The organism is Variovorax sp. 05L425, from assembly GCF_056397705.1.
Genome location: NZ_JBFTNY010000006.1, coordinates 112510 through 223241 on the forward strand (window position 1 = coordinate 112510; position 110732 = coordinate 223241).

The 110732-nt window shown below is 65.7% G+C and carries 110 protein-coding genes and 1 pseudogene (2 of these 111 only partly in view); 51 read left to right on the top strand and 60 right to left on the bottom strand.

What is annotated here, in order from left to right:
• Window positions 1-287, top strand: the 3' end of a protein-coding gene (locus AC1DN9_RS09285) for an ATP-binding protein (RefSeq protein ID WP_478099353.1). Its footprint begins 1081 nt before the window's first position; the window shows 287 of its 1368 coding nt (coding positions 1082-1368); the start codon falls outside the window, past its left edge; the stop codon is at window positions 285-287.
• The gene (locus AC1DN9_RS09290) at window positions 277-813 is read left to right on the top strand and encodes a response regulator transcription factor (RefSeq protein WP_478099355.1); all 537 of its coding nucleotides are present in this window, start codon (window positions 277-279) and stop codon (window positions 811-813) included. Before AC1DN9_RS09285 ends, AC1DN9_RS09290 begins: the two co-directional genes overlap by 11 nt.
• Before the next feature lie 27 nt (window positions 814-840).
• On the opposite strand, the gene AC1DN9_RS09295 is transcribed toward AC1DN9_RS09290, so the two are convergent.
• Window positions 841-1374, bottom strand: a complete 534-nt coding sequence (locus AC1DN9_RS09295) for a GAF domain-containing protein (RefSeq protein WP_478099356.1) — start codon at window positions 1372-1374, stop codon at window positions 841-843.
• A 209-nt stretch (window positions 1375-1583) separates the two neighbouring features.
• On the opposite strand from AC1DN9_RS09295, the gene AC1DN9_RS09300 reads away from it, so the two are divergent.
• Window positions 1584-1988 (top strand): methylglyoxal synthase, encoded by a 405-nt coding sequence (locus AC1DN9_RS09300; protein ID WP_478099358.1) that lies wholly within the window; start codon window positions 1584-1586, stop codon window positions 1986-1988.
• Between the two features lie 7 nt (window positions 1989-1995).
• Here the strand turns inward: AC1DN9_RS09300 and AC1DN9_RS09305 are convergent, their stop codons facing one another.
• The gene (locus tag AC1DN9_RS09305; protein WP_478099359.1) at window positions 1996-2184 is read right to left on the bottom strand and encodes a hypothetical protein; all 189 of its coding nucleotides are present in this window, start codon (window positions 2182-2184) and stop codon (window positions 1996-1998) included.
• Window positions 2185-2299: 115 nt separating this feature from the next.
• Between AC1DN9_RS09305 and AC1DN9_RS09310 the strand changes: the two genes are divergently transcribed.
• The gene (locus AC1DN9_RS09310) at window positions 2300-3757 is read left to right on the top strand and encodes a DHA2 family efflux MFS transporter permease subunit (RefSeq protein ID WP_478099361.1); all 1458 of its coding nucleotides are present in this window, start codon (window positions 2300-2302) and stop codon (window positions 3755-3757) included.
• Between the two features lie 47 nt (window positions 3758-3804).
• Window positions 3805-4029, top strand: a complete 225-nt coding sequence (locus tag AC1DN9_RS09315; RefSeq protein ID WP_478099362.1) for a hypothetical protein — start codon at window positions 3805-3807, stop codon at window positions 4027-4029.
• Here AC1DN9_RS09315 and AC1DN9_RS09320 read toward each other — a convergent pair.
• A complete protein-coding gene (locus AC1DN9_RS09320) occupies window positions 4026-5249 on the bottom strand; it encodes an NAD(P)/FAD-dependent oxidoreductase (RefSeq protein WP_478099364.1) in 1224 nt (407 codons plus the stop codon). The two genes, AC1DN9_RS09315 and AC1DN9_RS09320, sit on opposite strands and share 4 nt — an antisense overlap.
• A gap of 113 nt (window positions 5250-5362) precedes the next feature.
• Between AC1DN9_RS09320 and AC1DN9_RS09325 the strand changes: the two genes are divergently transcribed.
• A complete protein-coding gene (locus AC1DN9_RS09325; protein ID WP_478099366.1) occupies window positions 5363-6250 on the top strand; it encodes a RibD family protein in 888 nt (295 codons plus the stop codon).
• A 388-nt stretch (window positions 6251-6638) separates the two neighbouring features.
• Here AC1DN9_RS09325 and AC1DN9_RS09330 read toward each other — a convergent pair whose 3' ends face one another.
• From AC1DN9_RS09330 to AC1DN9_RS09345, 4 genes are all read right to left on the bottom strand, one after another.
• Window positions 6639-7394, bottom strand: coding sequence for a hypothetical protein (locus AC1DN9_RS09330; RefSeq protein WP_478099368.1), 756 nt, complete (start codon window positions 7392-7394; stop codon window positions 6639-6641).
• 128 nt (window positions 7395-7522) lie between these two features.
• Window positions 7523-8587, bottom strand: a complete 1065-nt coding sequence (locus AC1DN9_RS09335; protein WP_478099370.1) for a glycosyltransferase family 4 protein — start codon at window positions 8585-8587, stop codon at window positions 7523-7525.
• A complete protein-coding gene (locus AC1DN9_RS09340) occupies window positions 8584-8997 on the bottom strand; it encodes a 6-pyruvoyl trahydropterin synthase family protein (RefSeq protein WP_478099372.1) in 414 nt (137 codons plus the stop codon). Before AC1DN9_RS09340 ends, AC1DN9_RS09335 begins: the two co-directional genes overlap by 4 nt.
• A gap of 28 nt (window positions 8998-9025) precedes the next feature.
• Window positions 9026-10024, bottom strand: a complete 999-nt coding sequence (locus AC1DN9_RS09345; protein WP_478099373.1) for a zinc-dependent alcohol dehydrogenase — start codon at window positions 10022-10024, stop codon at window positions 9026-9028.
• Between the two features lie 133 nt (window positions 10025-10157).
• Here AC1DN9_RS09345 and AC1DN9_RS09350 point away from each other — a divergent pair, with 133 nt between their 5' ends.
• Window positions 10158-10385, top strand: a complete 228-nt coding sequence (locus AC1DN9_RS09350; protein ID WP_478099375.1) for a hypothetical protein — start codon at window positions 10158-10160, stop codon at window positions 10383-10385.
• Window positions 10386-10391: 6 nt separating this feature from the next.
• Here AC1DN9_RS09350 and AC1DN9_RS09355 read toward each other — a convergent pair whose 3' ends face one another.
• From AC1DN9_RS09355 to AC1DN9_RS09385, 7 genes are read right to left on the bottom strand one after another with little or no spacing between them, the layout of a single operon-like run.
• The gene (locus tag AC1DN9_RS09355) at window positions 10392-11396 is read right to left on the bottom strand and encodes an XdhC family protein (RefSeq protein ID WP_478099377.1); all 1005 of its coding nucleotides are present in this window, start codon (window positions 11394-11396) and stop codon (window positions 10392-10394) included.
• Window positions 11397-11422: 26 nt separating this feature from the next.
• Window positions 11423-12028: a CoxG family protein gene (locus AC1DN9_RS09360; protein ID WP_478099379.1), complete on the bottom strand. Its 606-nt coding sequence runs from the start codon at window positions 12026-12028 to the stop codon at window positions 11423-11425.
• 40 nt (window positions 12029-12068) lie between these two features.
• Window positions 12069-13217, bottom strand: coding sequence for a vWA domain-containing protein (locus AC1DN9_RS09365; protein WP_478099585.1), 1149 nt, complete (start codon window positions 13215-13217; stop codon window positions 12069-12071).
• Window positions 13218-13273: 56 nt separating this feature from the next.
• On the bottom strand, window positions 13274-14203 hold the full coding sequence (locus AC1DN9_RS09370) for an AAA family ATPase (RefSeq protein ID WP_478099381.1): 930 nt from the start codon (window positions 14201-14203) through the stop codon (window positions 13274-13276).
• A 9-nt stretch (window positions 14204-14212) separates the two neighbouring features.
• Window positions 14213-15004 (bottom strand): FAD binding domain-containing protein, encoded by a 792-nt coding sequence (locus AC1DN9_RS09375; RefSeq protein ID WP_478099383.1) that lies wholly within the window; start codon window positions 15002-15004, stop codon window positions 14213-14215.
• Between the two features lie 19 nt (window positions 15005-15023).
• Window positions 15024-17459, bottom strand: coding sequence for a xanthine dehydrogenase family protein molybdopterin-binding subunit (locus tag AC1DN9_RS09380; RefSeq protein WP_478099385.1), 2436 nt, complete (start codon window positions 17457-17459; stop codon window positions 15024-15026).
• Between the two features lie 10 nt (window positions 17460-17469).
• Window positions 17470-17964, bottom strand: coding sequence for a (2Fe-2S)-binding protein (locus AC1DN9_RS09385; protein WP_286508228.1), 495 nt, complete (start codon window positions 17962-17964; stop codon window positions 17470-17472).
• A gap of 180 nt (window positions 17965-18144) precedes the next feature.
• Here AC1DN9_RS09385 and AC1DN9_RS09390 point away from each other — a divergent pair, with 180 nt between their 5' ends.
• The 3 genes from AC1DN9_RS09390 to AC1DN9_RS09400 all read left to right on the top strand — a co-directional run bounded on the left by AC1DN9_RS09390 (window position 18145) and on the right by AC1DN9_RS09400 (window position 21094).
• The gene (locus AC1DN9_RS09390; RefSeq protein ID WP_478099388.1) at window positions 18145-19272 is read left to right on the top strand and encodes a helix-turn-helix domain-containing protein; all 1128 of its coding nucleotides are present in this window, start codon (window positions 18145-18147) and stop codon (window positions 19270-19272) included.
• A gap of 170 nt (window positions 19273-19442) precedes the next feature.
• The gene (locus AC1DN9_RS09395) at window positions 19443-20603 is read left to right on the top strand and encodes an ABC transporter substrate-binding protein (RefSeq protein WP_478099390.1); all 1161 of its coding nucleotides are present in this window, start codon (window positions 19443-19445) and stop codon (window positions 20601-20603) included.
• Between the two features lie 155 nt (window positions 20604-20758).
• Window positions 20759-21094, top strand: coding sequence for a thioredoxin family protein (locus tag AC1DN9_RS09400; protein WP_478099392.1), 336 nt, complete (start codon window positions 20759-20761; stop codon window positions 21092-21094).
• 4 nt (window positions 21095-21098) lie between these two features.
• Here AC1DN9_RS09400 and AC1DN9_RS09405 read toward each other — a convergent pair whose 3' ends face one another.
• The 3 genes from AC1DN9_RS09405 to AC1DN9_RS09415 all read right to left on the bottom strand — a co-directional run bounded on the left by AC1DN9_RS09405 (window position 21099) and on the right by AC1DN9_RS09415 (window position 23486).
• A complete protein-coding gene (locus AC1DN9_RS09405; protein WP_478099394.1) occupies window positions 21099-21476 on the bottom strand; it encodes a nuclear transport factor 2 family protein in 378 nt (125 codons plus the stop codon).
• Between the two features lie 89 nt (window positions 21477-21565).
• Complete coding sequence (locus tag AC1DN9_RS09410; RefSeq protein WP_478099396.1) at window positions 21566-22138, bottom strand: phosphonate degradation HD-domain oxygenase; 573 nt, start codon at window positions 22136-22138, stop codon at window positions 21566-21568.
• Window positions 22139-22175: 37 nt separating this feature from the next.
• Entirely contained in the window at window positions 22176-23486 is a 1311-nt protein-coding gene (locus tag AC1DN9_RS09415) for a D-amino acid dehydrogenase (protein WP_478099398.1), read from the bottom strand.
• A 129-nt stretch (window positions 23487-23615) separates the two neighbouring features.
• Between AC1DN9_RS09415 and AC1DN9_RS09420 the strand changes: the two genes are divergently transcribed.
• Window positions 23616-24077, top strand: coding sequence for a winged helix-turn-helix transcriptional regulator (locus tag AC1DN9_RS09420; protein WP_478099400.1), 462 nt, complete (start codon window positions 23616-23618; stop codon window positions 24075-24077).
• Window positions 24078-24372: 295 nt separating this feature from the next.
• Here AC1DN9_RS09420 and AC1DN9_RS09425 read toward each other — a convergent pair whose 3' ends face one another.
• From AC1DN9_RS09425 to AC1DN9_RS09435, 3 genes are read right to left on the bottom strand one after another with little or no spacing between them, the layout of a single operon-like run.
• On the bottom strand, window positions 24373-25215 hold the full coding sequence (locus AC1DN9_RS09425; RefSeq protein ID WP_478099402.1) for an ABC transporter substrate-binding protein: 843 nt from the start codon (window positions 25213-25215) through the stop codon (window positions 24373-24375).
• Window positions 25212-25916 carry an ABC transporter ATP-binding protein gene (locus tag AC1DN9_RS09430; protein WP_478099404.1) on the bottom strand — a complete coding sequence of 235 codons (705 nt, stop codon included), beginning with the start codon at window positions 25914-25916 and terminating at the stop codon, window positions 25212-25214. The genes AC1DN9_RS09425 and AC1DN9_RS09430 overlap by 4 nt, the downstream gene beginning before the upstream one ends.
• Window positions 25913-26662 carry an ABC transporter permease gene (locus tag AC1DN9_RS09435; RefSeq protein ID WP_478099406.1) on the bottom strand — a complete coding sequence of 250 codons (750 nt, stop codon included), beginning with the start codon at window positions 26660-26662 and terminating at the stop codon, window positions 25913-25915. Before AC1DN9_RS09435 ends, AC1DN9_RS09430 begins: the two co-directional genes overlap by 4 nt.
• A 132-nt stretch (window positions 26663-26794) precedes the next feature.
• Here AC1DN9_RS09435 and AC1DN9_RS09440 point away from each other — a divergent pair, with 132 nt between their 5' ends.
• Entirely contained in the window at window positions 26795-27895 is a 1101-nt protein-coding gene (locus tag AC1DN9_RS09440) for a substrate-binding domain-containing protein (protein ID WP_478099586.1), read from the top strand.
• 15 nt (window positions 27896-27910) lie between these two features.
• Here the strand turns inward: AC1DN9_RS09440 and AC1DN9_RS09445 are convergent, their stop codons facing one another.
• From AC1DN9_RS09445 to AC1DN9_RS09455, 3 genes are read right to left on the bottom strand one after another with little or no spacing between them, the layout of a single operon-like run.
• Window positions 27911-28936 carry an alcohol dehydrogenase catalytic domain-containing protein gene (locus tag AC1DN9_RS09445; RefSeq protein ID WP_478099408.1) on the bottom strand — a complete coding sequence of 342 codons (1026 nt, stop codon included), beginning with the start codon at window positions 28934-28936 and terminating at the stop codon, window positions 27911-27913.
• A 27-nt stretch (window positions 28937-28963) separates the two neighbouring features.
• A complete protein-coding gene (locus AC1DN9_RS09450; protein ID WP_478099410.1) occupies window positions 28964-30253 on the bottom strand; it encodes an SUMF1/EgtB/PvdO family nonheme iron enzyme in 1290 nt (429 codons plus the stop codon).
• 29 nt (window positions 30254-30282) lie between these two features.
• Window positions 30283-31365, bottom strand: coding sequence for a TRAP transporter substrate-binding protein (locus AC1DN9_RS09455; RefSeq protein ID WP_478099412.1), 1083 nt, complete (start codon window positions 31363-31365; stop codon window positions 30283-30285).
• A 115-nt stretch (window positions 31366-31480) separates the two neighbouring features.
• On the opposite strand from AC1DN9_RS09455, the gene AC1DN9_RS09460 reads away from it, so the two are divergent.
• The 5 genes from AC1DN9_RS09460 to AC1DN9_RS09480 all read left to right on the top strand — a co-directional run bounded on the left by AC1DN9_RS09460 (window position 31481) and on the right by AC1DN9_RS09480 (window position 36285).
• Entirely contained in the window at window positions 31481-32644 is a 1164-nt protein-coding gene (locus AC1DN9_RS09460; protein WP_478099413.1) for an ABC transporter substrate-binding protein, read from the top strand.
• Window positions 32645-32881: 237 nt separating this feature from the next.
• On the top strand, window positions 32882-33763 hold the full coding sequence (locus AC1DN9_RS09465) for a branched-chain amino acid ABC transporter permease (protein ID WP_478099415.1): 882 nt from the start codon (window positions 32882-32884) through the stop codon (window positions 33761-33763).
• A gap of 61 nt (window positions 33764-33824) precedes the next feature.
• Window positions 33825-34688, top strand: coding sequence for a branched-chain amino acid ABC transporter permease (locus AC1DN9_RS09470; protein WP_478099416.1), 864 nt, complete (start codon window positions 33825-33827; stop codon window positions 34686-34688).
• Between the two features lie 92 nt (window positions 34689-34780).
• Window positions 34781-35566 carry an ABC transporter ATP-binding protein gene (locus AC1DN9_RS09475; protein ID WP_478099417.1) on the top strand — a complete coding sequence of 262 codons (786 nt, stop codon included), beginning with the start codon at window positions 34781-34783 and terminating at the stop codon, window positions 35564-35566.
• Window positions 35563-36285: an ABC transporter ATP-binding protein gene (locus AC1DN9_RS09480; RefSeq protein ID WP_478099418.1), complete on the top strand. Its 723-nt coding sequence runs from the start codon at window positions 35563-35565 to the stop codon at window positions 36283-36285. Before AC1DN9_RS09475 ends, AC1DN9_RS09480 begins: the two co-directional genes overlap by 4 nt.
• Before the next feature lie 12 nt (window positions 36286-36297).
• Here the strand turns inward: AC1DN9_RS09480 and dxs are convergent, their stop codons facing one another.
• The 3 genes from dxs to xseB are packed head-to-tail and all read right to left on the bottom strand — an operon-like array spanning window position 36298 to window position 39350.
• Window positions 36298-38154, bottom strand: coding sequence for a 1-deoxy-D-xylulose-5-phosphate synthase (gene dxs, locus AC1DN9_RS09485; RefSeq protein WP_478099419.1), 1857 nt, complete (start codon window positions 38152-38154; stop codon window positions 36298-36300).
• A gap of 15 nt (window positions 38155-38169) precedes the next feature.
• On the bottom strand, window positions 38170-39087 hold the full coding sequence (locus tag AC1DN9_RS09490; protein ID WP_478099420.1) for a polyprenyl synthetase family protein: 918 nt from the start codon (window positions 39085-39087) through the stop codon (window positions 38170-38172).
• On the bottom strand, window positions 39084-39350 hold the full coding sequence (gene xseB / locus AC1DN9_RS09495; RefSeq protein WP_478099421.1) for an exodeoxyribonuclease VII small subunit: 267 nt from the start codon (window positions 39348-39350) through the stop codon (window positions 39084-39086). Before xseB ends, AC1DN9_RS09490 begins: the two co-directional genes overlap by 4 nt.
• Before the next feature lie 181 nt (window positions 39351-39531).
• On the opposite strand from xseB, the gene AC1DN9_RS09500 reads away from it, so the two are divergent.
• From AC1DN9_RS09500 to AC1DN9_RS09535, 8 genes are all read left to right on the top strand, one after another.
• Window positions 39532-40668 (top strand): aromatic ring-hydroxylating oxygenase subunit alpha, encoded by a 1137-nt coding sequence (locus AC1DN9_RS09500; RefSeq protein ID WP_478099422.1) that lies wholly within the window; start codon window positions 39532-39534, stop codon window positions 40666-40668.
• 14 nt (window positions 40669-40682) lie between these two features.
• Window positions 40683-41600 (top strand): DMT family transporter, encoded by a 918-nt coding sequence (locus tag AC1DN9_RS09505; protein ID WP_478099587.1) that lies wholly within the window; start codon window positions 40683-40685, stop codon window positions 41598-41600.
• A gap of 10 nt (window positions 41601-41610) precedes the next feature.
• Window positions 41611-42516: a sulfurtransferase gene (locus AC1DN9_RS09510; RefSeq protein ID WP_478099423.1), complete on the top strand. Its 906-nt coding sequence runs from the start codon at window positions 41611-41613 to the stop codon at window positions 42514-42516.
• A 5-nt stretch (window positions 42517-42521) separates the two neighbouring features.
• Window positions 42522-43058: a DUF2796 domain-containing protein gene (locus tag AC1DN9_RS09515; protein WP_478099424.1), complete on the top strand. Its 537-nt coding sequence runs from the start codon at window positions 42522-42524 to the stop codon at window positions 43056-43058.
• An 8-nt stretch (window positions 43059-43066) separates the two neighbouring features.
• Window positions 43067-43771, top strand: coding sequence for an ABC transporter ATP-binding protein (locus AC1DN9_RS09520; protein ID WP_478099425.1), 705 nt, complete (start codon window positions 43067-43069; stop codon window positions 43769-43771).
• A gap of 16 nt (window positions 43772-43787) precedes the next feature.
• Window positions 43788-45050 (top strand): ABC transporter permease, encoded by a 1263-nt coding sequence (locus tag AC1DN9_RS09525; RefSeq protein WP_478099427.1) that lies wholly within the window; start codon window positions 43788-43790, stop codon window positions 45048-45050.
• Window positions 45051-45052: 2 nt separating this feature from the next.
• On the top strand, window positions 45053-45652 hold the full coding sequence (locus tag AC1DN9_RS09530; RefSeq protein WP_478099428.1) for a DUF3299 domain-containing protein: 600 nt from the start codon (window positions 45053-45055) through the stop codon (window positions 45650-45652).
• Window positions 45653-45742: 90 nt separating this feature from the next.
• Entirely contained in the window at window positions 45743-45952 is a 210-nt protein-coding gene (locus AC1DN9_RS09535; RefSeq protein ID WP_478099430.1) for a dodecin, read from the top strand.
• Window positions 45953-46100: 148 nt separating this feature from the next.
• Here the strand turns inward: AC1DN9_RS09535 and AC1DN9_RS09540 are convergent, their stop codons facing one another.
• The 4 genes from AC1DN9_RS09540 to AC1DN9_RS09555 form a co-directional block, all read right to left on the bottom strand.
• Window positions 46101-46343 carry a hypothetical protein gene (locus AC1DN9_RS09540; RefSeq protein WP_478099433.1) on the bottom strand — a complete coding sequence of 81 codons (243 nt, stop codon included), beginning with the start codon at window positions 46341-46343 and terminating at the stop codon, window positions 46101-46103.
• A gap of 118 nt (window positions 46344-46461) precedes the next feature.
• A complete protein-coding gene (locus AC1DN9_RS09545; protein ID WP_478099435.1) occupies window positions 46462-47373 on the bottom strand; it encodes a ZIP family metal transporter in 912 nt (303 codons plus the stop codon).
• 182 nt (window positions 47374-47555) lie between these two features.
• Window positions 47556-48317 carry an aspartate/glutamate racemase family protein gene (locus AC1DN9_RS09550; protein WP_478099437.1) on the bottom strand — a complete coding sequence of 254 codons (762 nt, stop codon included), beginning with the start codon at window positions 48315-48317 and terminating at the stop codon, window positions 47556-47558.
• A gap of 15 nt (window positions 48318-48332) precedes the next feature.
• Complete coding sequence (locus tag AC1DN9_RS09555; protein WP_478099439.1) at window positions 48333-49214, bottom strand: transporter substrate-binding domain-containing protein; 882 nt, start codon at window positions 49212-49214, stop codon at window positions 48333-48335.
• 210 nt (window positions 49215-49424) lie between these two features.
• Here AC1DN9_RS09555 and AC1DN9_RS09560 point away from each other — a divergent pair, with 210 nt between their 5' ends.
• On the top strand, window positions 49425-50639 hold the full coding sequence (locus tag AC1DN9_RS09560; protein ID WP_478099440.1) for a D-amino acid dehydrogenase: 1215 nt from the start codon (window positions 49425-49427) through the stop codon (window positions 50637-50639).
• On the opposite strand, the gene AC1DN9_RS09565 is transcribed toward AC1DN9_RS09560, so the two are convergent.
• The 7 genes from AC1DN9_RS09565 to xdhC form a co-directional block, all read right to left on the bottom strand.
• Entirely contained in the window at window positions 50640-51170 is a 531-nt protein-coding gene (locus AC1DN9_RS09565) for a DUF4136 domain-containing protein (protein WP_478099441.1), read from the bottom strand. It lies immediately after the preceding gene.
• A 47-nt stretch (window positions 51171-51217) separates the two neighbouring features.
• Window positions 51218-52429 carry a beta-ketoacyl-[acyl-carrier-protein] synthase family protein gene (locus tag AC1DN9_RS09570; RefSeq protein ID WP_478099443.1) on the bottom strand — a complete coding sequence of 404 codons (1212 nt, stop codon included), beginning with the start codon at window positions 52427-52429 and terminating at the stop codon, window positions 51218-51220.
• Window positions 52426-52686: an acyl carrier protein gene (locus tag AC1DN9_RS09575; RefSeq protein WP_478099444.1), complete on the bottom strand. Its 261-nt coding sequence runs from the start codon at window positions 52684-52686 to the stop codon at window positions 52426-52428. Before AC1DN9_RS09575 ends, AC1DN9_RS09570 begins: the two co-directional genes overlap by 4 nt.
• A 51-nt stretch (window positions 52687-52737) precedes the next feature.
• Window positions 52738-53472 carry a phosphatase PAP2 family protein gene (locus tag AC1DN9_RS09580; protein WP_478099446.1) on the bottom strand — a complete coding sequence of 245 codons (735 nt, stop codon included), beginning with the start codon at window positions 53470-53472 and terminating at the stop codon, window positions 52738-52740.
• Between the two features lie 67 nt (window positions 53473-53539).
• A complete protein-coding gene (locus AC1DN9_RS09585; RefSeq protein ID WP_478099447.1) occupies window positions 53540-54874 on the bottom strand; it encodes a glycerate kinase type-2 family protein in 1335 nt (444 codons plus the stop codon).
• Between the two features lie 69 nt (window positions 54875-54943).
• Window positions 54944-56149, bottom strand: a complete 1206-nt coding sequence (locus AC1DN9_RS09590; RefSeq protein ID WP_478099449.1) for a urate hydroxylase PuuD — start codon at window positions 56147-56149, stop codon at window positions 54944-54946.
• Between the two features lie 208 nt (window positions 56150-56357).
• On the bottom strand, window positions 56358-57170 hold the full coding sequence (gene xdhC, locus AC1DN9_RS09595) for a xanthine dehydrogenase accessory protein XdhC (RefSeq protein ID WP_478099451.1): 813 nt from the start codon (window positions 57168-57170) through the stop codon (window positions 56358-56360).
• A gap of 53 nt (window positions 57171-57223) precedes the next feature.
• Between xdhC and AC1DN9_RS09600 the strand changes: the two genes are divergently transcribed.
• Window positions 57224-57751 carry a hypothetical protein gene (locus AC1DN9_RS09600; RefSeq protein ID WP_478099453.1) on the top strand — a complete coding sequence of 176 codons (528 nt, stop codon included), beginning with the start codon at window positions 57224-57226 and terminating at the stop codon, window positions 57749-57751.
• Here the strand turns inward: AC1DN9_RS09600 and uraH are convergent.
• Entirely contained in the window at window positions 57736-58098 is a 363-nt protein-coding gene (gene uraH, locus AC1DN9_RS09605) for a hydroxyisourate hydrolase (RefSeq protein WP_478099454.1), read from the bottom strand. The two genes, AC1DN9_RS09600 and uraH, sit on opposite strands and share 16 nt — an antisense overlap.
• 73 nt (window positions 58099-58171) lie before the next feature.
• Between uraH and AC1DN9_RS09610 the strand changes: the two genes are divergently transcribed.
• Genes AC1DN9_RS09610 through AC1DN9_RS09625 form a run of 4 tightly spaced genes read left to right on the top strand, consistent with a single transcriptional unit; the run spans window position 58172 to window position 62818 of the window.
• Window positions 58172-58846 carry a GntR family transcriptional regulator gene (locus AC1DN9_RS09610; RefSeq protein ID WP_478099456.1) on the top strand — a complete coding sequence of 225 codons (675 nt, stop codon included), beginning with the start codon at window positions 58172-58174 and terminating at the stop codon, window positions 58844-58846.
• A gap of 6 nt (window positions 58847-58852) precedes the next feature.
• Window positions 58853-59803, top strand: a complete 951-nt coding sequence (gene puuE / locus AC1DN9_RS09615) for an allantoinase PuuE (RefSeq protein WP_478099458.1) — start codon at window positions 58853-58855, stop codon at window positions 59801-59803.
• 4 nt (window positions 59804-59807) lie between these two features.
• Window positions 59808-61586: a 2-oxo-4-hydroxy-4-carboxy-5-ureidoimidazoline decarboxylase gene (uraD, locus tag AC1DN9_RS09620; protein WP_478099460.1), complete on the top strand. Its 1779-nt coding sequence runs from the start codon at window positions 59808-59810 to the stop codon at window positions 61584-61586.
• 5 nt (window positions 61587-61591) lie between these two features.
• Complete coding sequence (locus AC1DN9_RS09625; protein ID WP_478099462.1) at window positions 61592-62818, top strand: M20 family metallopeptidase; 1227 nt, start codon at window positions 61592-61594, stop codon at window positions 62816-62818.
• 37 nt (window positions 62819-62855) lie between these two features.
• Here the strand turns inward: AC1DN9_RS09625 and AC1DN9_RS09630 are convergent, their stop codons facing one another.
• From AC1DN9_RS09630 to AC1DN9_RS09660, 7 genes are all read right to left on the bottom strand, one after another.
• Window positions 62856-63053 (bottom strand): hypothetical protein, encoded by a 198-nt coding sequence (locus AC1DN9_RS09630; RefSeq protein ID WP_478099463.1) that lies wholly within the window; start codon window positions 63051-63053, stop codon window positions 62856-62858.
• Between the two features lie 25 nt (window positions 63054-63078).
• Window positions 63079-63327 (bottom strand): hypothetical protein, encoded by a 249-nt coding sequence (locus AC1DN9_RS09635; protein ID WP_478099465.1) that lies wholly within the window; start codon window positions 63325-63327, stop codon window positions 63079-63081.
• A 68-nt stretch (window positions 63328-63395) separates the two neighbouring features.
• Window positions 63396-63713, bottom strand: a complete 318-nt coding sequence (locus AC1DN9_RS09640; RefSeq protein ID WP_478099467.1) for a hypothetical protein — start codon at window positions 63711-63713, stop codon at window positions 63396-63398.
• A 124-nt stretch (window positions 63714-63837) separates the two neighbouring features.
• Window positions 63838-65868, bottom strand: a complete 2031-nt coding sequence (locus AC1DN9_RS09645; RefSeq protein ID WP_478099470.1) for an AsmA family protein — start codon at window positions 65866-65868, stop codon at window positions 63838-63840.
• Window positions 65869-65880: 12 nt separating this feature from the next.
• Complete coding sequence (locus AC1DN9_RS09650) at window positions 65881-66489, bottom strand: DUF2939 domain-containing protein (protein WP_478099472.1); 609 nt, start codon at window positions 66487-66489, stop codon at window positions 65881-65883.
• A 46-nt stretch (window positions 66490-66535) separates the two neighbouring features.
• Window positions 66536-67222, bottom strand: a complete 687-nt coding sequence (locus AC1DN9_RS09655) for a hypothetical protein (protein WP_478099474.1) — start codon at window positions 67220-67222, stop codon at window positions 66536-66538.
• Window positions 67223-67244: 22 nt separating this feature from the next.
• Complete coding sequence (locus AC1DN9_RS09660; protein ID WP_478099475.1) at window positions 67245-68651, bottom strand: selenium-binding protein SBP56-related protein; 1407 nt, start codon at window positions 68649-68651, stop codon at window positions 67245-67247.
• A gap of 226 nt (window positions 68652-68877) precedes the next feature.
• Here AC1DN9_RS09660 and AC1DN9_RS09665 point away from each other — a divergent pair, with 226 nt between their 5' ends.
• Window positions 68878-70362, top strand: a complete 1485-nt coding sequence (locus AC1DN9_RS09665; RefSeq protein WP_478099476.1) for a nucleobase:cation symporter-2 family protein — start codon at window positions 68878-68880, stop codon at window positions 70360-70362.
• 124 nt (window positions 70363-70486) lie between these two features.
• Here the strand turns inward: AC1DN9_RS09665 and AC1DN9_RS09670 are convergent, their stop codons facing one another.
• Window positions 70487-71344, bottom strand: a complete 858-nt coding sequence (locus AC1DN9_RS09670) for an aldo/keto reductase (RefSeq protein ID WP_478099477.1) — start codon at window positions 71342-71344, stop codon at window positions 70487-70489.
• Window positions 71345-71428: 84 nt separating this feature from the next.
• Here AC1DN9_RS09670 and AC1DN9_RS09675 point away from each other — a divergent pair, with 84 nt between their 5' ends.
• On the top strand, window positions 71429-72103 hold the full coding sequence (locus AC1DN9_RS09675) for an alpha/beta hydrolase family protein (RefSeq protein ID WP_478099479.1): 675 nt from the start codon (window positions 71429-71431) through the stop codon (window positions 72101-72103).
• Window positions 72104-72165: 62 nt separating this feature from the next.
• Window positions 72166-73341, top strand: coding sequence for a BamA/TamA family outer membrane protein (locus tag AC1DN9_RS09680; protein WP_478099481.1), 1176 nt, complete (start codon window positions 72166-72168; stop codon window positions 73339-73341).
• 3 nt (window positions 73342-73344) lie between these two features.
• Here AC1DN9_RS09680 and AC1DN9_RS09685 read toward each other — a convergent pair whose 3' ends face one another.
• On the bottom strand, window positions 73345-74625 hold the full coding sequence (locus AC1DN9_RS09685; RefSeq protein ID WP_478099482.1) for a LysR family transcriptional regulator: 1281 nt from the start codon (window positions 74623-74625) through the stop codon (window positions 73345-73347).
• 162 nt (window positions 74626-74787) lie between these two features.
• On the opposite strand from AC1DN9_RS09685, the gene AC1DN9_RS09690 reads away from it, so the two are divergent.
• The 6 genes from AC1DN9_RS09690 to AC1DN9_RS09715 all read left to right on the top strand — a co-directional run bounded on the left by AC1DN9_RS09690 (window position 74788) and on the right by AC1DN9_RS09715 (window position 80606).
• Complete coding sequence (locus AC1DN9_RS09690; RefSeq protein ID WP_478099484.1) at window positions 74788-75816, top strand: amidohydrolase family protein; 1029 nt, start codon at window positions 74788-74790, stop codon at window positions 75814-75816.
• 2 nt (window positions 75817-75818) lie between these two features.
• On the top strand, window positions 75819-76514 hold the full coding sequence (gene ligK / locus AC1DN9_RS09695) for a 4-carboxy-4-hydroxy-2-oxoadipate aldolase/oxaloacetate decarboxylase (RefSeq protein WP_478099486.1): 696 nt from the start codon (window positions 75819-75821) through the stop codon (window positions 76512-76514).
• Between the two features lie 14 nt (window positions 76515-76528).
• Window positions 76529-77833, top strand: a complete 1305-nt coding sequence (locus tag AC1DN9_RS09700; protein WP_478099488.1) for a gallate dioxygenase — start codon at window positions 76529-76531, stop codon at window positions 77831-77833.
• A gap of 24 nt (window positions 77834-77857) precedes the next feature.
• Window positions 77858-78838 carry a Bug family tripartite tricarboxylate transporter substrate binding protein gene (locus AC1DN9_RS09705; RefSeq protein WP_478099489.1) on the top strand — a complete coding sequence of 327 codons (981 nt, stop codon included), beginning with the start codon at window positions 77858-77860 and terminating at the stop codon, window positions 78836-78838.
• Window positions 78839-78855: 17 nt separating this feature from the next.
• Window positions 78856-79851, top strand: a complete 996-nt coding sequence (locus tag AC1DN9_RS09710) for a Bug family tripartite tricarboxylate transporter substrate binding protein (RefSeq protein ID WP_478099490.1) — start codon at window positions 78856-78858, stop codon at window positions 79849-79851.
• A gap of 65 nt (window positions 79852-79916) precedes the next feature.
• The gene (locus tag AC1DN9_RS09715) at window positions 79917-80606 is read left to right on the top strand and encodes a substrate-binding domain-containing protein (RefSeq protein WP_478099492.1); all 690 of its coding nucleotides are present in this window, start codon (window positions 79917-79919) and stop codon (window positions 80604-80606) included.
• Here the strand turns inward: AC1DN9_RS09715 and AC1DN9_RS09720 are convergent.
• From AC1DN9_RS09720 to AC1DN9_RS09730, 3 genes and pseudogenes are all read right to left on the bottom strand, one after another.
• Window positions 80585-82102 (bottom strand): annotated as a pseudogene (locus AC1DN9_RS09720) (hybrid sensor histidine kinase/response regulator); the annotation flags it as partial. The gene AC1DN9_RS09715 and the pseudogene AC1DN9_RS09720 overlap by 22 nt on opposite strands.
• Window positions 82103-82237: 135 nt before the next feature.
• Window positions 82238-84466, bottom strand: coding sequence for a hybrid sensor histidine kinase/response regulator (locus tag AC1DN9_RS09725; RefSeq protein WP_478099494.1), 2229 nt, complete (start codon window positions 84464-84466; stop codon window positions 82238-82240).
• Window positions 84467-84483: 17 nt separating this feature from the next.
• Entirely contained in the window at window positions 84484-89412 is a 4929-nt protein-coding gene (locus AC1DN9_RS09730) for a HAMP domain-containing protein (protein ID WP_478099496.1), read from the bottom strand.
• A 340-nt stretch (window positions 89413-89752) separates the two neighbouring features.
• Between AC1DN9_RS09730 and AC1DN9_RS09735 the strand changes: the two genes are divergently transcribed.
• From AC1DN9_RS09735 to AC1DN9_RS09770, 8 genes are all read left to right on the top strand, one after another.
• Window positions 89753-90193: a carboxypeptidase regulatory-like domain-containing protein gene (locus AC1DN9_RS09735; RefSeq protein ID WP_478099498.1), complete on the top strand. Its 441-nt coding sequence runs from the start codon at window positions 89753-89755 to the stop codon at window positions 90191-90193.
• The gene (petA, locus tag AC1DN9_RS09740; protein ID WP_478099500.1) at window positions 90190-90798 is read left to right on the top strand and encodes a ubiquinol-cytochrome c reductase iron-sulfur subunit; all 609 of its coding nucleotides are present in this window, start codon (window positions 90190-90192) and stop codon (window positions 90796-90798) included. The genes AC1DN9_RS09735 and petA overlap by 4 nt, the downstream gene beginning before the upstream one ends.
• A gap of 108 nt (window positions 90799-90906) precedes the next feature.
• Window positions 90907-92157 carry an ABC transporter substrate-binding protein gene (locus AC1DN9_RS09745; protein WP_478099502.1) on the top strand — a complete coding sequence of 417 codons (1251 nt, stop codon included), beginning with the start codon at window positions 90907-90909 and terminating at the stop codon, window positions 92155-92157.
• A gap of 78 nt (window positions 92158-92235) precedes the next feature.
• Window positions 92236-93111, top strand: coding sequence for a branched-chain amino acid ABC transporter permease (locus tag AC1DN9_RS09750; protein WP_478099503.1), 876 nt, complete (start codon window positions 92236-92238; stop codon window positions 93109-93111).
• A 2-nt stretch (window positions 93112-93113) separates the two neighbouring features.
• Window positions 93114-94046 carry a branched-chain amino acid ABC transporter permease gene (locus tag AC1DN9_RS09755; RefSeq protein ID WP_478099506.1) on the top strand — a complete coding sequence of 311 codons (933 nt, stop codon included), beginning with the start codon at window positions 93114-93116 and terminating at the stop codon, window positions 94044-94046.
• Window positions 94039-95508, top strand: coding sequence for an ATP-binding cassette domain-containing protein (locus AC1DN9_RS09760; protein ID WP_478099508.1), 1470 nt, complete (start codon window positions 94039-94041; stop codon window positions 95506-95508). Before AC1DN9_RS09755 ends, AC1DN9_RS09760 begins: the two co-directional genes overlap by 8 nt.
• Window positions 95509-95617: 109 nt before the next feature.
• Complete coding sequence (locus AC1DN9_RS09765) at window positions 95618-96559, top strand: hypothetical protein (protein WP_478099510.1); 942 nt, start codon at window positions 95618-95620, stop codon at window positions 96557-96559.
• A 32-nt stretch (window positions 96560-96591) separates the two neighbouring features.
• Window positions 96592-97008 carry an MAPEG family protein gene (locus AC1DN9_RS09770; protein ID WP_478099512.1) on the top strand — a complete coding sequence of 139 codons (417 nt, stop codon included), beginning with the start codon at window positions 96592-96594 and terminating at the stop codon, window positions 97006-97008.
• On the opposite strand, the gene AC1DN9_RS09775 is transcribed toward AC1DN9_RS09770, so the two are convergent.
• On the bottom strand, window positions 96965-97978 hold the full coding sequence (locus tag AC1DN9_RS09775) for an AraC family transcriptional regulator (RefSeq protein ID WP_478099514.1): 1014 nt from the start codon (window positions 97976-97978) through the stop codon (window positions 96965-96967). The genes AC1DN9_RS09770 and AC1DN9_RS09775 overlap by 44 nt on opposite strands.
• Before the next feature lie 78 nt (window positions 97979-98056).
• Between AC1DN9_RS09775 and AC1DN9_RS09780 the strand changes: the two genes are divergently transcribed.
• Window positions 98057-98878, top strand: coding sequence for a YihY family inner membrane protein (locus tag AC1DN9_RS09780; RefSeq protein ID WP_478099516.1), 822 nt, complete (start codon window positions 98057-98059; stop codon window positions 98876-98878).
• Window positions 98879-98889: 11 nt separating this feature from the next.
• Here AC1DN9_RS09780 and AC1DN9_RS09785 read toward each other — a convergent pair whose 3' ends face one another.
• Window positions 98890-99387, bottom strand: a complete 498-nt coding sequence (locus AC1DN9_RS09785; RefSeq protein ID WP_478099518.1) for a flavodoxin family protein — start codon at window positions 99385-99387, stop codon at window positions 98890-98892.
• Between the two features lie 39 nt (window positions 99388-99426).
• Window positions 99427-100428, bottom strand: coding sequence for an alpha/beta fold hydrolase (locus AC1DN9_RS09790; protein ID WP_478099520.1), 1002 nt, complete (start codon window positions 100426-100428; stop codon window positions 99427-99429).
• 126 nt (window positions 100429-100554) lie between these two features.
• On the opposite strand from AC1DN9_RS09790, the gene AC1DN9_RS09795 reads away from it, so the two are divergent.
• A complete protein-coding gene (locus tag AC1DN9_RS09795; protein WP_478099523.1) occupies window positions 100555-101535 on the top strand; it encodes a LysR family transcriptional regulator in 981 nt (326 codons plus the stop codon).
• Here the strand turns inward: AC1DN9_RS09795 and AC1DN9_RS09800 are convergent.
• The 7 genes from AC1DN9_RS09800 to AC1DN9_RS09830 form a co-directional block, all read right to left on the bottom strand.
• Window positions 101523-102404 (bottom strand): intradiol ring-cleavage dioxygenase, encoded by an 882-nt coding sequence (locus AC1DN9_RS09800; protein WP_478099525.1) that lies wholly within the window; start codon window positions 102402-102404, stop codon window positions 101523-101525. The genes AC1DN9_RS09795 and AC1DN9_RS09800 overlap by 13 nt on opposite strands.
• A gap of 34 nt (window positions 102405-102438) precedes the next feature.
• A complete protein-coding gene (locus tag AC1DN9_RS09805) occupies window positions 102439-103377 on the bottom strand; it encodes a SphA family protein (protein WP_478099527.1) in 939 nt (312 codons plus the stop codon).
• Complete coding sequence (locus AC1DN9_RS09810) at window positions 103374-104441, bottom strand: maleylacetate reductase (protein WP_478099529.1); 1068 nt, start codon at window positions 104439-104441, stop codon at window positions 103374-103376. Before AC1DN9_RS09810 ends, AC1DN9_RS09805 begins: the two co-directional genes overlap by 4 nt.
• A complete protein-coding gene (locus AC1DN9_RS09815; protein ID WP_478099530.1) occupies window positions 104438-105319 on the bottom strand; it encodes an FAD synthetase family protein in 882 nt (293 codons plus the stop codon). The genes AC1DN9_RS09810 and AC1DN9_RS09815 overlap by 4 nt, the downstream gene beginning before the upstream one ends.
• A 9-nt stretch (window positions 105320-105328) precedes the next feature.
• Window positions 105329-106882 carry a 4-hydroxyphenylacetate 3-hydroxylase N-terminal domain-containing protein gene (locus AC1DN9_RS09820; protein ID WP_478099531.1) on the bottom strand — a complete coding sequence of 518 codons (1554 nt, stop codon included), beginning with the start codon at window positions 106880-106882 and terminating at the stop codon, window positions 105329-105331.
• Between the two features lie 38 nt (window positions 106883-106920).
• A complete protein-coding gene (locus tag AC1DN9_RS09825) occupies window positions 106921-107472 on the bottom strand; it encodes a flavin reductase (RefSeq protein ID WP_478099533.1) in 552 nt (183 codons plus the stop codon).
• 292 nt (window positions 107473-107764) lie between these two features.
• The gene (locus AC1DN9_RS09830; protein WP_478099534.1) at window positions 107765-110212 is read right to left on the bottom strand and encodes an arylsulfatase; all 2448 of its coding nucleotides are present in this window, start codon (window positions 110210-110212) and stop codon (window positions 107765-107767) included.
• A 137-nt stretch (window positions 110213-110349) separates the two neighbouring features.
• Here AC1DN9_RS09830 and AC1DN9_RS09835 point away from each other — a divergent pair, with 137 nt between their 5' ends.
• Window positions 110350-110732 carry the start of a LysR family transcriptional regulator gene (locus AC1DN9_RS09835; RefSeq protein WP_478099535.1) on the top strand. 547 nt of this gene lie beyond the right edge of the window, so 383 of the gene's 930 nt are visible here — the first part of the coding sequence; the start codon lies at window positions 110350-110352; its stop codon lies off the right edge, out of view.

Consider the following 110732-nt stretch of genomic DNA (forward strand, 5'->3'; position numbering starts at 1 on the left):
CCGCGCACGACGGCGACGCGCTGACGCTGACAGTCACGGATGTCGGCCCCGGCTTCCCACCCGGGATGCTGGCGCAGTTCGGCAAGCCCTACCAGTCGAGCAAGGGTCGGCCCGGCGGCGGCCTGGGCCTGTTTCTCGTGGTCAACGTGGCTCGCACGCTTGGCGGCAGCGTCACGGCCAGGAACCGGCCCGAAGGCGGCGCAGTCGTGACACTGACGCTGCCGCTGGCGGCCATCACCCTTGACGAGGACGAAGAGAACGAAGATGACGATGGAGATGGAAGCTGATCGCCTGCTGTTGATCGTGGAGGACGACGCCGCCTTTGCGCGGACGCTCGGCCGCTCGTTCGAACGCCGGGGTTATTCGGTCATGCACGCCGCAAACCTCGATCAGGTGGCGGAACTCCTGCGCGAGCACTCTCCTGGCTATGCGGTCGTCGATCTGAAGCTCAACGGCGATGCCTCGGGCCTCGCCTGCGTGCAGACGCTGAACGGGCACGATCCCTCGATGTTGATCGTGGTGCTGACGGGCTTTGCCAGCATTGCCACCGCGGTCGAGGCGATCAAGCTCGGCGCCTGCCACTACCTGGCCAAGCCGTCCAACACCGACGACATCGAAGCCGCCTTCGGTCGCGCCGAGGGCAACGCGGAAGTCGAACTGACCAACCGTTCCACGTCGATCAAGACTCTGGAATGGGAGCGCATCCACGAGACGCTTGCCGAAACGGGCTTCAATATTTCCGAAACTGCGCGCCGGCTGGGCATGCACCGACGGACGCTGGCACGCAAGCTTGGCAAGCAGCGCGTCAAATAGGGCGTAGGGCGTAGGGCGGAGGCGCCGCTATTCGAGACCTTCAGCCTGCGCCAGCAGCCTCGCGGTGGCCTTGGCCGCCATCTCCAGGCGTTTCACGTCGCGCTCCCCGAGTTCGGCGCGAGGCTCGAAGCTGAAGCCGCACAGGACCCCATACAGGGTGCCATCCGAGAAGCGTACCGGCACGCCGATGTGCGCCCCCATGCCGTGGTAGTAGTCGGGCAGGCCGTTCGCGACCCGCACGCTCGTGACGTCGGGCACCAGGCAGGGCATTCGCCCGTCGACGATGCGCTGGCAGATGCTTTCGGCACGCGGATGGGAATCACCGGGCCGGATGATTGCGTCCACGGTCCTTGAAGAGATGTGGCGGAACACGCGGTCGCCGTCCACGAACTGGCCGACGAAGACGACCTCGAGATTGAGCTGCTCGCGAACCACGCGCAAGAGACTCCCAATGCACCTCTCGGTGAAGCTGCCGTGGACATTGTCTTCCGCGGTGATCGCGGCAATTTCCCCCGCCCACCTTTGCAGATCGTCCTCGTCGCGTTGGGGTGTCGTGCTCATCAATATTTCCCTTTACACCAGCGATCCTACGTCAGCGACTCGACGCCACTTGTGCCGGACTTCTGTGGATAACTTTGTGTGTAGTGCGTGGAGGCCCATGCACGAAGCCTGACGCCATGCGGGTTGGCACTGCATTGCCTGCGAAACGGGCATTGCAGCGGATACTGCGGGTTCGCCGCACTTCAGCGGCGCGCATCAGGAGGAACACCATGACCGAGCGCTCCATACCTAAGCCGCGCCGCGTCGCACTCATCGCGCACGACGGCAAGAAGACCGCGATGATGGCCTTGGCGCGCGAGTTCGAAACGCTGCTGCGCGACTGCCAGCTGTGCGCCACCGGCACCACGGGCACGCGGCTGGGCTCGGAGGTGGGCCTCACGGTCGAGCGACTGCTGAGCGGCCCGCAAGGCGGTGACCTGCAGATCGGTGCGCGTCTCGCGACCGGCGAGATCGACATCGTGATCTTCCTGCGCGATCCGATGACCGCTCAGCCGCATGAGCCGGATATCAACGCCCTCGTCCGCGCATGCGATGTTCACGACGTGCCCTGCGCCACGAACGTGGCCAGCGCACGCCTGCTGCTGCGTCAATTGCAAGGAAGCGCGACGGGCTGAAGGGCGCTCAGAGCTTCGCCAGATATTTGATACCGACGACCAGCGCAATACCGAGAACGACGAGGAAAAACAACCGACTCCATCGCACGCCCGGTTGGTTGTACCCGGGCATTTCATTGCGATGAAGGCCCGAAAACGACGTCGTGTCCGGCTTGTCTCGATGCCAGTCGTGGAAGTTATCGCGGTCGGTATTCATGTAGTACATTTTAACTACAGTTACCTGATCATTTACAACCGCTTGTCGTCCATTCCGGCACGTTCGGCCGACTGTCGGATTGGACCTCGTCCAAGCCCTCTGCTAAGGTTTGTGGATGCTGTACACAAACCCAGAGAGCACCGCCTCCTTGGACAACCGCAAACGCTGGCTCGCGCTGCTCGTTCTTTGCCTCGGCGTTCTCATGATCGTGCTCGACACCACGATCGTGAATGTCGCGCTGCCGTCGATCCGCCAGGACCTCGGCTTTTCGGAAACCTCGCTGGTCTGGGTGGTGAACGCCTACATGCTCAGCTTCGGCGGATTCCTGCTGCTTGGCGGCCGGCTTGGCGATCTGTTCGGGCACCGGCGCTTGTTCCTGCTCGGCATCACGCTGTTCACCATTGCCTCGCTGGCATGCGGCCTGTCCAATTCGCAAGCCCTGCTAGTGGCGGCGCGGGCCGTGCAAGGCCTCGGGGGTGCGGTGGTTTCGGCGGTGGCGCTCTCGCTGATCATGAATCTCTTCACCGAACCCGCGGAGCGCGCGAAGGCGATGGGCGTGTACGGCTTCGTGTGCGCCGGCGGCGGCAGCATCGGCGTACTGCTGGGCGGCCTGCTGACGGGCGCGTTGAGTTGGCACTTGATCTTCCTGGTCAACCTGCCGATCGGCGTGGCGGTCTATGCGCTGTGCCTCATGCTCTTGCCCGATATGCCCGGGCACGCAGCCGGTGAACGGCTCGACATCGGCGGCGCTGTCACGATCACGGCCTCGTTGATGCTGGCCGTCTATGCGATCGTGAACGGGAACGAGGCCGGCTGGACCTCGGCGCAAACACTCGTCCTGCTGGGCATCGCGGCGGCGCTGCTGGCGATCTTCCTCGCGATCGAGTCGCGGGTGCAGCACCCGCTGATGCCGCTGCGCCTTTTCCGCCTGCGCAACGTATCGATTGCCAACGTGATCGGGGTGCTCTGGGCGGCCGCGATGTTTGCCTGGTTCTTCATCTCCGCGCTGTACTTGCAATTGGTGCTGGGCAGCAGCCCGATGCTGGTGGGCCTCGCCTTTCTTCCGGCCAATCTGATCATGGCGGCTTTCTCGCTCGGCCTGTCGGCCAAGCTGGTGATGCGATTCGGCAACCGGCGTCCGCTTGCCTTCGGGCTGCTGCTGGCCGCAGTCGGGCTGGCCTTGTTCGCGCGCGCGCCGGTCAACGGAAGCTTCACGGTCGACGTCCTGCCCGGCATGACGCTGCTTGGACTCGGCGCCGGCATGGCGCTCAACCCGCTGCTGCTCGTGGCCATGGGCGATGTGTCGCCGAGCGAATCCGGCCTCGCGTCGGGTGTCGTCAATACAGCCTTCATGATGGGCGGTGCGCTCGGGCTGGCCGTGCTCGCCAGCGTCGCCGCTGCGCGGACGGAAGGCCTGCTCGCCCTCGGCCTCGACACGCCAGCGGCACTCACCGGCGGCTACCACGCAGCCTTCCTTGCCGGCGCCTTTTTTGCCGCACTCGCCGCCTTGCTGGGCGCAGTGCTCCTTCGTGGTGCGCACGCCCAGGCCGGCGCTTTCGCGGAAGAAACGTAGGCTTTGACCTACAGAAAATCCGACCGGCCGCGCCCACCATCAAGGGCATGAAGAATCCAATCAAACTCGTCATCGACGAGCCTGCGCCTGGGTCTTATATCTGGACGCTGCTCGAAACCGACGCCGGCGGCGCACCTCGGAAGGTCTTGCGATCTGCCGAGTACGGCGCGGACACCTACGAGGCCGCGCTTGCGGCCGGCACGCGAATGATGGACGCCGAGATTCGCAAGAACGTGGCGGCGTCCTCGGAACGCGGCAGCGTTTCGGGCTAGGCCAGGAGCGTCTTGAAAGGCACTGCCGGGTCAGTTGCCGCCGCCGGGTCCGGACTGCGCCCCGCTTCGAGCAGCTTGCGACTCATCATGTGGTCGACCGGTGCATTCACCGACTCGACACAGCGCAGTTGCGCGTCCACATAGTGCAGCAGCGAAAACGAAGCGGGATTGGCGCCAGGGCGCCGGAATGTTGTTGCACCCGCCAGGCCCTCCGCCGGAACCAGTCCCGCCATTTGAAGCCGAAGGCTGCCTTGGTCGGACCAGAACCACGGCACTGCGTCATGCGGCCGCGCGGCACCCGTGAGCGTGRCGACCGCGGTGCGTGCCTGATCGTTCGCGTTCTGCACGGACTCGAGCCGGAGTGCGGCACCCGAGCGCCGGTCCGGAAAGCGCGTGCAGTCGCCCACGGCCAGCACGGATTCATCGTTGGTCTGCATGTAGGCATCGACCACGATGCCATCGGCGCATTCCAGCCCCGCCGCCTGCGCCAACGCCATCTCCGGCACCGCGCCGATGCCGAGCAGCAACAGGTCGATCGGCTGCGGCTTTCCATCGACTTCGATCGCCGTCAGGCGCTTGCCGTCGATAAGGGGCTGGCCCGTCCGTACGCCCACACGCACATCCATGCCGGCGGCGCGATGCGTCGCCATGACATGGGCGGAAAGCTCGGGCGACACCGCACGACTCAGCAGGCGTGGAGCGCTTTCGAGCACGACCACCTGCTTGCCGAGCGCCAGCGCGGTTGCGGCAACTTCGAGCCCGATGAATCCCCCGCCGAGCACCGTGACGTGTTGCGCTGCCGAGAGCTTGGCACGCAGTTGGACGGCATCGTCGGCGGCTCGCAGGAGGGCGACGTTGTCGAGCCCTTCCAACGCCGACAGTCGACGCGCCCGCGAGCCGGTGGCGAGCACCAGGCGCTCCCAGCCGAGCACCGCGCCCGAACGCAGCGTAGCCGTGCGCGCCGCGCGATCGATGGCCAGTGCGGCATCGCCGAGATGGAGCGTGATGCCCGATTCCGTGTACCAGGCTTCGGCGCGATGCAGTTGTGGTATTTCTTCCGGGCTCTTCAGGAAGGTCTTCGAAAGCGGTGGGCGGTGATAGGGGATTGCGGCCTCCTCGCAGACCAGATGCACCCGCGCACCCTGCCCTGCTTCCACCAGGCCGGCACAAAGCTGCGCAGCCGCGTGACCACCGCCGATGATGACAATGTTCGAATTCATGGATGATTTTCTGTTGCTGTCGGCGATCCGCACAATGATCGGATCAAACTCGACACTTTAGCCTCGCCACCAAGCCACCTGATGAAACGCATCGACATCGCTCGGACCGGGGCATGAACCCGCGCATCGTGCCCATCCCTTCCTCCGTCCCAGGCGTCGATGCGCTCTGGCCTTTGTGCGTCGACATCGTGGCGCATCGTCGTGGTCACACAAAGCACTGGGACGTCGGCGCGCCGCTGGCTTGGGATGCATCGAGAGGCTTTACCTTGCGCGGCATGTGGCACGACGATGCAATCGAATTGTTCGAGTTGCTGAAGCCGATACTCGACCAGCCACGCGAAGGCGCGCCCTGGGTGATCGGCCAGTTGGGCCAAAGCCTCGACGGATACGTCGCCACGCACAACGGGGACTCCCACTGCGTGAACGGACCGGAAGTGCTGACGCATCTTCACAGGCTTCGTGCCCTGTGCGACGCTGTCATCGTCGGTGCCGGCACGGCAGCCATCGACAACCCGCAACTCACGACGCGCCTCGTGGCCGGCGAGCACCCGGTGCGCGTCCTGCTTGATCCGACATTGCGCCTTTCGCCCGCGCTGCGGGCCCTCACGGACGACCAGGCACCTACCCTGCTTGCTTGCGATGCCCGCCGCGCCGACGAGGCCAAGAGACGCGTGGGCGCCGACCATGTGCTCGGTGTGGACGACCTCGCGGATGCCTCGGGCGCGCTGAACCTGAGCGCGCTGCTGCGTGCGCTCGCGATGCGAGGACTTCAAACGTTGTTCGTCGAAGGGGGCGGCGTCACGGTCTCTCGCTTCATTGCGCAGGGGTGCATGGACCGGCTTCATCTGAGCGTTGCGCCCGTCCTGATTGGTACCGGTCGGCCCGGACTCAGGCTTCCGCCCAACGCCGTGATGCGCGATTGCCCGCGACCACCGGGTCGGGTATTTCGCATGGGTGAGGATGTGCTTTGGGATCTGGATTTGCGGGCTGCTCCGACATAGAGCCCGCTTCGATTCAAGACATTTGAATTTGATTTCCCCAAGTTCCAGAGAGGAACAATTGGCCAAGCGTGGGAACAATTCAATTCGCTTGTCGAGATGCGTCTGCGGAATTTCCCATTCCGCAGACGCTCACGATAGCGCGCATTGATTACCGAGCTGCGCGGCTCTCAATGCAATTCAATAGGTTTGACGCTGCGGATGCATGACTTTTGAATTTCTCCCGAGATCCGCAGCCCTATTGATGCCTTGCTGTGACAGCGAAAAGGATTTTACGAGTCGCCCAGCGCCCATCGGCGAACTCGCCATGGAAATCAGATCATTCTCAGGGACCATAGGAATTCGTCCCGATTAATAAATCGAGAGTGATCAATCGATTGAAATAACTCGCTCACGAAGGCACCGCAAGAAGCTCGCGGTGCCCCACGCTCAAACAATTCTGGCCCGTCGATCCCAGCCGCTGTCTTCTCCATTCGCTCACCAGCATGTCGGCCAACGGCGCCTGTTCGAGCGCCGCACTGGCCATGCCATCGACCATTGCGGTGAACATCGCCGCGGCCTTCGCGCTGTCGCTTCCGTCGATGTGCCAGTCGCTTGCGGTCTGGATGACATCGAAACCCGCTGCGGCGAAGCGCTCGGCGGCGAATTGCACGGCGTCAATGCCCATTGCCGGGCCAAAGCCCTTGTCTCTGTGCTGATGCGACACGAATAGCTGATGGATTTCTTCGTCTCCGGGAACAGGCGGCACCCACGCCATGCGGCCATCGACACTGAGGGCAAACAGCGCCGCCGCGCTGACGGACTGCACATGTCCAATCAGCGCATCGAGCCATCCCATCGATACGAGATCGAGAAGCGCTGACGCGGTAACAAGCCGGGCGTCCGCAAAAGGGACCGTGTCGAGTGCCAGCGCGAGGTCGATGCGCAGCAGTTGAATCTCCGCCGACCAATCCGGCCCATCGATGCGAAGGCCGCTTTCGCCCGGCCGGAGCCAGAAACCAAGCTTTTGCGCCCAGGCAGCCAACACGGCAGGCAATGCATCCAGCAACAGCGGATCGTGGTCAACGAGCAGCCAGCGCTGGGGCCCCCGCAAGCGCGGAGCCAGTTCGCGGAGGTTGGCCCCGGTGCCGCAAGCCAGGTCGATCACGGTGAGCGTCGAATCGTCGCCGCGCAGACGGCTTGCGAGTGCAGGCAGGTCAAGCGATGGCGCCGCGGCCGTACGCGCCGCCTGATCAAAGGGTTCGCGCAGCGCGAGCCAATCGGCGCCGAAACCTGTCATGCAGGGCCCATCCCCTGGAAGCGCGCGAGCGCCGATGCAAATCGAGCGGCGCTGTCCGGCCAGGTCGGCAGCAAGCGGCCGGCCGCGCGCGCGCCAACAGCCAATTGACTGCGCCAGACGGAGTCATCCATCAAGCGCCGCAAGGCTTCGCGCAATGCCACGCCATCGCCGGGCGGAACCAGCACGCCCGCTTCGGCGGGCACGGTATCCGGGATGGCGCCGGCTCGCGTGCTGATCACCGGCAGACCATGTGCGAGCGCAACAGCCAAGGCCATGCCGTAGCCCTCGTGAAACGACGGCAGAACAAACGCGTCCGCCGATGCATAGAGCGCCCTCAAGGCGTCTTCGTCCTGCTCGCCATGGAGGACGACGCGCTCGCGCATGCCGTGGCGTTCGATGGAGGCCGAGAGTGTTGCCGTGCACTCCGGGTCCATCGCAAGGCTGCCGGCGCAATGCAGGGTCCAGCGTCGATCCAGCAATCCAGCGAGGGCTTCGACCAACAAACTGTGGCCCTTGCGCGGCGTGACCGTCGCGACGCAAAGGAGGCTCAAGACTTCGGAACCCGATCCCGTAGCCGGCAATGCCCGCTCGGTCCCCGGTTCGATCACTGCGATGCGCGAGGCCGCGACGCCGTAGGCAGCCAGCGCACGTCCAGTGGACGGGCTTGTCACGATCACGCCGCTCGCCATCGCGAGGGCCTGGCGCTCGCTCTCGAACAAGGTACGCCGCATGTCATCCGCAAGGCCTGTCTCCAACGACAGCGGGTGATGCACCAGCGCGATCCATCGAATGCGCCGTGCATGTTCGGCCGCCAATTCGGGCATGGCGCCGAATGCCAGTCCATCGACCACGGCCAATGCACCGTCCGGCAACCCTTCGACCACTCGCCGCGCCGATGCCCGCGCCGCCGCATCAGGCACGGGCCATCCCTCGCCCAGCGAGAGGACATCGACACGCCACCGCTCGGCACTGAGCCCGTCGATGATGCGTCGGTCATAGGTGTAGCCGCCCGTGCGCGTACCCAGGTCGCCCGGCACGAGAAAGCTGCAATGCGCGGTCAACTCGCGCGCGCCGGCAGTGCGCCCTCGTAGGCCGCCCAGGCCACGTGCGATTCGTGGAGCTTCACGCGCAGCGACGACAACCCGCTCGCGTGGGGCCCGAGTTCGCCGTTTCCGATGCGCGCGGCAACGCGGTCGAAGATCACCCGCGCCATGAATTCGGTGGTGGTGTTCCGCCCCTCGAATGCAGGATCGTCGTCGAGATTGCGCAGATTGAGTTCGCCCAGCACGGTACGCAGCACCTCCGTCGCCAGGGCGATGTCGACCACCACGCCGTCGGCATCCAGTTCCGCGCGGCGCAATTCGACGTCGACGACGTAGGTCGCGCCATGCAAGCGCTGCGCTGGGCCGAACACATCGCCGCGAAAGCTGTGGGCGATCATGAAGTGATCACGGACGTTGACGCTGTACATGCGGGCCCTTCTGAAGTGGTGTGAAGTTTCAGGCGTAGTCGATACGCTGGCACAGGGTGTCCGGCGAACCTGCCGACAAGCGGGCCAGCACGGCAGGCAGTTCGTCGAACGCGGCGGTGTCGGTGATCAGCGCATCCAATGCGGGATCGCGCAGCAGCGACAGCGCAAGGCCGAGCCGGCGCCCGCGGCTCCATCGCGCGCGCTGGGCCGCCGCCACGTGACCCACTTGCGAACTCCTGAGGGTCAGTCGCCGCGAATGAAAGGCTTCGCCGAGCGGAAGCGTCACTTCGCGCCGCCCGTACCAGCTCAGTTCGATCACGGTCGCCTCGAAAGCCGCCAACCGCAACGCGGTGACCAGGCCTTGCGCACGACCGCTCGCATGCACGACGAGGTCGGCGTCGGTGCTCGCGTCCTGCGGGCTCGCAAAGGTGACGCCCAGCGCTTCGGCGATCGAGCGGCGCGATGGCAGCGTGTCGATCAGTTCGACCACACAGCCGGGCATGCGGCCGGCGAGCCAGGCGACGAGCAGGCCGACGACTCCGCCGCCCACGACGGCGATCCGGTCACCGACGCGTGGCGCAGCGTCCCACAGCGTGTTGACGGCAGTTTCCAGGCAGGCTGCGAGCACCGCGCGCTCGGGAGGCACGTCATTCGGCAGAGGGTGCACGGCATCGGCCGGCACGATGTAGTGAGTCTGATGCGGATGGAGGCAGAAGACGTGACGACCCCGCAGCGCGTCCGGCCCATCCTCCACGATGCCGACGCTGGCGTAGCCGTACTTGACCGGGGCGGGAAAGTCGCCTTCCTGGAAAGGGGCGCGCATCCGGTCGAACTCGGACTCCGGCACCTCGCCGCGAAACACCAGCATCTCGGTGCCGCGACTGATGCCGCTGTGCAGTGAGCGAACCCGCACTTCGCCGGCGGCCGGCATACCGCATGCCGCGTCTCGGATCGCCGCGCGGCCCGGCGCCTCGATCCAACAGGCCCGAGCCTCAGCGGAATCCACGCGTGACGGATGTGCTGGCATGGGGGCGATCTTAAGTCGATGCCCTCGCTGCCCGCGGCAGGCGTCGACGAACCGGAGATCGAGTGAAAGTCAGTGTTTCTCCGAAGTCGTTTTCTTCGCTTGCGCCCGCGAATCTCTGATAGCCTGCACAGTCATGCGCGCCCTCGCCTTTCTCGCCAACATCGCAGTCATTGCCGTCGCGTACTACTTCGGTTCGTGGACGGGATTGCTCATCGCATTGGCGGTGTGCGCCGCGCTGGTCGCCGCATTTCTAGTGTTCTCCACCGACAAGACCGAAGCCGGGGAATCGCGAAAGATGCGAAAGGCGATGGGCCGGAACACCACTTTCCTGGCCGGCCTGTTCGAACACAGCAAGCACTGACTCCGGCTACGCCACCGCCGCCTTCGCCACCGCGACAGCCGCTTCGCGCGGCAACGCCACCGCATTCTTGACCGCGAGGATCTCCGCCATCACGCTGACCGCGATCTCCGGCGGCGTCTTGCTGCCGATGTAGATGCCGATTGGCCCGCGCAGCCGCGCCAGCGAGGCCGGGGTCTGGTCGAAGTGCTCGATCATGCGATCTCGCCGTGCTTCGGCATTGCGGCGCGAGCCGATCGCGCCAACGTAGAAGGCTTCGCTCTGCAGCGCCTCGAGCAGGGCCAGATCGTCCAGCTTGGGATCGTGCGTGAGCGCGACGACGCAGGTGCGGCGATCGGGCCTGAAGGCGGTCACCGCGTCGTCGGGCATCTCGGTGGTGATCGTCACGCCCGGCAAGGTCCAGCCGGTGCGGTATTCGGCGCGCGGATCGCACAGCGTCACCGCGAAGCCGCTGAACTTCGCCATCGTGGCGAGGTATTCGGCAAGCTGGCCGGCGCCGATCAGCAGCATCCGGTATTCGGGGCCGAACGTATTGACCAGTTCGGTGTCGCTCACCGAGAGCTCGGCCGGCGACGCTGCTTCAGCCAGCTTGACGGAGCCATCGGCCAGCGACACGGTGCGCTGCATCAGGCGCCCTTGCTCCAGCGCGGCCACAAGCGTTTCGAGCGAATCCGGATCCGGGTCGTATTCGAGCAGCAGTTCGAGCGTGCCGCCACAAGGCAGGCCGAAGCGATGCGCTTCGTCGGCGGTGATGCCGTACTTGACGAGCGAAGGCGCGCCGGTGGGCATGACGCCGTCGCCGTGCGCGCGGCTGTAGCGCGCGATCAGGTCGTCTTCGATGCAGCCGCCCGATACCGAGCCGACGACGGCGCCGTCTTCGGCCAGCGCCATGATCGATCCTACGGGGCGCGGCGATGAGCCCCAGGTGCGGACCACGGTCGAAAGCATCGCGCGGCGGCCAGCCAGTCGCCAGTCGCGCAGCGTGCGCAGCACCATGACATCGAGGTTTTCCATGTTCGTGTCTCGCTTTTCGGATCGCGTCAGTCGGCCGGTTTTTCTTCGGGTTCGTCAGCGTCCTTCTCGGACTTCTTGCCGAAGCCGAGCTTCTTCATGAACCCGGCCATTGCGCCCTTCTTTTCTTCAGCCGGGGGTGCGTCCGCGTCCGCTGCCGGAACTTCGGCGGGCGGCGGCCCGAAGCGGCTCTGCATCTCGGCCTCGAAGCGCTTGAAGAAATCGTCGGCGGTCGACTTGGCGGCACCGTCGATCAGGCGCTGACCCAGCTGCGCGATCTTGCCGCCCACCTGCGCCTGCACCGTGTAGTCGAGTTCGCAGCCTTCGCCGTTGTCGGCCACCGGCTTGAGCGAGACACTGGACGACCCCTTGGCGAAGCCGGCCACGCCGCCCTGCCCTTCGAACGAGAGCTTGTAGCTGTCGGGCGCCATGATGTCCGCCAGCGTGACCTTGCCGTTGAACTTGGCCGACACCGGGCCGACCTTGACGGCCAACCCCACGGCGTACTGGTTGTCGCCGGTCAGCTCGAACTTGTCGCAGCCGGGGATGCATTTCTTCAGCGTCTCGGGATCGTTGAGCGCTTCCCAGGCTTGCTGTTGCGTGATGCCGAGCTTGCGGTTGCCGAGCATTTCCATGGTGATTCTTCCTTAGGGTGTGGGGCGGCGGTCGCGACGACTATCGGCCGGACCGCATCAAGGCGGCGAGGCTCGCGGCCAGTTGTTCAAGTGCACTGAGATTGTGGACCGCGAGCATCGCGTCCGCATGGCGGTGCAACATGGCCGCACCGCGCGCAAGGGGAGCGTAGCCCTCGTAACGCATCAGCGGGTTCAACCACAGCACGCGTCGCGAATGGCGCTTGAGCCACAGCAGTTCGCTCTCCAGGGTTTCGGGCTCACCGGTGTCGAGGCCGTCGCTGATCACCAGGACCAGCGTGCGGCGACCGGTCAGTCGGCGCGCGTGACGGCGCCGCAGTTCGCCAAGTGATTCGCCCAGGCGCGTGCCACCGGCGAAGTCGTCGATGGCCTCGCTCGCCGCGGCCAGCATCGAATCGGTGTCGGCGATGCGGAAGGCCGGGGTCAGATCGGTCAGGTGGGTGCCGAACGCGAAGACGTCGCGCCGACCCGAGCGCCGAGTCGCCGCGTGAAGGAAGGCAAGGAGCAGCCTGGCGTAGCGCTCCATCGAGCCCGACACGTCGACCAGCACCAGCAGCGGCAAGGGCTGCTTGCGCCGCGCCCATCGCGGCAGCCGAAGAATCTCTCCGCCGGTGCGCGCCGCCTCATGCAGCACGCCGGGCCAATGCATGCGCGAATGAGCGCCGGCGTCGCCGGTCACGCGCAGCCGACGAGCGGGCAGCGTCGGGATCGGCAGCGCGATGTCGCGCGCGAGGCGCTCGACGAGCCGGTATTCCGCAGCCCCCAGCGCATTGAAGTCGGCATGGTGGACGCGCACCCGGTCGCTCGCGGTCATGGCGGCGTCGAAGTCGACTTCGCGATCGTTCTGCGCGGAACGTGCCGAATCGCGAGGCGCTGCGAGCGCCTCGCGAACGCGCGGCCGACGCTTGGAAGGCTCGGCCTTGCCCTCCGCACTCGGCAGCATCTGCGCCAGCAGCTTGTTGGCCAGTTCAGGATCGCGGAACCAGGCGTCGAACAGTTCGCGGAACACCAGGCGGTCTTCTTCGCGGCTGATCATCACGGATTCCATCGCGGCAGCGAGATCAAGCCGGTTCTCCACGCCCACCAGCGTGGCCGCTTCGGCGGCGAGCGCAATGCGCATGGAATCGGTGCGCACGCCGGCACGACGCAATGCACGGCCGAAGCCCAGCATGTTGCCCGCCAGCTTGCCCCGACGCGCGTCGCCAAGCTGGTGAACCGTACCGTCGCTCAAGGTGCCGCCTCCTCCTGGGGCTTGAGAAGATCCGATGCAAGCTCATGCGTCAGCGCGGCCACATCGTCGCGCTGTTTGAAGAGGATGCCGGCGGTGTCGACCACGATCTCGGGATCGAGCTCGATGGTGTCGAGCGCAACCAGCGCCTTGGCCCATTCCACGCTTTCGGCGATGCCCGGGCCCCGCTGGAAGGCGCTTGCGAACGGCGCGCTGCGCAGGCGGGCCACAAAGGCAGCCACCTGCTCGGAGAGCAACGCACCGGCTTGCGGCACCTGCGCCCGCACAATGGCCAGTTCGCGTTCCCGCTCGGGATAGTCGAGCCAGTGATAGAGACAGCGCCGCTTGACCGCGTCGTTGAGCTCGCGCGTGCGGTTACTGGTCAGGATCGTGACCGGCGATACCAGGGCGCGCACGGTGCCCAGTTCGGGAATGCTGACCTGGTATTCGCCAAGGTATTCGAGCAGGAAGGCCTCGAAGGGCTCATCCGCACGATCGACCTCGTCGACCAGCAGGACCGCGCCGGGTGCCGGTGCCTGCAGCGCCTGCAGCAGTGGCCGGCGGATCAGGTAACGCGGCTGGTAAACCTCGGACTCGACATCGGTCGAAATGCCCTGCGCCTCGGCCGCGCGCATGTGCAGCAACTGCGCTGCGTAGTTCCATTCATAGAGCGCCTCGCGCTGCTCGAGACCGTCGTAGCACTGCAGGCGCAGCAGTTCGCGCTGCAGCGCCGTCGACAGGGCCTTGGCCAACTCGGTCTTGCCGACACCGGGCTCGCCTTCCAGCAGCAGCGGACGCTGGAGCCGCAGGGCCAGGAACACCGCCGTCGCAAGCCGCCGATCCGCGTAATACCCGGCGCCCTGGAGCGCCTGCACGACCGCGTCGATGGTGGGGAACGGTGAGGTCGTCGCAGGCGTGATGTCGGTCATCGCGAAAGCTTATCCGAGCGCCTTCGCGACCGCCCGCTGCGTGAGAACGCCAATGAGGTTCGCACGGTAGGCCGCCGAGGCGTGCAGATCGCTGTTGAGATCGCTCGCGTCGATCTTCACGCCGGCCGCCGCTTCGGGCGTGAAGCTCTTCGTCAGCGCCTGTTCGAGCCCCGTGTGGCGGAACACGCCATTGCCCGCGCCGGTGACGGCCACGCGCACGCCGTCGTCAAACTGCGCGACGAAGACGCCGACGAGCGGGAAGTTCGATGCCTTCTGGCGCAGCTTTTCATAGGCCGCCCGCTTCGGGATAGGGAAGCGGATCGCCTTGATCAGTTCGCCGTCCGTCAACGCGGTGGTGAAGAGGCCCTGGAAGAAGTCGTCCGCGGCAATCTCGCGCTGCGTGGTGACGACAGTCGCGCCCGTGGCCAGCACCGCGCTCGGATAGCAGGCTGCCGGGTCGTTGTTGGCGACCGAACCGCCGATGGTGCCCATCGCGCGCACTTGTCGGTCGCCGATGTGCGCCGCCAGCCACGCCAGCGCCGGGAAGGCGGCCTGGATGTCGGCGTTGTTGGCCACGTCCAGATGACGCGACATCGAGCCGATCACGAAGGCGTTGCCCGCCTTGCTGATGCCGGTGAGCTCCTTGATGCCGCTGAGGTCGGCGAGCTGCTCGGGGGCGGACAGGCGCAGCTTCATCGAGGCGAGCAGCGTCTGCCCGCCGGCCAGCGGCGTAGCGCCCGCAGCGGCGAGCTTGACGGCATCCGCCAGGGTGGTGGGGCGTTCGAGGGTGAAGGCGTACATGGTGTTTTTCCTTCTGTGTTCAGGGGGCCGGACGACCTTGGGTACTGGCGGCCAGCGAGGGCTGCTGCGCGGGGCTCACGCTTCCCTTCTGCATCGCTTCCCAGACCCGGTGCGGCGACGCCGGCATGTCGAAGTCCTTGACGCCGAGCGGCGCCAGCGCGTCGAGCACGGCGTTGATCACCGCCGGTGGTGAGCCGATCGCACCGGCCTCGCCGCAGCCCTTGGTGCCCAATGGGTTGTGCGTGCAAGGCGTGCTCACCGTGTCGAGCTTGAACATCGGGAAGTCGTCCGCGCGCGGCATCGCGTAGTCCATGAAGCTGCCGGTGAGCAGCTGGCCGGATTCGTTGTCGTAGACGCAGTTTTCCATCAGCGCCTGGCCGATGCCCTGCACCAGTCCGCCCAGCACCTGCCCTTCGACGATCATCGGATTGATGATGGTGCCGAAGTCGTCGACCGCGGTGAAGCGATCGATCTTGACCTCGCCGGTCTGCTTGTCGATCTCGACCTCACAGATGTAGGTTCCGCCGGGGAAAGTGAAGTTGGTCGGGTCGTAGAACGCGGTCTCGTTCAGTCCCGGTTCGAGCTTGTCCAGCGGATAGTTGTGCGGCACGTAGGCCGTCAATGCAACCTGCCCGAACGGGATCTTCTTGTCGGTGCCCTTGACGGTGAACTCGCCGTTGGCGAACTCGATGTCGGCATCGCTCGCTTCCATCAGGTGGGCCGCGATCTTCTTGGCCTTGGTCTCGATCTTGTCGAGCGCCTTCATGATCGCGGCGCCGCCGACGGAGATCGAGCGCGAACCGTAGGTGCCCATGCCGAAGGGCACGCGTCCGGTATCGCCATGCACCACGTCGACCGCCTCGACGGCGATGCCCAGCCGCGCCGCAACGACCTGCGCGAAGGTGGTCTCATGACCCTGCCCATGGCTGTGCGAACCGGTGAAGACCGTCACGCTGCCGGTGGGATGCACGCGGATCTCGCCGCACTCGAACAGCCCCGCACGCGCGCCGAGCGCACCCGCAATGTTCGACGGCGCAATGCCGCAGGCCTCGATGTAGCTGGAGTAGCCGATGCCGCGCAGCTTGCCCTTCGCTTCGCTGGCGGACTTGCGCTGCGCGTAACCGGCGACATCGGCCAGCGTTTTGGCCTTGTCCATGCAAGCATGGAAATCGCCCGTGTCGTACTGCAGCGCCACCGGCGTCTGGTAAGGAAAGGTGGTGATGAAGTTGCGCTTGCGAATCTCGTCCTGGCCCAGGTTCATTTCCCATGCGCAGCGCGATACCAGGCGTTCGAGCAGGTAGGTCGCCTCCGGTCGGCCGGCGCCGCGGTAGGCATCGACCGGCGACGTGTTGGTGAACCACGTGTCGACCTCCACGTAGATCTGCGGCGTGGTGTATTGCCCCGCGAGCAGGGTGGCGTAGAGGATGGTCGGCACCGCCGTCGAGAAGGTCGACAGGTAGGCGCCGAGATTCGCATTGGTGTGCACGCGCAGCGCGAGGAACTTGCCTTGCGCATCCATCGCCATCTCGGCGTGGCTGACGTGATCGCGGCCGTGCGCATCGGACAGGAAGCACTCCGAACGTTCGCCGGTCCACTTGATGCTGCGATTGAGCTGCTTCGCGGCCCAGGTGAGGCACACGTCCTCGGCATAGAGATAGATCTTGGAGCCGAAGCCGCCGCCCACGTCGGGCGCAATCACGCGCACCTTGTGCTCGGGCAGACCGAGCACGAAGGCGGTCATCAGCAGCCGCTCGACGTGCGGATTCTGGTTGGCGACGTAGAGCGTGTACTCCTCGTTCGCGCGGCTGTAGCTGCCGATGGCGACGCGCGGCTCGATGGGATTGGGCACCAGCCGGTTGTTGACGAGGTCGAGCTTGGTGACGTGCGCCGCGGTGGCAAACGCTGCGTCGACCCCCGCCTTGTCGCCGATCGCCCATTTGTAGCACTGGTTGTCGGGCGCCTGCTCGTGAATGGTCACACCGCTCTGCTTCTTCGCGGCGTCGGCCACGCTGACAAGCGCGGGCAGCTCCTCGTAGTCGACCACGATGGCCTCGGCAGCATTCTTCGCCTGCTCGACCGTCTCGGCCACCACCATCGCGACGTGGTCGCCGACGTAGCGCACCTTGCCGATCGCGAGGATCGGATGCGGCGGCTCCTTCATCGGCGTGCCGTCGGGGTTGTTGATGAGCCAGCCGCAGGGCAGGCCGCCCATCTTGCCGTCGATGTCCTTGCCGCTGAAGATGCCGACGACGCCGGGCATCTTCGACGCCGCCGCGGTGTCGATGGACTTGATCTTCGCGTGCGCGTGCGGCGAACGCAGGAACACGGCGTGGGCCTGGTTGGCCATCGTCACGTCATCGGTGTATTGGCCCGCGCCGGTAAGGAAGCGATAGTCTTCCTTGCGCCGCAGTGCCTCACCGATGTGCGGCAGGCTGGAGAAGTCGGATGCACCCATGTCGTTCTCCTCAGGCCGTGGCGGTTGCTTTGGCGGGCGCGGCGGCCATCGCCTCGCCGCCCATCTGGACCGCCTTGACGATGTTCTGGTAGCCGGTGCAACGGCAGAGATTGCCGTCGAGCAGCTCGCGGATCTCCGTCTCGCTCGACTTGGGATGGTGCGTGCACAGGTCGATGGCGCTCATCACCATGCCCGGCGTGCAGAAGCCGCATTGCAGCCCGTGGCATTCCTTGAAGGCTGCCTGCATCGGATGCATCGTGCCGTCGGGTTGGGCGATGCCCTCGATGGTCGTGATCTCGGCACCGGCCACCTGCGCGACCAGCACGTTGCACGACTTGACCGCGCGCCCGTTGACATGGACCGTGCACGCGCCGCACTGCGCGGTGTCGCAACCGACGTGCGTGCCGGTCAGATGAAGGTGCTCGCGGATCGCCTGGACGAGGAAGGTATTGGGGGGTGCGTCGACCGTGACCTCGCGGCCGTTGACCGTGAATGGAACCTGCATTTGGCTGTCTCCGTTGGAAGGTGATGGCTGTTTTCGGCCATTGAATCTTGGACGCCCGACCTGACCGTCACCCTAGGCAAAACCCTAGGCGCTTGCAGGTTCTCCTTGAAATTCTCAAAATGAAACAGCTCGCCCTTTGGCGAAGCCCGAACAAGGGCCGATTCAGGCCCGACCCACACGATGACCGTCCAAACCGCTTCGCCCGCGCCAGAGCGTTCCCTTTCCATCGCCCAGGCGCGACGCGAGTGGATCGATGGCGAGCCCGTTTCCGATTCGCAGGCCGCTCGCATCGAACCGTGGCTGGCGCGTTCGTGGCAACGCTGCCTGGACGCCGGACACCAACCCCGGGAGCGCGTCAGTTTCGACCCGGTCTCGGCGCCCAGCGCGCGGCACGTGGCCGAGCGCAACCGCGCGCTGGTTGCCGCGGCGCGGCCCGTGCTGGACCGCCTGTCGCGCGCCATCGCGGACACGCGCTACTTCGCGATCCTCACCGATGCCGATGGCATCGTGGTCGACGTCGGCAACCTGCCCGGCGGCAGCGACGCAGCAGCCCGCCATGTCCGCAACATCGCGCGCGTCGGCGTCGACCTGTCGGAACGCGCAGTCGGCACCACGGCGATCGGCGCCGCGCTGGCGGAACGCGAGACTGTCTGGCTGCATCGCGGCGAACACTTCTTCGAAGACACCAGCATCTACACCTGCGCGGGCGCGCCGCTGTTCGGCCCCCAGGGCGAATGCATCGGCATGCTGGACCTGACCGGCGTCCAGGTGGTCGAGCGCCCCGAACTCCGGCATCTGGCGGCGCTTTCCGCGCGCAGCATCGAGAACGCGCTGCTGCAGCGCCAGCCCTGCGAGTTGCTGCTGCACATCGGCTGGCCGGGTTGCGCGCCGGGCGCCGACACCGAAGGCCTCTTGTGCATCGATGCCGACGGCAATGTGACCGGCGCCAACGCCGCTGCGCGCCACATGCTGCATCAGCCGCTGTCGTCCGGCCCGGTCATGAACTGCAACGACCTCTTCGCGCTGCCGCCGCAGATGCTTTTCGATGCGGCGCGGCGCGGCGACGCCATGCTCGAAGTGCCGCTCTGGTCCGGATTGCGCGTGCAGGCTCGGGCCCAGCTGACCGGCGCAACCACGGTCCATGCCGTCACGGGGTCGAGTCGGCCCCGGTTGCGGGATGTGGAGACGGCGCTGATTCGCAAGGCGGTTGACGAAGCACGCGGCAATGTCGCGGAAGCGGCTCGTGCACTCGGCATCAGTCGCGCGACCGTATACCGCAAGCTGCCGCGCAGCCGCCGCGCAGGCTGAATAGCCGACAAGGCGCGTGCACGCCGCGCCACTTGCGGCGTTCGTGCCGTTTGCCACACACCGCGCGTCTTCAGACCGCCCGGATAGTGACTGCATTACATTTAGTTGCTATTGTCAGCAGTTGTTAAAACAATTGCACGCCACCCGGCGGCATGACTGGGACGTTGATCATGAGCGCATCCGAGGGCCGTACCTTTTCCTTGTCGCGAAAACCGACGAGACGCCAAGTCCTTGGCCGCCTGACCGGCGCCGCGGTTGCCGCCAGCCTGGGCCTGCCCGCATTCGCACAAGCCAGAGCCATACGGATCGGCGCGACTTTCGACAACAGCAGTGTCGAAAAGGCCAACGGCACGGGGCTGTTCCTCGGCTCGAGCGCTTATTTCAACGGGATCAACCGGGCGGGCGGCATCAACGGCACGAAGGTCGAACTGCTCATGGCCGACGACCAGTTCAAACCCGAGAACGCCAAGGCCAACGCCCTCGCCTTCGCTGCCGACAGTTCGGTGCTTGCCATGGTGCATCCGCTGGGCACGCGCCAGACGGCGGAAGTGAGCGACGCCGTTCCCGGCATGGCGGTTGTCGGTCCCAACACGGGCACCGTGTCGCTGCGCAAGAAAGCGGCGCCGAACACCTTCTGGGTGCGCGCCAACTACGACCAGGAGATCGACAAGCTCGTCGCCACGGCGGCCGTGCTCGGCCAGTCGCGCATCGGCCTTGTGTATTCGAACGATCCGCTGGGCCAATCTCTGCTGGCGGGTTTCAAGTCGGCCTTGGCCAAAGCCAAGATTGAACCGGCCGTGATCGCCAGTACGCCGAGCACGACCAGCATGGAAGTCGAGCCCGCAGCCAAACAGATCGCCGAAGCGTCGCCGCAAATCGTCATCATCGGCCTGGCGGGCACTGCGCCCGCCTTTGTGCGCGCATTGCGTGCCGCCGGCGGCAAGAGCAGCGCCTATGGCCTGTCGATCACGGCGGGCTCCTTGGGCGCGATGGGCGACCTCGCGCACGGACTGGGTTTCGCGATGGTGGTGCCCTCTCCCTTTGCGACCAAGTTCGAGATCGTCCGCCGCTATCAGGCCGACATGCTGGCCAACGGCTCCAAGGAGTTTTCGCTGCCGAGCCTCGAGGGCTACATGGACGCCGCCGTGCTGGCCGAAGGCCTTCGCCGAGCGGGCCCGTCGCCGACGCGCGCTGCGGTGATCTCGGGACTGGAGCACATCGAGGGTTACGACCTCGGCGGCGTGAAGATCAACTTCGGCCGAAGCAACCGCGAAGGCAGCCAATTCGTCGATGTGGCCGTGATCAGCGCCAACGGAAGGCTGTTGAGCTAACCCCTATGTTGAGCTAACCCCCAGGTTGGCTCACTTCGTGTAGCCGCCCACCCCCTTGCAGGGGGCAACACCGGCGGCCCGGCGGAGCCGGTTCCGCGGTGTTTCACGAACGGGCGCCGCTTCACCAGCGGAAATACGGGTGCTCAAGCAGAATCATGCGAATGAACCCTCGCTACGCGACCGTCGCACCTTCACGCGCTGAAGTCGACGCACTCCCTGGCCTCACGTTGGTCGAATTCGGCACCGACTGGTGCGGCTTCTGCAAGGCGGCGCAGCCCCTTATTTCCGAAGCCTTGTCCGGCGCGCCGCCCACGCGCCATCTCAAGATCGAGGACGGCAGCGGACGGCCCCTTGGCCGTTCGTTCCGCGTCAAGTTGTGGCCGACATTGATCTTCATGCAGCAAGGCAAGGAAGTCGCCCGCTTGGTGCGCCCCGAAAACGCCGCCGCGATCCGGCGCGAACTCGAACAGGCGGCCGGCACCAGTCTCTAGCCGCTCAAGCGGCTGCCGGCACCTTGTCCAGGAAGCCGGTGACCGTCTGCAGCTTGCCCGCTTCGAGCCGCACGAAGTCCGTGCCTTCGATCAGATCCGCCGCGCCGTTCGGCCCGAGCGTCCACGAAAAGCGCAGGTGATCGCCGTGCCCGTCCGCGCGGCCCTTGAGCGCGAAACGAAAGCCCGGGTAGTTCTGATGCACCACGCCGACCAAGGCGCTGATCTGCGCGCGGCCACTGCCTTGCGCGATCGGATCGATGTAGCGTGCATCGTCAGTCCAATGCGTCTCGAGCAACTTCAGCCGGCGCGATTCGTCGGTTTCATTCCACACGGCGATGTAGTTCTCGGCCACATGCTGGGCGTCGGGGGTAGCGGTGTTCATGGCGATTCCTTTCTGTGTTCAACACCCGCAACAGCGCGGGGTGAACGAATGGTCGCCGCGACGGCGCAGCCGGTCGATGACCTGGGAGGTCATGTGCGAAGGCGCGCACTTCGATGTTCGGTCGAGCAGATTTCCATGTGGTGGACGAAATGCGCCAACGGAGGGACTTCGGCATCCGCCGACTTGGCAGCGTCGTCCCAGCGCCGCAGGCGCACCGCGTCGCCTGAATACGGCAGCGCCTCGAAGGCTTGCGCCTGTACGTCATCGAAGATGCCGCCCTGAAGCACCAGGCTGCGCTGCGAATCGGCTGAGAGCGACGCGTGATAGCCCTCGACCCTCGCACACAGGAAGCGCTTGGCGTCCACGTGCAGCCGGATCGGCTCCAGTGTTGCCGGACTGAAAAGCGCGCGAAGAAAAGGCAAGCAACGAAACTGATGCAGATCGTCCAGCCCCTGCTGGGTCGGCGTGCCGCCGAAGTCGTGCAGAAGATGCCCCAGGTCATGAAGCAGCGCCCCTGTGATCAAGGCGCTATCGGAACCGGCCTGCTCGGCCAGATGGGCGGACTGCAAGGCATGCTGCAGCTGCGTCACCGGCTCGCCGTCGTACTGGGCATGGCCCTTGGATTCGAACAGGCCGACGATGTCGGGAATGCTGAGGCTCATGCGCCTCTTTGTACCTGGTTTCGGTAACAGCGCCGTGTCAGGCGGGCACGCCGGCAGGTTGCGCAATGCGGCCACCGCGCGTGTTGGGCGCGAGGTAGCGATCGACCGACAGCCCGTCGGTGCGAATGTCCGGACGACGGCCCATCACCTGGTCGGCCACGACCTTGCCGGAGCCGCAGGCCATGGTCCAGCCCAGCGTGCCGTGGCCGGTGTTGAGGAACAGGTTGCCGTAGGGCGTGCCGCCGATGATCGGCGTGCTGTCGGGCGTCATCGGCCGGAGGCCGGTCCAGAAGGTGGCGCGCGGCAGGTCGCCGCAAGGAAAGAGATCGGTGATCACGCGCTCCAGCGTCTCGCGCCGATGCGGATTCAGCCGAAGATCGAAGCCGCCCAGCTCTGCCATCCCGCCAACACGGATGCGATCGTCGAAGCGCGTGACCGCGACCTTGTAGGTCTCGTCGAGCACGGTGGACTGCGGCGCCAGCGACGGATCGACCAGCGGCACGGTCAGCGAATAGCCCTTGACCGGGTACACCGGGATGTCGAGTCCGAGCGGTGCGATGAAGTCACGCGAATAGCTGCCGAAGGCGAGCACGTAGCGGTCGGCCGTCAGGACCTCGGGCTTGGACCCTCCCAGGCGCACGCCGGTGATGCGTCCACCTTCGGTGATGAGCCCTTCGACGGCTTGGTCGAAGCGGAAATTCACACCCAGGCCCCGCGCGACGTCGGCCAGTCCTTGGGTGAAGAGATTGCAGTCACCGGTTTCATCGTTCGGCAGACGAAGGCCACCCGCCAGGAGATCGCCCGTGCGGGCCAGCGCCGGCTCGACGGTTGCGAGTTGGCTGCGATCGAGCAATTGATAGGGCACGCCGCATTCTTCGAGCACGGCCACGTCGCGCTGTACGGCATCGAGCTGCGCCTGCGTGCGAAACAGTTGCAGCGTGCCCTGGGTGCGATGTTCATAGCGCACGCCGGTTGCAGCGCGCAACTCGCGCAGGCAATCGCGGCTGTACTCGGCCACGCGCATCATCCGTTCCTTGTTGACGGCGTAGCGTTCGGGCGAGCAGTTCTTCAGCATGGCTGCCATCCAGCGCAGTTGGAACAGCGAGCCATCGGGCTGGATCGACAGCGGCGCGTGCTTCTGGAACATCCATTTCAGCGCCTTGAATGGAATGCCGGGCGCCGCCCACGGCGTGGAATAGCCGGGCGAGACCTGTCCGGCATTGGCAAAGCTGGTTTCCTGCGCGGGGCCACTCTGGCGATCGACAAGGGTCACCTCGGCGCCGGCGCGCGCCAGGTAATAAGCGGTTGTGACACCGATGACACCGCCACCCAGAACGATCACTTTCATCGCAAAAACCCTTCCATGCAGGACAGGCGCTAAGCGTATTCCTTCATGTGCCATAAACTCCGCTGAAATTCGGCCTCTTGACAGTGCTTTTCGCTGTCATTTGGCATCCAGCGGGCCTGAAGGAGTGAAATGATCGAACTCGACCGTACGGACAAGAAAATTCTCGAAATCCTGCAGCGTCAGGGCCGCATTTCGATGACCGATCTGGCCGAGCAGATCGGCCTGTCGACCTCCCCTTGCTCCGAGCGCGTCCGCCGCATGGAGCGCGAGGGCGTGATCACCGGCTATTACGCCCGCGTGAATCCCCAAGCCATCGGGAAGACACTCCTGGTGTTCGTGGAAGTCACCCTGTCGTCGAAGTCCGGCGACGTGTTCGACAAGGTACGACAGGAACTGCTCCTCGTGCCCGAGGTGATGGAATGCCACCTGGTATCGGGCGGCTTCGACTACCTCATCAAGGCACGGCTGCGCGCCATGAGCGACTATCGCGACCTGCTGGGCAGCCTGCTCAAGAAACTGCCTGTGACCGCCGAATCACGCAGCTACGTCGTGATGGAAGAAGTGAAAGAGAGCCTCTACGTTCCCATGTGACTCGCCCCCAGGTTGTTGCTCGCCCCCAGGTTGCCCGCACTTCGTGTCGGGCGCCCACCCCCTGCCGGGGGCAACACCAGCGGCCCGGCAAAGCCGGTTCCGCGGTGTTTCACCAACGGGCCTGGCTTCGCCGGCCGAGAAGCGGTGCTGAGCACTCACGGCTGCGCGCAGCGCGCCCGATCGGGGGCCGCCACGGAACCGGCTTTGCCGGGCCGTCGGCGGCGCCCCCGGCAGGGGGTGGGCGCCCGACACGAAGTGCGGGCAACCTGGGGGCGAGCAACAACCTGGGGCGAGCTCAATCAGCATTCGGGAAGAACAACTGTTCACCGTTGATCTTGTAGGCCGCGATGGTCGACTGTCCGGCCGGCGAGATCACCCAGTCCACGAATTTCTGGGCGCCCGCGCTGTTGAGCTGCGGAAACTTCGCCGGACTCACGACCATCACGCCGTACTGATTGAACAGGCGCTTGTCGCCCTCGACCAGCACCGAGAGATCCGCCCGGTTCTTGAAGCTCAGCCAGGTGCCGCGATCGGCGAGCACATAGGCGCCGGCGGATGCGGCCATGTTGAGCGCCGGCCCCATGCCGCAGCCGCATTCCTTGTAGCCCGTGCCCTTCTTGTCGTTGGGCACCGGCTGGCCGGCCTCGGCGATGCCGGTCTGCGTCCACAGGCGGCGCTCCGCCGCGTCGGTGCCGCTCTTGTCGCCGCGCGAGACGAAGGGTGCGTTGGTGGCGGCGATCTTCTTGAGCGCAGCGACGATGTCCTTGCCCTTCACGCCTGCGGGGTCGTCCTTCGGGCCCACGAGGATGAAGTCGTTGTACATGACCGGAAAGCGCTTGGCCGCGAAACCTTCGGCGACGAACTTCTCCTCGGCCGCCGTGTCGTGCACGAACAGCACGTCGGCATCGCCACGCTTGGCCATGTCGATCGCCTGGCCGGTGCCGACCGCGACCACCTTGATGTCGATGTGGGTCGCCTGCTTGAACGCCGGCAGCAGGTGCGAGAACAGGCCCGACTGCTCGGTCGACGTGGTCGACGCCATGGTGATGGTCTCCGCGTGCGAGACCCACGCGGTCGCCGCCAGAACAATCGCTCCAGCGGCCTTGCAGGCACCCTTGGGCAGATTGAAAAACTTCATACCAACTCTCCTTTGACAAACAAGCGGGCTTCATCGGGCAGCGGCCCGCCGAAGAAATCGTCGACGGGCAGATCGGCCAGCACACGCCCATGCTCCAGGTAAACGACACGGCTTGCGAGCCGCTTGACCTGGCCGAGGTTGTGGCTCGCGAACACCAGCGTGCGGCCCTTGGCCGCATCGGCGATCAGTGCCTCGACATCGCGCTTGGCGGTCGGATCGAGGCTGGCGGTCGGTTCGTCGAGCAGCAGCACCTCGGGCTTCATCGCCCATGCGCGCGCCAATGCCATGCGCTGCTGCTGCCCGCCCGACAGCGTGCGCGCGTTGCGATCGACGAGATCGGCCAGCCCGACCCGGCACAACGCCACCGTCGCCTCGCGTTGCGCATTGCGCCACGGTGCGCCGCGCAGCCAGAGTGCCAGCGCCACGTTGTTGCGCACGCTCGCGCGCAGCATGTGCGGCCGCTGGAACAGCATGGCCTGCATGCGGAGCGGCGCCCTGCTGACGAAGGCGCCTTTCGCATGTGGCACCAGCCCGTGCAGCACGCGCAGCAAGGTGCTCTTGCCGCTGCCGTTGGCGCCGATCAGCGCGACGCGTTCGCCCGCATGGATCGACAGCGTGGCCCCGACCAGCGCTTCGACACGCCCGAAGCGGACGTCGATGCCGTGCAGGCTGAAGAGCGGTTCGTCCGGGCGCCAGTTCACGAGGCAACCTCCAGGTGGCGGGCCGCTGCCGCCTCGACCACGCCGCCGTCCACGCGCTCTCGCCAACCGCGCAGCGCAGCAATGGCAAGGTTGAGCACCAGCACCACCCCCAGCAGGACGAAGCCGAGCGCCAACGCGAGCGGCAGGTCGCCCTTGCTTGTTTCCAGCGCGATCGCAGTGGTCATCACGCGCGTGAAGCCGTCGATGTTGCCGCCGACGATCATCACGGCGCCGACTTCCGAGACGGCGCGGCCGAAGGCTGCGATGACCACCGTCACCAGGGCATAGCGCTCGTCCCCCACGAGCAGGAGCGCCCGTGCGAAAGGGCCCGCGCCCAAAGAGCGCAGTTGCTCGCCGTGCGCTCGGTCGGCATCCTCGATGGCCTGGCGCGTCAGGGCCGTCACGACCGGCAGGACGAGGATCGTCTGCGCGAGCACCATCGCCTTGAAGCTGAAGAGCCAGCCCAGGAAGCCCAGTGGCCCCGATCGGGACAGCAGCAGGTAGATCACGAGCCCCACCACCACCGAAGGCAGCGCCAGCAATGTGTTGAGCAACGTGAGCAAGAGCCCCCGCCCCGGAAAGCGCGTGACCGCCAGCCACGCGCCCAGGACCAGCCCGAGGGCGCAGGCCAGCAAGCAGGCCAAGGCGCTGACCGCCAGCGACCGTCCGACGATGGCCAGCAACACAGGATCCCCCGAAACGACGAGATGTCCTGCTGCGGCGACGCTATCGGTGAAAGTGTTCATGCATGGCGCGAAACTGAAACGCGGGGCAGTATGTCCCAAGCAGCCCCGATCAACTTATGCAATTCATTGCATAGGTTCAGGACCGCATTTGCATAATCCTTCGCGCACTTGCCGCTCAAGCCCATCATCCCCTTGCACCAGATCGAAATCTCCTATGCCATCGCACCGCGCCGAAGCGGCCGCGCCCTGATCCGCAACCCGCTCATGGAGCTTCTCCATGCGGTGCGCGAGCAGGGTTCGATCTCGGCGGCTGCGCGCGCGCTGGGTTTGTCATACCGGCACGTGTGGGGCGAACTGAAACGCTGGGAGCAATTGCTCGACCATCCGCTGGTGACTGGCGACCAGGGTCGTTCGGCGCAACTGTCCGAGTTCGGCGACAAGCTGCTGTGGGCCGAACGCCAGGCGCAGGCGCGGCTGGCGCCGCAGATCGAGGCCTTGCACGCCGATCTCGAACGCGCCTTCGCGCTCGCTTTCGACGAGAGCACGCACGTGCTCAGTCTGCACGCGAGCCATGACGACGCGCTCGTCATGCTGCGCGGCCACGCTGCCGCGAAGGCACGCCTGCAACTCGACATCCGCTTTACCGGGAGCGTGGACGCGATCAGCGCACTCAACCAGGGGCGCTGCGTGATGGCGGGCTTCCACACGCTGGAGCACCCGCCGATCGGCTCGCTCGCGCAGCGCACCTACAAGCCGCTGCTGAAACCGGGACTGCACAAGATCATCGGCTTCGCCCGACGCGCGCAGGGATTGATCGTCGCGTCCGGCAACCCGTTGGGACTGAGCCGCCTCGCCGACGTGACCGAGCGGCCCGTGCGCTATGTGAACCGGCCGCTCGGCACGGGCACGCGCGTGCTGCTCGACGAACTGCTCGCACGGGATGGACTCAGGCCCGAATCGATCGACGGCTATGCCAACTGCGAACCGTCGCACACTGCCGTGGCACACGCCATCGCGGCGGGCCAGGCAGACGCGGGGCTCGGCATCGAATCGGCGGCCCGCGGCGCGGGGCTCGGCTTTGTCCCGCTGGTGCATGAGCGCTACCACCTGGCCTGCCTCAGGTCGGCGCTCGACCAGCCGGCCATCCAGGCCCTGCTGACCGTGTTGCGCGGGGCGGCATGGCAGCACCAGTTGTGCACGCTGCCCGGCTATGAGAACGCCAGCAGCGGTGAGGTGCAATCGCTGAGTGCGCTGCTGCCCTGGTGGAACTTCAAGCCGAAGAAGCCACGCTGACCGGCACCGAGGCGGTCAGGCACGCGGATCGAGCACGACGCGGCCATGAATGCTGCCGCTGCGCATGGCATCGAAGACTTCATTGACTTTCGAAAGCGGGCTCGATTCCACGCGGCAGTGCAATTCGCCCCGGGCTGCCATATCGAGCACAGCACGCAGATCCTCGCGCGTGCCGACAGCAGACCCGACGATGTGGGCTTCGCTGCCGACCAGCGCCAGGGCGTGGAATCGAAGGGGGTCCGAAGGCAAGCCGATGACACACAAGGTGCCGCCCGGCCGCAGGATGGTCATCGCGGCATCGTAGGCAACGTGGGCCGCTGAGGTGACGGCAGCTACGTGCGCGCCGCCCCGCTTTCGGATCGAGGCCAAGGCTTCGGGGTCGGCAGCATTCAAGGCATGGTCCGCACCCAACTCGCGGGCCAGGGCGAGCTTCGCGTCGCTCACGTCGAGAGCAAAAACTTCGGCGCCCATGACACGCGCGATCTGAACGGCCAAGTGCCCAAGCCCCCCGACGCCAAGCACGGCGACGCGCTGCTTCGGGACGATATTCGCCTTCTTGAGCGCGCGATAGCTCGTCACGCCGGCACAAAGCAGCGGGGCGGCCTGCTCGTCGCTCAATGCATCCGGTATGCGCACCGCGTAGGTCGCATTCGCGCACATGAACTGCGCAAAGCCGCCATCGACGGACATGCCGGTCACTGCCGATCCCTTTCGACACAGGTTCTCGTTGCCTTCCAGGCACTGCTCGCATTTTCCGCAGGCGCGGTAGAGCCATGGGACGCCGATGCGATCACCGACACGAAGCTCCGTCACGCCATCGCCGCAACGCACGACCTTGCCGACGGCTTCATGCCCGGGCACGACGCGCGGCTTGGTGTGGGCGCGAAGTCCAGCCTGGTCGCCTTCGACGATATGCAGATCGGAGTGGCACACGCCACAGGCGAGCACCTCGATCAGCACTTCGCCGGGCTGCGGCTCGGGAACGGGGATGTCCTCGATGACAAGAGGTTTGCCGAATTCGCCGAGCACGGCAGCTTTCATGGTGCGAGCCTCCAATAGATAAGTGGGTCAGATGGCGCAGGTCCTGAAACCGAAGAATCCGTCGTCACGTCCGGGCAGGGCGAAGCCCCTTCGCTTCGGCGACCGCATCCGTGCCCGCGTCGCGAATGATGCGCCGCGCAGCACGCGCGCGCGGCCGAATGCCGGTTGGGGGTCGAACTCGCCGCCTTCGCTCCACGGATCGGCACGGAAACCCGACCATGGCTGGAGCGTGCCCGCAGTCCATTCGTGGACGTCGGACCAGCGGAAACCACGCCGCGTTGCGGTGTGGGCAGCAATCTCCCATTCGACTTCGGTGGCCAGCCTTCGGCCCGCCCAGCGCGCCCACGCATCGGCCTCCCACCAGGTCACGTGCACCACGCTGTGATTGCCGGCCGCACGCATCGTCCTGCCGAATTGTTGACGCAGCACGGAGCCGCCGCTGCCATGGCGCGCCGCGCCGATTTGCTCGACGTGCCGCGGTCCGCGTCGGCCTTCGGTCTGGGATGCCAGCCATTGCAGGCCCTCGGGGCGCCAGAACTCGGCCCGGTCGTAGCCGCCGTCGTCGACGAACTCCACGTACTGGCTCCAGGTCAGGGGTTGGGCATCGATCTCGAATTCCGGCACCTCGACGCGTTGCATGCCGCCTTCCTGCGCGAAGAAGAAGCCCGTGTCAGCTTGTCCGAGTTCCCATGAGGTCGCCGGGACCACCACCGGCTCCCGGGTCACGGCAGAGGGTGGGAATTCGACGCCCAGCGGCAGGCCGAGCGTCTGTGCCATCACGACCAGTTGCTCGCCGCGAAGGTCTTCATGGAACAACGCGAGCCGGTAGAAATAGAGGCCGGCATCGGTTTCGGCGGCGTGCTCGAGCAACTCCAGCGTGCCTTCCAGCGTTTCGAGCAGGTAGGCCTTGGTCTGCGCCAGATCCGGAAGGTCGGCGGACCAGCGCTCTACGGAATCGATCTGCGAAGGGTTCCACCAAACGTCGGCATTCGGTTCGATCGCAGCCAGCCGCGTGGGACGCACCGGACAGTCGACGCCGAACGCGCGCTGCGTGTTGCGTGCGATCCACCATTCCGCAAACCAGCCGATATGACCCGCCAGCCAGACCGGAGGATCGATGCTTTCGTCCTGAGGCACCACGAGGTCAGCCGAACCGAGCGCCTGTTCGTACAGCGACAGAAGATGCAGCGTGTGGTTTCGTGCGTCGATCAATGCCAGAGAGAGCAACTCCCGCCCAGCGTGGGACATGGCCGGGGAGTCAATCGAGTGCGCGCCGGGGGCGCTGAATGGCGTACTGGGCGGCAGGCTCGAAGGCATCTGCCATTATGGCGACACCCGGGTTCGACTTACAGCTTTGCGGACTGCATGTAGACGTCGAACGGCGACGCCAAAAAGCGGTCTGCGAAGAGTTGTTCCTTCTGGAATGTCCGGTAGTCGCTGTGGATCTTCTTCCAGGCGGGATTCGACCCATCGAGTTCCCTGCACGCGTCCATCGAGGCCTCGAAGGCAGCATCGAGCACGGGCCGCGGAAAAGGCTTCAGCAACGCCCCGGTACTGGTCAACTGTTTGATCGCCGCAGGGTTGCGGGCATCGTACTGCGCGAGGACCTCCGAATTCACCGACGCGCTCGCGGCCCGCACGATCGCCTTGTATTCGGCCGATAGCGCATCGAATGCCTTTTGATTGACCAGGAGGTCGAGTTGCAGCGCACCGGCCCACCAGCCGGGGTAATAGGCGTGGCGTGCCACCTTGGGCAGCCCGAGCTTCTGGTCGTCGTATGGGCTGGTCCCTATGGCCGCGCCGATGGCAAAGCTGCCCAGCGCCTGTCGGACATCGTTGCTGGCCGAAGGATCCTGGGGCGCGGCACCGAAGCGCGCCATCACCCGCCCGGCCAAGCCGTCGGCGCGGACTTTCAGCCCCTTGAAGTCCTGCACGCTCCTGATCTCCTTGCGAAACCACCCAAGCTGCTGCGCACCGGCGCTACCGCAAGGAAAGTTGATCGCGTTGAAGCCGGCGAGAAACTCGCGGGTGAGCTTCAATCCGTTGCCTTCGTTCATCCACGCGGCAAGTTGCCGTACGTTCATGCCGAACGGGATCGCCGCGCCCAACGCGAAGGCAGGGTTCTTGCCGAAGAAATAGGCGCCCGACGTGTGGCAAGCCTCGATCGCGCCACGCTCCACGCCGTCGAGCACACCGAGCGGCGACATCAGTTCGCCCGCGGCATGAACGTCGATCTGGAACCTGCCGCCGCTCATCTCGCCGACCTTCCGGGCGAAGCTCTGGGCAGCCCCGAGCAGGATGTCGGACGGCTGCGCGAAGCTCGACGCAAGACGCCAACGCGTGAGGGCTTGCGCATGCACCGCGGGCGCGATGCCGGCGGCCAGCACACCGGCGATGCCGCCACGTTGGATCAGAAAACGACGATGCATCGAGCGAGGCTCCAGGAAAACGATGAAATGAGAGGGAGGCCGATTGTAGGAACTGGTTACCAGCGGCCTCTAAAATAGCCGCCCCCGTTCCACCGTTCCCTGAAAGAACCATCTGATGAGACATCTCTCGTTCAAGACTTCGCTGCTCGCAGGCGCCGCATTCGCCGCCTTTGCCTTCGGCACGGCCGCCCAGGCCGCCGACCTGAAGATCGGCGTGGCCGAAGCCCTGTCGGGCGGCGCTGCCCAGTACGGCGTCGCCATTCGCAACGGCTTCGAACTCGCCGCTGCCGAAATCAATGCAGCCGGCGGCATCAACGGCAACAAGATCGAGCTCGTCGTCGCCGACGAGCAGGGCAAGAAGGAAGAGGCCATCAACGTCTTCAAGAAGCTGATCTTCCAGGATCAGGTGCTGATGGTCTTCGGCCCGACACTGTCGAACTCCGCGCAGGCCGCCGATCCGATCGCCCAGGCCGCCAAGACGGTGGCTTTCGGCACCTCCAACACGGCTGATGGCATCACCTCGATCGGCGACCACATCTTCCGCAATTCGGTGACCGAAGCCGACGTGCTCCCCGAGACCATCAAGACCGCCGTGAAGAACGCCGGCATCAAGAAGGTCGCCGTGCTCTACGGCAACGACGACGTGTTCACCAAGAGCGGCTACGACAACTTCAAGAAGGCGCTCGACGACCTGAAGATCCCGGTCACCACCACCGAGACCTTCGCCAAGGGCGACGTCGACTTCAAGGCCCAGCTGACGAAGATCAAGGCCAGCGGCGCCGATGCGATCGTGCTGTCGGCCCTGCTTGCCGAAGGCGCGCCAATCATGGTGCAGGCCCGCCAACTCGGCCTCAACGTGCCGATCATCGGCGGCAACGGCATGAACTCGGTCAAGGTGTTCGAACTGGCCAAGGGTCAATCCGACAACCTGTACGTCGGCAGCCCCTGGTCGGCCAGCAACGCCACGCCGGAGAACACCAAGTTCATCAAGGCTTACACCGAGAAGTACAAGACGGCGCCCGACCAGTTCGCAGCGCAGGCCTACGACGCGATGTACATCGCCGCTCAGGCACTGAAGAACGTCAAGGTCACGGGCAACCTCCCGGTCGACCGCGCCGCCGTGCGTGATGCGCTGCCCGCCGTGAAGCACACCGGTGCCACCGGCACGTTCCAGTTCCGCCGTGCCAACGACAAGACCGGCAAGCCCGCCGGCTACGACGCGCAGCAGTTGCCTATCGTCAGCGTGACGAAGGGCAATGAGTTCGTAATCACAAAATAAGGCTCGCCCCCAGGTTGCCCGCACTTCGTGTCGGGCGCCCACCCCCTACCGGGGGCAACACCGGCGGCCTGGCAGAGCCAGTTCCGCGGTGTTCCCGGAAGTAGCGGGGACCGGCACAGCCGATCCCCCATTCGGGAAACGCCGAAGAACCGGCTTTGCCGGGCTTCTGGTGTTGCCCCCGGTGAGGGGGTGGGCGGCTACACGAAGTGAGCCAACCTGGGGGAGAACGGATCCACCATGCTTGAACAGCAACTTGTCAATGCACTCTCCCTCGGGTGTGTCTATGCGCTTTTTGCGCTGGGCTTCACTTTGATCTTCGGGGTGCTCGGCGTCATCAATCTTTCGCACGGCGCGGTTTTCATGGTGGGCGCTTATGCGGCGGTCCAGGCCATGGCGCGTTTCGATTTGCCCTTGTGGGCCGGACTGCTGTTCGCCTTCGTGTTTTGCGGCCTGTTGGGGCTGCTGATCGACTTCCTGGTGCTCAAGCCGCTGCGCGCGCGCAACGCACCCCACCTGATTCCCATGATCGCGACCATCGGCGTCGCGATCATTCTCAACAACGGCATGCAGGGCATCTTCGGGGCGCAGAACGTGCGCTTCCCGGCCGGCGTGGTGTCGGGCGAATCGCTGAATCTCGCCGGCATCCATCTGACGGCGCTGGAGCTCGGCATCATCCTGCTGTCCTTCGCGCTGATGACGGTGCTGATGGTGGCACTCAAGCGCACGCAACTCGGACGCGCCCTGCGGGCCATCGCAGAGTCGCCGAAGGCGGCCCACTTGCTCGGTATCAATGTCGAGGGGCTGTTCTATCTGACCTCGTTTGCGGCCGCTGCCCTCGGCGGGCTTGCCGGCGTGCTGATCGGGCTCTATTCCAACGCCGTGTTCCCGCTCATGGGCCAGCCGATGCTGCACAAGGGCATCGCGGTGATCATCCTGGGCGGCATGGGCGACATTCGCGGCGCGATGCTGGGCGGGCTGTTCCTCGGCTTTGCAGAGGTGCTGTCGGTGGCCTACATCGGCTCGACCATGCGTGATGCGGTCGCGTTCGGCTTGCTGTTCCTGGTGCTGCTGGTGCGGCCCAAGGGCCTCTTCGGGACCGTGCAGGAGCGCAAGGTATGAGCGCCGCGCCGAACCGCTTCAAGCAAGCTCGCACCGCAGCGCGCAGCGCGGAGGTTTCTCTATGAGCGGTTTCGACAATCTCTGGTCGGTCTACAGCAACCTGGTGCTCACGCTGGGCACCAACGCACTGCTGGCGCTCTCGATCTGGCTCACGCTTTCATGCGGCATGCTGGCGATGGCCAATGCGGCGTTCATGGGCATCGGCGCCTACACCTCGGCGATCCTCACCATGAACTACGGCGTGCCCTTCCCGGTCGCCATCGCAGCCGGCATGGCGGCACCGGCGTTCACCGCCTTCGTCATCGGCAAGCCGACGCTGCGGCTGTCCGGCGTCTATCTCGCAATGGCGACGCTGGCCTTCGGCGAGGTGGTGCGCATCGTCGTGCTCAATGCCGAATCGCTGACCGGCGGTGCGCTGGGCCTGAACGGCATCCCTCAATCCACCCAGTGGTGGCATGTGGCGCTGGCTGTGGTGCTCGTGCTGCTGGGCCTGTGGCGGATGCGCCGGTCGAAGATCGGCCGCGCATTCGAGGCCATCAAGGAAGACGAAACAGCCGCCGGGCTGATGGGCATCGACGTCGGCGGACACAAGATGCTCGCCTTCGTGCTGGGTGCCGCCATCGCGGGCCTGGCGGGCGTGCTCAACGCGCACCTGACCTTCTTCATCGGGCCGAATGAATATGGCTTCGACCGTGGCGTCGACATCCTGACGATGACCGTCCTGGGCGGCATCAACGGGCTGACCGGCCCGGTGCTCGGCGGCGTGATCCTGACCGTGTTGCCCGAAGCACTGCGCGCGTTCGGCGATTTCCGGCTCGTGCTGAACGGCGTGATCCTCGTGCTGATCGTGCTCTTCCTGCCCAAGGGCATCTGGGACCCGGCACGGTTTCGGCAATGGTTCGGACGCAAGGGAGCGATGGCATGAGCGCCGCGCCGGGCCGCCCCCAAGCAAGCTCGCGCCCCCTCGGGGGGCAGCGAGGACACGAAGTGCCGAGCGTGGGGGCAACAGCCACACCATTGCTCACCCTCGACGGCGTCTCGCGCCACTTCGGCGGACTCAAGGTCCTGCAGGAAGTGAACCTCGAAGTGCCGCAGGGCGGCGTGTTCGGCCTCATCGGGCCCAACGGCGCCGGCAAGACCACCGTCTTCAATCTCACCACTGGGCTGCTGCCCACCACCGGCGGCACGATCCGGTTCGAAGGCCGCGACCTCGCGGGCCTCAAGCCGCACCAGATCACGCGCGGCGGCATCGCGCGCACCTTCCAGAACATCCGCATCTTCAAGGAGATGTCGCTGCTCGAGAACGTGATGGTCGGCATGCATGCCAACTTGCGCTACGGGCCCCTGGGCCTGCTCGCCTCATCGGGGCTGTTCCGCAGCGAAGAGCGGCGCGCACGCGACAGGGCGCGCGAGTTGCTCTCATGGGTCAAGCTCGACCACAAGGGCGACGACGTGGCCGACAACCTCTCGTACGGCGACCAGCGCAAGCTCGAACTCGCGCGCGCTCTCGCGACCGACCCCAAGCTGCTGCTGCTCGACGAGCCCGTCGCCGGCATGAACAGCACCGAGAAGACCGACCTGATGCACGAGATCCGCAACATCGCGGGTCGCGGCTACACCATCTTCATGATCGAACACGACATGCGTTTCGTGATGGGCCTTTGCGAGCACATCGCGGTGCTGAACTTCGGCCGCATCATCTCGCGCGGCGATCCGGACCAAATCCGGAATGACCCACAAGTGATCGAGGCCTACCTGGGCCGCGAAGAGGACGAAGCGACGAACGAGGGAGTGACGCCATGAGCGGAACGCCACTGCTGAAGGTCGACGCGCTCAAGGTCGCGTACGGCCACATCGAGGCCGTGAAAGGCATCGACTTCGAACTGCATGAAGGCCAGATCACGACGCTGGTGGGTGCCAATGGTGCCGGCAAGTCGACCACGCTGCTGGCGCTGTCGGGTCTGGTCAAGAAGGCCTCGGGGCGCGTCGTGCTCGACGGGCAGGACCTCACCGCCCTCTCGCCGCACAAGATCGTCGCTGCCGGCATGGTGCAGGTGGCCGAGGGCCGTGCCACGCTGACCACGCTCACGGTGCGCGAGAACCTCGAGCTTGGGGCCTACACCCGGCGCGACGGCCGGGCGCAGCGCGCCAACGACCTCGACCACATCTACACGCTCTTCCCCCGGCTCAAGGAACGCGCGGACGGACTGGCGGGCAACCTGTCGGGGGGTGAACAGCAGATGCTGGCGATCGGCCGCGCGCTGATGGCCAAGCCGCGTGTGCTGCTGCTCGATGAGCCGTCGATGGGCCTCGCTCCGATCATCGTGCAGGACATCTTCCGCACGCTGCGCGAGATCAACAAGGCTGGGCTGACGATCTTCCTGGTCGAGCAGAACGTGCGGCAGGCGCTCAAGATCGCCGACCGTGCCTACGTGATCGAAACCGGAAAGATCGTGCTCACCGGTAGCGGACGCGACCTGCTCGGCAATCCGAAGGTGCAGGACGCCTATCTGGGCGGTTAAGCGGTTGAGCGCTTAGGCGCCGGGCTGGAACCTCGCTCGGATCGACTGTTCAATGCCCGCGGCATCGAGTCCGATGCCAGCGAGCAGCTTGCCCGGATCGCCGTGCTCGATGAAGCGGTCGGGCAAACCGAGCTGAAGAACAGGCTTCTGCACTTGGGCGGCCTGCAGCGCCTCGAGCACGGCACTGCCCGCGCCGCCCATGATCGCGCCTTCCTCGATCGTGACAATCGCGTCGTGCGACCCGGCGACCTGTAGCAGCAGTTCGACATCGAGCGGCTTGGCCCAGCGCATGTTGACCACCGTGGCGTCGAGTGCTTCAGCCGCCTGCAACGCCGGATAGAGCAAGGTGCCAAAGGCAAGGATCGCGATGCGCTTGCCCTCGCGGCGGATTTCGCCCTGGCCGAAGGGCAGGCCTTCGAGGGTCTGGTGCGGCGTGACACCAGCACCCGAACCGCGCGGATATCGCACCGCGACCGGATGGTCCTGCTGATATGCAGTGGTCAGCAGTTGCCGGCATTCGGCCTCATCGGCCGGACAAGCCACGCTCATGTTCGGAATGCAGCGCAGGAACGAGATGTCATAGGCGCCCGCATGCGTCGCACCGTCGGCTCCCACCAGCCCTGCGCGATCGAGCGCGAACACGACGGGAAGATTCTGGATCGCGACGTCGTGGATGAGCTGGTCGTAGGCGCGCTGCAGGAAGGTCGAGTAGATTGCGACCACCGGCTTGAGCCCCTCGCACGCCAGGCCGGCGGCGAAGGTGACCGAATGCTGCTCCGCGATGCCCACGTCGTAGTAGCGCTCGGGAAAACGCTTTTCAAATTCGACCAGCCCCGAGCCCTCGCGCATCGCCGGCGTGATGCCGACCAGACGACCGTCCTGCGCAGCCATATCGCACAGCCAGTTGCCGAAGACTTGCGTGAAGGTCTGCTTGGGCGCGGTCGCGGGCTTGACCAGACCCACGGCCGGGTCGAACTTGGATGGGCCGTGGTAGGCGACGGGGTCGGCCTCGGCCAGCTTGTAGCCCTGGCCCTTCCTCGTGACGACGTGCAGGAACTGCGGCCCGCGCAGGTGCTTGAGGTTCTCGAGCGTGGGCACCAGCGAATCGAGGTCGTGGCCGTCGATCGGCCCGACATAGTTGAAGCCGAACTGTTCGAACAGGGTGGCCGGCACCACCATGCCCTTGGCATGCTGCTCGAAGCGCTTGGCGAGTTCGAACAGCGGCGGCGCGGCGCGCAGCACGCTCTTGCCGACGTTCTTGGCGGCGGCATAGAAGTTGCCGCTCATCAACTGCGCAAGGTAGCGGTTGAGCGCGCCGACCGGCGGGCTGATCGACATGTCGTTGTCGTTCAGGATCACGAGCAGCTTGCAGTCGTCGCACACACCGGCGTTGTTGAGTGCCTCGAAGGCCATGCCGGCCGTCAGCGCGCCGTCGCCGATGATCGCGACGGAATGGCGCTCCTCGCCCTTTTGCCGGGCGGCCATCGCCATGCCGAGCGCGGCCGAGATGCTGGTCGACGAATGCGCGGTGCCGAAGGTGTCGTACTCGCTCTCCGTGCGTTGCGGAAAGCCCGAGATGCCACCGAGTTGACGCAGCGTCGGCATGCGGTCACGCCGACCCGTGAGGATCTTGTGCGGATAGGTCTGGTGGCCCACGTCCCACACCAGTCGATCGTGCGGCGTGTTGAAGACGTGGTGCAGCGCAACCGTGAGTTCGACCGTGCCGAGGTTCGAGCTGAGATGGCCGCCGGTGCGCGACACGTTGTCGAGCACGCAGCTCCGCACTTCGTCGGCCAGTTGCTTGAGTTGAGCGCGGTCGAATTGCCGCAGCACGGAAGGATCGTTGATGGTGGGGAGCAGCGGAGCCATGGAGAAGTCTTGTCGTTATCGATCGCGATCCACGACCATGTAAGCCAGCGCGCGGAGCGCCGCGGTGTCGGCCAGCGCGCAGCGGTCCAGCGCGTCGAGCGCCTGGGTCAAGAGTTGGCGCGCCTGGACGCGGGCGCCGTCGAGGCCGAGCAGTGAGACATAGGTGGGCTTGTCACTCGCGGCATCCTTGCCGGCCGTCTTGCCCAGCGTCTCGGAATCGGCGACGACGTCGAGGATGTCGTCGACCACCTGGAAGGCGAGCCCCACGGCCGCGCCGTAGTCGCGCAATGCCGCGAGGCTTTCAGGCGCGATCACATCACCGCAGGCCGCGCCCATTTCCACGCTGCCCTGCAGCAACGCACCGGTCTTCAGGCGATGCATGTTGCGCAGCTGTGCTTCGTCGAGCGCGACGCCCACGCTCGCAAGGTCGATGGCCTGCCCGCCCGCCATGCCCTGGCTGCCGGCGGCGCGCGCCAGCAAACGGCAGAGGTTGGCCTGGACTTCGGCGGGGATGCCGCTTGTATCGGGCGTCAGCAGTTCGAAGGCCAGCGCCTGCAGGGCATCGCCGGCCAGGAGCGCGTCGGCTTCGCCGAACTTGACGTGCACCGTCGGCTTGCCGCGGCGCAGGACGTCGTTGTCCATGCACGGCAGGTCGTCGTGCACGAGCGAATAGGCGTGGATCAATTCAACGGAACAGGCGGCGCGCAGCGCCGCCTCCGCGTGACCGCCGACGGCCTCGCTGGCCGCGAGGACCAGCAGCGGGCGCAAACGCTTGCCACCGTCGAGCACCGCATAGCGCATCGCATCGCCGAGCTGGACCGGTGCGTCGATGCCGACCCAGTCCGACAGCGCAGACTCGACGCGCGCGAGCAGCGGCTCGCTCCACGCTGCGAGACGGGCGGCGTCCCACCGCAGGGTTTCGGTGACTGTCATTCGGACGCCCAGACCTTGAGGCTGCCCGCGTCGAGCACCTTGATCTGGTCTTCGACCGCTTGCAGCTTGTCGCGGCAGAACGCGAGCAGCGCCGCGCCTCGCTGGTAGCTGCCGAGCAACTGGTCGAGCGGCAACTGGCCCGATTCGAGTTCGGTGACGAGTTGTTCGAGTTCCTGGAGACCGGCTTCGTAGGACGCCGGCAGTGCTCCGGTATCGGGCGCGGCAGGCGTTGGCGGCTGGGAAGAAGAAGGCACCTTGGGCATGCGGCGTTCGTGGGTGAAACCCGGCATTTTAGGGCGGGGGGCCGATTCGCATCCCGGGGGTACAATCCGCGTCTCTTTCAGGGCCGGCAGTTGTCGGCCCATTTCTTCGGGCCGTCGCAAGCCTTAGACGGCAGCCTTCCGTTCTTTCTCTCTCCCTGTGGGGAGCTTGGTCAGGTCACCCATGTCTGATTTAAGTCTTCAACTGCAGCAGGCTTCGAGCCAACTCCCGGTTTCCGCGTATTTCGACGAGACGCTCTATGCCCGCGAGCTGCAAACGCTTTTCGCCGCTGGACCGCGCTATGTCGGCCACCGGCTCGCGGTGCCCGAACCGGGCAACTTCCACACCTTGCCCCAGGAGCACCAGGGGCGCGCGCTCGTTCACACGCCCAAGGGCGTCGAACTCATATCCAACGTCTGCCGCCACCGCCAGGCGCTGATCCTCCAGGATCGCGGCCAGCTCGATGCCAGGAGCGGCGGCAACATCGTCTGCCCCCTGCATCGCTGGACGTATGCCGCCGCAGACCCGCGCACGACCGGCATGCTGATCGGCGCGCCGCATTTCGATCAGGATCCCTGCCTCAACCTGCACAACTATCCGCTGACGGAGTGGAACGGTCTTCTTTTCGAGAAGAGCGCGACCGGCAAGGGCCGCGACGTCGCAGCCGATCTGGCGAACCTCGGCGCCCGCGCGGACCTCGACTTCGAGGGTTATGCACTCGACCGCGTCGAGCTACACGAGTGCAACTACAACTGGAAGACCTTCATCGAGGTCTACCTCGAGGACTACCACGTCGGTCCCTTCCACCCTGGGCTCGGCAGCTTCGTCACCTGCGACGACCTGCGCTGGGAATTCGGCCGGCATCACTCCGTGCAGACGGTCGGCGTCGCCAACCGGCTTGGCCGCGCCGGCAGCCCGGTCTACCAGCGGTGGCAGGAACAGTTGCTCAAGTACCGCGACGGCAAGCCGCCGAAGTACGGCGCGATCTGGCTCACCTACTACCCGCACGTGATGGTCGAGTGGTATCCGCACGTGCTCACGGTCTCCACTCTGCATCCCATCGGGCCGCAGAAGACGCTCAACATGGTCGAGTTCTTCTACCCGGAAGAGATCGTCGCGTTCGAGCGCGAATTCGTCGAGGCGCAGCAGGCCGCCTACATGGAAACCTGCGTCGAGGACGATGAAATCGCCGAGCGCATGGACGCCGGCCGCCGCGCGCTGATGCTGCGCGGCGACGACGAGAGCGGCCCCTACCAGAGCCCGATGGAAGACGGCATGCAGCAATTCCACGAGTGGTACCGCCGCGAGATGGCGGGCTAGTGCAAGCGCTCTGGATGGTGCTGGGCGCACTGATCTTCGCCTCGATGGGCGTGTGCGTGAAGTTCGCCTCGGCATGGTTCTCCAGCGCCGAACTGGTGTTCTATCGCGGCCTCATCGGTATCGTGTTTCTCTGGGTGCTCGCGCGGAGTCGCGGCGTCACCCTGGGCACGCGCTACCCCGGCATGCACGCATGGCGCAGCATGATCGGCGTGGTGTCGCTGGGCGCATGGTTCTTCGCGATCGCCCACATGCCCCTGGCTACCGCGATGACGCTCAATTACATGAGCAGCGTCTGGATCGCGGCGTTCCTGGTCGGCGGCGCCCTGCTCGCCTGGGTGCCTGTGCCGGGCCGTGACGGCACTGTGCCGCGCCCGCCGCTGCAGGGCCCGCTGGTGCTGACGGTACTCGCGGGATTCGGCGGCGTCGTGCTGATGCTGAAGCCCACCGTCGGCGACAGCCAGGGTTTCGCGGGCCTGTTGGGTCTCTTGTCGGGGCTCACGGCCGCTTTCGCCTACATGCAGGTCGTCGCACTGTCGCGGCTCGGCGAGCCTGAGGCGCGCACGGTCTTCTACTTCGCCGTGGGGTCCGCCGTCGCGGGCGGCCTCGGCACTCTCCTCGGGCCGTTCACCCCTTTCAGCGAATGGACCTGGGGCCATGCCATCTGGCTCCTGCCTGTCGGTGTGCTCGCGGCCCTCGGCCAGCTTTGCATGACACGCGCGTACGCGACTGCCAAGACCCAAAGCGGTACGCTTCTGGTTGCCAATCTCCAGTATTCGGGCATCGTTTTCGCAGCGATGTACAGCGTGCTGCTGTTCGGCGACCGCATCGACGTGTCGGGTTGGTGCGGCATGGGGCTGATCGTCGCAAGCGGCATTGCGGCCACCGTGCTGCGCCAGCGTCAGCTTCCGAAGGCGCCGGCCGAGGAACATTGAAGGAACTCGCATGTACACGACCCTCATCACCGCGGAACAACTGAAGGCCCTGCAGTCGGGCGATGCACGCCTGATGGTGTTCGACTGCACTTTCGACCTGATGAAGCCTGAAGCCGGCGCGCAGCAATATCGCGCGGCGCACGTTCCCGGCGCCGTGTACGCCAATCTCGACACCGACCTCAGCGCGAAGCACGGCGTGGCCGGAGCGCACGGCGTGGTCGTGGCGAAAGACGACGGCCCGCCCGCCTCCGGCGGCCGGCACCCGCTGCCGAGCCGCGAGAAATTCGCGGCCTGGCTCTCCAGCGTCGGATTCGCCAACGACATGCAGGCAGTGGTCTACGACCGCAACGGTGCCAACTACTGTGGCCGGCTCTGGTGGATGCTCAAATGGATGGGCCACGATGCGGCAGCTGTGCTCGATGGAGGATTGCGAGGCTGGCAAGCGGCGGGCGGCGCCGTCACCAACCGCGAGGAGCCCTCGCACTTCCAATCGAATTTCGTCGCCGGCAAGCCGCTGCTCACGCTCGTCGACACGCAGACTGTGGCCAAGCGGCTCGAGCAGGCTGACCAGACACTGATCGACGCCCGCGCGGCACAACGATATCGCGGCGAGGTGGAACCTCTGGACCCGATCGCCGGTCACATCCCGGGGGCCTTGAACCGGCCCTTTGCCGAGAACCTCGGTCCTGACGGGAAGTTCAAGCCGGCCGCGCAACTGCGCGCCGAATTCGAATCATTGCTGGCAGGCCGGGATCCCTCCACGGTCGTCCACCAATGCGGCAGCGGCGTGAGCGCGGTGCCCAACCTGCTCGCGATGCAGATCGCGGGACTCGGTCCGACCGCGCTCTATGCCGGCAGCTGGAGCGAGTGGAGCAACACGCCGGGGCTGCCGACCCGGCAAGGCGCACAACCATGATATTGATGAGTCGGCCGCTTCTTTCGCTCACACTGACCGCTTTCCTCGCCACGCCCTTCACCGCCCTCGCCCAGACCCAACGATCCCACGTGCATGGGCAGATCAAGCTCGATGTCGTCATCGAAGGCCCCACTGTCGTGATCGAGATGGATTCGCCGCTCGACAACTTCGTGGGCTTCGAGCGTGCGCCCCGCACCGACGCCGAGAAACAGACCGTCGACAACGCCATCGCACAACTGCGCGCGGCCGACCAGCTCTTCAAGATCGACCCCACCGCCAACTGCAAGCTCGGCCCGGTCACGCTGCGTTCCGCGGCGCTGGGCCTCGGCAAGACCGAGGGCGACGCCACCGAAGGTCATGCCGATCTCGACGGCACCTTCGCCTTCAATTGCACCAACGCCGCAGCGGCGAAGTTCATCGACATCGGCCTGTTCGGCGCCTTCAAGGGTCCGCGCCAGATCGAGGCCCAGATCGCATCGCCGCAAGGCCAGTTCAAGCGAACGCTGAAGCGGCCGGCCGAACGCCTGGCCTGGAGCAAGTGAACCGGCCTGTGAATTTCGTTCTCTCGGCAGAAGCGTTGCGCTTCAGCTGGCCTGGCGCCAAGGCGCCTTGCATCGACATCGAGCGGCTCGACATTGCCACCGGCGAAGCCGTGTTCCTGCACGGCCCGAGCGGCTGCGGCAAGAGCACGCTGCTGTCGTTGCTGGCCGGCGTGCTGGTGGCCGAAGCCGGGCGCGTCGCGCTGCTAGGGCACGATTGGGCCGCACTGTCGGGCGCTACGCGGGACCGCCTGCGGGTGGCGCATGTGGGCTACATCTTTCAGCAATTCAATCTGCTGCCTTATCTCAGCGTGCTGGACAACGTGATGTTGCCTTGTCGCTTTTCGGCACGGCGCATGGCCCAGGCCACGCGCGATGGTGCCGCGCGGTCGCAGGCCGAACATTTGCTCGCGCAGATGGGACTCGACGCCAGTCTGTGGCACCGCCAAGCGATGCAGTTGTCGGTTGGCCAACAGCAACGCGTGGCCGCCGCGCGCGCGCTGATCGGCCACCCCGAAATCGTGATCGCTGACGAGCCGACTTCCGCGCTCGACGAAGACCGGCGCGAAGCCTTTCTCGACGTGCTGCTCGCTGCCTGCAAGACGAACGACAGCGCGCTCGTCTTCGTGAGCCATGATCAGCGCATCGCTGAACGCTTCTCGCGCCACGTGCTGCTTCCGGAGATCAATCGCGCGGCGTCCGGGGAGCCCGCATGACCGCGTGGGGGAACGCATGACGGCACTCTTCGCTATCGCATGGCGCAGTGCCTGGAACCGCCGTTTCACGCTCGCCCTCACCGTACTTTCGATCGCGCTGTCGACCTTCCTCTTACTCGGCGTCGAACGCATCCGCACAGAGATGCGCGAGAACTTTTCATCCTCCGTGTCGGGCACCGACCTGATCGTCGGGGCGCGCACCGGCTCCACGCAATTGCTGCTGTATTCGGTGTTCCGCATCGGCGCCGCCACCAACAACGTGCAATGGAAGAGCGTGCAGGCGCTCGCCGCGCACCCTGGCGTGGATTGGGTCGTTCCGCTCTCGCTCGGCGATTCGCACCGCGGCTTCGCGGTGCTGGCGACGACGCCCGAGTATTTCGAGCATTTCCACTACGGCAACCGCCAAGCGCTGCGCATGCGCGAAGGCAAGCCCTTCAGCGAACTTTTCGATGCGGTGGTAGGCGCCGAGGTGGCTGACAAGCTGGGCTACCACGTCGGCCAGAAGATCACGCTTGCGCACGGCAGCGGCGAGCTCGATGTCTCGGATCACGCGGACAAGCCTTTCACGGTCGTCGGCGTGCTCGAGCGCACCGGAACACCCGTCGATCGCACGGTGCATATCGGGCTTCCGGCAATGGAAGCCATCCATCTCGAATGGGTGGGCGGCGCGCCCATGCCGGGGGTGAAGATTCCGGCCGAGCAGGTGCGCAAGTTCGATCTGACACCCAAGAACGTGACGGCCGCGCTCGTCGGCCTGAAGAATCGCGCCGCGGTGTTCTCGGTGCAGCGCTGGGTCTCCACCTACACCGGCGAACCGCTGATGGCCATCTTGCCGGGCGTCGCGCTCGACGAACTGTGGAGCGTGATCGGCATCGGAGAAAACGCGCTGCTGCTGATGTCGGCGCTCGTCGCGCTGGTCAGCCTCGCGGGGTTGGTTTCGGTCGTGATGGCGAGCTTGAACGAACGTCGCCGCGAACTGGCCGTGCTGCGCGCAGTCGGCGCGAGCCTTCGGCATGTCCTGGCATTGCTGGCACTCGAAGGCGCCTTGGTCACGCTGCTGGGCGTGGCGATCGGCGTCGTCTTCGCGGCACTCGGCATTGCCCTTCTTTCGCCCTGGCTCCAAGCGCAGTTCGGACTGGCCCTGCGCTTGTCCGAACCTACACTCAACGAATGGATATTGCTCGCGAGCCTGATCGCGGCGGGCTGGATTGCCAGCCTGCTGCCCGGCATTCGCGCCTATCGTCTGTCGCTTGCCGACGGACTCTCCCCAAGGATCTGAACATGACGTTGCGTCTCCCCATCTCCTTCCTTCTCGCGGTCATCGTCGCGGGCAGTGCGCTGGCGGCCGAGCCCTCGCCGCAGGCCACCTCGCCGACCAACCCGCTCGGCGGCAAGCCCGCAGACGCCAAAACCGCGCCGGGGCAGCCCCGCGTCATCTCGTGGGAAGAACTGGTGCCCAAGGACTGGGACCCGATGAAGGAACTCAAGGGCATGGACCTGAGCAAACTCGATGACAGCGACCCGCGCGCCAACGAGATGCTGATGAAGCTCCAGGAAGCGTCGAACAACGCGCCGACCAACGCCGCCATGAACGGCGTCGACGTGAAGATCCCGGGCTTCATCGTGCCGCTCGAAGAAAACAAGGGCGAGGTCACCGAGTTCCTGCTCGTGCCCTACTTCGGCGCCTGCATCCACACGCCGCCGCCGCCGGCCAACCAGATCCTGCACGTGCGTCCGAAGCAAGGCGCCAAGTTCCGCGCCATGGACACCGTGTGGGTCAGCGGCAAGCTGCAGACCGTGCGCAACGATTCGATGATGGGCGTGAGCGGCTATCACATCACGGCCGACGACGTCACCAAATACACCGGCGGCGCGAAGTAGCACCGGCTACAACGGCATCGTCATGAAGATGCGGGACACGGCGCCTCCGATGTGCCACCATGACGCGATCCATCGTCCAAGGAGAACGCCATGTCCAGCCACGTCTACAAGCTCATCGAACTCACAGGCTCATCAGCCACCAGCAGCGACGACGCCGTCAAGGCCGCCATCGCCAAGGCCAGCGATTCGGTGCGCAACATCCAATGGTTCGAAGTGACAGAAACCCGCGGCCACGTCGTCAACGGCGAAGTAGCCCACTGGCAAGTAACCATCAAAGTAGGCTTCACCCTGGAAGCGTAGAACACTAGGGGCCGCGCGCGGCGCGCCCCCTTCCAGGGCCGCCGCGGAACCGGCTTCGCCGGGCCGCAGGCGGCGCCCCCGATAGGGGGTTGGCGAAGCGACACGAAGTGCGCGCAGCCTGGGGGCGAGTTCAATTCCAGGGGCGAACTCAATCAGGTGCCTGGATGACCCGATCGAACTCTTCGTCAGCCAGCACGTTGTCGGCATCGAGTTCGCTCGCATCCGTAAGGTCGATGCCGGTTTCTTCGGACAGATCCTCTGTCGCCTCGGCTTCGAGTTCGGACTCGTCGAATTCGTCTTCCGCGTCCTCGGGCAAGGTGTCTTCGGTTTCGTCGATCTCAGGTTCGTCTGCGGCTTCTCCGGGACGCAGAGGGGGGTCGGCGCTGATCATGATCGGACTCCTGGCTGACTGATGTTTCGCATGATGCACCCCAAGTGTGAGCCCGGGTCGAATCAGCCGCTTGAGCCAAGGGGCAACAGATGTTTCAGAACGTGCGTTGTGTGTCCATTCAATGCTTGTGGCCGGATGCCTCGTGCGGGGCATCCGCACCCGCATCGCCGTGGTCATGGCCGTGCTCGCCGTGCGCGAGCCGGCTCACCAGCGTGACGAGTGCAATGCCGATGACCAGCCAGACGATCTGCATGGCCGTCTGGCGCGAGGGCAGGCGCTTCTGGAGTTGCGGGATCAGGTCCGCAAGCGCGACGTACACGAAGCTGCTGGCCGCCAGCACCAGGAAATACGGAAGCCAGTCGTGGAGCCGGTCGACCAGCCACCATCCGGCCACGCCGCCGAGCGCGGTCATGGTCCCGGCCAGCGATACCTTGACCAGCGCGGCCCGCTGATTCGCCGAACTCTGGCGCAGCACGACGAGATCGCCGATGTGGTGCGGCACCTCGTGCGCCAGCACCGCGACCGCCGCCACAAGACCCAGACGCAGGTCGGCGATGAAAGCCGATGCGATCAGGATCCCGTCGCCGAAGCAATGCACGCTGTCGCCGGTCAGGACGGCCCAGCCGCCGCTTTTGGCGGTGCGGGCATGCGAGTGATCGTGCGAATGGGAACGGCCGTGATCGTGGCCGTGATCATGTCCCTGGTCGTGCGCATGCCCGTCGTCCTCATTGCCATGATGATGTTCGTGCCCGTGATGCCAGAGTTCGGCCTTGTCCAGCAGGAAGAAGAAGACCAACCCGAACAGCAGCACGCCGAACAACACGCCGGGCTCGATCCGGCTTTCGAAGGCTTCCGGCAGCAGGTGCATGAAGGCAGTGGCCAGGAGCGCACCCGCCGCCAGGCTCAACAGATGCTGCGGATTCACACCGCCCTCGCCATCTCTCACACCCACGCGCAGCAAAAAGGCAGCGATCCAGACACTTCCGATGCCGGCGACCAGGGTCGCGGCGATGATGGCTAACAAATTCATGACGGCTTGGCGCGTTGTTGTCAAAACAAAAGCCGTCCATCGGACGGCTTTCGCTGGAAAGCGGCTGGCGGATGCGGTCAGTCCACACCGTCGGCTTTGACGTCCTCGCGGCCGGCGATCCGGCTGCAAGGGCGGCTTTCATCTTATCAACCGTGTCAAGCGCATTCCCTTGTCGCAGCCGATCAATCGAACGCCAACGTTGTCCGCCCGGATGCGCCACCATAGGCCCGGGTTGCCAGCGCCGACGCCAGCACCCTCGCCGGATCCACCAGCCGCAGACCTTCGACTGCCGCCGAGCCCTGCAGGCCCAGCGGAATCTCGGTGCAACCCATCACGATGGCGACCGATCCATGCCGGTTCGCCAGTTGCACGGCCACTTCGGCGAAGCAGGACTCCGCCAGCGCCATGTCACCCGCCTTCACGCCTTCGTAGATCCCCCGCATGAGAATCTGTCGCTCGTCGGTCGACGGCAGGTGGCAGGCCAGCCCGGCGTCGGCCATGGCCTTTTCGTAGAGGCCGACGCGATAGGTACCTTCAGTCGCCATCAGCGCCACGTCGCGCACCCCCTGCGCCGCGAGGTGTGCCGACACCTCGCGCGCCACATGCAGGATCTCGATGTTCGGAAAGCGCGTCTGCAATGCGCCATGCCAGGCGTGCGCCGTGTTGCATGCAATGGCGACGGCACGGCTTCCGAGCGCGGCAAGACGGCCCAGCGCCTGGAGCATCGGTTCGAGCGGCTGGTGCGCGCCCAAGCCGGAGGAATCGAGCGCGTTGCTGCGATCCGGCACCGGAACCTGGGCCAGCCAGTGCTCCGGAAAAGCCTGGTCGCTTACCGCCTCTCCCCGCGCGCGCATCAGGCGTGCGCAGGCATCCACGAAGAGCCGCACGAAGTCCGCGCCGGCCGCGGGCCCCATGCCTCCAAGGATGCCTACCGTGTGTGTCACAGCCCTAGGCAGCGCTCAGGTCGCTGGCTTGTCGCTGGGGGTCTTGATGTTTTCGCGGAGCTGCGGACTCATCGGCAGGCCGAGCGACGTACCCCTCGGCGGGATCGGCTGCATGAACCACTTGTCGTACATTTTTTCGAACTCGCCGCTCTTCATGAGACCGATGATGGTGTCGTCCACCACCTTCTTGAAGGCCGGGTCGTCCTTGGGCAGCATGCAGCCGTAGGGCTCGACCTGCAGCGCATCGCCGACGACCTCGAAGTCGCCGGGATTCTTGGCGTTGGCGATCTGTCCGAAGAGGAGGATGTCGTCCATCGCAAAGGCCACTGCCCGATCGGACTCGACGAGCAGGAAGGCGTCGGCATGGTCCTTCGCGAGCACGATGTCCATGTCGAGGTTCTTCTCGGTGTTGTACTTGCGCATGACCAGCGCGTTGGTGGTGCCGGTGGTCGTGGCGACGGTCTTCTTGGCCAGGTCCGGGTAGTTCTTGACCTTCGAGGACTTCTTCACGAGCAGGCGGGTCCCGGTGTAGAAGTGATTGATCGCAAACGCAACGTCCTTGCCGCGCGCGGTGTTGTTGGTGGTCGAGCCGCATTCGAGGTCGATGGTGCCGTTCTGCAGCAGCGGAATGCGGTTCGCCGATGTCACCGGCATCAGCGCGACTTCGAGATTGGGCTTGTTGAGCTTCTTCTTGACCGCATCCACCACCGCATTCGAAAGCTCGACCGAGAAGCCGATGGGCTTGTTGCCGTCCAGGTAGCTGAAAGGCACCGACGACTCGCGATAGGCCAGCGTGATCTTGCCGGACTCGGCGATCTTTGCGAGGGTGTCGGCGGCCTGCGCACCCGTCGCGGCGGCGGTGAGCAGGACGGCGGCCATCAATGCGGAAAGTTTCATGCGAGCCCTTTCGGTGATTTGAATATGCAACGGAGTGTAGGAAGCATTCATGCCCCGGTCACAATTCCTTTTGCACGCACGCCCATGTCCAAATGTTATGGATGTGGCATCCCATGAGCTTTGGCTATGGGCCGCGGCGCTTTMGGCATTTCCCGGCGGCGCCGCATCGCCCTAGAGTCGGCGTATCCGAACAACAAGAGGGAGAACGTGATGCACGTGTGCGTGCTGGGCGCCGGCATCGTCGGGCTGGCCACCGCGTGGCAACTGAACCGGCAAGGCTTCGAGGTCAGCGTGATCGACCGTGCGGCGCCGGGCGCCGGCGCGAGCGGCGGCAATGGCGCGCAGTTGAGCTATTCCTACGTGCAGCCGCTGGCCGATCCGTCGATCTGGCGGCAGTTGCCCAAGCTGCTGCTGTCGCCCGCCTCCCCGCTCAAGCTGCGTCCGCAGCTCGATCCCCTGCAGTGGCGCTGGGGCATGGCTTTTCTCGCGGCCTGCAATGCGCAAACTTCGCGCGAAACGACAGCCCGGCTTCTGACGCTGGCGGCAGAGAGTCGCAATGCGTTCGAGGAAATGCGTGCCGACATCAACCCTGATTGCGACTTCTCTGCGACCGGCAAGCTCGTGCTGTACGCGAGCGAATCGTCGCTCGAAGGCGCCCACCGTCAGCTCGAACTGCAGCGCACGATGGGCAGTGACCAGCGCCTGGTCACGCCGGACGAATGCGTCGCGATCGAGCCGGCCCTGGCGGACTACCGTGGCCAGATGGCGGGCGCGGTCCACACGCCAAGCGAATGCGCGGCGGACTGCCTCAAGGTGTGCACGGAACTCGTGCGAGCACTGAGCGCGCGCGGCGTGCGCTTCGTCCTGGATACCGAGATCGCCGGCTTCGACGTGCGCGGCGGAAAGGTCGCCGCAGCCCGCACCAGTGAAGGCGATGTCGCTGCCGATGCCTTCGTCATGGCGCTGGGAACGGCGTCGAACCGGCTCGGTCGGCAGTTGGGCGCCTATTTGCCGGTCTATCCGCTCAAGGGCTACAGCATCACGGTAGATGTCGATCCGTCGCCGGGCGCGGCGCCCCGGGTGAACGTGACCGACAGCGCCCGGAAGGTCGTGTTCGCCCGCATCGGATCGCGTTTGCGGGTGGCCGGGATGGCTGAGCTGGTCGGCCATGACGCGAGCATCCCGGCGACGCGCATCGAGACGCTCGCAGAGGCGACCCGTGCCGTGTTTCCGCGCGCGGGTCGATTGGAATCATTGCATCCCTGGACCGGCATGCGGCCGGCTACACCGACGGGCGTGCCGATCATCGGCCGACTGCCAGGCGCCGCCCCGCGCAACATGCTGTTCAACACCGGCCACGGCGCACTGGGATTCACCCTGGCCTTTGGCTCCGCGCAGCAGATCGGGCGCGATCTGGCCGGCTGATCACTTCGCCGGCGTGGTGCCTGGCGGGAAGCCAGCGAACATCTTGTCGAGCGCGGCTTGCAGCATCGCCGTCATGCGGGCCGGATCGTCCTGCAACGTGCCGCTGGCCGTGCCACGCCACAGCGCCGTCTTGCTCTTGCCCTCGAACATGTCGACGACGAGCGTTCCCACTTCAAAGGTGTCGACCGTCGTCCGCGACGAACTCGTCGCCGGTCCGAAACCACCCCATGAGTATCCGAAGTTGTTGTAGGTGGTGTTGAAGGTCTGCCGTTCCGTGCTCGTCACATGGGCGGCCACGTGAACGTCACCGTTGGGAACGAGCTTCCATCCCCTGGCCTGCAGGCGCGAATCGATGCCGTCGACGATGCGCTGCTGCATCAATGGCGATCCGCCGTCAGGCCGGGCGATCCAGCTGTACGTCTGGAATCGGGTGAAATTCGCACCGGGGTCGAAATCGATCTTGACGCTCGGCGAGGTCGCGCAAGCCGACAGCAGCACAGCGAGGATCAGCGCGGCGAATCGTCTCATCATGTTGACTCCAATGCATCGATGTGAAGTCCGGCCAGTTTAGCCGTGGCTCAGGCGCGCGCGAACACCAGCACCGAGTTCGTGCCGCCGAAGGCGAATGAATGGCTGATCGCCGCTTCGAGGCGAGGCGCCGATGCACCGGATGCCGGCGTCAGGTTCAGGCTGCAGTCGGGGTCCATCACGCTGCAATGCGCGTTGGGAGGCAACTCGCGTCGTTGCAGCGCCAACACGGTGACGACCGCCTCGAGCGCGCCGGCGGCACCGAGGAGGTGGCCGTGCAATGCCTTGGTCGAGCTGACGCTCAGTTGGTCGAGATCGCCGCCCCAGACGTCCGCCAGCGCCTCGCGCTCGACCACATCGCCGATGCGCGTGGCCGTGCCGTGCGCGTTGCAGTAGCCGATGTCCCGGGGCTGCAATCCGGCCTGGCGCAAGGCCTGGCGGATGGCGCGCGCCTGGCCGTGCGCATCGGGCTTGGTCAGGTGCGAGGCGTCGCAGCTCTGGCCCCAGCCGGCCAGCATGGCGCAGATGCGTGCGCCGCGCCTGCGCGCTCGTTCGGCCGACTCGAGGACGAGAAAGGCGGCGCCCTCGCCGAGCGCGAAGCCCTTGCGATCGCTCGCGAACGGGCGGACCGCCGCCGCCGCCTCGCCGGGCGCGAAGCTGGCGAGCGTCTGCATTGCCTGCCATGCCATGACGACACCGGGCACTATCAGCGCCTCGCTGCCGCCGGCGATGGCCAGGTCGACGTCGCCTCGCTGGATCGCCTTCGCAGCCTCGGCGATGGCCACGGCCGACGAGGCGCAAGCCACCGAGTACGTCAACACCGGCCCATGGACCCGATGACGCATGGCGATGTGCGAGGCGGGTGCGTTGGGCATGAAGGCGGGAATGGTCAAGGGCGGCACGCGGCCGTTGCCGCGATAAGCCGCATCCAGAGAAGCTGCGCCGCCCATGCCGCAGCCGGCGAACACGCCGACGCGCTCGGGGTCGATATCGTCCGGGGCACCTGCAATGCCGGCATCGCGCATTGCCATGTCTGCCGCTGCGACCGCAAGCTGGCTGACGCGATCCACCCCGGCGAGCTGCAGCTTGGTGAACCAGCGGGATTCGTCGAACACCACGGTCGCCGCAGCCGCGGGCTTGGGCAACTCCGGAAAAATCGGCCGGAGCGCGGATTCGCCGCGCATCAGCGCCGAGAACATCACGTCGGGGTCTTCGCCATGCGGCGCCACGACGCCAAGACCGGTCACCGCAACCTGGTTCACGTCGTCTGCGATGCTCGAACCTTGTCGACAGCGGCGGCCAACTGGGCCAGCGTATCGATGTCGGGGTCGTCGTCAGGCATCGTGATGCCGAAGCGGTCTTCGATCGCGAAAACGAATTCGACCAGGGCCAGCGAATCGAAGCCCTTCTCGCGCATCGATGCATCGGGATCGAGTGCCGACGATTCGATCCCGTACTTCTCGTGGATGAGATCCTGCAGTTCTTTGAGCGAACTCTGTATTGCGGTGTCAGTCGTCATACTCTGGCCGTCGACCGGCCGACGGCTATGTTGGTTGTTCCTGCCCGCAGATCAACCCCTCCTGGGCAGTGAAATTCCATGATATCCGCTTCGACTTCGCACCCATTCGCTTCGGCCGGGGCGCCAGTGCAAGGACGGAAGGACGAAGGCGATGCCGAGCAGCGCCCCTGCAACGGCATCGAGCACCACGTGCTGCCTGACCGCCAGCGTCGAATACGCGATCGCGGCAAACCAGGCCCCGTTGACCAGCCTCAGCCATATCGGCGCCTTCGCCCCACGCAGGATGTGTTCCACCCAGATGGCCGTGAAGATCGCCACTGCCACGTGCATCGAAGGACAGGCGTTGCCGGCCGCGTCAACGCCCTGGAGGATGGCGAACCCCGGGAAGTCGGTAGGGTCCGTGGCCATCGGCGGGATCTGCGTCGGCCAGAGGTAGAACAGGCCCAGGCCGGTCAGGCATAGCGCGCCGACCCACAGGCCGTACGCGACCAGTTCCTTGAACGTGAGCTGAAGCCCCGGTGCCACGCCGATATAAACCCACAGCGAAAAATAGGCGATCAGGGCCTGCGGCTGGAACGGAATCAGAGAGTCCAACGCGGTCAAGGGCATCACCATCACCGGATTGACCGGCTGGCGAAGCAGGTGAAAGTAGCCGATGAAGAAAAGCCAGGTGAACGCGGTGGTCCCGACCACTTTCAGCAGCAGATGCCGACGAATCCGCATGCCGATGTCGACGGTCCAGCGCTGAGCCGGGTAGGACACGAGGCCCAGGTGGGGTTGATTCATGCAATCGGCGTTTTCGGTCTTGTCGGGCGCCAAGCATGCCTGTTGCCCGCTCGAACCGCAAACGGGACTACAGAATCAACAACGCGCGGAAGTCATTGACGTTGGTATGTGTCGGTCCGGTGACCAGCAAATCGCCGATCGCATCGAAGTAGCCGTAGGCATCGTTGCGGTCGAGATGGTCGGTCAGCTTTCGGCCCGCGGCTTCCGCGCGGCGCAGGGAGTCGGGCGTGACGAAGGCACCGGCGTTGTCTTCAACCCCGTCGATGCCGTCGGTGTCGGCCGCGAGCGCCCAGATGTTTTCGCGGCCTGCGAGCGCGCCTGCGAGTCCCATGCAGAACTCGCCGGCCCGGCCTCCCCGCCCCTTTGCCTGCCCGGGTTGGCGCGGCCGGATGGTGACGGTGGTTTCTCCGCCCGAGAGGATCACGCAAGGCCTTGCGAAAGGCTCACCGCGTAACGACACCGCGCGAGCCAGCGCACCGTGCACCTTGCCGACTTCGCGGGACTCGCCTTCCATCTCGTCGCTGAGGATGTGGGCCTGGATGCCCGCCGCCCGCGCCGCTGCAGCAGCGGCTTCCAGCGACTGCTGTGGCGTGGCGATCAAGTGCGTGACGTGATTCTTGAAGACGGCGTCGTCGGGCTTGGGCGTTTCGAGGGCGCCGCTTTCGAGCCGGGCGCGCACAGGCGCCGGCACCTCGATCCGGTAGCGGTGGAGGATGGCGAGCGCTTCCGCGCAAGTGCTTGCATCGGGCACGGTGGGACCGCTGGCGATCACGGCAGGGTCATCACCCGGAACATCGCTGATGGTGAGCGTCACCACTTGCGCGGGCCCGCATGCAGCCGCCAGTCGGCCGCCCTTGATGCGCGACAGATGCTTTCGCACGCAGTTCATTTCGCCGATGTGAGCGCCCGATTCGAGCAACTGGGTGTTGATGCGCTGCTTGTCCGCCAGCGTCAGCCCTTCCGCCGGCAAGGTCAGCAACGACGAGCCGCCGCCCGAAATCAGGCACAGCACGAGATCATCGGCCGTGAGTCCCTGGGTGAGCGCGAGGATGCGCTCCGCAGCCTTCATCCCGGCCTCGTCGGGCACCGGATGCGCCGCCTCCACGATCTCGATGCGTTGGGCGAGCCCCTCCGGTCGCGGCGGAATGTGCTCGTAGCGCGTCACGACCAGCCCCGACAGCGGCGCGTCGGCCGGCCAAAGCGCCTCCAGCGCCTGAGCCATCGACGCACCCGCTTTCCCTGCGCCAAGCACCAGCGTGCGCCCTTTTGGCGGCTTCGGAAGACAGGGTCCCATGCTTGCAAGCGGCAATGCGCGCTCGACGGCGACGCGATAGAGATGTTCAAGGAATTGACGCGGCGCAGCGTGCGCGTCCGGAATCGGCGAAGTGTTCAAAGAGCTCATGATCTTTCCCTTGTCTCCACACATTTTCTCAATCCCCACCCCCACCGCCCCGACGCATTGACCAAGGGGCTACTTCGTGCTCGCTCCGCCATCGAACCACTTGCCGATCAGCGCGCGCTCGGCATCGGTGATGCCCGTCGCGTTGTTCATCGGCATGATCTTCGTCACCACCACCTGCTGGTAGACCGCCTGGGCGTGCGCCGCGACTTGATCGGGTGTATCGAGCCGCACGTTCTTCATCTGCACCTGTGCGCCGTGGCACATGTAGCAACGTTGTTCGAGCACTTTCTGGATCTCGGCGAATGCCACCTTTTGCGGCGCTGCGCTGGCTACCGGCGCGGCGACGGGTTCCGGCTTCATCCACACGATGGACAGGCCCAGTACCGCGGTACCGAAGAGCGCGTACGGGATGGGATTGCGCGCGTTGCCCAGTTTGAAGCGATGGCGAACCACGAAGAACTGCCGGATCCCGGCGCCGCCCAGCATGATGAGCAGCAGCACGATCCAGTTGTATTTGTGCGTATAGGTGAAGCTGTAGTGATTGCTCAGCATCGCGAACAGCACCGGCAGCGTGAAGTAGGTGTTGTGCACGCTGCGCTGCTTGCCGCGCTGGCCATGGATCGGATCGACCGGCTTGCCTTCGCGCAGCGCCGCGACATTCTTCCGCTGGCCGGGAATGATCCAGAAGAACACGTTGCCGCTCATGGTCGTCGCCATCATCGCGCCGACGAGGAGGAAGGCCGCGCGGCCGGCGAACCAGTGGCACGCGAGCCACGCCGCAAAGGCGATGAAGATCGCCACCAGCACGCCGACGATGGTGTCGCCGTTCTTGCGCTGGCCGAAGATCTGGCAGATGCCGTCGTAGATCATCCAGAAGACCACGAAGAAGGCCACTGCGACGGCGATGGCGGCGCCAGGCTGCCAGTCCATCTTCGATTTGTCGATCAGGTAGGTGCTGGCGTTCCACAGATAGGACATCGTGAAGAGTCCGAAGCCTGTGAGCCAGGTCGAATAGCTCTCCCAGTACGACCAGTGCAGATGTTCCGGCAGCCTTTTCGGCGCCAGCGCGTATTTCTGCATGTTGTAGAAGCCGCCGCCGTGCACGGCCCACTGCTCGCCACCGACACCCTTGTCCAGGGATTCCTGGTCTTCCGGCTTTTCGAGGCTGTTGTCCAGCATCACGAAATAGAAGGAAGCGCCGATCCAGGCGATCGCGGTGATGACATGGACCCAGCGCAGCAGCAGATTGGCCCAGTCGAGGTAATAGCTTTCCATTGACTCTCAACCTTGTCGGCGTAGGGGAACGCCGCGGTATTTCGGCCTGCTCACCACTGCGGGCGCTGTAAGCAGAGATAGTGCCGCGAACGCAGGCCATGGACTGGACCTCGCTCCGCTGCGGCTTGTGGACTGAAGTGTATACACTCTTGGAAGAGAAGTTTCAGGTTTTGTGTCACGCGACGTGCTGGAAAACCCTGAGCGCCCCTCACGCAGACGGAAGCGATTGCAACAACTGTGCCGCGACGGCCACGGCGATCACCTCCGGTTCCTTGCCCGTGATGCCGGGCACGCCGATCGGGCAGGTCACGCGCGCCATCTCTTCCGCCGTGAAGCCGCGCGCTTCGAGCCGATGGCGGAAGGTCGCCCACTTCGTCTTGCTGCCGATCAGGCCGATGTACGGAAGATCGTCCTGCTCGCGCAGCCGCTTGAGACAGGCGATCACAATGTCCAGGTCCTCGGCATGGCTGAAGCTCATGATCAGCACGCGCGAGCCCGGCGCAAGTTGCGCAACCGCCTGCTGCACCGGTTCGGAGTATTCGGTTTCGATCTGCGCAGGGAGGTCGTCGGGAAAGATGCCATCGCGGCTGTCGATCCAGCGCACGGAAAACGGCAACGTGGAGAGCACCCGCGCCAGCGCCGCACCCACATGGCCGCCGCCGAACAGGGCCACCGGCTCCAGGTGTGCGAGCAGTTCGGACTGCAGCGCCTTCGCATCCGCCGCGCCGATTCGGCGGTACGACAGAAAGACAACGCCGCCGCAACACTGCCCGAGGCTCGGCCCCAACGGATAGCGACGCACGCCTTCGATGGCCGCTCCGCCTGCAAGCCAGGCGCGAGCTTCGTCGACGGCCTGGAACTCGAGTTGGCCTCCTCCGATGGTGGCCGTCAGGCCGTCGGCCCACACGGCCATCCATGTGCCCGCTTCACGCGGGGCAGACCCTTGGGTCGCTTCGACACGGACCAGAATGCCGGACTCACGCCGCAAGCGCGCAAGCAGTTCGTCGACGGCGCCGGTCATGGGCGAAACCTCCCGTTTCGGAGACCCCATTCAGTCACGGTATAACCGCGCCGATGAATTTTCAGCTCACGCCGCGCCGCCTCGCACTGGCGGCCGCCCTTGTCTCCAGCCTGTGGCTGGCCGGTTGCGGCACCGCACCACTCACCGGCACCGTACCCGGCCAACTCAGCAACGCCACCCCCGATCCGGGCGACAGCAGTCGGCCCCGGCCGCGTCCTTCCACCGCGGCAACGGCCCGCGACTACCGACGCGATGCTGCACGCCACATCTACGACATCAACAAGAGCCGCATCTACAAAGGCCAGTTGCCGCCGCTGCTCTATGCGGTGGGCACGCTGCAGGTCGATCTCGACGCGAACGGCAAGGTCGTCTCGATGCACTGGATGCGCGCGCCCCAGCATGCACCGGAGGTGATTGCCGAGATCGAGCGCACGGTGCTTTCGGCCGCGCCCTTCCCGGCCCCCACGCGAATGGGCAAAGTGACCTGGACGGACACTTGGTTGTGGGACGAAGGCGGCCATTTCCAGCTCGACACGTTGACCGAAGGGCAACTGCAAGGCTCGGCTCAAGAGCCTCTGTAGGTGGAGTAGCTCCACGGGCTCACCAGCAGGGGCACGTGGTAGTGCTGGTCGGTGTGCGCAACGCCGAAATCCAGCGCCACGCGGTTCAGGAAATTCGGCTCCGGCAGCTTCACGCCGCGCGCCTTGAAATAACCCGCCACGTCGAACACGAGGCGGTAGGTGCCGGTTTTCAGCGAGTTGTTGTCATAGAGCGGCCCATCGCTGCGGCCGTCGGCATTCAGCGTGAAACGCCTGACCAGCGTGGCGCGCGCGTCTTCGCCCGTGCCTTCGGTGGTGAACAGCGCAACCTCCATGCCTGCGGCAGGGGTGCCGTGCATGGTGTCCAGTACGTGGGTGCTCAAGCCCATGGAATCGCTCCTTCAGTGCATAGGGAAAATGCGGTCGACAAAAGTGTATACAGTTCCTGGCTTTCGGTCTATCATGAAAAACATGGACTCCACCACGACCCGTGCCATCGTCGACGCACTCACCAAGGCCATTGTGGAACACCGGCTCCAGCCGGGCAGCAAGCTGGCCGAACAGAAACTCGCGGACCACTTCGGCGTTTCGAGAACGCTGGTGCGTCAAGCGCTGTTTCAGCTTTCGCAGAACAAGCTGATCCGCCTCGAACCCGCGCGCGGCGCATTCGTGGCAGCGCCGGCTGTCGACGAGGCGAAGCAGGTCTTTGCGGTACGCCGCATGCTGGAGGCCGAGATGACGCGCGCCTTCGTGCGCAGCGTGACGCCGGCCAAGATCAAGGCACTCAAGGAGCATGTGGCGCTGGAGAAGGCGGCCGTCTCCGGCGAAGACGTCTCGGGCCGCACCGAGCTGCTCGGCGACTTTCATGTGCGCATGGCGGAGCTCATGGGCAACGCGGTGCTGGCGCAGATCCTCGGCGAACTGATCTCCCGATGCGCGCTGATCACGCTGATGTACCAAAGCGCGAGCGCGGCCGAACATTCGAACGACGAGCATGCCGACATCGTGAAGGCGCTGGCCGCCAAGGATGAGGAACGCGCCGTGCGCCTGATGACGGAACACCTCGAGCACGTCGAAGCCAACCTCACATTCGACCGCAAGGTCCCCACCCACGACATCAGCCTTGCACTGGCCTGAACGACCATGAGCATCTATGACACCACCCTTCCCTACTCTCGTGACCTCGTGGGCTACGGGCGCAATCCGCCGCATGCGCAATGGCCCGGCCAGGCTCGCATCGCCGTGCAGTTCGTCCTCAACTACGAAGAAGGCGGTGAGAACTGCGTGCTGCACGGCGACGCGGGCTCCGAGCAGTTCCTGTCGGAAATGTTCAACCCCGCGAGCTTTCCCGATCGCCACATCAGCATGGAGGGGATCTACGAATATGGATCGCGTGCCGGCGTCTGGCGCATCCTGCGCGAGTTCGAGAAGCGCGGCCTGTCGCTGACGGTCTTCGGCGTCGGAATGGCGCTGGAGCGCTATCCCGAACTGGCAGTGGCCTTCAAGGAACTGGGCCACGAGATCGCCTGCCACGGCTGGCGCTGGATTCACTACCAGGGCCTCGACGAAGCCACGGAGCGTGAACACATGCGCCTGGGCATGGAAGCCATCGAGAAGCTCACCGGCGAACGCGCCCTTGGCTGGTACACCGGCCGCGACAGCCCGCGCACGCGCCGCATCGTGGCCGACTACGGCGGCTTCGAGTACGACAGCGACTACTACGGCGACGACTTGCCCTTCTGGATGAAGGTGCGCAAAACCGATGGCGAAGTCGTGCCCCAGCTCATCGTGCCCTACACGCTGGACTGCAACGACATGCGCTTCGCGCTGCCGCAGGGCTACTCGCATGCCGATCCGTTCTTCCAATACATGAAGGACAGCTTCGACGCGCTCTACGCCGAAGGCGACGAGGCGCCGAAGATGATGAGCATCGGCATGCACTGCCGCCTGCTCGGGCGCCCCGGGCGCATCACCGCGCTGCAGCGCTTCCTGGACCATATCGCCGCACACGACCGCGTCTGGGTCTGCCGCCGGCTCGACATTGCACGGCACTGGAAGGCGGCGCACCCTTACGTCGCCACGAACGGAGACTGATCACATGGCCCTCACCATCGACCAATTGAATGCCGCATCCACCGAAGAGGTGGTCTCGCTGCTCGACGGCGTCTACGAGCACTCACCGTGGATTGCCGAACGCGCATCGAAGGCGCGGCCGTTTCGTTCGTTGCCGCACCTGAAGCACGCGCTGGTTCAGGTCGTCACAGACGCGTCGCGCGACGAGCAACTAGGTCTGGTCCGCGCCCACCCTGAACTCGCCGGCAAGGCGATGGTCAGCAAGAGCCTGACTGCGGAATCGACCAACGAGCAGAACAAGGCGGGCCTCACCGACTGCACGCCCGAAGAGTTCGCCAAGATCCAGCAACTCAACGCCGACTACAACGCCAAGTTCGGCTTTCCCTTCATCCTCGCGGTGCGCGGACCCCGCGGCACGGGCCTGCCCAAGCGCGAGATCATCGAGACCTTCGAGCGCCGGCTGCATCACCATCCCGACTTCGAACTCGGCGAGGCGCTGCGCAATATCCATCGCATCGCGGAGATCCGGCTCGACGACAAGTTCGGCGTCGAACCGACGCTGGGCAACGACGTGTGGGACTGGCAGGAAAAACTCGCGGTGCATACGGACCCTGGCTATGCCGAAAAGGGCCAGCTCACGGTGACGTACCTCACTGACGCACACCGCGCCTGCGCGCAACAGATCGCGCAAGACATGCGCGACGCCGGCTTCGACAGTGTGACCATCGACGCGGTCGGCAATGTGGTCGGCCGCTACGAGGGCAGCACACCCGGCGCCAAGACCCTGCTGACCGGCTCGCACTACGACACCGTGCGCAATGGCGGCAAGTACGACGGCCGGCTCGGCATCTTCGTGCCGATGGCGTGCGTTCGCGAACTCAAGCACCAGAACCGCCGCCTGCCCTTCGGCTTCGAGGTCGTGGGATTCGCCGAAGAGGAAGGCCAGCGCTACAAGGCGACCTTCCTCGGTTCCGGCGCGTTGATCGGCCATTTCGATCCACGCTGGCTCGACCAGAAGGACGCCGACGGCATCACCATGCGCGAGGCGCGGCAGCATGCCGGGCTGAAGGACGAGGACATCCCGAAGGTCCAGCGCGACCCGTCGAAATACCTCGGCTTCGTCGAAGTGCACATCGAGCAGGGGCCGGTGCTGACCGAATTCGATCTGCCGCTCGGCATCGTCACCTCGATCAACGGCAGCGTGCGCTATGTCGGCGAGGTGATCGGCATGGCGAGCCACGCCGGGACCACGCCGATGGACCGCCGCCGCGATTCCGCTGCCGCGGTGGCCGAACTGATCCTGTTTGCGGAAAAGCGCGCCGCCAAGGACGGCGACTCGGTCGCCACTGTCGGCATGCTCGAAGTGCCGAGCGGCTCCATCAATGTCGTGCCGGGCCGCTGCAAGTTCAGCCTGGACCTGCGCGCGCCGAACAATGCGCAGCGCGATGCGCTGGCCACCGACGTGGTGGATGCGCTCAAGGAAATCTGCGAGCGCCGTGGCGTGCGCTACACGCTCGAGGAGACCATGCGTGCCGCCGCGGCGCCCAGCGCGCCGGAGTGGCAACAGCGCTGGGAAAAGGCCGTCGACAAGCTCGGCGTTCCCCTCTTCCGCATGCCCAGCGGCGCGGGCCACGATGCGATGAAGCTGCACGAAGTCATGCCACAGGCCATGCTCTTCGTGCGCGGCATCAATTCGGGCATCAGCCACAACCCGCTCGAATCCAGCACCAACGATGACATGCAACTGGCGGTGCAAGCCTTCCAGCTGCTGCTCGATGACCTCGCCAACGCACAAGCCGCCTGAACACCATGACCGACTACAACAAACTCGACGCCTGGATCGACGCCCACTTCGACGAGGAAGTGCGCTTTCTGCAGGAACTGGTGCGCGTACCGACCGACACGCCGCCCGGCAACAACGCGCCGCACGCCGAACGCACGGCCGAGCTGATCCAGGCCTTCGGCTTCGAGGCCGAGAAGCACGCCGTACCCGCGCAGGAAGTGAAGGACTACGGCCTCGAATCGATCACCAACCTGATCGTGCGCCGCAAATACGGCAACGGCGGCCGAACCGTGGCGCTGAACGCCCACGGCGACGTGGTGCCGCCCGGTGAAGGCTGGACGCACGACCCCTACGGCGGCGAAGTCGACAACGGCAGCCTCTACGGCCGCGCCGCTGCCGTCAGCAAGAGCGATTTCGCAAGCTTCACCTTTGCGCTGCGCGCGCTCGAAGCCGTCGCCAAGCCTGCCCAGGGCAGCGTCGAACTGCACTTCACGTACGACGAGGAGTTCGGCGGCATCCTGGGTCCGGGGTGGTTGCTCAAGCAGGGACTGACCAAGCCTGACTTGATGATCGCCGCCGGGTTCAGCTACGACGTGGTCACGGCGCACAACGGCTGCCTGCAGATGGAAGTCACCGTGCACGGCAAGATGGCGCACGCCGCAATCCCGACCACCGGTGTCGATGCGCTGCAAGGCGCGGTGCACATCCTCAATGCGCTCTACGCGCAGAACACGCTCTATCAGCAGGTGACATCGAAGGTCGAGGGCATCACGCACCCTTACCTGAACGTGGGCCGTATCGAAGGCGGAACCAACACCAACGTGGTCCCCGGCAAGGTCGTGTTCAAGCTCGACCGCCGGATGATCCCCGAGGAGAACCCCGTCGAAGTCGAAGCCGCGATCCGCAAGGTCATCACCGACGGCGCGGCGCAGATGCCCGGCATCACCGTCGAGATCAAGCGCCTGCTGCTGGCCAACTCAATGAAGCCGTCGCCCGGTAACAAGCCGCTGGTCGATGCGATTCAGAAGCACGGCCAGACGATCTTCGGCGAGCCGATCAAGGCCATGGGCACGCCGCTCTACACCGACGTGCGGTTGTACGGCGAAGCCGGCATTCCAGGCGTGATCTATGGTGCCGGCCCACGTACGGTGCTGGAGTCGCACGCCAAGCGCAACGACGAACGTGTGGTTCTGGAAGACTTGCGACGCGCGACCAAGGTGATCGCACGAACCTTGAGCGACCTGCTCGCGTGACGCCTGTGCGTCAGAAGGCGAAGGCCCGGGTCGCCGCTCAGGCGGCACGCTGGCCGCTGGGCAGCAGGTAGCCGTTGCGATAGACGCCGATGACGAGCCCGCTGACGGTATCGGTGGGGCGGGCGGTCACGTATTTGCCGGCCCCGGCCTGGTACACGACGATCGTGCAGGCTGAGGTCTTGCTCAGGGTGCGGGCGACGCCGGTTGCCTGGGAAGCGGTCTGGTAGCTGTTCATTCCTTGATCTCCTTGACTGTTCGCCTCAGGCGCGAGCGACGGACAACAGCCCGTCGATCGCAAGCACCACACCTTCCTGGGCATCCTGGGTCGGCGTGCCTTCGGTCAGCAGTTTGCGGATGAGACCGAGCGTGTTGAGCAGCTCCGCTTCCATGTCGGTCAACAGCGGGATCACCTCGAACTGCGGGTACTTTCCGCGCGCACCCATCGGCCGTCCGGGCCCTGACAGGTCGACGTTGTAGCCTTCACGGATCGCTTCGCTCTGGGTTTTCATGGCGTTGGAAGTAGGTTGAACATCGCTTCGAGCGAGGCGCCGCCGGGCGCGGCGAGGATGCAGGCAGATCAGGACAACCTCATCAGTTCGGACAGACGCTTTCCCATTTCCTGAATCCGCTTCTGCTTCCCGGCAGCGCGGTGCATTGCAACGAGTTCGAGGGCTTGCGCCACGGATTCGGCACCCGTATCGCCTTCGGACGACCGATCGCGCCATTCGTCAGCCACTTTCGCCAGTTGACGGCTGCTCAGTGGCTCGGGCGGAGGGCAAGTGTCCCAGGACGCAGCCAGCGCTCGCTTCCTGTCTGCAGGAGGCAGGCTCGACCGCAACAAGCCGAGCAGGCCGGAAGCGGACCATTGCGGTTTGGGGAAGTTGTGCGATTCCATGTAATACATTGTGCCTATTCATTCGCAAGGTAACAAGATATTTCCTCAACTTTCGGCTTACTTTTCGAGGGCGGCACGCCCGACCGGCAACTTGATCTGGTCAAGGCGCTGCTGGCCTGAGCCCTCAGCGGCCCGTCAAGCCGAAGGGGCGAGGGACCTTGAACTTGCCGCCGCTTTCCGGCTTCTGCGATTTCGTGTTCTGTCCGCCCGCACCGGCTTGCAAGCCGCAATCCTTGGGCGCTGCACTGCCGAACAAGGCGGGCGCCAGCAATGAAAGCCCGCCGGTCGCCGCGGCCACGCCGACCGTCGCCGCCTCGCGCACGGTGCCCTTGGGATCGATGCTGAACTCGGGACTTTCGAGGGGCCCCTTCAGCAGCAGAAGCTGTACCAGGTTTCCCGGGTTGATATCCAGCCCTTTCTTCACCCTCGGCAAGAAGGCCAGTTCGATGGTCTGCTTCGCCAGATTGATCTCGCCGCTGGCGGCGACGGCAATCTGCGGCGTTTCCATGACGATCGAACGGTCGATCGCCGCCACGCCGTTGCGCAGCGGCAGTCGGGCGGCCAGGCACTGCACGACCAGATCATCGCGAGACGCCTGCTTCGGCAGCAGCGCGTCGAACAGGCGCGCGATGATGTCCTTGTCGAGCGTCGCTGACCGGCCTGTCAGCCCGACATTCCGCACCGACAACTGAACATCGCCATTGGACGTCCCGGCCAGGCTCCTCGGCGTGCGACCGGTCATCGCCAGCTTGAGATCGAGGTTCGCGCGCCCGCCTTTGAAATGGTTGCCGCTGCCCCATTGGGCATCGAAGTCCTCGACGGAAAGCGACCGGGCATTCAGTTGCACCTCAGTCTGCGGCGCGGCGCCCTTGCGCAGCGTGAGCCCCACCCGGCCCTGCACGGCGCCCCCGGCGGCGGTGAAAGACAACGGCTCGATCGTGAGGCGTCCCTGATCCGACACGGCGCGCGCCTGAAGCCCGGAGATCGCAGGCATCCCCGGCACGCTCAGACGGTCGACCCTGAGCGCGACCCGCAAGGGGATTTCCGGCAACGCCTCGAGCGTGAGCAGCGGGGCGTCGCCGAACACCGGCGCCCGCGGCGCCTTTGCCGCAGCCGCGGGCTTGGCCACACGCCACTTGTCGAGATCGATGGCGGCGGACGAGAGCTCCGCGTCGATGCCCGCTTTCGGCAGGCCGGTCTGCCAGGTCACGCGGCCGTTCAGAACCTGCCCGGCGAGCGACAACTTCAGCGCCTCGAAGTGCCAATCGTCACCCGCGCGCCGCACGGTGGCGCTGGCATCGACCGGCATCGGCAAGACACTCGCCGCCGTCGATAGCTCGCGCAGCGCCTTCGCATCACGCGCCTGCAGAGTCAGCCGGGCCTCCAGACTCCCGGCACGCGGCCCCGTGCCCATGCTGCCGGTCGCCGAGAGCGTCGCACCCTCGGTCGTGAAGCGCACATCGAACGGCCAATCCTCCGCCCCAGCCAGGATCTTCACGACGCGGCCGACATCGCCCTCGGCCTTCCACTGCTGGGGGCCGAGCTTGAAGACGCCCGACAGGCTGTCGCGCTCGCCCTGCACTTGCAGATCGAGCGAGTCGATCGTCATCTCGCGTGACTCTGCCTTGCGCGCATTGCGATAGGTGATGTGCGCGCCTGAAACGAGGAAGCGGTCCATCTCCAGCAACGGCGCGGGCTTTCCGCTGGCATGGGGAGGCGGCGCGAACTGCCAGTTGAAATGCCCTGCGCCGTCGGCTTCAAGCAGTATCTCTGCGTCTTCCACTTCGGCGCTCAGGATGCGCACTTGCCGGTCGAGCAAATCCCTCAGTGAAATGTCGAAGGCCGCGCGTCGGAATCGCAACATGTCGGGTTGCGAACCCCAGTCGACGTTGGCAAGCACCACATCGTTCGCACGCACAGCGATGGTCGGGAACAAGCGGATCGACAGATCGCCGTCGATGCGGAAAGCGCGTCCGGTCGCGGTGCTCACCTCTTCCGCGAGCATCGCCGAAATGCGCTCCGGCGGGTACGCCTGCCGGAGTGCGAAAGCAGCCGCCACCAACAGCACCACGACAACGCCCAGCACGATGGCAGCAATGCGCCAACCGCGGTGTTTCGGGCCGCGCGAAGCATCGAGTTGTGCCGCCGAAGACACCTTGCCCTCCTCCTATTTCTGGAATGCCGCCAGCGGCATCCTGATTTCCGTGAGCTTCCAGTCGACAAATCCGCTGCGCTCGAACACCAGGCCGAGTCGTTCGGCGTTGGGCTGGTCGGGCTTGGCAGGATCCACAGCATAGGCCGTCATCCTGCTCGCGCCTTCGCGGTCGATGATCCAGTTGGCTTTTTTCTCTGTCTTCCCGGTCGCTGCGCCATCGGCCTGCGGAGCCGGCGGGGTGGTCCCCCCAGGTGCCGGCACAGGACTGGGCGCGGGCTGGGCCAGCTTGCCGTGGGTCATCGCGGCCATGACTGTTTCGGGACGCACCATTGCATCCACGAGTTGATTGACCACGCCAAGCCCGATAAGGCTGCCCAGTGCGGCAAAAGGATTGTCCGAATCCTTCTGCACACCCAGCTTCTGCGCCACCAGGGCCGAAAACTGACCCTTGAGGCTTTCCCGCACCTTGGGGTAGTCGACATGCTGATTGAAGGCCTCGGCATCGCCGTTCTGCGCGGCCGTCTGCAGTTGGCGCACGGCCAGGAAAGGCGACCAGTACCAATAGGCCGCGAGGGCCAGCACAAGGACCAGGACCACTGCGACGAGACTTTTGAATTTCATGCGGGCCATTCTGCAACGGCCCGATTTCAACGCTCTCACTGACGGCTCAAGGACCGATCAAGGCCGTCGCGACCCCCGCGGCGCCCGACGCGACGAGCCCGAGCGACCAGACGATATCCAGATCGAGCCAGGTGGCCCGCAGCACCTGCAATCCCAGATAGCGATAGACGACCCACGCGGCGCCAAGTCCTGCGCCAATCATCGCGGCCGTGTGAACCAGCGAGACCATGACGGCGGTCCCGACGCTGGAACGCATGAACGCCATCAAGGCCGCATGGTCGATCGGACCGGACCGGGCAGCCGTCTCCGCTGCGGGCGATTCGCACAGCCCCAGCAGAATCGGCAAGAGCATCAGCGCGGCCCCGTGCGCGGTGGCCATGAGGAAGGACCACAGCGCCACCTGCGTCGGTCGAATGCGCCCCAGCCAGCGATGGCGATGACGCAAGAGCAGGCGCGACAGGCCGAACGCCAGCACCAGCAGGCCCGCCACAATGCGGATCTGCTGGCCCCACTGCAGCATCCACGTGAGCACCGCGAAGGGCACCAGGACGAGCGCCATGGCCAGCAGATGGCCGGCGCCGAGCGGAAGCCACGTCGCGAAGACCGCCGTGTCGCGCTTTTCGCCGAGGCCGTTCGCCACCGCAAGCGGCCAGCCCATCGCCGGGTTCAGGCCATGGAAGACGCCAAAGGCGATCACGCCGAACCACAAGGACGCGGTCGCGACGGAACTCACGGCGAACCCGGAACGATCGATTTCATGCCGACGGATAACAGAAGGAATCCGTCGAGCAATCGCCGCCCTGCAGCCGGATCTGGTGCGCGCCGTAGTCCGCGCCGAAATCGACGACGAACTGCTTGTCGAACTCGATGCCGCCATCCTTGCCGACGTTGCACATGACTTGTCGCCCAGGGATGCCGTCAGGATAGAACTGAGCATCCCACTTGCTGTAGAGCGAGTTGGTGAAGTACACGCGCTTGCCGTCGCGACTGATCTCCGTCATCTGCGGGCCGCCGCCGAAGGCCGAGCCGTTCGGGTGCGGCGTGTGCTTCGCGATGCCGCCGATGCGTACGCTGCCGGCGAGTTTGGGATTGATCGGATCGGACACGTCGTACTGCCGCAGTTCGCCGGTGCCCCAGCACGCCACGTAAAGAAAGCGATCGTCCAGCGAGAGGTCGATGTCGCTGATCAACGGCGGGACTGCGCCGAAGCCTTTCAGCAGCTCCGGCAAGACCGACGCATCGGCAGGCTCGGGCGGAATGACCGCCGTCTTCTTCGCGTGGAAGGTCCCGCCTTCGCGCCACCACGTCCAGATCGAGCCTTCGAGATTGGTGGTGTCGACCACCACGCCGACAAAGCCGTACTCGCGCGTCGGGTCGTGCGCAGGCCGGACCTCCAGCGCCATCTGGTGATTCGCGCCCAGATCGATGCTCTGCGCATGACGGCGCGCGCGCAGGTCCCAGAAGTGAAGCTGATGCCCATAGCGATTGCCGAGCAGGTCCTCGGCCACGATGCCGTTCTCGAATTGCGGCGGCAAGCCCCATTCGCTGGACACCATGTAGTCGCGCGGCAGGTTCCACCAGAAGTCGTAGTGCAGCTTCTGCGGCCCGCGCTCGATCTCCCACTTGCCGAGCACCTCGAAGCTCTCGCAGTCCATCAGGAAGACGCCCGGCGGCCCTTGCGTTCCATCCGGGCCCGCACCGCCGAGCGTGCTGATGTAGAGCCCCTCCGGTCCGCAGTGCACCGTGTGCGGGCGCGAATAGCCGGTCTTGCGAATCACCTCTTCGGGCTCGATGACGCGGGTGATCGTCGGGCGCGTGGGATCGGGCTGCGTGTCGACGACATAAATGCGCGACGAGCGGATGCCGGGGATGATGAGGTAGCGCCGCTTCAGAAAGGCATGGCCCGACATCGGCGCCAGTGCCGAACTGCAGGCGTTCCAGCCAAAGTGGTGGAACTCGTCGCCGCGGTTCGGCATGTCGAGCCGATGCAGGACGGTGCCGTAGGTGGCGGAGGCCGGATCGACATCCACGACGGCCAGCGCATCGGGGCGCGAAGCATCCGGCGACAGCAGCGCGGTGTAGGCGATGCGCTCGGGCTCGGCCTCCATTGCCAGTCGGGGCGACGGATGAAAGGTCGGATCGGTACGCAGAGATTCAAGCATGGCGAGGCTCCTGCAGCAACGTCGCGCGAGTATGCGCCAGAGCGCGTCTTGCAAGAAACCCCCACCCACCGTACTGGAAACCATCGCGAAAGCGCGGGTTTTCCGCCATACAGCTTGCGATCCAGACTGTATACAGTTTCGCGTACATAACCGTGAACCGCCGTTGGGCGGCACGGTTCTTGAAACGGTCTTTTCTTCATTCCACGCCGCGCCAGGAGATCTTGCAATGACGGCTGCCGCCACTTCAGTCCATCCCGTCGACCAGCGCCTGCCAGCAGGCAAGCTCACTGCCCTCGGCCTGCAGCATGTGCTCGTGATGTATGCCGGTGCCGTGGCGGTGCCGCTCATCGTCGGACGTGCCCTCAAGCTCAGCCCGCAGGAGGTCGCACTGTTGATTTCCGCCGACCTCTTCTGCTGCGGCGTCGCGACGCTGATCCAGTCGCTTGGCGCGACGCAGTGGTTCGGCATCAAGCTGCCGGTCATGATGGGCGTGACCTTCGCGTCGGTCGCGCCGATGGTCGCCATCGCCAACGCCAACCCGGGACAGGCGGGTGCGCAACTGCTCTTCGGCTCGATCATCGGTGCCGGTGTCGTCTCGATACTGATCGCGCCGCTGGTCTCGCGCATGCTGCGCTTCTTTCCGCCCGTGGTGACCGGCACCATCATCGCGGTCATCGGCATCAGCCTGATGCGCGTCGGCATCAACTGGATCTTCGGCAACCCGGTCGGACCCACGGCGCCGGCGCTGGTCGATCCGGTCTATGCGAAGTGGCTCGCCGACGTGACGTCGCCCGGCTCCGCGGTGCCGCCGCTGCCCAAGGGCTTGTCCATCGTGCCTTCGATGCCCAATCCGAAATACGCCGATCTCGGCGGCCTCGGCATCGCGGCGCTGGTGCTGTTGTCGATCCTGCTGATCGTGAAGTACGCCAAGGGCTTCATCGCCAACATCTCGGTGCTGCTCGGCATCGTGATCGGCGCCGTTGTGGCCACTCTCTTTGGTTTCATGACCTTCGAGAAGGTCGCCCAGGCGGCCTGGTTCGACATCGTCCTGCCCTTCCACTTCGGCATGCCGCAGTTCGACCCGATCCTGATCCTCACGATGTCGCTGATCATGATCGTGGTGATGATCGAATCCACCGGCATGTTCCTCGCGCTCGGCGAGATGACGGACCGCAAGATCACGCAGCAGGATCTGGCCCGCGGGCTTCGCACCGACGGCCTCGGCACACTCATCGGCGGCGTGTTCAACACCTTTCCCTACACGAGCTTCTCGCAGAACGTGGGCCTGGTGGCGGTGACCGGCATCAAGAGCCGCTTCGTCTGCGTGGCCGGCGGCGTGATCCTGATCGTGCTGGGACTGCTGCCCAAGATGGCGGCGCTCGTCGAGTCGCTGCCGACTGTCGTGCTCGGCGGTGCCGGGCTGGTGATGTTCGGCATGGTGGCCGCGACCGGCATCCGCATCCTCGCGGGCGTGGACTTCAAGACCAATCGCCACAACGCGATGATCGTCGCGGTGTCGATCGGCATCGGCATGATTCCGCTGATCGCGCCGAACTTCAAGCAGTGGATGCCGCATTCGATCCACTCGCTGGTGGAGTCGGGCATCCTGCTGGCTTCGGTCTGCGCGGTTCTGCTCAATCTGTTTCTCAATGGCGCGAAGCACGACGAGTCCGCGATCATCGCGGCGGCCAAACAAGCCGAGGCACACTAGCTACGCTCGCCCCCAGGTTGGCTCACTTCGTGTAGCCGCCCACCCCCTGCCGGGGGCAACACCAGCGGCCCGGCTGAGCCGGTTCCGCGGTGTTTCGCGAACGGCCTGGCTTTGCCGGCATGGGCTAGATCATTGACAGGGGCTTCTTGCGCTTCGGGGGTGGGTGGAGGCGGTCGATTTCCGTGAGCACGTCGGGGCTCAGTTCGAGGTTTGCGGCTGCCAGGTTTTCGCTCTGGTGGGATTCGCGGACTGCTTTTGGGATGACGACTACGCCGGGGCGTGACAACAGCCAGGCCAACGCGAGTTGGGCGGGCGTTGCGCTGAGGCGCTGGGCCAGCTTTGCCAGGCCGGCGTCCGTGGCGAGCGCGCCTTGGTCGATGGGGCTGTAGGCCATCAAAGGCATTTTTCGCTCGCGCTGCCAGGGGAGCAGGCTGAACTCGGGGCCGCGCTCGGTGATTGAGAAATAGACCTGGTTGGCGACACAGTCGACGACGTCGCCGCACACGGCAGCGACTTCTTCCATGTCGTCGGTGTCGAAGTTGCTGACGCCCCAGTGGCGGATGCGGCCGTCGTCGACAAGCGTGCGCATGGCCTCGCAGGTGTCGGCGAGCGGATGCTCGCCACGCCAGTGCAGCAGGTAGAGGTCGATGTGATCGAGGCCCAGCCGCCGCAGGCTTCGCGCACAGGCTGCGGGCGTGCCCTTGCGGCTGGCGTTGTGTGGATAGACCTTGCTGACGATGAACAGCTCTTCGCGCTTCACGTCGCCGGCTCGCAGTGCCTCGGCCACCGCCTGTCCGACCACTTCTTCGGCGCCACCCTCGCCATACATCTCGGCGGTGTCGATGAGTCGATAGCCCATGTCGATCGCGGCGCGGACGGCCGCGACTTCCGCGCTGCGCCGCGCGGCGGATTCGCCCATGTTCCAGGTTCCGAGGCCGAGAGCGGGCATCGCACCGCCACCTTTCAGGTCGAGTCGTCGCATGTGTTTGTGCTCCTTGGCCGCATTTTGTGCGCTGCCCGGCGGTCTGGCCTCATCGTGCGGGTTCGCGGTACATTGGCCGGCCATATGCAGCAGGTCACGATTCGCATCAACGACGAGATGACGGTCTCCGGCATCGTGCAGGCGCCGAGCGATCCGAGCGCGTGCTATGTCTTCGCGCATGGGGCGGGTGCAGGGATGACGCACTCGTTCATGGCCACTGTGGCCGACGGCCTCGCGGAACGCAACATCGCCACGTTGCGCTATCAGTTTCCCTACATGGAACTCGGCAAGAAGCGCACCGACATCCCGCCGACGGCACATGCCGCGGTTCGCGCGGCCGTCGCCCATGCGGCGCAACTGTTCGGGCCGCTGCGGCTCTTCGCGGGGGGCAAGTCTTTCGGCGCGCGCATGACCTCGCAGGCGCAGTCGATCGAGCCGCTCCCGCAAGTCGATGGACTGATCTTTCTTGGGTTTCCGCTGCATCCGGTCGGTGAGCCCGCGAGTTCGCGCGCGGACCACCTGTCCAAGGTTCAACTACCGATGCTCTTCGTCCAAGGCACGCAGGACAAGCTGGCCCACATGGACCTGCTGCGCCCGGTCATTGACTCGCTGGGCGCGCGCGCCACGCTGATGAGCATCGACCAGGCTGACCACTCGTTCCATGTCCTCAAGCGTTCGGGGCGCGACGACGACGAAGTGATGACCGAGGTGCTCGACGGCGTGGCCCGGTGGGTGAATACCGGACGCGCCGGGGCATGACACGCAACCCGCTCGTGGCCGTCGGCGCCGCAACATGCTGACAAGCAACGGAAAGGGGTCGAATGGCGCTGTGGGAGCGATGGACATGGCTGCGGATCCTGGCCGCCATCGGCATCACCGCCGGCACGCAGGGCTGCGCTGAACTCGCGGCCCTCGTTCCGGCCGCCTCCAATCTCAAGGCCGTGCCGAACGTCGCGGCGCCGCCCGGCGACAAGTCGGCGCCCCCGTCAAGCGAGGACACTGCCGGCAAGGAAGCCCACGGCACGGTGGTCCCCATTCCGCTGTCGGATCCCACGGTAGGGAGTGGGCTCGCGGTGGTCGGGATGTATTTCCACGCCCAGAGCGCCGACGAAGTCCAGGTGCAACCGCCCTCGCTCACTGCCGCGTTCGCCATGGCCACCGACAACGGGAGCAAGGTCGCGGGTGTGGCCCACATGCACTACTGGGATGCGGACCAATGGCGCTTTTCCGGCGTGGCGGGCTATGCCCACCTCAATCTGGACTTCTTCGGCGGTGGCGGGCGGGCGAGCAGCCAGAACAACGGCGCGCAATGGACCGTCGACGGGACCTTCGTGCAACCCCAGCTCTATCACCGCATCGCACCGAACTGGTACCTCGGCGCGCAGATGCGCTATGCGAGCGTGAGACAGAGTTTCGGCTTCATCCCTCCTGGCGCGCAACAGCCGTCGGGCCCGCTGGACGTGACCACCACGGGCGCCGGCCTATTGCTCCAGCGCGACACGCGCGACAACAAGTTCAACCCCTACGACGGCTCGCTGCTGGACTTCAACACGATGCTCATCCGCTCCGGACTGGGCGGCGACGTGAACTACGACGCCTTCGACGTTCGCTACCGCAAGTACATGTCGCTGCGTCCCGACCTGGTGCTCGCCACGGACCTGCACGGTTGCGCGAGGACGGGCGATGTGCCCTTGTTCGACGATTGCTTCCTGCAGTTGCGCGGGTTCTCCGCGACGCGCTACATCGGTCGATACATGGGGCTGGCCCAGGCCGAACTGCGATGGCGCGTGGTCGGGCGGATCGGCCTGGTCGCCTTCGCCGGCACGGGTGTCGTCGCGAACCGCTTCGGCGATCTGGGCGTCGGTGGCGCACCGGTCGGCTTCGGCGTCGGATTCCGCTACATGGTGCTCGAAGCCGAGCGCATCAACCTGCGCGTCGACGTGGCGCGCGGCGGAGGGTCCCGCGTGGTCTACCTGTCGGTGACCGAGGCGTTCTGAACTTCAGGCGTCCACGTGAAAGCCAGGCGACGCGACGATCGTGCGGATCTCTTCCATCAACGCCCGCGCGCCCGGCGACGGAAACGCACCCAGGCGCTGCGAGAGGCCGATCTCGCGCCTCGTCCGGTCGAGCGGGAAGTCGAGCACCATGAGACTACCGTCGCGGATTTCGTAGCGCAGTTGGTGCGCGGAAATCGCGGTCAGCATGTCGCTCTCCAGCAGCAGGCCGCGCAACACGGCGAGATCGCCGGTCTCCACGGCCGGCACCGGCGGCGCCTGCCGAGCCTCCGAGAAGAAGCGCTTCAGCAGTTCGCGCGATGGTGAACCGTGCCGCGACAGCACCCAGGTCGCCTGGCGCAACACCTCGAAATCGATGCGCTTGACGCGCGAGAGCGGATGCCCGGCGCGCGCGATCACCGAGATGCGGTCTTCGAACAATGCCTCCTGCTGCAGATCCTTCGCCTCCGCGGCACTGCGCAGCGCGCCGAGGATGAAATCGATATCGCCGCTGCGCAGCGATGCCGCCAGCGCGTCGTACGGGCTTTCGACCGTCGCCACATGCAGCCTCGGATAGCGCGCGAGCAAGGACGCGATCGCAAGCGGCAGGATCTGCGTGCGGCCCAGCGGCAAAGCGCCGACGATCACGCTGCCTTGCAACGTCCCCTCGCTGGCCGCGATGTCGGGACCGATGTGACGCAATTCCGCCAGCACCCGTTTGAAGTAGAACGCGACGATCTCGCCGGGCGCCGTCGGCGACAGCCCGCGCGCCGAGCGGTCGAATAACGCGACGCCCAGTCCGTCTTCGAGGTCCTTCAGCGCGCTGCTGATGGCCGGTTGCGTGATCCCGAACTCACGTGCCACCGCGGGCATGTTGCGCTTCTCCGCGAGGCTCGCGACCACGGCGAGGCGTCGCCCGTTCAATATCGACGTGAACAGCGAGCGAACATCGGCAGAGGCCGGAATGCCGCCGCGCGCGACGAGTTGGGCGCGTGCGTCCTCGAATTCGCGTTCGATGCGGCGCGCACGCGCCAGCACCAGTTCCCCATATGAATTCAGCGCCATCCCGCGCGCGCGGCGATCGAACAGCGGCCTGCCGAGCCCGCCCTCGAGTTCGGAGATGGAGCGCGTCACGCCCGAGGGCACGCGATACAGCCCCTCGGCGGCGCCGGCGATGCTGCCGGCCGCGGCCACGGCGGAGAACGCGCGCAAATGCCTCAAATTGATGGCGAGCGCCCCGTCGTGCGTGCTGTCGATAACTTTGTGTTGCGGAAGGTCGGGATTCACGATCACGAATCTACTCTTCAGGGCGCAGAGCGCGATCCGGTCAAGCGCAGTACAAACCCTGCTCGATAAACAAGTCTGATGGCATGACAACGCGAACTCACCCCAGGAATCGGCGCTCGGCGCCATACTCGTTCCAGTCATCACCCGAACACTGAGCTGCCAATGATCATCGACTGCCACGGCCACTACACCACCGCGCCCAAGGCGCTCGAGAACTGGCGCAACCAGCAGATCGCCGGCATCGCCGATCCGGCGCAAAAGCCCCGCGCCTCCGATTTGAAGATCAGCGACGACGAGTTGCGCGAGTCGATCGAAAACAACCAGCTGCGCCTCATGAAGGAGCGCGGCAGCGACCTGACCATCTTCTCGCCGAGGGCAAGCTTCATGGCGCACCACATTGGCGACTTCGAGGTGTCGTCGACCTGGGCGGCCATCTGCAACGAGCTGTGCTTTCGCGTGAGCGAACTGTTCCCCGAACATTTCATCGGCGCGGCGATGCTTCCGCAGTCGCCCGGCGTCGACCCCAAGACCTGCATCCCCGAACTGGAGAAATGTGTCACGCAGTACGGCTTCGTCGGCATCAACCTCAACCCCGATCCTTCGGGCGGGCACTGGACTTCGCCGCCGCTTTCCGATCGCCACTGGTACCCGCTCTACGAGAAGATGGTGGAGCACGACACCCCGGCGATGGTCCACGTGAGCACGAGTTGCAACGCGTGCTTCCACACCACCGGCGCGCACTACCTGAACGCCGACACCACGGCCTTCATGCAGTGCCTGACCTCCGATCTGTTCAAGGACTTCCCGACGCTGCGCTTCGTGATCCCGCACGGCGGCGGCGCGGTGCCCTACCACTGGGGGCGCTTCCGCGGCCTGGCGCAAGAGATGAAGAAGCCGCTGCTGAAGGACCACCTGCTGAACAACATCTTCTTCGACACCTGCGTCTATCACCAGCCGGGCATCGATCTGCTCACGAAGGTGATTCCGGTCGAGAACATTCTTTTCGCCAGCGAAATGATCGGCGCCGTGCGCGGCATCGATCCGGAGACGGGCCACTACTTCGACGACACGCGCCGCTACATCGATGCCGCGCAGACGCTGGACGCCGACACCCGCCACAAGATCTATGAAGGCAACGCACGCCGGGTCTATCCGCGCCTGGACCGTGCACTGAAGAGCAAGGGGCTTTGATCATGACCGACCACTTCCAGGCGCTGGGCATCGTCCGGCGCAACATCCAGCGCGCCAATCCGGCGGCTGTCGAGCAACTGTCGCGCTACGGCGTGTCGACTGTCCATGAAGCCATGGGCCGGCTCGGACTGATGCAGCCGCGCATCCGGCCGATCTATCCGCAGGCGCGTTGCTGCGGCACCGCCCTGACCGTGCTGCTGCAGCCGGGCGACAACTGGATGATGCATGTGGCCGCGGAGCAGATCCAGCCGGGCGACGTCGTGGTAGCGGCGTGCACCGCCGAGAGCACCGACGGCTTCTTCGGCGACCTGCTGGCGACCTCCTTCAAGGCGCGCGGTTGCCGCGGCCTGATCATCGACGGCGGCGTGCGCGACGTGCATGACCTGACGGAGATGAACTTCCCGGTGTTCAGCCGTGCGATCCATGCCAAGGGGTGCATCAAGGCCACGCTCGGCTCGGTCAACGTGCCTGTCGTCTGCGCGGGCGCGCTGGTGAATCCCGGCGACGTGATCGTGGCCGACATCGACGGCGTGGTCGTGGTGCCGGCGCTGATGGCGCAGCAGGTGGCCGATGCCGCGCAAGCGCGCGAAGCCAACGAAACCAGCAAGCGCGCGCGCTTCGCGGCGGGTGAACTCGGCCTGGACATGTACGCGATGCGCGAACCGCTGGCCAAGGCCGGCCTGCGCTACATCGACTGAGCGAGGGACGAACCATGGCTCGCATCATCGGCGCCGTCGCGTGCTCCCACACGCCCACCATCGGCTTCGCCTTCGACAAGAACAAGCAGCAGGACCCCGTCTGGGCGCCCATCTTCGAGGCTTTCGCGCCGGTCCAGCAATGGCTGGCCGAACAGAAGCCGGACGTGCTGTTCTTCATCTACAACGACCACGTCACCTCCTTCTTCTTCGACCACTACTCGGCCTTTGCCTTGGGCGTGGGCGAGCGGCATGAAGTGGCGGACGAAGGCGGCGGCGCGCGTGATTTGCCCGCACTGGCCGGGCATCCGGCGCTGGCGCGGCACATCGGCAATTCGCTCGTGGCGGACGAGTTCGACATGTCCTTCTTCCAGGACCGCGCGCTGGACCACGGCGTGTTCTCGCCCATGTCGCTGCTGTGTCCTCACCAGCCTTCATGGCCGATCCCCGTGGTGCCCTTGCAGGTCGGTGTGCTGCAGGCGCCGGTTCCTTCGGCCCGGCGTTGCTATCGCCTGGGCCAGGCGTTGCGGCGCGCGATCGAAAGCTATCCGGAGGACCTGAAGGTGGCCATCGTCGCCACCGGCGGTCTCTCGCATCAGGTGCACGGCGAGCGCGCGGGCTTCAACAACACGGCGTGGGACGCGCAGTTCCTCGACCTGATCGAGAACGACCCGGTGCGGCTCACCGAGATGACGCAAGCAGAACTCGCCACCCTGGGCGGGATGGAAGGCGCGGAGGTCATCATGTGGCTGGTGATGCGGGGCGCCATGTCGTCCAACATTCGCAAGACGCACCAGAGCTACTACCTGCCTTCGATGACGGGCATTGCCACCGCGATCTACGAGAACCTCGCGAGCCCGCCGATCGCCGGCGAAGTGGAGCGGCACCGGCGCCACATGCAGACGCAATTGGCGGGCGTCGAGGCACTGCAAGGCACCTATCCGTTCTCGCTCGAAAGCAGCGTGCGCGCCTACCGCCTCAACAAGTTCCTCCAGGGAATGACGCGCCCGGACCATCGCGCGCGCTTCGTGGCGGATCAGGAAGCCGCGTTCGAAGCGGCGGGACTGACCGAACAGGAACGCGACCTCGTGCGCCGTCGCGACTGGCGCGGGCTGATCCACTACGGCGTCATCTTCTTCATGCTGGAAAAGCTCGGCGCAGTGATCGGCGTATCGAACCTGCACATCTACGCCGCCATGCGCGGCCAGTCGCTGGAAGACTTCCAGCAAACGCGCAACGCGCCCGGCGCGCTGTACTCCGTGGCCGGCAAGGAAGCGGCACCGCAAGCCTGGGACAAGGCCGCTGCGGCCGACCAGCGCTGAGCGCTTTAAACCCTGGAATCACTCATGAAGTTCTTTTCTCGCCGCCACCTCCTTGCCCTCGCGGGATCGCTGGCCTTCTGCATCTCGTTCGGCGCCACCGCCGCGGATGCCTTTCCATCGAAGCAACTGAGGATCCTGGTCGGCTACAGCGCGGGCGGCGCGGTGGATGCCATAGCGCGTTCGGTCGGCCAGCGCATGGCGGCGACCCTCGGCCAGCCCGTCATCGTCGAGAACAAGCCGGGCGCGGGCACGAACATCGCGGTGAAGGCGCTCATTGCGAGTCCGCCCGACGGCTACACGCTGCTGTTGGCGGCCAACGCGCTGGCGGTGAACCCATCGCTGTTCCAGCCTGCGCCCTACGACCTTCAGCGCGACGTGACCCCGGTGGCGCTGGTCGGCCGCGTGCCTGTGGTCTTGGCCGTGCGCGAAGGCTCGGACATCAAGACACTGCAGCAACTGGTGGCCACCGCCAAGGCAAAGCCGGGAAGCGTCACCGTCGCAACGCCGGGCAACGGCTCGACGCCGCACCTGGCCATCGAACTGTTCCAGCACACCGCCGGACTTTCGCTTCGCCATGTGCCGTACAAGGGTGGCGCGCAGGCGCTGACAGACACGCTCGGCGGGCACGTGGAAGTGGTCGCGGTCAATGCGCTGGAGGTGTTGCCGCTCGCCAAGTCCGGCACCCTGCGCGTGCTGGCAGTGATGAGTCCCGAGCGCTCATCGGTGCTGCCTGGCGTGCCGACCGTCGCCGAGTCCGGCTTCCCGGGTTTCGAGGCCAGTGTCTGGTACGGCTTCGTCGCGCCGGCGGGACTGCCCAAGCCGATCCTGGCCAAGCTCCATGAGACGGTGCAGAAGGCCCTCGAATCGCCGGAGGTGCGTGCCCAACTCGCCGCAGCCGGCGGCGCACCCTTGCCAGGATCGCCTGAAGACTTCGACAAGCTGCTCAAGAGCGACGCCGCTCGTTACGGGAAGCTCATTCGCGAAGCAGGCATCAAGCTGGATTGAACCCGTCGGAGTCGCTCATGAATTTCGGAATCACACGCCGCCAGGCCTGCGTCGCGGCCCTCGGCGGCGCGACGATGCTCGCTTCTCGCGGCGCCATGGCGCAGACCTACCCGACGAAGCCGATCCACATCATCGTTCCCTTCACGCCGGGCGGCTCGTCGGATCTGCTGGGGCGGGCCATCGGCCAGGAACTCGGCCACGCGTGGAACCAGCCTGTCGTGATCGAGAACCTGCCCGGCGCCGGCGGTTCCATCGGCGCGGAACGGGTCGCGAAGGCGGCGCCCGATGGCTACACGCTTCTGATGGGCCACATCGGAACGCTGGCCATCAACTCGTCGCTGTATCCCAAGCTCGACTATGACCCGGTACGCAGCTTCGCCCCGGTGGCATGGGTGGCGCGGGTGCCGAACGTGCTCGTGGTCAATGCCTCGGTCCCGGCGAAGAACCTCGGCGAACTGATCGCGCTGGCCAAGGCGCAACCCGGCAAACTCGCCTTCGGCTCCGGCGGCAACGGCAGCGCTGCGCACATCACGATGGAATACCTCAAGCTGCAGACCGGCACGTCGTTCCTGCACGTGCCCTACCGCGGCACCTCGCCGGCCGTCAGCGATCTGCTGGCGGGCCAATTGCAGGTGCTCTTCACCGGCGCACCCGCCCTGCTGCCGCACATCAAGGCGGGCAAGATTCGCGCGCTTGCAGTCTCCAGCCCGAGCCGGATTGCACTGCTCCCTGAGGTGCCGACCGTGGCTGAAAGCGGCGTCGCCGGCACCAAGGGCTTCGAGGCCGACCAGTGGTATGGCCTCGTGGCACCGGCCGGCACTCCGGCGGAGATCGTCACTGCGCTCAACCGGCAGATCAACCAGTCGCTCGGCACCGCGACGGTGAAGGCGCGGCTGGCCTCGGAAGGCGCGGAACCGACGCCCACCACGCCGGAGGCCTTCGGTCAGTTGATCGCGAGCGAGATGAGCCGATGGGAACGCGTCATCAAGTCGGCGCACATCACCATCGATTGAGCACCGCGACCGAGTTCAGTCACGAGTCGCCGCGCGAATGCTCGATTTACTCACCATCAACCACCATGAAAACTCCGATCAAGGGAATCTGCTCGATGGCCACGCGAGGGCTGCTGGACGAACTCGCTCGCATGTATTCGCAACGCACCGGGGTGCCCGTCGCCTTCGAGGCAGTCGCCGGTGTCGAAGCTGCGCGGCGGGTGTCAGCTGGTGAGTCCTTCGACGTCGTGGCGCTTGCATCGGACGCCATCGACAAGCTGGACGCCGCAGGCAGGATCGACGCGGCCAACAAGGTCGACCTCGTTCGCTCAGGCGTCGGCGTGGCAGTACGCGCGGGCGCCGTACGGCCGGACATTTCCACCGAAGAGGCACTGCGCCGCGCGGTGCAAGCCGCCGCCACCGTCGGCTACTCGACCGGCCCGAGCGGTGTCGCGCTGATCGCCATGTTCCAGCGCTGGGGCATCGGCGACGAGTTGCAGGGCCGGCTGGTGCAGGCGCCGCCCGGTGTGCCCGTCGGCTCGCTGGTCGCGCGCGGCGAGGCGGCGCTGGGCTTTCAGCAGTTGAGCGAACTCATCGGTGTCGAGGGCATCGCCCTGATCGGTCCCCTCCCGCCGGAGATCCAGATCACGACGATCTTCTCAGCCGCGCCAGGCGTCGACGCGCCGCAACCGGCCGAGGCACGCGCCCTGCTCGACTTCCTGGTCTCGACCGACAGCGCCGACGCAAAGCGCCGTCACGGCATGGAGCCAGCCTGATCCTCCGATCCTGAATCCGGGTTGGGCGCCAACCGCTGGAGCAAGGAAGACAGCTTGTCGACGTCGACCGGCTTGGTCAGGTGCGCGATGAATCCGGCGTCATAGCTCGCCTCCCGGTCTCGCTCCTGGCCGTAGCCGGTGACTGCGATCAAGGCCGGCTGCTTGAGGACCTCGGTCTTCACGCGCCGGGCCACCTCGATGCCGCTGAGCCCCGGCAGGCCGATGTCCAGGAGGACGACGTCCGGCGCATGGGCCTTGATGGATTCGAGCGCCTCCTTGCCGTCGTGCGCGAGGCTCGCGTCGTAGCCGAACGCCTCGAGCAGCATGTGCATCGTCTCCGCGGCGTCCCGGTTGTCGTCGACCACCAGGATTCGCGACCTGCGCTTTCCGGGCAGGTCTTGCACGTTCGCAATGTGCGGTGCAGCCACGCTCGGGAACTGCACGACAAACTCGGCGCCTTCGCCGGGCTTGCCGGTACTGAAGGCGCTGACAGTCCCGCCCTGCAGCGTCACCAGTTGCTGGACAAGGCTGAGCCCGAGCCCAAGGCCGCCTTTGCTGCGAGCCAGATCCTGTTCTCCCTGCACGAACAAGTCGAAGATCCGCTGCTGGTCCTTCTCGGGGATGCCTGGGCCGTCGTCGCGCACGGCAATCTCAACGGCCGTTCCGCGCTGGGAAAGCCGCAGATCGACGTGCCCGTCCGGCGGGGTGAACTTCGCGGCGTTGGTAAGCAGGTTGGAGACGATCTGGACGATGCGGGCGTGATCACCGATCACCCACGGGTCCACGGCTTCCATGTCCACGTTGAAAGCCTGCGACTTCGCTTCGCAAAGCGGCCGCACGGCCTCGACGGCTTGCTCGATGACATTGCGAAGGCGGACCGGCTTCGCCTCCAGGTGGATCTTGCCGCTCGTGATCCGGCTCACGTCCAGCAAGTCGTCAACCAGCCGCGTCAATTGCCTGAGTTGGCGCGAAACGATGTCCCGCGTTTTCTCGACGAGCCTCGATTCCGTCTTCTCCCTTGCAAGAAGGGCCATCGCATTGGAGATGGGCGCCAGAGGATTGCGAAGTTCATGGCCGAGCATCGCCAGGAAATTGGTGACGCGTTTGCCCTCGTCTTCCAGCGTCGTGATCCTGCGCCGCTCGGTCAGGTCTCGCGTGACCTTCGCGAACCCGCTATGCCGCCCCGACGAATCGCGAAGCGCAGTGATGACCACGCTTGCCCAGAACCGGGTGCCGTCCTTGCGGATTCGCCATCCTTCGTCTTCCATGCGGCCGTCACGCAACGCCATCTTGAGTTCCTGCGCGGGCCAGCCCCTGGCGATCACCTCCGCCGGATAGAAGATCGAAAAATGCTTCCCGATGATTTCGGATGCCGCATAGCCCTTCAACAGCCGCGCCCCCTCGTTCCACGTCAGGATGCGTCCGTCCGGATCGAGCATGAAGATCGCGTAGTCCGTGACCGCATTGACGATCATTCGATAGGCGTCGTCGCTCACCACCGGCAGGTTTGAAGCGTTCTCCGGCGTGAGGTCGTGTTCGAGAGTCTGATTCATAGGACAAGCGGGACGACCCCAACGCTACCGAGTCTTGCGGGCGACCGCAGTCGGACGAAGACGACAGACAAGGCAGGATCATTCACGGCGGAGGTCCTCGCCGCCTGCCGCGGCGGAGGTGGCCGGGTTATCCCTGAGCCCCTGCCACTCATGAATGCAGGCGAGGAGGAGGTCGGGATCCGCCGGCTTGACGAAGTGATGGTCGAACCCGGCCTCCAGGGCGGCGCGCCGATCGTCGTGCTGGCCATAGCCGGTCAGCGCAATCAAGAGCAACCCTTCACCGACCGGCAGCGTTCGCAGACGCCGTGCGACTTCGTAGCCGTCGATCAGCGGCAACCCGATATCCACGATCGCCACGGCAGGCTGAAACTGGAGCGCCAGGACCAGGGCCTGCTCGCCGTCGGATGCCACTTGAATCTCGTGCCCGTCCAGTTGAAGGATGGCGGCAACGACTTCGGCCGCGTCGCGGTTGTCGTCCACGACAAGAATGCGCTCTGGACGCCTCCACGACGCCGGGTGCGCTGCAGATTCGACGGCACTGACTTCGACAACCGGCGCCGGCGCGGCCGGAATTCGCACGGTGAAGATGGAGCCCTTGTCGCGCCCCTCGCTGAAGACATCGATGTCGCCGCCGTGCATGAGGGCCAGCCGGCGCGCGAGCGTCAGCCCCACCCCGAGGCCGCCCTGCGAGCGGTCCAATCCACGTTTACCCTGCGCAAAAAGCTCGAAGATCCGCGGCAGCAACTCGGCATCGATGCCCATGCCCTGATCGCGCACCGACACGACAGCGACGTTCCTCTCGACCCCGCATTGGAGCGCGATGGATGTTTCGTCGGGGCTGTATTTCGAGGCGTTGTGCAGGAGGTTGGCGATGACCTGCGTCAACCGCGCGAAGTCGCCGTGCACCCACACCGCATCGGACGGAAGCTCGACGGTGACCTTCTGGCGATGGCTGTCGCACAGGCCATGGACCGTCTCCAGGCTCTGGGCAACGACCTGCCGGAGGTCGATGCGCTCACGCTTCAGCGCGAACTTGCCCTGGCTGATGCGGCTCACGTCGAGCAGTTCCTCGATCAGCCGCGTCAGCTGGCGCAGTTGACGGGTCGCAATGTCGAGCGCCCAGTTCACCTTCGGACTGGGGGCCGCAGTGCGCCGCACCACCTCGACTGCCATGTGAATGGGCGCGAGCGGATTGCGCAGCTCATGGGACATCATCGCGAGGAATTCGTCCTTGCGCTGATTGGAGGCCTGAAGAGCCTCCTGGGCAGCCATGCGCTCGACCGCCTCGTGTTGCAGTACGCGGAACAGGCGCGCGTTCTCGAAGGCGCTGGCCGCGCGTGCGGACGTTTCCTCCAGCAGCGCGGCAAGCACGGCGGGTTCCCAGGCGCCGTCGGAATCCGGCGCGAGAACCATCACCGCGCCAAGCACCCGGTCGCCGAAGCAGATGGGCATCGCGACCGCGAATCCTGGGGCGCGCCAAGGCAACTTCGAATCCAGCCCGAAGGCGCCAGGTCCGAGTTCGCGCACGGCGTGGTCACGAACGACCTTGCCCGTGCGCGATTCGAGCACTTCGCTCAGCAGTTCGCGCACCAGTGGATCCAGCACCGACTCTCGACCCCGTTCCACGTGCAGACGGTTGCCGGCAGTGGCTGCGACGACGACTTCCCGGGGGCCGAGATCCGGGTCGACCAGTTGCACCAAGCCCACGGTGCCGAGTTCCGCCGCCAGCAGTTCCGCGCATTGGCGCGCGGCAGCATCGACTTGTAACGAGCCGTTGAGCACGCGGCTCGCCTTGGCCAGGAAGGCGGACCGCCTGTCGTTCTCCTCCGCGACCCGGCGCGCGGCTTCGGCCGCGAGCACCGCGGCCCGGCTGTCCGCCTGCCGGCGGATCTGCCGGTTCATGAGATAGAGCGAGACGAAGACGCCGACCTTGCTTCGCAGCATCTCGGGGACCACGGGCGAGAGGATGTAGTCGACCGCGCCAAGCGAATAGCCGCGCAATGTCTGCAACTCGTCCGCGTACGAGGTCACGAAGATGATCGGCGTGTGCATCGAACGCGGATGCCTGCGGATCAGGGCCGCCGTCTCGAAGCCGTCGATGTCCGGCATGTTCACGTCGAGCAGGATGACGGCGAACTCGCGCTTCAGGACCTCCCGCAGGGCGGCGGCACCGGATTGCACCTGCACCAGCTCTTGCCCCAGGTCTTCGAGGACCGTGCGGAACACCAGCAGCTTCTCGGGGAGATCGTCGACGATGAGGATTGCGGCCCTCTCGTCGCCAGGCTCCGGGAAACGTTCGTCGAGCATCGCGGCCTCGCGCTTCGCTATTTGCACAGCCAGCCTCTCAACACGACCAGCAGATGCGCCGTGTCCACCGGCTTCGACAGATAGTCCCACGCACCTGCTTCGATGCACTTCTCTCGATCGCCCTTCATGGCCTTGGCCGTGACCGCGATGAGCGGCAGGTGTCTGGCGCACTGAAGCTTTCGCAGCTCGCGCATGGTCTGCATGCCGTCCATCTCGGGCATCATGATGTCCATCAGGACGGCATCGATCGCCGGGTCTTCCTGCACGAGCTGGATGGCATCCCGTCCATTCTCGGCCGACACGACGGCCATCCCCTGCTCTTCCAGCACCGTCGCCAGGGCGAAGATGTTGCGCATGTCATCGTCCACGATCAGGACCTTCTTGCCGGCCAGGATTTGCGACATGTCGTTCGCCACATCCACGGCCGCGCGTTCCTGATCGGTCATCGAGGCGATGCCCCGGTGCAGGAGGAAGGCCGTCGCGTCGATGAGGCGTTCGAGCGAATCCGCCGTGCGGAGGGTCGCGTCGTGATGGAAGTAGTCCCAAGGCGGCTTCGGCGCCGCCGGCGACGTGCGATACAGCAGGATCGGCAATTGGCGCGAGGACGCGCTGTTCTCCAGATATTCAGCCAGGTCGTCCGAACTGAAGTCCGGCAGGGCACCGTCGGTGACAAGGCAGTCGATGCGCCCTCGCGCGAGCTCCTGGCGCAAGGCTTCGCCGGTCTCCACGATCACCGGCTGCAAGTCGCTGCAGCGGATGGCTGCGATGTACTTTTCGCGCACGGGCGACGGCTGCAGGGCGACCACCAGGCGCTTGCTGGTCGTGAGCACGGACTCATGGAGCTGGCGCAGCGCGACCTCGACTTCGTCGATGGACTGCAGCGGCTTGGCGATGAACGCGATAGCGCCCGAATCAAGGGCGCGCTCGCGCGAATCGTCGGTCGAGACGACGCAGATCGGGATGTGCCGCGTGGCCAGGTCTGCCTTGAGCCTGTCGAGAATCCGCAGGCCCAGCATGTCGGGCAGATGGATATCGAGCGTGATGAGCGCGGGGCGGTAGTCGCGAATCAACACGAGCGAGCCTGCGCCGCTCGGACTCACCAGGCCCTTGAAGCCGCACTTTCGGCCGGCCTGCAGCAGCATCGTGGCAAAAGCCAGGTCGTTCTCGACGATGAGCAGCACCATCTCGCCGGGCAGGATGTTGTCGCGGTCGTCGTCGGCCACGTTCAGCGCGATGGAAGCCGGCTCATCGGCGGATTCCGTCGCGTCGCTTCGCGCAGCCGGGCGGACCAGCTGCAGCGCAGGTCGCCGCTCGATGGCGGGTGCCGGGCCGGGCTCGAGCAATGCACTGCGACCGGAGCGGAGGCTGCGCGACGGGCTGTAACTCTGCGGCAGGTAGAGCGTGAAGGTGCTGCCTTCGGTCGGTGCGCTGACCAGCCCGATCTCGCCGCCCAAGAGGCGCGAGAGCTCCCGGCTGATGGCAAGGCCCAGGCCGGTTCCGCCATACTTGCGCGAAGTCGAGCCGTCCGCCTGCTGGAAGGCCTCGAAGACGATCTGCTGCTTGTCCGCGGAAATACCGATGCCGGTGTCCGACACCGAGAACTTGATGACGCGAATGGCGCGATTGAGTTCTTCGTTGTCCGGCGACCATCCGGACGTCGCCGTCGCGACCGACAGCACGACCGACCCCTGGTGGGTGAACTTGAAGGCGTTCGACAGCAGGTTCTTGAGGATCTGCTGCACCCGCTTGACATCGGTGACGATGGTTTCGGGCAGCGTCTCCTCGGCGCGGATCTCGAAGCCGACGTGCTTGGCTTCCGCCACATGCCGGAAGCTCCGTTCGACGGAACGCTCGAGGTCATCCAGCCGCAGTTCGCTGACTTCCACCGCCACGGTGCCGGACTCGATCTTCGACAGATCGAGGATGTCGTTGATCAGCATCAGCAGGTCGTTGCCCGACAGATGGATGGTCTTCGCGAATTCGAGCTGCTTGGAAGTGAGGTTCTCGTCGACGTTCTTGCAAAGCTGGTCCGACAGGATCAACAGGCTGTTGAGCGGCGTGCGCAACTCGTGCGACATGTTCGCCAGGAATTCGGACTTGTACTTGGACGTCAACGCCAACTGCTCGGCCTTTTCCTCCAGGGCCTGGCGAGCTTGCTCGACCTCGCGGTTCTTGCGCTCGACCTCCTGGTTCTGGTGCACCAGCAGGCGCGCCTTCTCTTGAAGCTCCTCGTTGGTCTGCTGGAGTTCCTGCTGGCGGCTCTGAAGCTCTTCGGCCAGCGACTGAGACTGCTTGAGCAAGTCCTCGGTGCGCATGTTGGCGGAGATCGTGTTGATCACGATGCCGATCGATTCCGTGAGCTGGTCCAGGAAGGCCTGGTGCGCCGGATTGAAGCGCTCCAGCGAAGCCAGCTCCATGACGCCGCGAACCTCGCCTTCGAAGACGATCGGCAGCACGATGACGTCCATCGCCGCGCTTTCGCTCAGGCCCGTTGCGACACGGAACGCGCCGCTCGGCACATTGGTCAGCAAGATCTTGGATTTCTCGACCGCGCACTGGCCCACCAGGCCCTGGCCGAGCTCGATCTCCTTGCCGTGCGTGTTCAGCCCGCCCGACGCATAGCTGCCGAAGAGCTTGAGCTTGGCCGCATTGGAGGCTCCGGATAGCACGTAGAACTCCGCCTGCTGCGCGCCGACCACCGGCGCCAGTTCCGAGAGGATGAGCTGGCCGACCGTCAGCAGGTCCTTCTGCCCCTGCAGCATCCGGCTGAACTTCGCGAGATTGGTCTTGAGCCAGTCCTGCTCGGTGTTCTTCTGCGTGGTGTCCTTCAGGTTGCGGATCATCTCGTTGATCGTGTCCTTCAGCGCCGCCACCTCGCCTTGCGCCTTGACGGTGATCGAACGGGTCAGGTCGCCCTGGGTCACGGCGGTCGCCACCTCGGCGATCGCGCGCACCTGCGTCGTGAGATTGGCCGCAAGCTGATTGACGTTCTCCGTCAGCCCCTTCCAGGTGCCCGCCGCGCCGGGCACCTTGGCCTGTCCGCCCAGCTTGCCTTCCACGCCGACCTCGCGCGCGACCGAGGTCACCTGATCGGCGAAGGTCGCCAGCGTGTCGGTCATGCTGTTGATGGTCTCGGCGAGCGCGGCGATCTCGCCCTTGGCCTCCACGGTGAGCTTCTGCTTGAGGTCACCGGTGGCCACCGCGGTGACAACCTTGGCGATGCCGCGCACCTGGCCGGTGAGGTTGCCCGCCATGAAGTTCACGTTGTCCGTCAGGTCCTTCCAGGTGCCCGACACATCGCGCACCTGCGCCTGTCCGCCAAGCCGGCCTTCGGTGCCCACTTCGCGGGCGACGCGCGTCACCTCGGCGGCGAAAGAGGAGAGCTGGTCGACCATCGTGTTGATGGTCGCCTTGAGCTCCAGGATCTCGCCCTTGACGTCGACCGTGATCTTCTTCGACAGGTCACCGGCCGCGACGGCCTTCGTGACGTCGGCGATGTTGCGAACCTGCGAGGTCAGGTTCGAGGCCATCAGGTTCACCGAGTCGGTCAGGTCCTTCCACGTACCCGCCACGCCCTGCACATCGGCCTGCCCACCCAGGATGCCCTCCGTGCCGACTTCCAGCGCCACACGCGTCACTTCGGCCGCGAAGGACCGCAGTTGATCCACCATGGTGTTGACGGTGTTCTTGAGTTCGGAGATCTCGCCCTTCACGTCCACCGTGATCTTCTTCGAGAGATCGCCCGCGGCCACCGCCGTCGTGACTTCCGCGATGTTGCGCACCTGCGAGGTGAGGTTGCCCGCCATGAAGTTCACGGACTCGGTCAGGTCCTTCCAGGTCCCTGCCACGCCCTGCACGTCGGCCTGGCCGCCCAGGTTGCCTTCGGTGCCCACTTCCCGTGCGACCCGGGTCACTTCCGCCGCGAAGGATCGCAGTTGGTCCACCATCGTGTTGACCGTGTTCTTCAGTTCGAGGATCTCGCCCTTCACATCCACGGTGATCTTCTTGGACAGGTCGCCGGCCGCGACCGCCTTCGTCACGTCGGCGATGTTGCGGACCTGGCTCGTCAGGTTGCCGGCCATCGAATTGACCGAGTCGGTCAGGTCCTTCCACGTGCCCGAGACACCTTCCACGCGCGCCTGTCCGCCCAGGGAGCCTTCGGTGCCGACCTCCCGCGCGACGCGGGTCACTTCGGACGCGAAGGAGCGGAGCTGATCGACCATCGTGTTGATCGTGTTCTTCAGCGTCAGGAACTCGCCCTTGACGTCGACATCGATCTTCTTCGACAGATCGCCCTTCGCCACCGCGGTCGTCACGTCGGCGATGTTGCGCACCTGGTCGGTCAGGTTGCCGGCCATGGAGTTGACCGAGTCGGTGAGGTCCTTCCACGTGCCCGCCACGCCCTTCACCTTGGCCTGGCCGCCGAGCTTGCCTTCGGTACCCACCTCGCGCGCCACCCGCGTCACTTCGGCCGAGAAGTTGCCGAGTTGCTCGACCATCTTGTTGATGGTCTTGGCCGTGCGCAGGAATTCGCCTTCCAGTTCCCTGCCGTCGACTTCGAGCGCCATGCTCTTGGAGAGGTCGCCCTGCGCAACGGCGCCGATGACGCGCGCCACCTCGGTGGTCGGATGCACGAGGTCGTCGATCAGCGCGTTGACGCATTCGACCGACTGCCCCCAGAAGCCGCGACTCTCCGACAGGACCGCGCGCTGCTTGAGCTTGCCCTCCCTGCCGACGACCCTGCGCAGCCGGGTGAGTTCGGCCGCGAGGTTCGCGTTCTGCTCGACCACATCGTTGAAGACCTCGGCGACCTTTCCTGCGATGCCCGTCCAGTGCATCGGCAAGCGCACCTTCGCGTCTCCGATGCGAAGCCGTGCCAGGGCATCGAGCAGAAGCTCGAACTCCTCCTGGGGAGCCGCAATGGAAAGTGTGTCTGGAGCGTTCATTCGTATCCCCTCTCACTGCCGCACGGATCTCCCCGCCGCGCCCCGACCTGTTCGGATCGCGTCTGCCTTCGTGGGAAACCGCCAACTATTGCGTACGACGACCGCGCCTGTAACGTACGACAAGCGATGTGTGGGGTAGGACCCAACCTACACGTTGAGGCGGCGTCCATCCCTTGCGAGGAAAAACGATGAGCGCGGAGCGACGCCACTTAAGGCTCTTCTAAGGCTCTGCTTCGATATTGATGTAGTGCAAAGTCCGTCTCCTCGGCGACCCGCGAGACGGCAGTGCCCGGGGCAGCACACTGCATCCTGCTGCTCCCTTCCCGGAAGGAGAGTCGTCATGAGAACCCTCATACGCAATGCCGCACTGGCAGGCACCCTCGGTGTCGTGTTGTTGGGCGGCGCATTCGCGCAATCCGCCTCGGCCCTGCCACCCGTCCACAAGACGGGCTCGGCCGAATACCTCAGTGGTGGCATCGGGCTCGATGAATCCAGGGCGATCGAGCATGCCAGTACGCAATGGCCGCTGACCCTGGAGTTCGCCGCCAAGGACAGGAAGCACGACGACTTCCTGTCGGACGTCAAGGTCCGGATACGCGACACCCGGGGCCATGGGGCCCTGGAAGCCACCAGCGACGGGCCTTTCCTGCTGGCCAAGTTGCCGCCGGGCCCGTACATCGTCGACGCCACGGTCGGCGACAAGACGCTGCACGAGAACGTCACGATCAGGCCGCACCAGCCGGCGAAGGCCGTCTTCGTGTGGCCGGCGGACGCCTCATGACAACGATCAGCGAGTTCGTTCACGAGATCGATGCCGGCGAGGTGCCTGACGACCAACGGCGCCGGATGCTCCTGGCTGCGACGCGCATCGTGGGCGGCGCCGGGCTGATCGGTGCGGCCTATCCCTTCGTGGCTAGCCTCGAGCCCTCGGCGCGCGACCGGGCGCGTGGCGGACCGGTCACCGGCAATCTCGCCGGCCTTTCCCCTGGCGAGTTGCGCACGGTCGCATGGCGGGGCAAGCCCATCTGGATGTTGCGCCGCAGCGATGCGATGGTGCGCGCGTTGCAGGCAGCAAATCAGGATCTCGCGGATCCGCTCTCCAAACGTTCCCAGCAACCGGCGTCATGCACCAATGCGACGAGGTCCGAACGTCCCGAGTACTTCGTGGCCATCGGCATCTGCACCCATCTCGGCTGCACGCCGACCTTGCGACTGGACGACGATGCGCTGAACGCCGAGCTTCACGCGCCAGGCGGCTTCCTGTGCCCGTGCCACGGCTCGCGCTTCGACCTCGCCGGTCGCGTCGTGAAGAACGTGCCGGCGCCCATCAACCTCGAGATCCCGAACTACCTCTTCACTTCGCCGACCACGGTCCGGATCGGTTGAGATGCTCGGGCGCGTACGGGTAATCATCGAGATGCTTCGGGCCTCCGTCCGCTTGTCAAGCGGTCAGTGATGTGCAAGATTGTGTGCGATCGAAACAAAGGAGACATCATGAAAAGGTACTTCCTTGGTGGCCTCAGCAGTGTGGGCGCCGCTGTGATGATTGTCAGCGGCACATTGGCCACTTTCAGTGCGGCTCTCGCCGCCGATCCGATCAAGATCGGCGTGATCGCGGAAGCGCAGGCCGTGGCGGGCTCTTCGATTGGCCCTGCGGCCCAACTCGCGGCCGAGGAGATCAACGCCAAGGGCGGCGTCGACGGGCGCAAGATCGAGATCGTTGTCTACGACGACCATTCCTCCTCGGCCGAGGCAGTGCGGGCCTTCCAGCGCGCGGTGAGCGAAGACAAGGTCAATGCCGTCATCGCCAGCTATGTCTCCGAAGTGGTGCTGGCCCTCGAGCCGTGGGCCGGGCGACTCAAGACGCTGATGATCACGCCCGGCGCGGCCTCGGACGTGATCACGCAGAACATCGCGAAGGACTACGAGCACAACAAGTACACCTTCCACGGCTACCTGACGTCGAGCGCGCTCGCCGGCCTCGTCTGCGATGCCGCCAAGGACCTGCTGGTCGATCCGCACAAGATGAAGACCGCGGTCATCATGAGCGAGGACGCTGCGTGGACGACACCGCTGGACGCCGGGTATGAGACCTGCCTCCCCAAGGTAGGGCTGAAGGTGCTCGACCACGTCCGCTTCTCGCCCGACACGACCGACTTCACGCCCATCTTCAACAAGATCGAGGCCCAGAAGCCGGACGTCATCATCACCGGCATCTCGCACGTCGGCACCCAGCCGACGGTGCAATGGAAGAGCCAGCAGGTGCCGATCCCGATGCTCGGGATCTCATCGCAAGCCACCAATTCGACCTTCTGGGCGGACACCAACGGCGCGACGGACGGCGTGCTCTTCAACGCGGTTTCCGGACCCGGCGTGGCCGTCACGCCCAAGACGCTGCCCTTCGTCGCTGCCTATCAGAAGAAGTTCGGCAACTCGCCCGCCTATTCGGGCTACACCGCGTACGACGAGGTCTACATGATTGCCGATGCGGTCCGACGGGCGAAGTCGACCGAGAGCGACAAGCTGGTGACCGCCATGGAGGGCACCGACTACGTCGGCACCATCGGCCGCATCGCCTTCCTGCCCAAGGGTGATCCGCACGTGCACGGGCTGAAGACCGGCAACGGCTACATCACCGGCCTGATGCTGCAATGGCAGGACGGCAAGCAGCTCAACATGTGGCCGAAGAACCTGGCCACCGGCCAGATGAAATTTCCCGCATTCATCAAGCTGCCGTCGAGCTGATCGCGTGGGCCCGGCCGTCGTCTTGAGCCGCGCGCCCGCCATGCGCCGCGGACCGAAAGGTCCGACGGTGGCGAGCGCATGATCTTCTGGCAGATCCTGGTCGATGGCTTTGCCATCAGCGCGCTTTACGCCCTCGGCGCCACCGGCTTCACGCTGATCTTCGGCGTCTCCGGCGTTCTCAATCTTTCGCATGGCGCGATCATGGTGGCCGCCGCGGTCGGCGCCTGGGCCGCGGCCGGCATGCTGCATGTCGGCAACTATGCGGCGGCGCTGATCGGCATCGCGGTCGGCGTGGTGCTGGCGTTCGCGACCTACTTCATCACGGTGAGGCCCATCCAGCGTTCGAGCAAGATCGCCGAAGCCGAGAAGGAGATCTTCATTCTCACGGCGACGCTGCTGTGGGGCATCATCGTCCAGGAGACGGTCGCCTACCTGTTCACCGACAACGCAAAGACGGTGCTGCCGATCGTCGAGGGCACGATCCCCTTCCTCGGCGTGCGGACGCCGACCAACGAGTTCTTCACTGCCGCGGTCTGCTGGCTGGCCATCGGCCTGCTCTGGATGCTGGTCAACAAGACGCGACGCGGCAAGGCGGTGCTGGCCGCCTCGATGAATGCGCGCGGCGTCACGCTGCTGGGCATCGAGTTGTCGAGCATCTATCTCACGGTCTGGCTGGTGTACGGGCTGCTCGCGGGCATCGCCGGCATCCTGCTGGGCATGTTCCTCGGCGTGAGTGCCTACAGCGTCGGTCCGCTCACGGCCAGCGCCTTTTCGATCGTGGTGCTCGGCGGCCTGGGCAGCGTATCGGGCTCGCTGATCGCTGCGTACGTGGTCGGCTACCTCGAGACTGTGACTGCCTACCTGATCTCACCTGCCTACCGGACCATTCCGTCGCTGATCCTGCTGATCGTCGTCATGTACGTGCGGCCCCAGGGGCTGTTCGGTCGGAGGTAGCCATGCGCTCGACTTTCAAGTCCCGCCTGTTCTGGATCGCCGTCGCGGTTTTGGCGGTTGGCGCCGTGCTGCCGGGTTTCGCCTCCGGCTACGTGCTGGGGCTGCTCACCGTGGCCTTCTACACGGCAGTGTTCGCGATGTCCTGGGACCTGCTGTTCGGCTTCGCGGGCGAGGTCAACTTCGGCCCCACCTTCCTCATCGGCCTGGGCGCCTATACGGCGGGCATCCTCGATGCGCGGCTCTCGCCGGGCATTTCCATCTGGGTCTGCGTGCTGGCCGGCGCCGCGATGGCGGTCATCGGCGGCGTGGTGCTCGCGCTGCCTGCCCTCCGTTTGCGTGGACCGTATTTCGGGCTGACCACGCTGGTCGCGGTGCTGATGCTGCAGAACTTCGTGGTCGTCTTCGCCGGATTGACGGGCGGCGAGATCGGCCTCCCGGTGCCCGACGTGATGTCCATCAGCGCCACGACGAACTACTGGATCGCCTTTGGCTTCATGGCCGTCAGCGGTGCGATCCTCTTCGGCCTCTCGCGGTCACCGATCGGGCTCATCCTCCAGGCCAGCGGCCAGGACGCGGTGCAGGCCGGGGCGCTCGGCTTCAACGTGGCCAAGCACAAGCTGGCGGCCTTCATCGTCAGCGCCTTCTTCTCGGGCTTCGCGGGCGCGCTGATGGTCTTCTACATGGGCACCGTGTCGGTCGGCACTTTCGTCAACCTGTCGGTCGGCGTGCAGATCATCATCGCGGCGGTCCTCGGCGGCCGACGGACGGTGATCGGCGCGGCCATCGGCGCCATCTTCCTCATCGGCATGGGCGAGTTGCTGCGGCCTCTGGGCGAACTGGCGACGCTCATCGTCTCGGTGACGGCGTTGCTGGTGATCCTGTTCTTCCCGGACGGCTTCCTCGGCATGCTGCACGGAGGTGCGCGCCGTGAGTGAGTCGCCGATGCTGGAGGTGTCGCGCCTGACCAAGCGCTACGGCGGCCTGGTCGCGGTGAAGGACCTCAGCTTCGCGATCAGGCCGGGCGAGATCCTCGGCCTGATCGGGCCCAACGGCTCGGGCAAGTCGACGGCGATGAAGACCATCATGGGCGTCGAACAGCCGACCGCCGGCTCCATCAAGCTCGACGGCGTCGAGATCGGCGGCCTGGCCTCGCACAAGGTGGCGCGCCTGGGCGTGGGACTGGTGTTCCAGCATTCGCGCCCGCTGCAGCGACAGACGGTGCTGGAGAACATCAAGGTCGCGCTGCTGCCCGATCGGCTGACCCAGTTGTTCGCCGGCGCGGATGTCGACGCCAAGGCCCGGTCCATCGCCGATCGGGTTGGCCTCGCCGCCGTCATCGATCGCAAGCCGCCGACACTCCCTTTCGCCGACCTGCGGCGGCTCGAGTTGGCGAAGGCGATCGCGAGGCATCCCAAGCTGGTGCTGGTGGACGAGCCCTTCGCCGGTCTGACGACCCGGGAAGTCAGCGCCTTCTCCGACCTGATCCGCGAGTTTCGCGACGAGGGACGTGCAGTGCTGCTGGTCGACCACAACGTCAAGGGCGTGTCGGCGCTGGTCGATCGCGTGCTTGCGATGTACCTCGGCGAGTGGATTGCCGAAGGCGCCGCCGCTGACGTCATGAAGGACGAAACGGTGCGGCGGGTCTATCTGGGCGGTGCGCTGACCCGGGTGGCCCATCCGCCGGCCAGCGTCGACGACCGGGCTCCGATCCTGGAGGTCGAGAACGTCGGCGTGCTCTACGGCAAGGCGCTGGCCCTGCAGGACGTGTCGCTGCATGTGCGTGAAGGCGAATTCGTCTCGCTGGTGGGATTGAACGGCGCCGGAAAGACGACGCTCTTCAATGCGATCTCGGGGCTGGTGCCCTACTCCGGCACCGTCAAATGGGCCGGCGAGTCGCTGCGCGGATGCAGCGCTGCCACCATCGCGCGCGGAGGTGTCGTTCATTGCCCGGAGACCCGGGAACTGTTCGGCGACATGAGCGTGCGCGAAAACCTCGACCTCGGCGGCAACAGCCTCGACAAGACGGAGCGCCAGCAACGTCTTGATTGGCTGTTCGAGCTGTTCCCGATCCTGCGCGATCGCCAATCCCAGATGGCGCGAACCTTGAGCGGCGGCGAGCAGCAGATGCTGGCGATCGCCCGCGCGCTGATGATGAAACCGACGCTCCTGATCCTCGACGAGCCGACACTCGGCCTCGCGCCGGTGATCCTCGAGGTCTTGTCGAAGGCGCTGGAGCGGCTGCGCAGCACGACCAGCATCAGCGTGCTGCTCGGCGAACAGAACGTGACCTTCGCCCTTCCCCATGCCGACCGGGTGTACGTGCTGGACCACGCGCGGGTGGTCTGGGAAGGACCACCGGGTCGCTTCGAACAAGAAGCCGGCGCGACTTATCTGTAAGGGTGCATGCGCGGATCACCGGGCAAGATTTGCGGACGCATGGCCCGACCTGATTGACCTCGTGCTTCGATCATGGCCACTCCTTCAACGAAATTTGAAAGAGGCCATCATGCAAAGCGCTCCCTCCACGAACCCGTACTCGAAGGTCATCGCGAACTCCAAGCGCGTCCGCTGGGACATCGACGACGACGTCATCCGTCACCGGCGATTTGATCTCGGGAAGATGTTCCTGCCGGCCGGCTTGTCGCTGGTCGACGAACTGGATTTCCTGACGTCCGATGACCGGCGCCTGCTGAGCCAGGTGCAGGGTCGAAGCTACGCCTACATCTTCGGCCTGGTGGAGCGATTCATCGGCGCCAAGGTGCTCGAGATCAGCCGGCAGCACGCGCTCGGCGACCAGGTGGCACTGGAGGCACTGGTCCGCATGGCCGACGAGGAACTGAAGCACCAGGAGTTGTTCCGGCGCATGGAAATGATCATGGCGGCCGACATGCCCCCGGGATACATCGCAACGGCCGAACCCAACGCCGTCGCGACCGCGGTGTTGAGCAAGAGCAACTGGTCGGTGATGGCGCTGACCCTGGACATCGAGCTCTTCACGCTGACCCACTATCGCGCCAGCATCGCGCCGCGGGACGACCTCTGCGAGCTTTGGAAAGACGTCTTCCTGGCCCACTGGAAGGAGGAGTCGCAGCATGCCGTCCTGGATGAACTCGAGTTCTTGCGCGAGGACGCGCGCCTGACGGTCAGCGAACGCGACGCGGCCGTCGGCGAACTGATCGACCTGGTCGTAGCGGTCGACGGCATTCTCCAGGCGCAGGCGCGCGCCGATGCGACCTACTTCGCTTCCATCGCGGGCAAGCACTACGACGACACGGAACGCAGTGCCATCGGCGCGGGGATCCTGAAGGCCTATCGCTGGCAGTACATCGTGTCGGGCGTCATGGAGCCTCGCTTCCAGAAGGTCCTCTTCGGCGTTCTCGATGAGAGGCAGGCAGCCCGGGTGACGGATGCGCTCCAGCCGCTGCTCTACGCGGTGCCTCTCCAATAGCGCATTGCCGTGACTGGCCGGAGACCGAGATCATGGTGCCCGAGTTGATGCTGCTGGGCTTCGCCGCCTGGACCCTGCTGCTCCTGCTCACCACCGTGGGCGCCTACCGGTTGAGCCGCGTCTTCCGTGGTCGGGCGGGAATGAGCGAATTCCCGGCCGACCATGTCGAGGGACAGGACTGGTACGTGCGCTCGATGCGCGCACACGCGAACTGCGTCGAGAACCTGCCGGTGTTCGCAGTGCTGGTCTTCGCGTTGCGCGTTTTCGGCATCGCCGACGCGGCGGTGGACTTACTGTGCGTGGCCGTCCTGGCGGCACGAATCCCCCAGTCGCTGGTCCACGTCTGCTTCACCCAGACGGATCGCGTCGTTTCTGTGCGCTTCACGCTCTTCTTCGTTCAGTTCCTCAGCTTCTTCGGGCTGATTGCGTTGATTGCTTTCCATCGTTGAAATCATGCGGACTCTTGAGGCTGTTCTCGCGACGCCACGATGCCGGGGGCATGCCGAACTCGCGCCTGAAGGCGCGGCTGAAAGCCGTATCGGTTTCATAGCCGACTTCGAGCGCGATATGCATCATGCTCAAGGCGCTGCGCCGCAGGAGGTTCGACGCGAGCGCCATGCGCCACTTGCCGAGATATTGAATGGGAGGCTGCCCGACATAGTGGGTGAATTTTTCGGCGAGAACCGAGCGCGATGTCCCGACCTCGCGCGCAAGGCTTTCGAGCGTCCACGGATGCGCCGGCTGCTCGTGCATGAGGGCAAGGCATTTGCCGACGGCGCGGTCGCGCAAGCCCGCGAGCCAACCCGTCTGGCCCTCGGACATCTCGGCGATGTACCGGCGCAATGTTTCGACCACCAGCACCTCGGACAATTTGGCCAGCACGCCTTCGCCGCCGGGTTGGGTGGAAGCGGCCTCCGCCACCGCGTAGACGAAGGAACGCTCCACCCAGTCAGTCTTCTCGTCCCTCCTGAGCCTGACCGTCAGCACCCTGGGCAGCGTCGCCAGGACCGGCCGGCACAGGATGGGATCGCATGACAGATAGCCGCAAATGATGCGGGTCGCCTCGCCGCCACCGCCCAGCTGCAGTTCGTCGGGCCTCTCGCGCAACAACCCCCGCACATCGAGCAGCGGCCCCGACACGTCGATCCCGGACGAGGCCATCGTGTGGGCATCGCCATGCGGAAACAGGATGATGTCGCCAGCCTGTAGTTGAAGCGCCGGCATGCCGTCGAGCTTCACGGTGCACGAACCGTCGACGAAGAAATGGTAGAAGAGCAGACGCTCGGATCCCGCGTTGACCTGCCTGGCGACTGCCTCCGCTTCCGGCGAGGCAAAGCACCATGGCGCGGTGAATCTGGCGTTGAAGAAGATCGCGCTGTTGAACTGCAAGACCTTCAAGACCTCGGACAAGGCATCCATGTCGACTTCGCCTCCGCAGCAGCGTCGCCATTTGATCACCTTTCACCGCGCTACGATTTCCTCCCTTTTCAGCGATACATGTTCACCCTCACCCGCCTCACGATCCAGCGCGCCCGGAAAGAGCGCTTGCCCCAGGTCGCCGGGAGCCTGACCTTCACGACCTTGCTCTCCATCGTTCCCTTGCTCGCAGCGAGCTTTGCGCTGTTCACGCGATTCCCGATCTTCAAGCGGTTCAAGGACGCGCTTCAGGAATTCCTGCTGAGCCGACTGCTGCCGTCGGACATCGCACGCACGGTCTTGAAGTACCTGAACCAGTTCGCCGCGAACGCCAGCGGTCTGACCTGGATCGGCTCTCTCTGCTTGCTGGGAACGGCCGTCGCGATGCTGCTGACCGTGGAAAACGCACTGAACCAGATGTGGGAGGTCCGGAAGAGCCGGCCGTTCTTCAGGAGGGTGGGCCTGTACCTGTTGATGCTGGCGGTCGGGCCACCCGTTCTGGGCCTGAGTCTGTGGGCGACATCGTATTTGCTGGGCACGTCCATGGGGATGATCGGCGCGCTGCCACGATCGCTCGCGTTCGTGCTCGACCTCGGGCCGATCCTGCTCGGCGTCACTGCACTGACGTGCATGTTCTACCTCGTCCCGAACACCAAGGTGCGGCTGCGCGATGCGGTCGCAGGCGGCCTGATCGCCAGCATCGCCTTCGAGCTCGGCAAGCGCGGCTTCACCGCCTACCTCGTCAAGGTGCCGACGTACAAGGCGCTGTACGGCACGTTCGCCGCGCTTCCCTTGTTCTTGCTGTGGGTGTACTTCTCGTGGCTGGTCACGCTGGTCGCGGCCATGACGGCGGCCAACCTGGCTCTCAGCCGGCGACGGGCGGGCAAGCCCGGCCGCGCCTAGCCACGCCTGCCTCAGTACACGCCGAGCGCCAGCCCCGTCGCCAGTGCGGCGCCCAACTCGCGGCATTGCGCGAGGTCTTCGGCGCCGATCGTCTTGGGCTGCGCGATGGCCTCGGGCGTCTGCGCGTGGGTGCACACGATCAATGCCGGCGCGACGCAGCGCAGCCGCCAGCCAGTGGCAATGCGGTCGATCTGCCGCACGGCGTTCTGGCCGTCGCTGCCGGCGCACACCAGCGCTGCGTAGGGCCGGCCGTTCACGCGATCGAGCGCGGCGTAGTAGCAACGGTCGAAGAAGTCCTTCATCAGCCCGGCCATCGCGGCGAGGTTTTCAGGGGTGGCAAAGATGTAGCCGTCGGCGCCCAGCACGTCGTCGGGCTGGGCCTCGGGCGCACGCAGCAGGCGAACATGGACGCCGGGTTCCTCGCGCGCGCCTTCGGCGGCAGCCTGCGCCATCTGCGCAGTGCCGCCGGTCATGGTGTGATAGACCACGAGGAGCGTCTTGGGGGTCATGCCGCCCAGCATAGCGGCCCGGCCCGATGAAGGGCGAACTCAGTCGTCCTTGTCCTTGTCCTTGCCCCTGGAGCGTTCGTTGAGGAAATCGAATGCGGCCCGCCAGGTCTGCGGCGAGTTCAGGATGCCGAGGTGGCTGGTGTGCAGGATGGGATCGTAGGCGCCCTGCCCCGTGAACGTGATCTCGCGCACGCCGCGCAGGCTGGCGCTTCGCGAGAAGTCCGTCGGCTTGCCAAACGAATCCACGGCGGGCACCGGCGCGACCGAGCCGTCCTGCACCGGGAAGTAGACGAAGCTGCTATCGCCGTTGCGGATCACCAGCATGCGCGTGGGTCCGTCGTTCTCGTCGCGCCCGCTGCGGCCGTTGAGCAGTTGCAGGAAGGGCGTGTCGGGCGAGCCCAGTTCCTGGCACAGGTCGCTCGCAGGCGTGAAGCCGCCCGCCGCCGCGGCCTGCCAGTAGTTGGCGGGGTCGGGCGAGCAGTTGATGATCCCGTGGTTGGGCCCGTCGATGGCCACGAAGCGGCGCACCGTGTGTTTCACCTCGTCCTGCCGCATCCATTCGCGCGCGAGCGTCACGCCCAGGCTGTGGCCGACGATGTCCACCTGCTTGGCGCCCGTGAAGTCCAACACCGCGCGCACGAAGCGGCGCAGGTCCGGCACGTTGGCCGCATCGGTGTGCGCGATGCTCGAACGGCGTGTCTGGTCGGCGGCCAGGTCGCACTGGTCGCCCTGGTAGCCCACGCCCCAGAGTTCGCTGGGGGCATAGCCGTTGTCGGAAAAGTATTGCGCCATCGCCTGGACGCGCCCGTAGGGATTGCAGGCGGTGGGAAACGGCGTGTCGTTGTTGCCGTGAATGAAGATCACCGGTGTTCGCGTCACCGTTCCGGCGGCGCCGAAGCCGATGAGCGGCTTGGCGAGCGAGGTGTCTTCGATCGAAGGGAACCCCGGTGGCAGCGTGTTGCCCACGAGGCCCGCCGCCTGTGTGGCGGCCGCGGTCACGAGGGTGGCGAGAGCGGCGGCATGGCGAATCCACGGTTTCATCAGCGGGCTCCTTCCTCAGCGACGGCGATGATGCCGGCAAAAGCCGGCGCCGGCAAGGATCGACCCAGGCTTGCCGCTTGCAGACCGCTACTTGCGCAGGTACGCTCCCTGCACACTACCGCAACCATGGACGCGATTCCCAGGATCAATGACGGCGAGCTCGACCTGCAGCATCTGCAGATCTTCGACATCCTGCTCGTGGAGCGCAATCTGACCCGTTGCGCGCGCGTGCTCAACATGACGCAGCCGGCGCTCAGCAAGACACTGGCACGCCTTCGTCTCTACTTCGGCGATCCTCTCTTCGTGCGCGTCGGACTCAAGATGGAGCCGACACCCAAGGCGCTCGAACTGGCACAGCCCGTACGCGCCATTCTCGACAGCGTGCGGGCGCTCCGGTCGGACCACGCGCCCTTCGACCCGCTCGTTTCCGAGCGGCGATTCAGCTTCTTCATGATCGATGCCGCGGTGGTCCAGCTGTTGCCGCCGCTGCTCGCGATCCTTCGCGTCGAGGCGCCCAAGGTGCACGTGCAGGCCGTTCCCTGCGACATCCATCACCTCGACCAATGGCTCGAATCAGGCCTCGTCGACCTGGCCATCGGCTCCTTCGCTTCGCTCACGCAAGGCATCCGGCGCCATCCCCTGTGGACGGAAGGCTATGTGTCCCTTTTCCGCAAGGAGCATCCGCGCCTCGATGCAGAGAGCCTGATGGCGCGCTCCGATGAAGCACGCGCCGCCACGGCGCTCGAGCGCTTCGTTGCCGAACAGCACGCGCTCGTCTCAGTGATCGGGACTGGCCACGAGTACGCGAATGCCGAGCGCCTGCTCGAATCGACGCTGCCTCGCGACCACATCGTGTGCCGCGTGCCGACCTTCGCGGCGGCTGCGCACATCGCCAGGAACTCGGACATTGTGGCGACCGTGCCGCGCACGCTCGGCGTCGCCCTGGCCCATGACCTGGACCTGGTCGCGGTCGAGCCGCCACTGCGGTTGCCGAGCATGGAGATCGCGCTGTACTGGCACGACCGCTTCCACCGCGACCCAGGCAGCCAATGGCTGCGTGGGGTCTTCCGCCGCCTGTTCCTGCGTGACGCCGCTCAGGCCGCCTGAGCTTCTTCGGCCTGCGGGACGGGAGCCGCTGCGGTCGGCCGAGGTTCGGGATTCAGGATCAGGTCGAAGTCCAGCAGGTAGCTGCCATCGCCCTGCTTCACCCACTCGCCCACCAGCGATTCGCGCACGCCGAAGACCGCGTCCGAATCGAGATAAGGATCGCCCTTGCGGAACACGTGGGTCACAAGCGTCTGGAAGCCCGGGGCTTTCACCATGAAGTGCAGGTGGGCGGGCCGCCATGGATGGCGGCGCGTGGCGCGCAGCATCTCGCCGACTGTGCCGTCGTCGGGAATGGGATAGGCCACGGCGGCGATGGTGCGGAAGCTGAAGTGGCCCTGCGCGTCCGAATGAAGCACACCGCGCGCCTGGGCATGATCCAGCTCCGCATGCTGCACGTCGTAGTGGCCTTCGCTGTCGGCCTGCCAGACGTCGAGCGTCGCACCGGCGATCGGGCTGCCGTCGAGCGACCGCACCGTGCCGCGAACGAGGCAAGGCTCGCCGCTCGCCCCGTTGCCGACATCGTCGCCATTCTCATAGTGCGGCGCACCCTCCACATGGAAGGGCCCGAACACCGTGGCCTCAGTGCAGCCGGCGGGCTTGTCGTGGTTCATCATGATGGTGAGCATCGACAGGCCCAGCGTGTCGCTCAGCAGGATGAACTCCTGCCGCTTGTCGTCGCACTTCTGGCCCGTCGCCGTGAGGAACCGGATGCCTTGCATCCACTCCGCCTCGGTGAGTTCGACCTCGCGGGCGAAATCGTGCAAGTGCCGCACGAGGCTCGTCAGGACGCGCTTCAGGCGCGGGCTCGGCGTATCCGCGAATCGTTCGATCACCGCCTCGGTGATGGTGTGCTGGTTCAATGTGCGCATGGTGGGGTCTCCTTGGGATGAAATGAGTCGGACATCAGAAGGGGCACAGCGCCATGGCCCAGAAGCGTGTGCCCTGCGGACGGTTGCGCGCGCCGAACTCGGACTGGATCCGAAGCGTCAGCGAGAAGTTGGGGCTGAAGCGAAAGCTGGCGAAAGGCCCGAGCGCGTTGACACGGCCCTTGTTGCCTTTCACCACGACGCCGTTCACTTCGTCGTCGGTGGTCTGGCGATAGATGTAGCCGTTGAGGCCGACCAGCAGTTGCAGCGTTGCACGGTAGCCGGCACTGAACTCGATCGAGGCTTCGTTGCCGGAGTGATAGCCGGTCGCCTTGTTGCGATCGTTGAAGCCCCAGCGGAACTTCGCGCTGACGTCGCTGAGTGGGGTCGGAAACCAGGTGAACGCATAGACCGGCGCGACCTGGTCGTAGTTGCGCCCGGTGTTGACGTAGGCATGCACGTCGTAGCTGCCCGTGCGCAGGTTGGTCTCCACGCCCAGCGTCTGGTGGAAAGTCGTGCCGTGCCAGCCGAGGATGATCGGAGAGAACGACAAGTCCGAGAGCCCGGTCTTGGACCCCCCATGATCCAGCGGCGGAAACGGCGCAGGCCGGGCAATGCCGAGATTGAGATCGACCGCGCTGATCGGCTGCACGATCCGCGTCTCGACGTTGGCGCCGAGGAGAACGACGCCCGGCCACACATAGGACAGCCGGGGCGCCACCACGTCGGACTGCAGCTGGAAGTCGGCGAAGCGGGGATTGTCATTGCCGGCGTTGTCCTTGAACTGTGTCGCCGTGTAGTGCTGATAGAACAGCAGCCAGTGGGCACCTTCGGGCAGCATGTACCCGGCGAAGGTGTTGTCGACGCCGATCGGATAGGAGTTGCCGCCGCCTTCGGTGGCTGAAGCCGGACCCGCCGGAGCCCAGCAGGCGACGAGCGTGAGCAGCGCGCCCAGGTGCGAGCCACGCGGGTTCATGGCGCAGGCCGTTCGCCGTCGAAGGCGTTCTGGAGCAGTTGACGGATGGCCCGCGCTTCCAGCGGCCGTGGATTGGGATAGCGGTTCTCCATCGCGAGCGAGCTAACCCGGTCGAGGTCGCTGGCGTGAAGGCCGAGGTCCTTCAACGCCATGCCCGCGCCGGCGCCCTTGGCGAGATCGAATACGCCTTGCGCCGCATTCATGCATCCGAGCGCCCGAGCGATGCGCTCCATGGCCTCCGGCGCCGCGGCGGCGTTGTAGGCGAGCGCGTGGGGCAGCACGATCGTGTGCACCTGGGCGTGCGGCAGGTCGAAGCTGCCGCCGAGCGTGTGGCACAGCTTGTGGTGCAGGCCCACGCCGGCGCTCCCCAGGGCGGTGCCGCAGAGCCAGGCGCCATACAACGCATCCGTGCGCGCGGCCGAGATCCTTGCAGCATCCCCGCTCGCGAAGCCGGGCAGCGCACGCCCAAAGGCGGCAATGCCCTCCTGCGACATCAACGCGACGACCGGATTGATGTCGGCGGCATAAAGACTCTCCGCCGCATGCGCCAGCGCATTCATGCCGCTGGTAACGCTGATCTCCAACGGCAGCGAGTGCGTGAGCTCGATGTCGTAGATCACGGTGCGCGGACGCACGCGTGCATCGTTGCCGGTCTTCTTGAGGCCAGCCTCGGTGATGCCGTAAATGGCCGTCATCTCGGAACCGGCGTAGGTGGTCGGTATCGCCAGGATCGGCAGACCCGATTCCAGGGCGATCGCCTTGCCGAGCCCGATGGTGGATCCGCCGCCGACGGCCACCGCGCAATCGGCACCGAGCCGTCTGGCAAGCGCGCGCGCTTCGCGGGCTGTCTCGATCGGCACGTGCATCTCGGCGCGATCGAAGATGCCGACGCAGGCGTTCCCCAGGATCGATGCGACGCGCTTGGCTTCGGAGCGCTGGCCGGGCGTGCTGAGGACGATGGCGCGGGTCGCGCCGAGCGTGTCGATCTCGGCAACCAGACGATCGAGCGTGCCGGCGCCGAACACGACGCGCTGGGCGTGCGTGGAATGGGTGAAGGCCTTCATGCAGGCACGCCTTCCTGCCCGATGGGCGCATGTCCATGGCCTGCGCGGTCGACGAAGCGGATGCGCAGTTCGTCGCCGGGCGAAGCGTCCATCTCGTCTTCCGCCAGAAGGCGCACGATCCGTCGGCTCGACCGCCTGTCGTCACGCACCTGGAGCAAGGCAGGAATCCACGGAGCCACGGAGCCGCTTCGCCGGACCGCGCCCACATAGTCGGCCGCGGCAGGCGCGCACATCGCGCTCGCCAAGGCGGCGTCGATGCGCCGGCGCGAGGCGTGTGAGGCGCGGGTGATGGTGCCGGTCATCTCGTGCGGCCGCTGCAACACCGAGGACGCACCGGCCAGGTCGCCGATCTGGATCAGACGCCGCGCTTCGGTGGAGGAGCAGCGCACGGCCTCCTGCGTTCCGGGCACCGCGTCGAGCGACACGGGCGCCACGCTGAAACCCAGCGCCAGTCCCAGGGCCGAGAGATAGGCGACGGTCCCGACGCGCCCCCGTCCGCAGGCGAAGTTATCGCCGACGATCAGTTCGCGCATCCCGAGTTGCGTCAGCAGCGTGTCACGCACGAACGCCTCCGCATCCTGCTGGCTTCGCTGCTCGTCGAAGCGCAGCACCAGGCAGTGGTCGACCGCTCCGGTGGCGGCCAGCAACTGCATGCGATCGTCCACGCTCGACAACAAACTTGGGCAGGCATCCGGCCGGACGACTGCGCGGGGATGCGGGTCAAAGGTCACCACCGCGGTCGGCAGCCCGAGCTGCTCCCCACGTGCGCGCAGTTGCCGGAGCACCTTCGCGTGGCCGCGGTGGACGCCGTCGAACATGCCGATCGAGACGACCGCGCCCTTCAGCGCGAACCCGATGGAGTCAGTGATGACCTTCATGGCGCCACCTCAGATCGCGAGGGTGCTGCTGAGCGAGAGCTTTTCCTGATGCCGCGCGGCGTCCATCGCCTTCGCGTAGTCGGCGGTGGCCTTGTAGTCGGTGTTGTCGTCGATCTCGGATTCGATGCCGCAGACCTGGCGCGCCAGCTTGCCGTAGGTGCCGGATCCAGAGAACTCCGCGCGCTGCATTGTCAGCATGCGAATGCTCTGCAGCGGCGTGCCGTTGAAATTCTCGAACACGAAGAGACGGTTTCCCCAGTCGGTCAGGAACAGGTCGCGAATCACGCGTCCGATGCGAAGGCGGTCCTTCGGCCGGCCGACCGGTCCGGAGTTCATCTTCTCGAACAGCGTGTTGAGCTTCGAGTCCTCCCACTGGTCCTCGGTGGCGAAGAGCAATGCGCTGCGGCCCGACAGGTCGACCAGTTCGTAGATCATCTGCGAGAAGTTCTCGAGATAGAGCGCCCGGCCGAAGTCGTAGATGAGGATGTTCGGCTTGTAGAGCCCGCCCGGCGTATGGAAGCCGAGTTCCTCGCTCGCCACCACGTGCGCCAGCATCGCCTGGTGAAAGCCGATCAGCTTGGCCACGCGCGTCTGCACCGCCGGGATCTTGCTGGTGCCGATGTGTTCGGTGATGAGCACGGCCAGGCCGGCCATCAGTTCGGCGCGGACCATCTGGCGAACCAGCGCGTGATAGTGCAGCCAGTCGAAGACGCGCTGCGGATAGAGCTTGGCATGCTCGGGATTGCCCAGATGGAACACATGCGACCAGGGGATGAAGACGTGGTCGAACACGGTCATGCCGTCGAGTTCGTCGCCCTTGGAGGCCAGCGGATGCTCGACTGCGTCCTCCTTCACCAGGCTCTCGCGGCACACCACGCTGAGGCCCTTGGTGGCCACCGGCACGGCGGCGAAGATGATCTGATCCCCCGGAATTCCCGGACGGAAGAACACGCCGATATGCACCCAGTCGGCAAAGGCGGTGCCCGTCGACACGGCCTTGACGCCGTCGACCACGATGCCCAGCTCGTTGCGCTCGATCACGCGCAGACCCGGCGACCTGGCCTGCGCCTCGGGCGTGGAGCGGTCCATCTGCGGATCGACGAAATTGGGTGCGCAGTTGTGGTCGCGCTGGCGCACGAACTCGGCGAAGTCGGCGATGTTCTGCGCCAGCGGCTGGCCCTCGGTGCCGATCGACTGCGTCTGCCAGGGCATCGGATCGTCGGTGTAGGTGGTCAGCACGTAGTTGTTGACGTCCGGCGTGCGCGGGAACGACGCGCCCATCATTTCGCGCATCACGGTCTCGTGGTAGCGGCGCTTCTTCTTCAGCTCTTCCCGGGTGCGGTGGCCGAACCACATCATCGAGCGGCGCTCGCCGGCCTCGTCGACATAGGTCATCACATCCTGCAGGTCCGGGCGGTGGTGCAGGTCGTAGAAGTCGGCATGGCGCTCGGCATAGTCGCGGGTCTTCGGATGCGTGGCGACGTTGTCGATCTTCTCGTTGCCGACCCAGACGACACGGCCGTCATTGAGGGACTCGAGGTATTGCTTTCCGGTTCTCAGCATGGCTGTTCCTTGGTGGTGGTGACGAAAGAAACCTTGGCTCAGGCGTGAGCGGTCGGCTGGGTGGTTGCATAGGACCGCTTGCAGTACACGAGCGGATCGCGGTGCTCCTCGGGGTGTGCTGCAGTGGCCAGCACACGGGCGATGAAGATGCTGTGGGTGCCGACCTCGGTCGCGCTGATCACGCGGCAGTCGAGCGCGACGAGTGCGTCCTCGCTGTAGGGCGCGCCGGTGGAAAGGGTGCTCCAGCCGCCTTTCTCGAAGCGCTCGGTCATCGGTACCGCGCCGACGCCGGCAAACAGGTCGGACGTGCCGCGCTGGTGCGCGCTGAGCCAGTTGACGCAGAGCACGTCGTTGGTCTTGATGACACCGTTGACGTAGCTGCGCCGATTCATGCAGACCAGCAGCGTGGGTGGATCGGCACAGACGGAAGCGACGGCCGAGCAAGTCACGCCGGCGATGCCGGCAGGTCCGGCCGTCGTCACGACGGTCACGGCCGTCACCGCACGCGCCAGGGCTTCGCGGAATTCAACGTCCGAGACACCTCCATCGGCGAATGATTCGACTGCATCGTTCAATACATGGTGGGTCATGTCTGCGCTCCTCAGGCCGTTGATACAGAGGCCGGATCGGTCTCTGCGGGTGAGGAAAATAGTAGGTGGGGCTGACGCCCGGCACCATCCGTCGCAGCGGAATAGACACTATTCCCCGATCGGGGGTCGGGCGGTCCAGACCACGCATGGATGGGGCCTTCACCGCGGTCAATGCCTCGCGGCAAACGGAACCATCGATCGTGTGGAAGCCCATCGCCATTGCCTGGTGTTGCGCGCCGGCCGTCCCATGGTCCGCAGACTCCAGCAAGTGATGGACCGAAATCCCAGTTGACTACTGCGAACGCCGCCGGGCACTTGCCTCGGCCGCTGCCGCTGCGGCCTGCAGAGCCGCGAGGTCGATCGGCGCCAGGTCCACTTGCACCTTGCTGATCCGGCCCGGATAGCGGCCGGTGGCTGTGTAGTCGTCGCTGACGGGGACGCCTGTGTCCTGGCCAACATCGAAGCTCTCGCCACTTGTCCCGGCCGACGAGAGGATGGTCCGGTCGATGCGCCCTTGCGCGATCTGCCGGCCATCGACGCTGATCTTCATGGTGCCGCCCTTGCCGAGGCCGGACGGCGGGTCCATCGTGAAATCGAAGCGAACGCTGGCCCGTCCCGGCGCGAGCGGCTCGGCAGCCGCGACCTTCCACTGCTGGCCCGGCTGTGTCGACAGCGCCTCATAGGCGACCGGCCGGCCGTCCTTGAGGTAGAAGCTCCAGCCACCGAACCAGCTGCCGCGCGCCAGCAGCACGCCGGTGGTGCCCGCGGCCGGCACGTCGATGTCGGCCGTGACGCTGAATGACCGGGCTGTGAAGCTCGGCGCGCGGGCGTCCGCAATGCTGAGCCCGCCGCCCCAATAGCTGAACGACAGTTGCTGCGGGGCATGCGTCACGATGTTCTGCATGGCGCGCGCGAAGCCCAGTTCATCCTGCACCGGCAGCACGTTGTTGCGCCGCGCTTCCTCGAGCCACAGCGCCTTCATCTTCTCCACCTTGGCCGGGTAACGGGCCGCCACGTCCTGCGACTGGCTGTAGTCGTGCTTCAGGTCGTAGAGTTCCCATTCGTAGTTCGCGAAGCTGGCGCCCTCGGGCGCCTTCTGCTGCCACGGCAAGCGCCGCACCTTGGTGCTGGCCAGCCAGCCTTCGTGGTAGATGCCGAGGTTGCCCGTCATCTCGAAGTATTGCGTGGCGTGTCGCTCCGGCGCGTCGGGATGGTCGAAGGTGTAGGCCAGGCTCACGCCGTCGATTCGCTGCTGCTTGACGCCGTCGACCTGGGTCGGCGCGGGCACGCCGACGCTCTCCAGGATCGTCGGATAGATGTCCGTCACGTGCGTGAACTGGCTGCGGACCTCGCCCGCCGACTTGATCCGCCCGGGCCACGAGATCACCATGCCTGTGCGCGTGCCGCCGAGGTGCGAGGCGACCTGCTTCATCCATTGGAATGGCGTGTCGAGGGCCCAGGCCCAGCCCGCGGGATAGAGCGCGGAGGTCCGCTCGCTGCCCATCACTTGTATCTGGCTCTGCACCCACGCGGGGCTCTCCCGCACCCGGTTGGCGAGCAGACCGAGGTCGTTGAGCGTGCCGCTGGGCGAGCCTTCGCCGCTGGCGCCGTTGTCGCCGGCCATGAAGATCACCAGCGTGTTGTCGCGCACGCCCATGCGATCGAGTTCGTCGAGGATGCGGCCGATTTGGTCGTCCTGGTAGGCGACCATGCCGGCGAACACCTCCATGTAGCGCGCATCGATGCGCTTCTGGTCTTCGCTCAGCGAGTCCCAGGCCGGCAGTTCGGCCGGACGCGGCGTCAGTACGGCGTCCGGCGGGATCACGCCCGCCGCCTTCTGGCGCGCAAAGCTCTCCTCGCGCAAGTGGTCCCAGCCCATGTCGAAGCGGCCCTTGAACCGGTCGATCCACTCGTGCGGTGCCTGGTGCGGCGCGTGGCCGGTGCCGGTCGCGTAGTAAAGGAAGAAGGGCTTGTCGGCTGCCGCGGCCTTCTGCTGGTGGATCCAGTGGATCGCATCGTCGGCCAGCTCATGGTCGAGCGTCGTCTTGCCGTTGAACTTGTCCTCGGGCACCCGGACCGTGTTGCGATACAGGACCGGATGCCACTGGTCGGTCTCGCCGCCGATGAAGCCATAGAAGTATTCGAAGCCGAGGCCAGTCGGCCAGGCGTCGAAGGGACCGGCGTCCGACGCCTGCCACGCCGGCACGTTGTGATGCTTCCCGAATTGGGCGGTGTTGTAGCCGTTGTCCTTGAGCACCTCGGCGATGGTGGCCGCGCTGCGCGGAAAGGCGGCCCAGTAGCCGGGATAGCCGGTGGCGACCTCCATCACTGCGCCGTTGCCGACGGCCTGGTGGTTGCGGCCGGTCAGCATCGAGGCGCGCGTCGGCGCGCACATGGCGGTCGTGTGGAACTCGTTGTATTTCAGGCCGCTGGCGGCAAGGCGTTCCAGTGCGGGCGTCGGGATCGGGCCCCCAAAGGCCGAGGTGGCGCCGAAGCCGATGTCGTCGGTCAGCACGACCAGCACGTTGGGCGCGTTCGCCGGTGCCGTCGGCTGGGACGGCCAGGCCGGCCTGGAGCTTTCAGGCGTCAACCCGATGCGACCCTGGAACGGCTGCGGCGCGATCGGCAGCGTCTGGCGAACGTCTGGAGCGCCAGCGATCGCCACGGCCAACTGACACACGGCGACGCCGACGGCCAGCAGGCGAAACGGAAGAAGGCGTCGGCGGTTCGTGTGTGTCATTGGCAGAAGGCCCTTGTCTCGATGGGGAAGGCAGTCTATGAACGAACGACACACCCGTGGATCACGCAAATCATCCAGCTGATAAGCTTTCGTGATCACTCAACTTTCCGGTCGCGGCCGGCGCCCGGGGTTCGAAGATGACGATGCGACTGGACGATCTCGACTACTTTCTCGCAGTGGCCACTCACGGCAAGGTCCGTCGCGCCGCGGCTGCGTTGGGCGTCTCTCAGCCAGCCGTCACGCAGGGCTTGCAGCGCCTTGAAAAGGAGCTGGGATTTCCGCTTTTTGTGCGCAGCGCCAGGGGCATGGAGCTGACGCAGGTGGCGGAACAGTTCCGCAAGCGCACCGGATCGCTGCGCGCAAGTCTCGGCGAGGCCATCAAGGAAGCGGTGGACCTGCACCTCGGTCAAATGGGCGTGCTGCGCGTCGGCGTGTCACCGCTCTACGTACAGAGCCTCTTCGTGCCGGCGGCCCTCGAACTCAGGAGCCAACGGCCTGCAGCCCGGCTGAGCGTGATGCT

Excerpts from the sequence above, each read along its gene's own strand:
- AC1DN9_RS09715 (WP_478099492.1), top strand. The coding sequence starts at position 79,917 with ATGAAAACTCCGATCAAGGGAATCTGCTCGATGGCCACGCGAGGGCTG.
- AC1DN9_RS09815 (WP_478099530.1), bottom strand. The coding sequence starts at position 105,319 with ATGAAGGTCATCACTGACTCCATCGGGTTCGCGCTGAAGGGCGCGGTC.
- AC1DN9_RS09540 (WP_478099433.1), bottom strand. The coding sequence starts at position 46,343 with ATGATCAGCGCCGACCCCCCTCTGCGTCCCGGAGAAGCCGCAGACGAA.
- AC1DN9_RS09830 (WP_478099534.1), bottom strand. The coding sequence starts at position 110,212 with ATGACACACACGAACCGCCGACGCCTTCTTCCGTTTCGCCTGCTGGCC.
- AC1DN9_RS09415 (WP_478099398.1), bottom strand. The coding sequence starts at position 23,486 with ATGAAAGTGATCGTTCTGGGTGGCGGTGTCATCGGTGTCACAACCGCT.
- AC1DN9_RS09565 (WP_478099441.1), bottom strand. The coding sequence starts at position 51,170 with ATGATGAGACGATTCGCCGCGCTGATCCTCGCTGTGCTGCTGTCGGCT.
- AC1DN9_RS09410 (WP_478099396.1), bottom strand. The coding sequence starts at position 22,138 with ATGAGCCTCAGCATTCCCGACATCGTCGGCCTGTTCGAATCCAAGGGC.
- AC1DN9_RS09810 (WP_478099529.1), bottom strand. The coding sequence starts at position 104,441 with ATGAAGGCCTTCACCCATTCCACGCACGCCCAGCGCGTCGTGTTCGGC.
- AC1DN9_RS09360 (WP_478099379.1), bottom strand. The coding sequence starts at position 12,028 with ATGGAAATGCTCGGCAACCGCAAGCTCGGCATCACGCAACAGCAAGCC.
- puuE (WP_478099458.1), top strand. The coding sequence starts at position 58,853 with ATGAGCATCTATGACACCACCCTTCCCTACTCTCGTGACCTCGTGGGC.
- AC1DN9_RS09390 (WP_478099388.1), top strand. The coding sequence starts at position 18,145 with ATGACCGTCCAAACCGCTTCGCCCGCGCCAGAGCGTTCCCTTTCCATC.
- AC1DN9_RS09585 (WP_478099447.1), bottom strand. The coding sequence starts at position 54,874 with ATGAGCTCTTTGAACACTTCGCCGATTCCGGACGCGCACGCTGCGCCG.
- AC1DN9_RS09510 (WP_478099423.1), top strand. The coding sequence starts at position 41,611 with ATGTACACGACCCTCATCACCGCGGAACAACTGAAGGCCCTGCAGTCG.
- AC1DN9_RS09580 (WP_478099446.1), bottom strand. The coding sequence starts at position 53,472 with ATGAATCAACCCCACCTGGGCCTCGTGTCCTACCCGGCTCAGCGCTGG.
- AC1DN9_RS09745 (WP_478099502.1), top strand. The coding sequence starts at position 90,907 with ATGAAAAGGTACTTCCTTGGTGGCCTCAGCAGTGTGGGCGCCGCTGTG.
- AC1DN9_RS09370 (WP_478099381.1), bottom strand. The coding sequence starts at position 14,203 with ATGACCGACATCACGCCTGCGACGACCTCACCGTTCCCCACCATCGAC.
- AC1DN9_RS09450 (WP_478099410.1), bottom strand. The coding sequence starts at position 30,253 with ATGCCTTCGAGCCTGCCGCCCAGTACGCCATTCAGCGCCCCCGGCGCG.
- AC1DN9_RS09625 (WP_478099462.1), top strand. The coding sequence starts at position 61,592 with ATGACCGACTACAACAAACTCGACGCCTGGATCGACGCCCACTTCGAC.
- AC1DN9_RS09610 (WP_478099456.1), top strand. The coding sequence starts at position 58,172 with ATGAAAAACATGGACTCCACCACGACCCGTGCCATCGTCGACGCACTC.
- AC1DN9_RS09780 (WP_478099516.1), top strand. The coding sequence starts at position 98,057 with ATGTTCACCCTCACCCGCCTCACGATCCAGCGCGCCCGGAAAGAGCGC.
- AC1DN9_RS09560 (WP_478099440.1), top strand. The coding sequence starts at position 49,425 with ATGCACGTGTGCGTGCTGGGCGCCGGCATCGTCGGGCTGGCCACCGCG.
- AC1DN9_RS09630 (WP_478099463.1), bottom strand. The coding sequence starts at position 63,053 with ATGAACAGCTACCAGACCGCTTCCCAGGCAACCGGCGTCGCCCGCACC.
- AC1DN9_RS09395 (WP_478099390.1), top strand. The coding sequence starts at position 19,443 with ATGAGCGCATCCGAGGGCCGTACCTTTTCCTTGTCGCGAAAACCGACG.
- AC1DN9_RS09555 (WP_478099439.1), bottom strand. The coding sequence starts at position 49,214 with ATGAAACTTTCCGCATTGATGGCCGCCGTCCTGCTCACCGCCGCCGCG.
- AC1DN9_RS09775 (WP_478099514.1), bottom strand. The coding sequence starts at position 97,978 with ATGGATGCCTTGTCCGAGGTCTTGAAGGTCTTGCAGTTCAACAGCGCG.
- AC1DN9_RS09315 (WP_478099362.1), top strand. The coding sequence starts at position 3,805 with ATGAAGAATCCAATCAAACTCGTCATCGACGAGCCTGCGCCTGGGTCT.
- AC1DN9_RS09790 (WP_478099520.1), bottom strand. The coding sequence starts at position 100,428 with ATGAAACCGTGGATTCGCCATGCCGCCGCTCTCGCCACCCTCGTGACC.
- AC1DN9_RS09525 (WP_478099427.1), top strand. The coding sequence starts at position 43,788 with ATGACGGCACTCTTCGCTATCGCATGGCGCAGTGCCTGGAACCGCCGT.
- AC1DN9_RS09600 (WP_478099453.1), top strand. The coding sequence starts at position 57,224 with ATGAATTTTCAGCTCACGCCGCGCCGCCTCGCACTGGCGGCCGCCCTT.
- AC1DN9_RS09425 (WP_478099402.1), bottom strand. The coding sequence starts at position 25,215 with ATGAAGTTTTTCAATCTGCCCAAGGGTGCCTGCAAGGCCGCTGGAGCG.
- AC1DN9_RS09750 (WP_478099503.1), top strand. The coding sequence starts at position 92,236 with ATGATCTTCTGGCAGATCCTGGTCGATGGCTTTGCCATCAGCGCGCTT.
- AC1DN9_RS09690 (WP_478099484.1), top strand. The coding sequence starts at position 74,788 with ATGATCATCGACTGCCACGGCCACTACACCACCGCGCCCAAGGCGCTC.
- AC1DN9_RS09675 (WP_478099479.1), top strand. The coding sequence starts at position 71,429 with ATGCAGCAGGTCACGATTCGCATCAACGACGAGATGACGGTCTCCGGC.
- AC1DN9_RS09530 (WP_478099428.1), top strand. The coding sequence starts at position 45,053 with ATGACGTTGCGTCTCCCCATCTCCTTCCTTCTCGCGGTCATCGTCGCG.
- AC1DN9_RS09490 (WP_478099420.1), bottom strand. The coding sequence starts at position 39,087 with ATGACAGTCACCGAAACCCTGCGGTGGGACGCCGCCCGTCTCGCAGCG.
- AC1DN9_RS09385 (WP_286508228.1), bottom strand. The coding sequence starts at position 17,964 with ATGCAGGTTCCATTCACGGTCAACGGCCGCGAGGTCACGGTCGACGCA.
- AC1DN9_RS09710 (WP_478099490.1), top strand. The coding sequence starts at position 78,856 with ATGAATTTCGGAATCACACGCCGCCAGGCCTGCGTCGCGGCCCTCGGC.
- AC1DN9_RS09735 (WP_478099498.1), top strand. The coding sequence starts at position 89,753 with ATGAGAACCCTCATACGCAATGCCGCACTGGCAGGCACCCTCGGTGTC.
- AC1DN9_RS09705 (WP_478099489.1), top strand. The coding sequence starts at position 77,858 with ATGAAGTTCTTTTCTCGCCGCCACCTCCTTGCCCTCGCGGGATCGCTG.
- AC1DN9_RS09820 (WP_478099531.1), bottom strand. The coding sequence starts at position 106,882 with ATGCTGAGAACCGGAAAGCAATACCTCGAGTCCCTCAATGACGGCCGT.
- AC1DN9_RS09380 (WP_478099385.1), bottom strand. The coding sequence starts at position 17,459 with ATGGGTGCATCCGACTTCTCCAGCCTGCCGCACATCGGTGAGGCACTG.
- AC1DN9_RS09480 (WP_478099418.1), top strand. The coding sequence starts at position 35,563 with ATGAGCGGAACGCCACTGCTGAAGGTCGACGCGCTCAAGGTCGCGTAC.
- AC1DN9_RS09660 (WP_478099475.1), bottom strand. The coding sequence starts at position 68,651 with ATGCTTGAATCTCTGCGTACCGATCCGACCTTTCATCCGTCGCCCCGA.
- AC1DN9_RS09400 (WP_478099392.1), top strand. The coding sequence starts at position 20,759 with ATGCGAATGAACCCTCGCTACGCGACCGTCGCACCTTCACGCGCTGAA.
- AC1DN9_RS09420 (WP_478099400.1), top strand. The coding sequence starts at position 23,616 with ATGATCGAACTCGACCGTACGGACAAGAAAATTCTCGAAATCCTGCAG.
- AC1DN9_RS09460 (WP_478099413.1), top strand. The coding sequence starts at position 31,481 with ATGAGACATCTCTCGTTCAAGACTTCGCTGCTCGCAGGCGCCGCATTC.
- AC1DN9_RS09375 (WP_478099383.1), bottom strand. The coding sequence starts at position 15,004 with ATGTACGCCTTCACCCTCGAACGCCCCACCACCCTGGCGGATGCCGTC.
- AC1DN9_RS09445 (WP_478099408.1), bottom strand. The coding sequence starts at position 28,936 with ATGAAAGCTGCCGTGCTCGGCGAATTCGGCAAACCTCTTGTCATCGAG.
- AC1DN9_RS09680 (WP_478099481.1), top strand. The coding sequence starts at position 72,166 with ATGGCGCTGTGGGAGCGATGGACATGGCTGCGGATCCTGGCCGCCATC.
- AC1DN9_RS09665 (WP_478099476.1), top strand. The coding sequence starts at position 68,878 with ATGACGGCTGCCGCCACTTCAGTCCATCCCGTCGACCAGCGCCTGCCA.
- AC1DN9_RS09635 (WP_478099465.1), bottom strand. The coding sequence starts at position 63,327 with ATGAAAACCCAGAGCGAAGCGATCCGTGAAGGCTACAACGTCGACCTG.
- AC1DN9_RS09505 (WP_478099587.1), top strand. The coding sequence starts at position 40,683 with ATGGTGCTGGGCGCACTGATCTTCGCCTCGATGGGCGTGTGCGTGAAG.
- AC1DN9_RS09825 (WP_478099533.1), bottom strand. The coding sequence starts at position 107,472 with ATGACCCACCATGTATTGAACGATGCAGTCGAATCATTCGCCGATGGA.
- xseB (WP_478099421.1), bottom strand. The coding sequence starts at position 39,350 with ATGCCCAAGGTGCCTTCTTCTTCCCAGCCGCCAACGCCTGCCGCGCCC.
- AC1DN9_RS09470 (WP_478099416.1), top strand. The coding sequence starts at position 33,825 with ATGAGCGGTTTCGACAATCTCTGGTCGGTCTACAGCAACCTGGTGCTC.
- xdhC (WP_478099451.1), bottom strand. The coding sequence starts at position 57,170 with ATGACCGGCGCCGTCGACGAACTGCTTGCGCGCTTGCGGCGTGAGTCC.
- AC1DN9_RS09340 (WP_478099372.1), bottom strand. The coding sequence starts at position 8,997 with ATGTACAGCGTCAACGTCCGTGATCACTTCATGATCGCCCACAGCTTT.
- AC1DN9_RS09500 (WP_478099422.1), top strand. The coding sequence starts at position 39,532 with ATGTCTGATTTAAGTCTTCAACTGCAGCAGGCTTCGAGCCAACTCCCG.
- AC1DN9_RS09730 (WP_478099496.1), bottom strand. The coding sequence starts at position 89,412 with ATGAACGCTCCAGACACACTTTCCATTGCGGCTCCCCAGGAGGAGTTC.
- AC1DN9_RS09545 (WP_478099435.1), bottom strand. The coding sequence starts at position 47,373 with ATGAATTTGTTAGCCATCATCGCCGCGACCCTGGTCGCCGGCATCGGA.
- AC1DN9_RS09305 (WP_478099359.1), bottom strand. The coding sequence starts at position 2,184 with ATGAATACCGACCGCGATAACTTCCACGACTGGCATCGAGACAAGCCG.
- dxs (WP_478099419.1), bottom strand. The coding sequence starts at position 38,154 with ATGGCTCCGCTGCTCCCCACCATCAACGATCCTTCCGTGCTGCGGCAA.
- AC1DN9_RS09365 (WP_478099585.1), bottom strand. The coding sequence starts at position 13,217 with ATGCTGGGCTTCGGCCGTGCATTGCGTCGTGCCGGCGTGCGCACCGAT.
- uraH (WP_478099454.1), bottom strand. The coding sequence starts at position 58,098 with ATGGGCTTGAGCACCCACGTACTGGACACCATGCACGGCACCCCTGCC.
- AC1DN9_RS09535 (WP_478099430.1), top strand. The coding sequence starts at position 45,743 with ATGTCCAGCCACGTCTACAAGCTCATCGAACTCACAGGCTCATCAGCC.
- AC1DN9_RS09650 (WP_478099472.1), bottom strand. The coding sequence starts at position 66,489 with ATGAAATTCAAAAGTCTCGTCGCAGTGGTCCTGGTCCTTGTGCTGGCC.
- AC1DN9_RS09800 (WP_478099525.1), bottom strand. The coding sequence starts at position 102,404 with ATGCGCACATTGAACCAGCACACCATCACCGAGGCGGTGATCGAACGA.
- AC1DN9_RS09295 (WP_478099356.1), bottom strand. The coding sequence starts at position 1,374 with ATGAGCACGACACCCCAACGCGACGAGGACGATCTGCAAAGGTGGGCG.
- AC1DN9_RS09765 (WP_478099510.1), top strand. The coding sequence starts at position 95,618 with ATGCAAAGCGCTCCCTCCACGAACCCGTACTCGAAGGTCATCGCGAAC.
- AC1DN9_RS09515 (WP_478099424.1), top strand. The coding sequence starts at position 42,522 with ATGAGTCGGCCGCTTCTTTCGCTCACACTGACCGCTTTCCTCGCCACG.
- uraD (WP_478099460.1), top strand. The coding sequence starts at position 59,808 with ATGGCCCTCACCATCGACCAATTGAATGCCGCATCCACCGAAGAGGTG.
- AC1DN9_RS09325 (WP_478099366.1), top strand. The coding sequence starts at position 5,363 with ATGAACCCGCGCATCGTGCCCATCCCTTCCTCCGTCCCAGGCGTCGAT.
- AC1DN9_RS09350 (WP_478099375.1), top strand. The coding sequence starts at position 10,158 with ATGCGCGCCCTCGCCTTTCTCGCCAACATCGCAGTCATTGCCGTCGCG.
- AC1DN9_RS09435 (WP_478099406.1), bottom strand. The coding sequence starts at position 26,662 with ATGAACACTTTCACCGATAGCGTCGCCGCAGCAGGACATCTCGTCGTT.
- ligK (WP_478099486.1), top strand. The coding sequence starts at position 75,819 with ATGACCGACCACTTCCAGGCGCTGGGCATCGTCCGGCGCAACATCCAG.
- AC1DN9_RS09405 (WP_478099394.1), bottom strand. The coding sequence starts at position 21,476 with ATGAACACCGCTACCCCCGACGCCCAGCATGTGGCCGAGAACTACATC.
- AC1DN9_RS09725 (WP_478099494.1), bottom strand. The coding sequence starts at position 84,466 with ATGCTCGACGAACGTTTCCCGGAGCCTGGCGACGAGAGGGCCGCAATC.
- petA (WP_478099500.1), top strand. The coding sequence starts at position 90,190 with ATGACAACGATCAGCGAGTTCGTTCACGAGATCGATGCCGGCGAGGTG.
- AC1DN9_RS09300 (WP_478099358.1), top strand. The coding sequence starts at position 1,584 with ATGACCGAGCGCTCCATACCTAAGCCGCGCCGCGTCGCACTCATCGCG.
- AC1DN9_RS09345 (WP_478099373.1), bottom strand. The coding sequence starts at position 10,024 with ATGCCAGCACATCCGTCACGCGTGGATTCCGCTGAGGCTCGGGCCTGT.
- AC1DN9_RS09805 (WP_478099527.1), bottom strand. The coding sequence starts at position 103,377 with ATGAACCCGCGTGGCTCGCACCTGGGCGCGCTGCTCACGCTCGTCGCC.
- AC1DN9_RS09590 (WP_478099449.1), bottom strand. The coding sequence starts at position 56,149 with ATGGAAAGCTATTACCTCGACTGGGCCAATCTGCTGCTGCGCTGGGTC.
- AC1DN9_RS09795 (WP_478099523.1), top strand. The coding sequence starts at position 100,555 with ATGGACGCGATTCCCAGGATCAATGACGGCGAGCTCGACCTGCAGCAT.
- AC1DN9_RS09355 (WP_478099377.1), bottom strand. The coding sequence starts at position 11,396 with ATGGAAAACCTCGATGTCATGGTGCTGCGCACGCTGCGCGACTGGCGA.
- AC1DN9_RS09700 (WP_478099488.1), top strand. The coding sequence starts at position 76,529 with ATGGCTCGCATCATCGGCGCCGTCGCGTGCTCCCACACGCCCACCATC.
- AC1DN9_RS09455 (WP_478099412.1), bottom strand. The coding sequence starts at position 31,365 with ATGCATCGTCGTTTTCTGATCCAACGTGGCGGCATCGCCGGTGTGCTG.
- AC1DN9_RS09770 (WP_478099512.1), top strand. The coding sequence starts at position 96,592 with ATGGTGCCCGAGTTGATGCTGCTGGGCTTCGCCGCCTGGACCCTGCTG.
- AC1DN9_RS09785 (WP_478099518.1), bottom strand. The coding sequence starts at position 99,387 with ATGACCCCCAAGACGCTCCTCGTGGTCTATCACACCATGACCGGCGGC.
- AC1DN9_RS09640 (WP_478099467.1), bottom strand. The coding sequence starts at position 63,713 with ATGGAATCGCACAACTTCCCCAAACCGCAATGGTCCGCTTCCGGCCTG.
- AC1DN9_RS09465 (WP_478099415.1), top strand. The coding sequence starts at position 32,882 with ATGCTTGAACAGCAACTTGTCAATGCACTCTCCCTCGGGTGTGTCTAT.
- AC1DN9_RS09670 (WP_478099477.1), bottom strand. The coding sequence starts at position 71,344 with ATGCGACGACTCGACCTGAAAGGTGGCGGTGCGATGCCCGCTCTCGGC.
- AC1DN9_RS09575 (WP_478099444.1), bottom strand. The coding sequence starts at position 52,686 with ATGACGACTGACACCGCAATACAGAGTTCGCTCAAAGAACTGCAGGAT.
- AC1DN9_RS09290 (WP_478099355.1), top strand. The coding sequence starts at position 277 with ATGGAAGCTGATCGCCTGCTGTTGATCGTGGAGGACGACGCCGCCTTT.
- AC1DN9_RS09310 (WP_478099361.1), top strand. The coding sequence starts at position 2,300 with ATGCTGTACACAAACCCAGAGAGCACCGCCTCCTTGGACAACCGCAAA.
- AC1DN9_RS09755 (WP_478099506.1), top strand. The coding sequence starts at position 93,114 with ATGCGCTCGACTTTCAAGTCCCGCCTGTTCTGGATCGCCGTCGCGGTT.